We start from the raw sequence: 109719 nt of genomic DNA, 5'->3' as shown, positions 1-109719 counted from the left end.
GATCCATGTCGTAGATCCCCTTGGTCTGCTCGCTGGTGAGCAGATCGCGGATCAGGTCCTGTCCGCGCTCGATGTCGCGCTCGTCCATACAGATCGAGACGTGCGCACCGACGAGGTCGTCCGCGGGCAGGCCGATGGTCTCACAGGCGGTGTCGTTGAGCGCGACGAACCGCCCGTCCTCGTCGATGGCGTAGACGCCATCGGGGACTGCGTTGAGCATCTCCTCGTACAGCTCCAGTTCCCGCTCGCGCTCCTTGCGGGCGGCGATGTCCCGGACGATGGCCATCTCGCCCCGCTCGCCCTGGTACTGGACGAACGTCGTGCTGACTTCCACCGGCACCCGCTCGCCGTCGAGCGTCTCCAGTTCGATCTCGTAGCGGCCGGTTTCGGTCTCGTCGCCCAGCCGCTGTTCGTAGTTGCGCCGAACGACGCCGTGGTCCGCTGGGGCGATCAGGTCGAACACGTTCGTCCCCTCGATCTCCGTGCGGGTACCGCCGACCAGCGCCGCCAACTGCTCGTTGACGAACTGGAGGCGTCCCTGCTGTGTGATCGCGATGCCGTCGTTGGCCTCGGTCAACAGCGTCGAGTAGAGCTGTTCCTGTTCCTTCCGGTCGGAAACGTCCCGGACGATGCCGGCCGTCCCCCGGAACTCGCCGTCCTCGGTCAGTGTGGCGATGTGGACCTCACACGGGATCGTCTCGCCGTCCCTGTCGGGGAGTTCCGTCTCGAAGGTCGCGCTGTCTCGGTCGGGATCGGAACGGAGGTTCTCGAGGACCTCCCTGCCCTGGGCCTCTACGTCGTCGGGAACAATCTTCGAGGGATCCTCGCCGATCAACTCCTCGGCCGACGAGCCGGTCCGGGACTCGTGGGCCTCGTTCGCGAAGGTGAACCGGCCGTCCTCGTCGAGCGCGAACACCATGTCGTCGACGGCCTCGACGATGGTCTCGTACATCCGGAGCTCACGCTCGCGCTCCTCGCGGTCGGTCACGTCCCGGATGCTGATCACCGTGCCGCCGACTGCGGGGTCGTCCACGAAGCTCTGCCCCCGGCTCTCGACCCAGCGCCACCCGCCGTCCGCGTGTTCGGCGCGGTACACTGCGTCGACGGTGTCGTCGGGATTCGCCAGACTGCTCGCGAGTGTGTCGAGTACGTCGTCGCAGTCTTCCGGGTGGACGATTTCGGTGCCGCGCCGCCCGACGAGTTCGGAGGGGGCGTATCCCAGAATCCGCTCGACACTGGGGCTGATGTACCGGATCGTCGCGTCCGGATCGATGATCGCGATGGCGTCGGTCGCCTGTTCGACCAGTTTGCGGTAGCGCCGCTGTTCGGTGCTGACCGTCTCGATGGCCGCGAGGACGCGCTCCCAGAGGTCGGCCACGCCGGTGATCGTCCCCGCCGGGACGTACTCGTCGACGCCGGCAGAGACCGCGTCCCGGGCCAGGTCGTCGTTGCCCGATTCGGGCACGAGGACGAACGCCACGTCGTCGAACCGCCGCCTGACCGTCCGGCAGAGATCGACGCCCGTGCCGTCGGCCAGCTCCACCTCGCTGACGACACAGACGACATCTCTGAGTCGGTCGATAGCGTCCGTCAGCGTCTCGACGCACTCGACGCTCGTCGCGTCGCCACTCTCCCCCTGCAACGACGACGCCCGGGCACTGTCGGTCCCGACGTACAGCACGACCCGACCCTCCTTCATGCGATGTCACCACATACCGGAGTTTCGCACAAAAACCTGTGGCCGAGTTCGTCTCTCGAAGGCCGCTACCGGTCGATCACGGGGCGGCAGGGCCGCCTACCCGAAGAGGTCCTCGTGGCGCTGGGCCAGGTTCGTGTAGTCACCGGAACTGTACGCCTCGAAGACGGCGTCGGGATCGATGGTCGTCTCCGAGAGTGGTGTGACCGATGCCGGCATCCCGCGGACGAACGAGTGGGCCGGGACCTCGTACCCCTCGGGAACCACAGTGCCGGAAGCGACGATGCTCCCCTCACCGATGACCGACTCCGTTACTGTCGAGTTGAAGCCGACGAGCGCGCCGTCATCGACGATCGTTTCGTTCAGCACCGCGCCGTGGCCGACCATCACCTGCTCGCCGACCGTCGATCCGTGGAGGACGGCGTTGTCCCCGACGTGAGACTGCGCGCCGACCCGGACCGGCCCCACGTCCCCGCGCAAGACGACGCCGGGCCAGACGCTGGCGTCGGCCGCGACCGTCACGTCCCCGACGGCCGTCGCCTCGCGACTCACACTGGCCGTCTCGTCGATTGCTGGTCGCTCCCCCTCGAACGCGTACTGGCGACTGTCCGCCATGGTGTGTTACTCGGCCCCATTCGTTATATTCCCGGCGGCGGCCCGGACCCCGGCGGTGGGGGATCGGCCGAGACCGGGAGCGGTAAATGCGCGGGGGGAAAACCCCCGGCCGATGAAACTCGCACGTGCTGACACACCCGACGGAGTGGTCGAGGGCGAATACGTCGACGGCGTGATCGAGACCGACGACGCGACCTACGGAGTAGGCGACGAGGCGACGCTACTCGCACCCTGTGATCCCGACGCGTTGTTCTGCGTGGGCCGAAACTTCGGCGAGAAGGTCGACCAGATGGACTACGACATCCCCGACGTGCCGGACTGGTTCATCAAACCGCCACACAGTCTCCACCCGCCCGAACAGCCGATCCCCTACCCCGAGTGGACCGCGGAACTGACATACGCGGGGGAACTCGCCGCCGTGATCGACGAGCCCTGTCACGATATCGACGAGGACGAGGTCGACGACGTACTCCGTGGCTACACCATCCTCAACGACATGGACGCGCTCGACCAGGAACGCCGGACCGCGCGCAAGGCCTTCGACGGCTCCGGGCCGCTCGGGCCGTGGATCGAGACCGACTACGAGCCCGTCGGTAAGGAGATGGAGACCCACATCAACGGGGAGCGCCGCCAGCACGACAACACCGAGAATATGTTCAACAAACCCCGCGAGACCGTCGCCTTCCTCAGCGAGCGGTACACCTTCCGTCCGGGCGACGTGATCTCCTTCGGGTCGCCTGCCAACCCCGGCCTGGTCGAACCCGGCGACGAGGTCGAGATCCGCTACGAGGGCATCGGCACCCTCGAAAACACGATCGGCGAGAAACAGTAGCAGCGCTGTCCGGCCCCCTCACTCCTCGCCGTCGCCGATGTCGACTACGAGTGTCGGGCGGCCGACGTTCTCGACGACGCGTTCGGTGACACTGCCAAGCGATGCCAGCCGGTCCCGGCCGGTCCGGCCGTGAGTCCCCATCACGAGCAGGTCGGCCTCGATCTCCTCGGCGTAGCTCATGATCTCGGTGTGTGGGATCCCCTCCCGGCGCTCGCCGACGACTTCGACGCCTTCGTTCGCGCCGGCAGTCTCCGCTGCGTCCAGCGCCGCGTCGCCCTCCTCCTCCAGCGTGGCGATCACGTCGTCCTGCGTGTCCTCGTCGGCCGCGAGGAAGAGCCGGCGGTCGACGACGTACAGCGCGTGGACCGTCGCGTCGTTGTCGGCCGCGATGTGGAAGGCGTGATCGAGTGTCTCGTCGGTTCCGCTGCTGCCGTCGGTCGGTACGAGTATGCGATCGTACATATCGACGCCGTTCTCCGGCCTCGCACTTGAATTACCGGTCCAGTCCCAGCCCCCGAGAGGCGTGTGACACAACTTCACGCAACAAAGTAAGAGTTTACACTGTTAGCCCGTGAGGAGCCATTTCTTCACGAAAGAACCACCAATTTTAGTAAGGAGGGTTACGACAAGGAGTATATGGTCGACAAAGACGACCTGCGAGAGCAGCTGATCGACGGCTTCGAAGGCGCAGATTTCCCGGTCAACAGCCCGATGGACCTCGTTCCGGCGCTGCCGAACGGTCCGTCCACCACGTTCGAGTCCGGTGACGTGAGCTTCACCGCCATGGAGCTCAACCAGAAGGGCGGCGGCGGGGACTTCCCCTACGACGACGTCGAGACCCTCGTCGACGACATCCTCGAAGGTCTCGAAGACGAAGGCTACATCTAACGCCCGCAAACCGACCGCGATTTTTTGACGACCCGACCGACCAGCGACGCGTCGGTCCAGTGGGGCAGAACCGGTATCAACGTCCAGCCCCTACCCGTTGGTATGTCACAGGACGCCGAGCGTGACCTGCCCGAGACCGACGCGGAGTGGCGCGAGGTCCTCGACGACGACGAGTATCGCATCCTCCGGGAAGCCGGGACGGAACCGAAGTTCAGCGGCGAGTACGTCGACCAGAAAGCAGACGGCGCCTACGTCTGTGCCGGGTGTGGGACGGAACTGTTCGATTCGGACACGAAGTTCGAGTCCGGGTCCGGGTGGCCGAGCTTCTACGACGCCGCGGGCGACAACGTCGAGACGCGACTGGACACGAGTCACGGAATGTCCCGGACGGAAGTGATCTGTGCCACCTGCGAGGGCCACCTCGGCCACGTGTTCGAGGACGGACCGGACCCGACGGGGAAACGGTACTGCATCAATTCGGCCGCGCTGGACTTCGACCCGTCGGAGTAGTCACCGCGATACCTGTCCGAGTAGTATATCTTATAAGTGATGATACACTGACCTTGCCGTGTGGTCGTCGCGGATCGGTCCGGGGACAACGGGGGGATGTCCGACTCCGATTCCGGCGTCGCCAGCCGCGTGGCCGACGCCGTTCGGGCGCGTGTCGAGCGACTCGTAACGTCGACGCGAGGTGGCCCCGCTGTCGTCGGTGCCATCGGGGTCGCGCTGTTCCTGATCACCCTGCTCAACTTCTTCCGGGAACTCCGACAGTTCGGGTTCGGATGGCCACAGGTCGCGGCGGTCCTGCTGGGCGCGTGGCTGTCGGCCGTCATCGTCTACGGGGCGATCTACCTCCAGGGGACGCCGTACACGTCCCGACAGCGCTGGCAGGTCGCGGCGGCCGCGCTGGCCGGCATCGGCTTCGTCTACCTCGTCATGTACTTCACCGTCTTCGTCCGCCCCTCGGTCGGCTTGCGCCTCGGCGGGCCGACGATCCAGTTGCTCGCCAGCGCCCACGCCGGTGCCGTCGCCGGCTACCTGATCGGCCTCCTCTACGTCAAGGCTCGACGGGACGCCCAGCAGGCCCGTCAGGTCGGGCAACAACTGGAGTTCATGCACTCCATTCTCCGGCACGACGTGCTCAACAGTATGACCGTGGTCCGGGCCCGTGCCGAACACCTCGATCAGCAACTCGACGGGCAACATCAGGAATCGCTAGATGCCATCCACAACCAGACCGAGAGCGTCATCAACCTCTCACAGCGGGCGCGAGCGACGGTCAACGCGCTGGCGGCCGACGCGGACGTGACGCCCGAACCGGTCGACCTCTCGGCGGTGCTTCGTGAGGAGGTGGCGACCGTCCGCTCGACCTACGACACCCTCAGCGTGACTGCCGACGTGCCCGACGACGTGGTCGTGCAGGCTGACGAGATGCTGCCCGCGGTCTTCGGCAATCTGCTTTCCAACGCCGTCCAGCACAACGACGCCGACGACCGGCGCATTCACATCGCCGTCCGTGTCGGTGCCGAGTCGGTCGAGGTCCGCGTCCGCGACAACGGCCCCGGCGTCCCCGACCCGGAGAAAGAAGCGGTGTTCGAGCAGGGCTACAGCTCCAGTGGCGGCGGCTTCGGCCTGTTTTTCGTCCGCACGATGATCGACCACTACGGCGGGTCGATCCACATCGAGAACAACCAGCCGCGGGGCTCCGTGTTCGTCGTCTCGCTCCCGCGGGCCGAACAGGGCTCGACGAGCCCGTTCGCCGGCGTCGGTGTCTAGAACTCTGAGTGAGCGTCGGAGCCGCCGCTCGAACTAAAGCGTCGAAAGAAGTGATAAAACGATGTGTCGCCGTGTGGCGACAGTACGAAACGAGTTACGTCCGAACGACGTTCGACGCGCGCGGGCCCTTCTCGGCCTGCTCGATGTCGAACTCGATCTCGGTCCCCTCGGTGAGGTCCTCGCCGCCAACGTCCTCCATGTGGAAGAAAACGTCCTCGTCCGCGTCCTCTGTGTCAATAAAGCCGTAACCGCCTGTGTCGTTGAAGAAATCAACCTTACCGTTTGCCATTGCAACCAAACGAACGCCGAGTACACGGATAAGGGTTCCGCATCTGTTTTCTAAATTTACTGTTTTCCATACGAATGGTGGGACAAAAACTCGTCTGGTGGATGAACGGAGGCATATGGTCGGTTCTGCGGTGAGAGATGTTCGATCCGCCACAACGAACCGAAAATCCCGGGGGATCGATAGTTCTCGATGACCGGCCGGTTTAGTAGCCCTCACGCTTCGCGGGGAGCGCTTAACGGGACTAGCTGTGTTACCTTCGGTCATGACATCTCTGGACGACGTGTTCGTCGCCGACGCGGTCTCACACGCGTACAACCTGCACCCGTCGAACTACGCCATCGAGCGGTACGCCCAGCCCGTGGTCGACCTGATGACTGGCCAGGAGAAGGCGATGCCGGATGGCTACCAGCGGACCGAGGAGTCGTTCCTGACCGACTGGGACCCCCAGGTGACCGCGAATATGCTCTTTCGCGAGAGCCAGGTCGACTTCACCGTCTTTCACCCCCAGTCGATCACCATCTTCGAGGACGGCCTGACCGCCCTGGAGAAAGGCGAGCGGTTCGTCTCCGAGCATCCGGATCGGAGCGCTCCGCTCGCCAGCGTCGACATCATCGGCATGGACGACCCGGGTGCAGAACTCGAACGGCAGGTCGAGCGGTTCGGGGCCCACGGCGTGAAGGTGTACCCCTCCTACTGGAGCGACGACGGCCACCACGGGTTCCAGATGGACGACCCCGAGCAGGCGTTCCCGCTCTGGGAGCGGGCCGCCGACCTGGACCTCGACGTGATCGCGGTCCACAAGGCCGTCCCGTTCGGGAACGTCCCCCTCGACCCCTACCGCGTCGAGGACGTGAAAGAGGCCGCCGCCAGTTTCCCCGACCTCAACTTCGAGATCGTCCACGGCGGGTTCATCCTCGCCGAGGAGACCGGCTACCGGATCGCCGAACACGACAACGTCTACGTCAACCTCGAGATTACCGCGGCCGACGCCGCCACCCGGCCCGACGCCTTCGTCGAGACGATGGAGAATCTCCTCTACGCCGGCGGGAAGGAGGCCACCGACAAGATCATGTGGGGCTGTGGGACGCCCCAGTACCACCCGCGACTCCTGCTGGAATCGTTCTGGAACCTCGACTTCCCGGAGATGGACTCCCGTGACGGCAAGTTCACGATCACCGAAGACGACAAACGCAAGATGGTCGGCGCGAACCTCGCGGAGGCCCACGGGTTCGACGTGGACGAACTGCAGGACAGCATCGGCGACGACGAGTATTCGGGGGATCTCGAAGAACCCTACTCGACGACGCCGTTCGAGGTGGTGGCGTGACGACCGAAGCCCGTGTCCGCGAGGCACTCCGGGAGATCGTCGATCCCTGCACCGCCGCGACCGGCTCGAACCTCGACGTGGTCGAGATGGGTCTGGTCGAGGCCGTCGAGGTGGCCGACGGCGAGGTTCGGGTCGCGTTCCGGCTGACGACGCCGGCCTGCCACATGGTGCCGTACTTCATAGAGGAGATCGAGTCCCGCGTCGAACCCATGGCGGGCGTCGAATCGGTCACCGTCGACACGGACAATGGAATGCAGTGGACGCCGGACATGATGACCGACGCCGCCCGGGAACGGCGACAGGCGACGCTAGAGGGATACGAGGCTTACTACGGCGAGGAAGCCTCGGCGGAGTGAGTGTTGGGGGCGTCTTCCCCAACCGAGCGTCCGCGGACGAGATAGGCTTATTTTGGCTCGCGCTCTCGGGAGAGCATGGACGAATCGAGCGGGCCTCGGTTCACGCGCCGGCACGCGCTGACCGGGCTCGCCGTCGGGGCGCTGGCCGGGTGTACGAGCGCCGACACCGCCGACGAGGGCGCGGCGGGCGGCACGCACACGGGCGACGGGTCAGGCGGCGACCTGCCGGACGGGACCGACGCCGGCACGAGTCTCGCCGGGGGTTGCGGGAGCGTCTTCGGCGACACCGACGAGCGCTACACCGGCCCGGTCGCGGTGGCCACCTTCGGTATCCCGATGGGTGGGACCGTCGATTACGCGGACGAGAGCGAGTCGGGGACGGTTCTGGCCGTCGGGTATCCGGGAGCGGTCGATGACCAGTACCACTCCCTGCTGACGGTGGCACAGCGTGGCCCGTACGGTGGCGATCCAGATCGCGGCGCGATCTCCCTGGAGCAGGATCGCTACGCGGACGGCGGGACCGTCAGCTACGACGGGAGCGAGCGCACGGTGGCGGTCCTCCGGTACGAGGGCGGGGAGATCAAACTGTTCGGCGTCGCGGGACCCGATGGGGTCTACGAACTCGAAGCGAAAGCCACCGTCTCGGGCGGCGACCCCTGCCCCGAGGCGTACACGTACGTCACGGATCGAGTCGTCCGGTCGTTCCGGCCCGCTTACGGCCGCTAGAGACGGGTTCCGTCCGGCGAAACGGTCGTGGTACACGCTATCGCATCTTCCGGATCACTTTAATGTGTTCGGTTCGTATTTAAACTGTGAGTGAAGAAACAGGGCGACGGAATCTCCGAATGCCCAACGACGACGAGCTGTTCGCGGTCGTGACAGAACACAACGGTGGGAACCACGTCCGCGTGCAGTGTGAAGACGGTGAAAACCGCATGGGCCGGATCCCCGGCCGCATGAAATACCGGACCTGGATCAACGAGGGCGACGTGGTCCTCGTCGAACCCTGGGACTGGCAGGACGAGAAGGCCAACATCGAGTGGCGGTACGACAGTCAGGACGCCGATCAGCTCCGCGCTGAAGGCCACATCCAGTAGATTTCTACCATCCCGTATCTGGACGCTCGCTGCCCGTAGCGACAGCTCTCGTGACCGCTCGCGACCCGCAGGCGCTCGCGACTCCGACGAGGCTATACGTGTGCGCAGTCGTTGGTACGTGTGGATTCTAACGAGGTTCGCCGACAGTGGGCAGACCGCTCGGGCGAGTACTCCCCGGAGTACTACGCCTACTACGGCCCGGACGAGACCAGCGAGACGATTCGGGCCATCTTCGAGGACCACCTCGATCGGGACGCCCGCGTGCTGGAACTGGGCTGTAGCTCCGGCCGACACCTCGCACACCTCGCCGAGCACGGCTTCGAGAACCTCGCGGGCATCGAGATCAACGCCGAGGCCTTCGAGACGATGGACGACACCTACCCCGATCTCGCGGCCGACGGCACCTTCTACTGTGACGCCATCGAGGACGTGATCACGGAGTTCCCGGACGATCGCTTCGACGCCGTCTTCTCCGTCGAGACGCTCCAGCACATCCACCCCGACGCCGACTGGGTGTTCGCCGAACTCGCCCGGATCACGGCCGACCTGCTGGTCACCGTCGAGAACGAAGGCGACGAGGGCGACGAGGCCGACGTGAACTACGTCCACGACGACTTCCCGCTGTACTACCGGGACTGGAATCGCGTGTTCACCGACCGTGGATTCGAGCAGATCGACGCCAACCCGGGCGAGCGCGACACCGTTCGCGCCTTCCGCGCGCCCGACACACCGACCGACACCTGAGTCTCTGTCCGACTCCCCGCGGTCCGTTTTTCACCTGCTGGGAACCCCCGCCGGTGTACAAGTTCGTCCATCGCCGACGGACCGGTATGAGCATCGACGACACCCGCGCCGAGGGCGACGACGCGACCGACGGGGACGAACCGACCGAACAGGTCTGGATGGTCGAGCGGACGTTCTCGGCGGACTCGCCACACATCCTCGTCGTGATCTACGCGACGCCGGACGGCTCGCGGTACCTCCAGAAAGAGCGCGCGTTCAACCGTTTCGGCTCCACACCGGGGCCGGAGGTGACCGCGGCGATCACCGTCCCCGCCGACCGGCTGGAACCCGTCGAGGATCCCGGGGATCGGGACCGCTACGCGTCGGAAGCCGCGCGGATGGCCGACCGGCACGACCCCGACGAGGCGGTCTGATCGGGCATCGATTTCGATGGCCACAAGCAATAGACCCGCCGTCCGGTGGCAGAAACATCGTAATGTGAACGCACAGCCGACGGGTCGATTTGCGCTCGCGGTCACTTCTGGGGGCACGTCTATGAGGCCCCGTCTCGAAACGTGACGGCACGCGTGTTTCGACCCAGCAACCCACCATCGACTCGTCCGGGGAACCCATGAGCGAGCGCGTGTCGACAGGAGTTCGGTCCGGACCATCGACGGCGTCAGGGAACGAACCATGCACTGGTTCGTTCTCGGCGGGAATCGCATCGCAGTCGCGGGAATTCTCGTCGGGCTCGTCGTGGCCGTCTTTTTCCTGTCGCTGTTGTGAAACAGGTCGTTGATATCTCATTTTGCGTTTCTGGGACAGATATCGGCTGCTGTCTGAATCGGTTACGATGGTGTTCAGAGATGGGTTCTGTGACCAGGTCCAAACATCAAAACCGAACGACAGCGCGCCATCAACAATGAACTACGTAAGAGCGTCGTTCCTGTTCTCCAGTTGATCGAACTCGTTCGCGGGTCTTGGGTAGGAGTTCGTCCACCGGTTTTCTTTTGGGAGATAACTGAGTTTGACTCGGGGTCTCCTCGCGCTTGGAGGGTGCACGGACAAACTGATTGAAGAATTGGCGCGCTATCTCTGTTCATGAGCGACACTGCGGACGGGTTCGGCTTCGATGCGAAGCAGTTGCTGAACGAAGGGAAGACACATTCCTTACGGGAACGGATGCGAGAATTCGTTTCGGAACACGACTCCGACGTACCCCTCGAAGAGCTTCGCGAAGCGGTCTCCGACGGGAAGCAGGTTTCGGATATCGTGATCGACGATCGAGACGAACGGGTACCAGTAAAGGGGCCTCGGCACTCATAGGGTTCGTCACGGCCGGGTCGTCAGGCCGGCTCGGAACCGCGGCTTCGTCATCGGCCGGGCGAAGGTACAGCGGCCACCCCTTTGACTCACGCGATGTCCCAGCGGTCGGCGGTGACGCCGTCGACGCCGGCGGCCCGCAGGTTGGCGATCTCCTCGCGGGTCTTGGCGGCTTTCCAGGCGATCACGTCCAGTCCCTCGCGGTGGGCCGCCTCGACCACGTCGGGGTTGATCTCCTCGATAGCGGCGTCGAGTCCAGCCGCCGACGCGATGGGCTGGTTAGCCGACACCAGATTTCCGCCGCCGGCTACGTCGTCCGCGTCGTCGGCATCCAGCCACAGTACCGCGGAGTCGTCGGTGAGGTGTGTGTCGATGGCGGCGAACGTTTTCCGCATGAACTGCCGGTCGAAGGTGTACAGGACGGTGACCATGGTGACGGTGATACCGCGGATAGCTGTCCGTCGATGCGCCCACTGTAGCCGGACGTACCGCAATGGGACCTACATATGCTACCATAGTCATTAATTTTTTCGCGTGATTAGTTGGAAACCAAAACATGGCAAGGGGACAGAATCGAGTCGTACGGACCCAGCAGCCGGCAGCCGAGCGGCGAGATGGGGTGACCGATCCGGAGCCGATCAGTCGGCGACCCGCTCGCGGGCTGCGGCGACCAGCAGCGGGAGCGTGATCGTCGCGTCGGCGTAGACGGAGACGTTGCGGGCCGCTGTTTCCAGTTTCCCCCACGAGCGGGCCTCGTCGAGGGTCGCACCCGAGAGGCCGCCGGTCTGGGGCGGGTCCATCGTCAACTGGACCGCCAGGTCGTAGGCGTCGGGCGCGACCAGCATCGTCTGGAGGGTGTAGTTCTTCGGAACGCCGCCGCCGACGACCAGCGCCCCCGTCCGGTCGGCGTCGAAGGCCTGGTCGGTGAGCGTGTCCATGTCCGCCAGCGCGTCCAGCGAGAAGTCGGAGGTCTGGTTGTACATCCAGGCCTGGAGGCCCAGCACCGAGTCCTGGACTGCCGGGCAGTAGATCGGCACGTCGTTCTCGTATGCCGCCGCGGCGATACCTGGATCCTCGTCGACTCCCTCGCGCTCGTTGACCGCGGCGTTGGCCTCGCCGAGTTTCTCGGTCAGTCGCTGGATACCGACGGTGCCCTCCTCGGCCAGCGGCGGGAACACCTCCTCGCGGAGGTGGGACTCGAACAGTGCGAAGTGCTCCTGGGGAAGATAGACGTTGTAGATCCGGTCGACGCCCTCCTCGCGCAACTGCTCGTCGTGTTCGCGCTCGTGTTCTTCGTCGGGCACCGTTCCGTGGTGGTGTTTGCCGCCGATCCCTTCGATGGTGTCGTGGGTGAGGTTCGCCCCGGTGGTCACCAGCGCGTCGACGTGCCCGTCACGGATCAGGTCCGAGACGATCCGACGCATCCCGCTGGGGACCATCGCGCCCGCCAGCCCCATCACGACCGTCACGTCGTCGGCGAGCATCTCCGCGTAGATGTCGACGGCCTCGTGCATATCGGCCGCCCCGACGCCCGCCTCGCCGTACTCGTCGGCCAGTTCGCCCACGGTCATGCCCGCCCGCGCCTCGGCGTGGCCGATGGGGTCGTGGTCGAAGGCCTCGCGTGGTGGCTGTTCGTGCCCTGTCTCGTCGTCTGCGCTCCCGTCGTCGCTCATTGCCCCTCTCTGACCGCCCGAGGCGCTTCAACTCCGCGGTTGTCGTCGGCCCGCCGGTCCTCTCCGGATTCCTTTCGAGTCCGACGTATCGGGCGGCTTTTCGTATCATCGAACGTGACAAAAAGTAAACTTATGTCGGCCCGCACCCGAGTGAGCGTATGGCCGAGACCGTCACCGAGTACGAACACCTCGCCGCGAAGAAACGCGAGCGTCAGGGCAACGCCGAACTGGCGACGGTGACCGACGTGGCCGTCGGCCGCGAGCGCGTGGTCCTGACGGCCACGTTCGAGTGGTCCCCAGATCCCGTGGAACTAGCCTACGATCTCGACGACGACCGGGACGTGCTGAAACTCGAACGGCTGACCGAGACGGCTGGCTTCGACTTCGAGCAGGTCGCGTTCCTCGAAGGCGAGACCGTCGAGTTGACTTACGCCGGCGACGAGTGGGTGCCCAGCGCCCACCGGGCGCAGGTCGAGGGCGAGGGGTCGGCCGTCGAGACCTTCCGAACCGAGTTGCGCCTGCTGGCCCGCGAACTCGCTCGCGCGCCCAACCTTCCGCGCCGGGGCATCGAGGCGATGCGGACCGCCTCGACCCGTCAGCTCATTGTCGGCGTAATCCTGTTCAAGAAACTGCTGATCGCCGGCCTGCTGGTCTGGATACTCGTCTAGTTCGTCGTGACGACCTCCAGTACGTCCCGGTGATCCAGTTCCGTGTCGGCCCCGACCTGCCGGCCCGATCGGGCGTCGACCCCGTGGAGGAAGCCCTCGCCGATGTCGCTGTGCAGGAAGTACGCGAACTCCTCGGCCGTGGCGTCCTCCGGGAGGACGAAACAGTCCTGCAGGAACTCGCCGTTATCCCGGGGGCTCCCGTTGCCGGGGAAGATCGCCTTCGCACCGAACTCCTCGAACAGTGCCGTCTCCAGGGCCGTCTGGACGCCGGCTCCCTCGAAGTCCTCGACGAACGATCGGATCTGTTCGAGGCCGGCGGCCTGCTCGTCGCTCAGGTCGCCGACGATCTCGAAGTTCGTCGCGCCCGGTCGGTACTCGACGGCACCGCCCTCGTCGGCAGTCTTCAGCGCCTTCTCGGCGTGGGCCGACACCGGAACCACGGTCAGGTGATCGTAGTCGGGGTCGCTGGTGATCGCCTCGTAATTCTCCTGTGCCGCGGGCGTGTCCATCTTGTTCGCCGCGATCACCATCGGCTTGGTCCGCTTGCGGATCTCCCGGGCGAGGTCCTCTCTGTCTTGCTCGTCCCACGCGTCCGGGTCGAGTTCCAGATCCAGTGCGAGGATGATCTGTTTGATCTCGTCTTCGTTGGTGCGGAAGGCGCTCATCTGCTCGGCCAGTTCGACCTCGATATCGCCGTCCTCACCGTGATACCCCGAGCGGTAGCGTTCGATGCCCTTCTCCAGCACGTCGAGATACCACATATCGAGTTCGTTCTCCAGGAAGTCGATGTCATCCCGTGGGTCGTGATCCTCGGTCGGTTCGCCCTCGATGTCGGTCTCACCGGAGAAGTCGACGACGTGGACCAGCACGTCCGCCTCGTTCAGATCCGTGAGGAACTGGTTACCCAGCCCGCGCCCCTCGTGGGCTCCCGGGACCAGCCCCGCCACGTCGACCAGCTTGACGGGAACGTAGCGGGTCCCCGCACGACAGTAGCCGTGGTTGGGCGTGCACTCGTGGCCGAACTCCGGGGCCGCACACTCGACCCGCACGTAGGCCTCCCCCACGCTCGGGTCGATGGTCGTGAAGGGATAGGCCCCCTCGGGCACGTCGTTCATCGTCGCCGCGTTGAAAAACGTCGACTTCCCCACGGAGGGCTTGCCGACGAGACCGATCCGGTAACTCATTACCCCTCGTACGACCGAGCCGCGCTAAATGGTTTTGAATCCGATATGTTCTGCGTGAGAATCCCTCGCAGTCGAAACGTGTGTCGGCACCGTAGCCGTGATCGGTGACGGTCGAACGGTCTCACTGTGGCGGTCCGAACGGACCGGTTTGACACGTACAGTCGATCTTACGCGGGCGAGGGGTCCTCGACGTCCGAGAGGTAGGCCGTGAGATCCGTGGTCGAGAGCATTCCGATGACACCTTCCTCGTCGTCGACGACTGGGAGGTGGTGGATATCGTACGTGATCATCTTGTCCGCAGCGTCGCGGATGGAGTCCTGTGCGCCGACGGTGACGATCTGGTCGGTCATGTACTTCTCGACTGTCGTGTTCGCCTTCGGCTGGCTCTTGGCGACGATGCGGACGAAGTCCGTGCTCGTGAGAATCCCCTTCAACTGATTGTGACTGTCGACGACGACGAGCGAGCCGATCTGCTTTTCGAGCAGGATATCGGCAGCCTCCTCGACGAGCGTGTCCGGCGACACGGTAATCGTACCCGACGACATCAGGCGGGCGACGAAGATATCGTCCATACCCCCACGCTCGACGGTCGGCCGCTAATGTCTACTGGTACGAAACGGCAACCAACGAGCAGTTTTCGCGACGCGACGGTACTCGTAACGACGATCCCCGGACACTGATGTCGTGCGATGGTTCGGGCCGGTTCTTCGATCCGCTCGGTCAGTTCACAGCCCCGTCGGGTGATCCACGAACGTGGTCTCCAGGCCCCAGGATTCGGCCAACTCCGCCAGATTCTGCACGCCGAAGGTCTCCGTACCGTAGTGGCCGCCCAGCACGACTGTGATCCCGGCCTCGCGGGCCTCGTGGTAGACCTGCTGTTTGCCCTCGCCAGTGATCAGGGCGTCTGCGCCCACGGCTTCGGCTTCGTCCAGCCAGTCGACGCCGCTGCCCGTGACGATGGCGACCTCCTCGATTTCGTCGGGGCCGAAATCCAGCACCTGCACGCCCTGTCCACCGTGATCGAGTTCCGCGCCCAGCAGGTCCCGAAGTCCATCGGCGGTGAACGACTCGGCCGCGGTGCCGCGTTGGCCGACGTACTCGGGTCCCAGCTCACCGAACGGGTCCCGATCCGCCAGATCCAGCAGGTCGGCCACGCCTGCGGCGTTGCCCAGTTCCTGATGGCCGTCCAGCGGGAGGTGGGAGACGTACAACGGCAGGTCGTGCTCGTAGTGCGGTTCGAGACGGTCGTACAGGCGGCCGGTCACCCGCTCGACGCTGCCGAAGACGTAGCCGTGGTGGGTCACGAGGATGTCCGCGCCCGCCTCGACCGCGGCGTCGGCGGTCGCCGCGGCGGCGTCGACCGCGAACGCGACGTGGTCGATCTCCCCTTCGGCCGACCCGACCTGGAGCCCGTTCGGGCTGGCGTCGAGGTCGGCGTACGCGTCGGTCCGTAACTCCTCGTCCAGTCGCGCGCAGAACTCGGCACAGTCCATGGCCGCCCTTCGCGGCCCCGGGTGGTAGTGGTTACGTCACGCCGTCCACCTCACCCCTCGGGTCTGACGAGTTGCCCCTCGCGCTCGCCGACGTACCCCTCGCTGACCAGCGCCTCGATCACGTCGTCACAGTCCTGGTGCGGAATCTCGTACGCGTTCGAGGCGACGACCTCGATCTCCTCGCGCTCGACCGGGAAATCGCGGTTCTGGAGCAGTTTGATGATCTTCTGGGCCGCGGGTGTCGAGAGGATCGACGGCTGGTCGGACTCGCTTCTGGCCGTCTCTGCATCGTCGGCGTCGGTGTGGTCGTCCGCCGCTGACTCTTCGGATTCGGCTCCGTCGTCGGCTGCCGTTCCGGGTGCCTCGCCGTTGGCGACCGCGTCGTCCGCCTCGGCCGCCGACGCGGCGCTCGCGGACGCGCCGTCGCCCGTCGTGTCCGCCGACTCGTCCTCGGTTTCCGGCGCTTCGGCATTCGCCACGGCGTCTCCGTCTTCGGCCTCGTCGGCCTCACTGACTGCGTCGGCTTCTCCGTCGTCACCGCCCGCGCTGTCCACGTCGCCCTCGTCGTCCCCACTCCCGTCGTCTTCGGCCTCCGCTGTGTCTTCGACCGCCGTCGCCTCACCGCTGGGTTCGACGGCGTATGCGGGTTCCTCCTCGTGGTCCTCGCTCCCCAGATCTGCCGTCGGGTCCTCGTGGTCGGCCGAAAGCGGTGCGGGGTCGGGCCCGGCGGCCAGCGGCGTGGCGGTGGTCTCGGCACCCTCGGCGGCCGACAGCGCCACATCCAGCACCTTCGAGAGTTTCCGGCGACAGACCGGACAGAGGTCGACCGTCGGCCGGTCGTCGGTCCCGGCGTCGTCCGGAACCACGGGATAGGGATCGATCTGTGCGTCAAGCGCTGTGCCGCAGAAGTAACACGACGCGAATTCGGCCATGCTCGACACCCACTCGCGCCACCGTCTAAAAGCTACGTGCCGGGTCGCCGTCGGTCACTCCCCGGCAGCGTGGGCGAAGACGAACGCGCGCAGTAGCTTCGCCGCCAGCGTCGCCGCCTGCCCGTCGTCGCGGTCGTTGACCTCCACCACGTCGAATCCCGCGGCGTGAGGCGCGACCGCCCGAACCGCGTCGTGCATCTCGGCCGGGTCCAGCCCGAACGGTTCGAGCGTCCCCGTCCCCGGCGCGAATCCGGGGTCGGCCGCGTCGATGTCCACGCTCAGGTAGGTCCGCCCCGCCCGTACGGCCTCCGGGGGCTCCCAGTCGGCAACTCCTTCGGGCGGGACGACCGTCACGTCGGCCTCGTCGGCGCGGTCCCACTCGGACTCGCTCCCGGTGCGTGCGCCCAGCACGATGGCTTCGTCGGCTACCGACAGGGCGTGGTGCGTGACGGTCGCGTGGCTCAACGGGTTGTTCGCGTAGGATTCACGGAGATCGAGGTGTGCGTCGAGACAGACGAACACGTCGGGGTCGACGGCGCGAACGCCCGCGACGGTGACGGTGTGTTCGCCGCCGATCGTGAGCGGGACTGCGCCGTCTTCGCGCACGTCTTCGAGCGTCCCGCGGAGAAAGTCCAGATACTCGCTCGTGTCGTCGGTCGGACCGATGTCGCCGTGATCCGCCACGTCGAGGTCGGTGAACTGCTGGTCGGTGTGGTGATCGTAATCGTCGAAGGATTCGGCGAAGTGGCGAACGCGGCGCGGGCCGAACCGGGTGCCGGGCTGGAACGTCGTCGAGGCGTCGAGCGGTGCGCCGACGACGACGTATGCGGCTGCATCCCGATGGGCCAGCGCGCCGGGAAACATTAGCTGCGGACGATCTTGCGCTGTTCCTCGTACTCGAGGTACTCGATGTCGTCGTCGGGCGACAGGTCGACGTCCTCGGGCACTTTCATCGTGATCGTGTCGTAGGTGTCCAGGTCCATGACCTGTGCCACGTCGTCGCTCTCGACGTTGACGACCTGGCCCTGTTTGCGCTCGATGATCGGGACCCAGATCTTGGCGTCGACCGGCTGGGAGAGGTTGCGCTTCTTGCCGTCGAAGACGCCCTTGCCCTCGACACGGGCCTTCGCACTGCCGTGTTTGCCCGGCTTGGCCGTGCTGTAGGAGTCGATCTTGCACGGTGTGTCGTCCATCATCACGTAACTTCCCTCGTCGAGTTCGCGAACCTCGGTCTGCTGTCTCGCCATGTCCCGCGGTATTCAGTGTACGAGTATAAACGGTTTGGAAAAGCGCCGCCACCGCTCGCGCCGAATCTCACCGCAACACGATACCCTCGAACGCACCGGACAGCACCGTCTCCCCCTCCACCGTGCACTCGATGTCGGCCGCCACTTCATCGCGGTCGGTGTCCTCGCTTACGTCGGTGAACTCCACCCGACACCGGACCTGCTGGCCCGTGTAGACCGGCCGCCGAAAATCGAACTCCATCCGACTCGCCAGCACTTCGTGGTCGCCGCCGATCTTCGTCGGCAGGGTCGCGGTCAGGAGGCCGTGGACCATCAGCCGGCCGTCCGCGTCCGGTTCGAGGTGGCGGGGCTGGCGGTCGTTCGAGAGGTCGGCGAACGTCCGGACGTCCGATTCCGAGAAGGTGCGCTCGTAGGTGACGACCTTGCCCTCGGCGATGGCTGACATAGAACCGAGAACTGGGCCGCGACCCGTAGCCCTTTCGCCGATCAGGACCGGGACTCGTCCTCGTCGGCGGTGGTCACGTCGATGTCGGTCCCTGCCTCGTCCTCACCGCCGCCGTCCTCGACCGCGACGGTGGTGGCGCTCGAACGATCGGCGTCGTCGTCCTCGGCCGCACCGACCTCGTCTCCGCCCGCCGCGTCCGGCCCGAACCCGCCGCCGAGGTCGATCTCGCCGACGGCCGACCCGTCCTCACCCGGGCCCCCCTGCTGTTCGCGCATACTCTGGCGGGTGAACTGGGGCTGGGCGCGGATGCCCTTCTTGCTCCGGAACGACCAGTACAGCAGGCCCGCCACGAGGACCGTCGCCCCGCCGGCCACGCCGGCGGCTTCGACGGTGCTGAACGCATACAACACGGCGGTCGAGACGATGCCGGCCGACAGCGCCATCCCGTAGACCAGTCGCTTGGCCAGCGTCGCGAGCAACCCGTCCGAATCCTCGATGTCGGCGTTGACCCGGAGTTCGTCGCGCTCGATGCGGTCGAGCGTCCGCTCCAGTTTCGGCGGCGTTCGCAACGCCGACTGGGCCGCCTGCTGGACCTCGTCGGCCCGATCCTCCACGAACTGGCGGACGCCCGCCTCGACGTAGCCGCTATCCCGGAGGTAGTCGGTCGCGACCGAGATGAAGTCGAAGTCGGGATCCAGCGTGACACAGACGCCCTCGACGACCGTCGCCACGCGGAGGACCAGCGCGAGGTTCGCGGGCAGGCGCAGCGGGAACTCGTAGATGGTGTCCTCGACCTGCTGGACGATCTGCTGGACGCGGTACTGTTCGATGTCCTCGCCGCGGGCGTCCGCGATGGCCAACTCCATCACCTCGCCCATCACTTGGCGGTCGGCCTCCGGACTCAAAGTGCCCATCTCGATGAGCGTGTCGAGGATCGCGTCGGTGTCTTGCTCTGCCACCGCCATGTAGAAGTCGATGATCTTCTCCTGGATGAACGCGTCCACGTACCCGCTCATTCCGAAGTCGTAGAACACGAGGGTGCCGTCCTCCTGGACGGCCAGATTCCCCGGGTGGGGGTCGGCGTGGAACACGCCGTCCTCGACGATCATCTGGAGGTAGACCCGCTGGAGCGTCTCGGCGATCTCGGTCCGGTCGACGCCCAGATCGTCGAGTTCGCTGATGTTCGAGATCTTCGTCCCCGGGACGTACTCCATCGTGAGGACCCGTCCCGTCGAGCGGGACTCGTCCACGTCCGGGATCCGGACGCGCTGGTCCTCCGCGAAGTTCTCGCTGATCTCTTCGAGCATCTGTCGCTCGCGGCCGTAGTCCATCTCCTGGCGGATCGTCTTGGCGAACTCGTCGGCCAGCGTCTCCAGGGAAAAGGACCGCGTCTCGTCGACGAACCGCATGATGATCGGCACCGACCACCGGATCACCCGGAGGTCGGATTCCACGAGGTCCTCGATGCCGGGCCGGCGGACCTTCACGGCGACGGGGCCGTTCTCGGTCTCGGCGTAGTACACCTGGCCGAGACTCGCACCGCTGATCGAGTCGGTGTCGAAGTTCTCGTAGTTCTCCTCGACCGGCCCCAACTCGGATTCGAGGACCTGCTCGGCCTCGTCCCAGGGGGCCGGGGGCACCTCGTCCTGGAGTTTGGTGAACTCGTCGATGTACTCGGGGGGCAGGATGTCCGGCCGGGTCGACAGCAGTTGCCCGAGTTTGATGAAGGTCGGGCCGAGCGTCAACAGCGAGTCGAGTAGCGTCGCGGCCCGCTTGCGGCGCTGTTCGGCCGAGACCTCCCGGGACTTGCCGAACAGCAGGAACCGGTTGCGGTCGCGGGCGTAGGCGAGCAACAGCGGCAGGAACTGGCGTGCGACGGTGACGAACCGTCGGTACGCGCGAAGATTCACCGAGCGGCCACCCCGGGATCAGGCCTCGGCGTCCTCGATGGGGATGGACGTCTCGGGCTTTGCCCCCGCCTTCGGCAGACGGAGTTCGAGGACGCCCCGGTCGACGGTCCCCTCGGCGTCGGCACCCGTCGCGTCCGGGGGCAGGGGGAGTTCGGCGTCCAGAAACAGCGCGCGTTCCTCCTCGACGTACCGGAACTCCGTCGGGAGGTCCTTCTCGCGCCGCGCCTCGATCTCCAGCCGGCCGGCCGAGATCCGCACGTCGACGGTCTCGGCCGTCGCTCCCGGCAGGTCGATCACCAGGAGGTAGGCGTCGTCGCTCTCCAGCAGGTCTGCAAACACCGTCTCGGGGAGGTCCCGCAACGCATCGCGCAGCGCTGACATAGCGACGACTAGGGACTGATAGGCGAAAAAGCCCGCGGTCGCGCCCCGTGTCCACGTTCCACACCCGCTCGCCCGACGCTTTTTGCCCACCCCGTCCCAACGGAGCGGTATGACTGACCCACGCGAGTCGGGATTCAAGGACGTGACGCCGCTCGCCGAGGCACGCCAGCGGCTCCGGGAGGCGGTCTCGCCACACGACCGGACCGAGACCGTCCCGCTGTCGACGGCCGCGGGCCGCACCGTCGCACAGGCGGTGACGGCGCGCCGCGCCGTCCCCCACTACGACCGCGCGGCCATGGACGGGTTCGCCGTGCGCGCCGAGGACACGTTCGGGGCCGGCGACCGATCACCCGCTGTCCTGCGACTGGGCGGCCACGCCGAGGACGGCGACGAGGTCGTTCCCGGCGAGGCCGTCCGCGTCCACACCGGCAGTGAACTCCCGCCCGGCGCGGATGCGGTCGTGATGGTCGAGCAAACTGATACGGTCGCCGACGACGTGGAGATATTCGACGCCGTGGCCGAGGGAGAAAACGTCGCGCCGGCCGGCGAAGACGTGGAAGCCGACCGTGCCCTCTACGAACCGGGCCACCAGCTTCGTCCCTCCGACATCGGCCTGCTCAAATCGACCGGCGTCACCGAGATCGAGTGCTACCAGCCGCCGACGGTCGGCGTGATCCCGACCGGTGAGGAACTCGTCCAGACCGACCCTGCACCCGGCGAGATCATCGAGACCAACGGGTTGACCGTCGCCCAGTACGTCGAGCGCTGGGGCGGCGTCCCCGAGTATCGCAACATCGTCACCGACGACGAACACGCGCTCCGGGCGGCGATCCAGCGCGACCTCACGAAAGACGTGATCGTCACCACCGGTGGTTCTTCCGTCGGCGAACGGGACCTCATCCCCTCGGTCGTCGACGACCTCGGCGAGGTGCTGGTCCACGGCGTCGCGGTCAAACCCGGCCATCCTGTCGGCTTCGGCGTCGTCGAGGACACCCCCGTGATCATGCTCCCGGGCTACCCCGTGGCCTGCATCGTCAACGCCGTCCAGTTTCTGCGCCCCGCGACGAAGTGGGCCGGGCATATGCCCGTCGCCGCCCATCCCGCGACCGAGGCCGTCCTCGATCGGAAGATCGCCAGCGAGCCCGGCGTCCGGACGTTCGCCCGCGTGCAACTCGACCGGGACGGCCCCGCGATCGAAGACCCGGCCGAATCACCCAGAGCCGTCCCAACCAGAGCCAGCGGCGCGGGCGTCCTCTCGTCGGTCGCGCTGGCCGACGGCTGGGTCGTCGTTCCCGAGGAACGCGAGGGGATCCCCGAGGGTGAACACGTCGCCGTGCAGGACTGGGAGGTGTATCCATGACTGAAAGAAAAGAGTTCCGCGACCTCGCGCCGCCCGAGGACGCCCACGACGCCATCGCCTCGCTCGACCTGGGCGGCGGTACCGAGACCGTCCCGCTCCGGGAAGCACGGGGCCGTGTCCTCGCCGAACGGGTCGACGCCGAACTGGACGTACCCGGATTCGACCGCGCGTCGATGGACGGCTACGCGGTCCGTGCCCGCGACACCTTCGGCGCGGACGAGGCCGACCCCGCCCACCTCGACCTCGTGGGCGAAGTCCACGCCGGCGCGGAACCCGACGTGACCGTCACCGAGGGCACCGCCGCCGAGATCTCGACGGGCGCGGTCATGCCGCCCGGTGCGGACTCGGTGGTGATGGTGGAGAAAACAGACGAGTCGGACGATGGCGACGAAGTGCTGGTCCGCACCGCCCTCGCGCCCGGCGACAGCGTGATGCTCGCGGGCGCGGACGTGGCCGCCGGCGAGCGGACCCTCGGCCCCGGTACCGAACTCACGCCCCGCGAGATCGGCCTGCTCTCGGCCCTTGGCGTCGACGAAGTGCCCGTCCGCGCGAAGCCCAGAGTCGGCATCATCTCGACGGGCGACGAACTCGTCCGGCCCGGCGCGGACCTGAACTCCGACGCCGGCCAGATCTACGACGTGAACAGCTACACGACCGCCACGGCCGTCGAGGAGGCCGGCGGCGAGGCGGTCCTCTACCCCCACGCGGGCGACGACTACGAGGAGATGGAGGACATTCTCACGGAGGCCGCGAGCGAGTGCGATCTCGTCCTCTCGTCGGGCTCGACCAGCGCCTCCGCCGTCGACGTGATCTATCGCGTCATCGAGGAGCGGGGCGAACTCCTCCTGCACGGCGTCGCGGTCAAGCCCGGTAAACCAATGCTGATCGGCCGCCTCGATGCCGGCGACTCCCCGTCGGCGTACGTCGGGCTGCCGGGCTATCCCGTCTCCGCGCTGACGATCTTCCGGACCTTCGTCGCGCCCGCGATCCGCGAGGCCGCGGGCCTGCCCGAACCGCGGACGGCGACCGTCGACGGGCGGATGGCCGTCGAGGAGCGCTACGGGGAGGGCCGACGACGCCTGATGCCGGTTGGGTTAGTCGAAGACGCCGCTGGCGACACCCTCGTCTACCCCGTCGACAAGGGCAGCGGCGCGACGACGAGTCTCGTCGAGGCCGACGGCATCGTCGAGGTACCCGCCGAGACCGAGTACCTCGCGGCGGATGAATCCGTCACGGTCCAGTTGTTCTCGCCGGACGTGCGCGCCCCCTCGCTCTACGCCGTCGGCGAGGACGACCCCGCGCTCTCCCGACTGCTCGACCGCCTCGACCGCCCGAGATACCTCTCGCTGGGGACCAGAGAGGGCCTGCGCCGCCTGCGAAACGGCGTGCCGGACGCGGCCGTCGCCGCCGGCGACCCCGAGGTCGCCGCCGACCACGAGGACCTCGGCGGCTGGACCCGCGAGTGGGGCCTGGTGGTTTCCGAGGACAACCCCGAGGACGTGAGCGGCGTGGCCGACCTCGTGGATCGAGAACTGCGGCTGATCAACCGCGGGACGAACTCGGGGCTCCGCACGGCACTGGACGACGCTGTGGACTCGCTGGCCGACGAACGGGGGACCGCCCGCCGCGACCTGGCCGACGCCATCGACGGCTACGACCTCACGGTGAAGGCCCACGAGAGTCCCGCCCGGAAGGTGCTGGCCGGCGACGCCGACGCGGGACTGGGCCTGCGGGCGACCGCCGCGAAACTCGGTCTCGGGTTCGTGTCGCTGGGCGTGCAGGACGTGCGCGTGCTGGCCAATCCGGATCGAACCGAGAAATCGGGCGTCGAGGCGCTGGCGGACACGGTCGACGACGCCGAGTCGGTGCTTTCGGCTCTGCCGGGCTACCGGCCGGAGTGAAGTACCGGCCCCGCGAACGTCGTCCCGATGGACTGGGACCGGCTCTACGGCGTCCAGCAGTTCGTCGTCTTCGCCGCCCTCGCACACATCCCGCTGGTCGTCGAAACGCGGCTCTCGCCCGCGCTACTGATCGGATGGTACGTCACCATGCTCGCGGTCGCGATCCTGGCGCTCGTGACGAACATCGGCTGGCCGGCGCTGGCCCGTGAGTACGAGACCGAACTCGGTGCCCTGGAGGTCGGTCTCTGTGGCGTCGGCTGTGGCGTCGTGACGACCGTTCTACTACGGGTCTCCGACCCGACGCCGTACACGTACGGGCTGGCCGCGGTCGCGGGCGTCGTGGCGGTCGCGCTGGTGGGCGCTGCACTTCGACCGCTCGTCGCGGCCCGGACCGCTGGCTGACGCCCGGGTCGGTCAATCGCCCGCCGGCGACTCGCCGCCGAGTTCGGTGAAGCTCTCGATCCGCCGGTCGCCCAGCACGCACTGTCCACGGCGGTGGGGTCCGTGGCGCTCGACGTGGATTCCGTCGAGCCCGGCGTTCCACGCCGCGCCGATGTCGTGTGGGCCGTCGCCCGCCAGGACGCCCGCCCGACGCGCGTCGGCGGTGCCGTTCCCCTCGTGTGCGACTCCCAGATCCCGCATCGCCATCTCGACCGGCCCTGGATCGGGTTTCCAGCCGGTCTCCTCGGTACAGCAGACGACGGTGTCGAACCAGTCGCGGATGTCCAGTCGGTCCAGCACGGGGTCGGTGAGGTACCGCTGGCAGTGCGTGACGAGGCCCACCGGGCCGTCCAGGTCGGCGACGAAGTCGGCGTCGTCGTAGAGGTAGGTGTGTTCGGCCCGGGCCTGGGCGTCCTCGACCTCGTGGAACGTCTCCCAGAACCGCGCCACGTCGACGCCCCACTCGGCCAGCTGCTCGTTGCGCGACCCACCGAGGCCGTGCCAGATGATCTCGGCTTCCCGGTCGGTGAAACCGCGACCGAGGCGGTCCCCGACCTCGTCGAACACGCCGCTGACGTAGTCGGGCTCGACGTCCACCAGCGTACCGTCGAGATCGAGCAACCAGAAGTCGTACGATACCATCTGAATCGGGATTGTGTCGCTATGGGAGTAGTTAGTAAGTGCCTTCTGCTCGTTTCGGGGCCGCGGACAACCGGACGAAACGGGGACGAAAGGGACGCTCGCCCATATCAGACCGTCCCGACGGGCTCGCCGGCCCCGATCACGAACTCGCCGTCGAACCAGAGCCGGGCCAGCGCTCGCGACCCCAGATCCAGTTCCCGGAGGCGGTCGGCCCGCGGGTGGTCCCCGAGCGTCCACGCCGCCTGCCCCGAGTAGGGCCACGCCCCGAGTTTCCCGTCCAGCGTCAGCGGTTCCCGGAGGAGCCGCCCGTCTTTGACGGTGTAGGATGCTCCGTCCTGCACCTGATCGATTGCTGGTGTCTTCTCCACGTCCAGCGTGATCACGTCCTGGCCGTCGGCCCGGACCGTGGTCCGTCGCCCGGCCACGTGGTCGTCGTGGTCGATCTCGGCCACCGTTTTCGGGTAGCCCCAGATGTCGACGCCCAGTGCCTTCGCCGGTTCCGTCGTCACCGGCAGGTACCAGACGTATCCCGACGCGCCGTGGGTGAGAAGCGACGCGAGCGGCCAGGAGCGGTCCCCGGCCTCGACGGCCGGGAACATGACGCTGAACTCGTCGTACGGTTTCATGGCGTCGTCGCCGATACGATGGTACTCGACGGCGAGGAAGGTCACTGCCGCGCGCCGCGGCGTGGCTCGGATCGGCGACAATCCACGGGGAAGCAGGTCGGCGACGGCTCCCCGGTCGGCCGAGAAGATCGCGCCGTAGACCGTGGCCGCCGTCGACAGCGGTACCGATACCGTCTCCCCGGTCGACAGCGTGATCGGTGCCTCGACTGTACCCCCCGGCTGTGGCGTCGTCCCCATGAGCGGGGCTGTCACTGCCCGTGCGGAAAGCGTTGTCGCCGGACCCCTCGTATCACCTATTCGTCGACGCCGACGTCGACACCGACATCGACGTCCACGTCGCTCAATCCATCCGACAACCCGCCGAGAGCCCCACCACTGTCCTCGCTCTCTCCGTCGATGGCGTCGACCCAGGCCACGAGCGCCGCCTGCACTGCCTCGGAGCGACCGTCGTACCCACCGGCCGCACCCGCCTCGTCGACCGCCGCCAGCAACGCCGTCGGCAGTTCCACCTCGATCGTCGTGGTATCGTCGTACTCGCCCATGCTTGCAACTGTGTGGTTCTGAAAGAAAGGCGTACTGGTTCGACAGCTCTCACTTAGCCGTCGCCGTCGACCACGCGGATCGACGAGCCGAGGTACTTCGAGAGGACTTCCGGGACGCCGTCGGCGTTGAACCGATCGAGGTCGTCGCCGATCTCGGCTTTCAACGCCGTCAGATAGGCCTCGTCGGTCCGGAGTTCGCGGAAGTCGACCGACAGCACGGTGACGCCCAGCGATCCTCGGTCAGGTCACGGATGTACTCGGGATCGTTCAGTTCGCCGCGCCAGCAGTTGTCCCGGAAGAACAGCCACCCCTCCTCGCCGGGCGGATCCGCCTCCCGGTAGAGTTTCGTCTCGAACTCGGCGGGCTCGGCACGGAGCTCCGCCGGGGTCGGATCGAGTCGGAACCGACAGCCCAGCACGTACTCGGCGGCCCCTGCTGTCCCCATGCCGGTCGTGTCGTCACCGCCGTCTGGCATCACTCGTACACGTCGTCGAACCGCTCGGCCAGGTCGATGTCTTTCTGGGTGATGCCGCCGGCGTCGTGGGTGGTCAGCCGGACCTCGACCTCGCCCCAGGTGATCGTGATCTCGGGGTGGTGCCAGGCGTCCTCGGCGATACCGCCGATCCCCGACGCGAACCCGACGCCGGGGAGATAGGAGTCGAACTCGTAGGTCCGGACGATCTCGTCGCCGTCCTGGCCCCACTCGTCGGGAAGCTGTGCCTCGATCTCCGAATCGTCGAGCAGATCCGCCATGCGAGTACACTCGGGCGGGCGGGCCAAAAAGTCCGGGCTCCCGGCATCGAAATCCCTTCCACGCGCGGGCTCGAAGCCAGGCTGTGACGACCCGTTCGGCTCGTACCGCCCTGGCAGCCGTCGTGTTCGCCGTCCTGCTGGCACAGGTGTTGCTCTACCCCGGCGTCGACACGCTGGTGACGGCACTGGGTGCCGACACGACGCTGGACGCGAGTATGTGGTTCCTCGCCGCCGAATTCGGTGCGTTCGTTTGCTTCGCCGGCGTCTGGGGCGCAGCCAGCGACACCGCCGGCCGCCGGGTTCCGTTCATCGTCGCCGGCGCGCTCGCGGGCGCGGCCGGCTACGCCCTGCTCGCCGGCCTCCCGCAGGTGATCGACTTGCCCTTCCTCGCCGTGCTGGGCCTGCGCACCCTGCAGGGCGCGGCGACCATCGGCGCGTTCTCGCTGTCGATCACGATGTTGATGGATCTGGAGGGGGGCCACGGCCGGAACATGGGCGCGGCGGGTATCGCCATCGGCGGCGGGACGGCGCTGGGCGCGCCGCTGGGTGGCCAGCTGTACGAACTCAGCCCCTTCGCGCCGCTCGTGGCCGCCAGCGCCCTGCTCGTCGTCGTCGGCCTCCTGGCCTCGCGGGTCACCGACCGCGCCCCCGCCGAGCGCCGCGGCCGGCTCGGGGCCATCCGCGAGACGATCCGGGCGACGCCCGCCATCCTCGTCCCTTGCGCGTTCGGCTTCGTCGATCGGCTCACGGCGGGCTTTTTCGCCCTCGTCGGCACGCTGTACTTCCGGGAGGTGTTCGAACTCTCGCCCGGTGCGACGGGGCTGATGCTCGCCCTCTTTTTCGCGCCGTTCGCGATCTTCCAGTACCCCTTCGGCGTCCTCTCGGATCGGATCGGGCGCACCATCCCCGTCCTCGTAGGGTCGACGCTATACGGCGTCGTCGTGATCGGCGTCGGCCTCGCGCCGACGGTCGCGCTCGCGGGCGCGGCGATGGTCGCCGTCGGCGTGATCGGCGCGCTGATGGCCCCCGCGACGATGGCGCTGGTGACGGACCTGGCGGCCGACGACCAGCGCGGCGTCGCGATGGCCGCGTTCAACGCCGTCGGGAGTCTGGGCTTTCTGGCCGGCGTCCTCGTCGGCGGCACCGTCGCCGACCAGTTCGGCTTCTTCGCCGCCTTTCTCACCGTCGGTGGGATGGAGGTCGTCGTCGCGACGCTGGCCGTGCCGGCCTTCCTCAAACTGGGAATTCCGGGCATCGCGACGCGAGCCCGCGAGTCCTGAAAATCAGTCGTCGAGCTGGTTGAGGACAGCCTGTGGCATCTCGGCTTTCATATCCTCGGGGATCTCCTCGGGATCCATGCTGGAGACGAACTCCGGCACGTCCGACCCGAATTCCGGATCGAACAGCTGGAGTGCGGTGTTGATCGTCGTCCAGTCGTCCTCCTCGGCCGCGTCGCGCAGGCTCTGGGTCGGCGGCGCGAGCAACTGCCCGACCAGGGCGTCGGCCATCGACTCGACGACCTCGCGTTCGTCCTCGTCCAGATCGAGCTTCTCCAGCGCCGTCGAGAGCTCGCGGGCCTTCATCCGCTCGGCGCTCTCGTACATCCCCGCGATCACCTGATCGGCCCGCTTGCGCTTGTACTGGGTCAGCAGGTGTTCGAACTCCTCGTCGACGAGTTGCTCGACTTTCTCGGCGGCCGACTCCCGGCGCTTCCGGGAGGCCGCCGTCACCGACTCCAGCGCGTCCATGTCCCTGACCGTCACGGCGTCGAGGTCGTCGGCTGCCGGCGGCACGTCACGCGGCTGGGCGAGGTCGATCACCAAGGTGTCACCGGCGCGGTCGAGCGTGTCGACCGTGACGACGTGTTCGGGACTGCCCGTCGCCGTGATGACCAGGTCCGCCCGCTCGATGGCTGTCGAGACGCCGTTGAGTCCGAGGGCGGAGCCCTCGACGTCGAGTCGGCCCACCAGATGTTCGGCGTGGGGGACCGTCCTGTTGGCGACGAGGACGCGCTCGACGGTGCCGTCGAGGGCTTTGGCGACGAGCGATCCCATCTCGCCCGCGCCGACGACGAGCGCCGTCGCGGTTTCGAGGTCGCGTTTCCGGTCCGCGAGGTTGACGGCCGCGCTCCCCAGCGAGACCGTCCCCTCGTTGATGGCGGTCTCGGTGCGGGCGCGCTCGCCGACGTGCATCGCCTTGGTCACGCCGTTTTCGAGTACCGGCCCCATCGCACCGACGCCACGGGAGTCCTCGTAGGCGTCTCTGACCTGGCCGAGGATCTGGTCCTCGCCCAGCACGATGGATTCGAGGCCGGCCGCCACGCGCAGGAGGTGGCGCAGGCTCTCCTCGTGCCCCATCTCGACGACGGCATCGTCGGGCACGGCCGCCCGGTAGCGCTCCAGGGCGGCCCGGCCGACCGACGCCTCGGGGGCGACGACGTAGGCCTCCGCGCGGTTACAGGTCTGGAGGACGTACGCCTCTTCGACGCCCGGCTGATCGAGTAGTGACTCGACGGCCCGACGCTGGTCTTCGGTACAGGCCGCCTCGATGTCGTCGACACTGGCCTGCCCGTGGGCGATACTGACACCCGCAATCACGCCGGCTCCGTTTATCACTGTAAATCACCCGTCACGTCCGCGATCACGTCCTCGGCCACTTGCCGTGGCTTTGTCCTGCCACTATCTAAATGCTTCCAAACTCGCCCGGATCGCACGACCGCCCGGATCGCATCCCGACGCCGCTCCGGATCGACCTCGTCAGCCTGTAACTCGGCCCGCAACGCCCCGGTCAGCTCGGCCATCTCGCCGGCACCGTCGATCTCGACCTCGATTTGCTGACGCAGGTATCGACTCAGCGCCGGACTCGTCCCGCCCGTCGAGATGGCGACCGTCACCGGCCCGTCTCGCACTGTGGCCGGCACGACGACGCTCGCCGGATCGCGCTCGCCGTGTTCGTCCGTCCGGTTGACCAGTGCGCCCGCGGCCCGCGCGGCGTCCTCGATGGCCGCGTTCAGGCCGCCGTCGTCGGTCGCGGCCACCACCAGGGCGGGATCGGTGTCCTCGATCCACTCGCCGACCGCCTCGGCGTCCGGCGCGGCACGGACCCGCTCGGCCCCGCCGAAGTCCGCGTCCGCGAACGTCGGACTGACGACTACCACGTCGGCCTCGCGGGCGAACCGTCGGGCCTTCCGCGCGCCGACCGACCCGCCGCCGAAGACGAGGACGGTCGCGCCCGTGAAGTCGTGGAACAAGGGAATCATCGGTCCCTGTCCATCAGTCGTCGGCCTCGTTCGGTTCGACGGTGTTGGCCTTCGCGCGCTCGTCCATCCGGATGCCCGTCTTCTTGAGGATCCGGGTGGAAAAGAGCGTGTCCCAGTCCTCGTCGGCCACGTCCCAGAACTCGGCCATCTTGTCACGGACCTGCTCGACCCGCTCGGCACTCTCTTCCTCGCTACGTCCGTGGGTCATCGCGAAGAAGTTGTACGGCCAGACGCCCTCGTGACGCGGCCGCTCGTAGCAGTGGGTGACGAATCCCAGCGACGCGACGGCCGGCCCGACCTCGTCGACCACCTCGTCGGGCACGTCCCAGACCGTCATGCCGTTCTCGGTGTAGCCCAGCGCGTAGTGGTTCGGGATCACGCCCACCCGCCGGACCTTCCCCTCCTGATCGAACCGCTTGATCGTCTCCAGTACCCACGCCACGTCCTCGCCGAGCGCGTCGGCCACGTCCCGGTACGGCGTCGGCGAGATCGGGAGGCCGTCCTGGATCTCCAGCACTAGCTCCAGTTCGGCGGGTGTCAGCGATGTCCGGTCGGTCGGGGTCACCTCGGGACCGAGATCGGACAGGTCCACGTCGCCCTCCGGAATCGGGCCGTCGAGCAGGAACTTCGCTTCCACCCGGAACTCCTGCTGTTTGGGCAGGTTGTAGGTCTCCTGACCAGTGTCGGCCTCGATGGATCCGAGTACGTCCGCGACCGCGTCGGCGTCGGGCACGCTGACGACGAACCACATATTGAGCTGCGGGTGTTCGCGCTCGTAGTTGTGCGCCACCGCGTCGTAGGAATTGACCTGCTCGGCCACCTCGTCGTATCGGTCTTCGGGGGCGTGCATGGCGACGAGCGTGGCCGCGCCGCCGATCTCCTCGGCGTTGATCAGTGCGCCGAAGCGCGTCAGGACGCCGTCCTCGTCGAGGTCCCTGACGTGCTCGAAGAGGGCGTCGGCGTCGATGTCGACGCCCCGATCCCGGAGCGCCGCGGCCGCCGGCTCGAAGGGGCGCTCGACGACCGGGAACCCGCCCTGAAAGGCGTTGACGACCGCCCGATCGACCCGCGAGAGGTCTTCGCTCATACCCGAATCTCGGGACTGCGGCGGCATAAATCCGCGCTTGTCCGGTCGGAGTCTGGGGTCCAGCGTCCCCTCCCGTCGCGGGCGATCACTCCTCGTCGTTGCTCAGCCAGCGATAGGCACCGACGCCCCCGAGCAGTGCCGCCAGCAGCCCTGCCGGCAGGCCGGCGTTCCCCAGGAGTCCGCTCGACCCGTCGCCGCCGGCAGTCGGCGTCGGCGATCCACCCGTTCTCGTCCCGGACGCGCGTTCCCGTTCGGTAATCTCGTACCCGAACACCCGTCCCTGCGAGCGGTCGAATCCGTAGATCCCGTCCCCCACGACGGCTTTGGGATCGAGTTCCCGTCCATCGGTCCCGAGCCGGCGGCCGGTCCCGTCGGCCGCGTCGACCGCCAGCAGGCCGTCTCCCGCCGTCGCGTACAGTGCGCCCGTCGTTCCGAGCAGTTGCGAGGCCACGTTCTCGCTGTCGTGGGTCCACTGCACGGTCCCGTCGCCAGCGTCGAGGGCGACGAGCGACCCCTGGCTGTTGGCGTACACCGTTCCGTCGTGTACTACGGGTGTCTCGTTCCCTTCGGAGCCGACGGTGTGGGTCCACTCGACAGTACCGTCGACGACGGAGAGCGCCCGGAGGACGCCGTCGTCCGCGGCGACGAACACCGTCCCGTCGGCGAGGGCCGGCGACGCCGTGATCCGAACTTCGCCGGCGTCGTACTCCCACTGGATCGTGCCGTCGTCGGTGTCGAGCGCGTAGACCGTCGCTGGCGACGTAATCGGCTCGTCCGGCCCCTGTCTGGGATCGGTCCCGACGTAGAGATAGCCGTTGGCGACTGCTGGCGACCCCCAGACCCTCCCGTCGACGCCCGTCTGCCAGTCCGGATACCCGGTTTCCGGGTCCAGAGAAACCACTTCGTCACCGATCAGTCCCAGATAGAGCTGCCCGTCCGCGACGGTCGGCGCACAGACGATCTCGCTCTCGGCGTCGTACCGCCACAGTCGGTCGCCGGTCTCGGCGTCGAAGGCGTACACGTACCCGTCGCCGTTCCCGTTCGTGGTGACGAAGACCCGCCCGTCGGCGACCGCGGGCATCGTCTGTGCCCAGCGGTCGAACTCGTATCGCCACTGCTCGGTCCCGTCGGCCGCCGAGAGCGCGTACACGGTCCCTCGGTATGGCTTGGACTCGTCGTTGTCGTCGGTCACGTACACCGTCCCGTCCGCGACCGAGAGCCCGTTCGGTCCGTGGAACGCCTCGAACACCCAGTCCGTTTCGACCGCCGTCGCGACGCCCTCCGGACCGGGGAGCCACCCGGTGTTGCGTGCGTTCACGCGGTGCATCGGCCACGACTCACCCGTGGCCTGTGCCGCGACGCGACCGACTACACCCGTGCCGCCGACGCCCGCCGCACCGAGGACGCCCAGCATCGACCGACGTGTGACCGCGTGCCCGTCGTCTGCCATGACTGAGGCGACGACTACCACGGGCTTGTAAGCGTTGATGACCGACTAACGGGGTGCGACACTCTCGACCGTGTACCCATCCTCTCGGACTGTCTCGACCAGCGCCTCCTGATCGGTGTCGGCCTCGTAGTAGAAGACGATCTTGAACACCTCCTCGCGGAGCAACTGCTGACACTCCCAGACGAACTCGTCGTCGTCGAGCGTGCGCCCCTGATGCTGGTTCAGTCCGAACTCGGTGTCGTCGTTCCCGGAGTAGACGTAGGTGTCCTTGGGGTCGACGCCCGCGTGCTCGGCGATCGACTCGCCGATCTCGATGGTCGTCTCGTGAAGCGTGGCCTCGTCGTCGCTGCCCAGTTCCGTGTGGACGATGATACCCACGAGTTCGATCTCGCCGGGTTCGAGGAGCGCTTCGGCTCGCTGGTAGAGGTCCGGATCGATGGGGTCTTCGGTCTCCATTGGTCGATGCTGGCCGTCCCGTCCACATACCTCTCACGGTCTCGGGCTGGCTACGGGGTCGTGCCGCCGACGGAGCAGCCGCTCGAAAACTCGCGTCTCGGGGCCAGCGGCCCCGCACAGTACCGCGACTGACGTGCCCGGTTACAGGCGCGTGAGGTTCTCGGCGCGCGGGCCCTTGTCGGCCTGCACGATGTCGAACTCGACTTCCTGCCCTTCTTCGAGGTCGGGACCGCCGACGTCTTCCATGTGGAAGAACACGTCTTCGTCCGCGTCCTCGGTGTCGATGAAGCCGTAGCCGCCCGTGTCGTTGAAGAAGTCGACTGTGCCTTCCGCCATGGTTACAGTCGCTCCAGGTTCGTTGCTCGGGGGCCCTTGTCGGCCTGTTCGATGTCGAACTCGACCTCCTGACCTTCTTCCAGGTCGGGGCCGCCGACGTCTTCCATGTGGAAGAAGACGTCCTCGTCCGCGTCTTCGGTATCGATGAATCCGTAACCGCCAGTGTCGTTGAAGAAATCAACCGTACCGGTCGCCATTGCACCCTATCAGAGTACGTCACCATATTAAAAGCCTGCGGGTCACCCCACCCAATACCGCCGGGGAGGACAAGATACTTATCACGGGGTGAGAATTTCCATACAATGCTCGCGTGGGTGCGCCAGCAGGCGCTGTCGGGGTACGAACGGCTGTTACGGTGGGAGCTGTCGGGGATGCCCGATCACGTCGCCGTCATTCAGGACGGGAATCGTCGATACGCCCGGAACAAGGGCGAGGGAGCCACGGAAGGCCATCGCGCCGGTGCCGAGACGACCGAGGCCATGCTCAACTGGTGTGACGAACTCGGCGTCCAGGAGCTAACGCTTTACACCTTCTCGACGGAGAACTTCGACCGCCCGGTCAACCAGCGGGAGGCCCTCTTCGACCTGATCGAGGAGAAGCTCTACGAGTTCGCCGACGCCGACCGCGTCCACGAGGGCGAAGTGCGGATCCGGGCCATCGGCGAGACCCAGGACCTCCCCGGGCGGGTCCGCACCGCCATCCAGTACGCCGAGGGGCGCACCCGCGACTACGACGAACTCCAGTTGAACATCGCGCTGGCCTACGGCGGCCGCGCGGAACTGCTCGGGGCCGCCCGCGACGTGGCCCGCGACGTGGTCTACGGCGACCTCGATCCCGACGAGATCGACGCCGAGACCGTCGAAGAGCGTCTCTACGAAGGACCATCCCGCGACGTGGATCTGATCCTCCGGACCGGCGGGGCCGAACGCACCAGCAACTTCCTGCCCTGGCACGCCAACGGTAACGAGGCCGCTGTCTTCTTCTGTACACCCTACTGGCCGGAGTTCCGGAAAGTCGACTTCCTGCGTGCGATCCGGACCTACGAGTCCCGCGAGGAGTCCTGGCGGACCGCCCGCGCCAGGCGCGCGCTGGCGTTGGTTCGGGCGATGGGCAGCGCCGAACTCGACGAGGCCCGGTCGATCCTCGGCCGGTTCCGGGACGCACTGCCCAGTAGCGAGCGCGAACGACTCGACGAAGAGGAGTTCGAGGCAGAACTGGAACCCGCCGCGGACTGAGGGCCATCCCGTGCGAACCGCTCACCCGGCGCGAGTCGGTCCTACCCGTTCGACCTGACGTGACGCTGTGCCGCGTACAGGCCCGCGGCGTAGATCCCGAACGAGAAGATCCCGATCGAGAACACGCCGATCGAGAACACCCCGACCGAGAAGATCCCCGCGGCGAAGATCCCGACCGAGAAGATGCCGGTCGAGAGGACGCCGACGCTGAAGTTTCCGGCCGCGAGGTATCCGACCGCGGATTCGCCCGCCGCGAGGACATCGAATCCCGCCACGGTTTCCACTCCGGCCACGACGAGACCCAGCGCCACGGCGAGCAAGACAAGCACGACCGCACCCGTGAGGTCTTCCTGATCTATTTCCATAGTTGACAGTTCAGCATCGGGAAACTTAGTAGTATGCGTCGGTGTCGCTTTCCGACGTGATCCGGCCTACTCGCCGAACTTCCGGCAGACTCGCTTCGCTCGACTGCCGGCGTTTGGACAGTTCCCTGCGGTCACTGTCCAAACCGCCGTCGGTCCGCTCCCACCGGTCGCTCCCCGACGTAATTTGGCCTACTGGCCAAATCTCCGCTGGCGGTCCTGGAAGTCCCGGATCGCCCGGAGATACTCCCGCTTCCGGAAGTCACGCCAGTTCACGTCGGTGAAGTAGAGTTCGGAGTAAACCGACTGCCAGATCATGAAATCCGAGAGCCGCTCGGCCCCGGTCTTGATGACGAGGTCGGGATCGGTCGGGAAGACCAGCCGCTCCTCGATGTCGTCCTCGTCGATCTCGCCGGGGGTCAACTCGCCGTCGTCGACTTCCTCGGCGACGCTCCGAACGGCGGCGGCGAACTCGTGTTTGCCGCCGAGACCGATGCTCACCTGAATGGGTGCGTCGGCTCGCTGGTCGTCGTCGGGGCCGCGAACGGCCATCTCGCGGGGGGCGTCAACGTCTTCGAGCGCGCGCCGGAGCGTCGGCACGGCCTCCTCGTCGAGGACGGAGACGTAGACCATGACTCGCTCGGCACCGTACTCGACGGCCCAGTCGAAAAACGACTCCAGGGTGTCGTAGGCGCCCTGCTCCAGCAGGTCCCGCTCGGTGATGACGACGGCGACGTTGTCGGGCGTCTCCTCGTCGGCCCACTGGGTTCGGACCGCGAGGTACCGGTCGTAAATGCCCACAGGTCTGGTTTCCCGTCACCAAGTATGAAGGTCACGGGTTGGCGTGCGGCCGCGGGACGGTGGCGGTGCGGTGGCGGGGCGGGTGCGGTCGCGGTGGAGCATCAGCACAGCAACGGAACTCGCGCAGGGCGTGAGTTCCGCTGTTTCGCCCACGTTCGCGAGAGCGACGCTCTCGCGAGCCCGTCAGAAATCTCCGATTTCTGGAGACGTTTTTGGCGAGGGGGTCGCCCCGCGACCCCCTCGCGAAAAAGGTGGTTGTTAAGTGCGTCTCCGAAAAACGGGCGGCACGTGACGACGACAGTCCGGCGAGCGGGGGCGTTCGCGCTGGTCGGGACGGGCGGGTTGCTCGTCCCGGCCGTCAGCCGGGCGACTCCACAGCTGGTCGCCGCCGTCGCCGGAAGGGTGCCGTTCACCGACCGGCTCACGTCGCAGGCGGTGGCCACCGTCGCCGGGACACTCCCGTTCATCGCGATTGCCGTGTTGGCCCTCTACGTGATCGACGAGGGATTCGTGTTCGAGTTGTTCGCCCGCCCGGGCGACCGCGAGGACGGGCGTCTCTACGGGCTGGCGGGCTTTTCACTCGCCATCGCCGGGCTGGCACTGCTGGCCATGCAGTTCGCGCTCCCGATGACGGTCTTTTCGACGGCGGTGTTCATCCTCTCGTACGGCAACCTCGCCGAACACCTCGTCAGGGCGTGGCGGCCGGACCCGGCGGTAGCGACGGCGGGGTTCGTCGCTGGCGGGTCGGTACTGGGGTTCGGCGCAGGGCTGGCGACCGTGGCGCTGACGCCCGGGTCCGTCCCGCCGGCGACGCTGGCATTCTTCGCGGTCAGTGGGGCCTTGCTCGCGTCGCTGTTGCGGGCGGTGCTGTTCGCCCGTGACGATCCGCTGGTGATGGTCTCGGCCGCACTCTTGCTGTGGCTGTTCGCGGACCTCGGCGTCACCGTCTCGCCCGTCCGTGTCGGGGTCGCGCTGGCTGTGACCGGCATCTTCGGCTACGTCTCCTACTGGCTCGACGCGGCCTCGATCCCAGGGATGATCACCGGGGTCCTGTTGGGGCTGTTGACGATCGTCCTCGGCGATTACGGCTGGTTCGCGATGCTCATCACCTTCTTCGGCGTCGGCGCGCTCTCCTCGAAGTTCAGATACGACGAGAAACTCGACCGCGGTGTCGCACAGGAAAACGAGGGGGCGCGCGGGAGCGGGAACGTCCTCGCGAACTCACTGATGGCGCTGGTCGCCGTCGTCGGGTTCGCGGCGAGTCCGACTCACGTCCCCGTCTCGCCCGACGTGTTCCTCTACGCCTTCGCCGGGGCCGTCGCCGCGGCCATGAGTGACACGCTCTCCAGCGAGATCGGGGGGCTCTTCGACGAGCCACGGCTCATCACGACGTTCGAGCGGGTCGCGCCCGGCACCGACGGAGCCGTGACCTGGCAGGGCGAACTCGCCGGGATCGCGGGCGCTGGATTGATCGCCGCCATCGCGGTCGCCTTCGAGTCGGTCCAGCCGCTGGGCGCGCTGGTGATCGTCGGCGCGGGCATCCTCGGGATGACCGCCGACAGCCTCCTCGGGGCGACCGTCGAGGGACGGTACTTCGGCAATCAGGTCGTCAACTTCCTCGCGACGGTCGTCGCGGCCGTCGCCGGTGGCGGCGTCGCGCTCGCGCTCGGTGCGGTATGATCCGACAGGCTCGACCGGCCGATCTGGCCCGATTGCGGGCCATCCAGATGGCATCGCTGACCGAACCCTGGGACGGGCTGCTCGAACCTGCCATCGACGGCCCACCCGTCGTCCTCGTCGTCGCGGACGAGACCGACGAGCCGGTGGGGTACGCCGTCGCGATCCCGCAGGACACGGTCGCGTACCTCGCCGAGCTGGCGGTCGCGGCCGGTCACCGTGGCGAGGGTCGTGGCTCTCGACTACTGGCGGCGCTGTGTGAGCAGCTCGAAGTGGACGGCTTCGAGCGACTGGAACTCACGGTCAGGGCCGGGGACGACCGGGCCCGGGACTTCTACGACGACCACGACTTCCTCGAACGGGAGCGACTGCCGGACCACTACGAGGACGGGGACGGGCTCTTGCTGGCCCGGCCGCTTCAGAACTGATCGGCCGTCCGGATGCGGACGCCGGTGGGTTGCTTGACGAACTCGCCGGTCGATCGCGGGACGATCTGTTCGACGCCGCGCTGGGCGGCCACGTCGAGCACCCGCTGGTCGAGTTCCCCGTCGAGGACGACCGTCGTCGGCGTCACGTCGGCGTCGGCGACGGTGTCGAACGCCTCGCTCGCGGGGGCCGACGCGAGCTCCTGAAACTCACTGTCCAGCAGGACGACCTCGCCGCTGTCCGCGTCGACGACTGCCTCGACGTGGCCAGCCAGTGTCTCCGGGGCGGCCGGCGCGTCCGCGGTGTCGTCATTGTCGGCCGGCGTCGTGGCGTCGTCGGTTGCTGCCGCGTCGCCATCGTCGGCCGAGTCGTCGTCGGTCCTCGTGGCGTCCACCGTCGCGCCCTCACACTGCTCGGCCGATGCCGTCCCACTCGCGTCCGCTGTCGCGGTCGATTCGGGTTCGTCGGCCGTCTCCGGCGGCGCGGGGCGGGCGCTCCCGTCGGTCGCCGCGACGGTCTCGTGGGGCGAGCTTGCCCCCGCGACGGCTTCCATCGGGACCTTCTCACGGAGCGCGGTCATCACTTCGTCGCGCGCCAGGTCCTCCACCGAGCGGTGTTCGGGGGCGAAGGCGACGTAATCCACCTCGCCGACCTGCCCGAGTTCCTTGAGGATGAGGTCGCCACCGCGGTCGCCGTCGAAGAAGGCGGTCACCGTCCGCCTGCACGTGAGATCCGCGACGGCCTCGGGCACGTCGGTGCCCTCGACGGCGACGGCGTTTTTGATGCCGTACTTCAGCAACTGGAGTACGTCGGCCCGCCCCTCCACGACGATGATGGCGTCGCTGTCGCTGACGCGGGGCCCGGCCGGCAGGCCCTCGTACTCGGTGATGTCCTCGACCCGGACTGCCTGGCGGACCTCCTCGACGAGGTCCGCGCTCCGGGCGACTTCGCCCTCGAATTCGGCGAGCAGGTCCGTCGCCCGCTCGACGACCTCGCGGCGTTTGGCCGCGCGCACGTCCTCCAGTTTCGACACCTGGAAGTCCGCCCGGCACGGGCCGACCCGGTCGATGGTCTCCAGGGCGGCCGCGAGAATCGCGGTCTCGACCTTGTCGAGGCCGCTGGCGATGGTCACCTCGCCGTAGGAGCGGCCGCCCTCCGACTCGATCTCGACGTCGATCCGGCCGACCTTCGAGGACTCCTGTAACGCTCGGAGGTCGAGTTCGCTGCCGAGCAATCCCTCTGTCTGTCCGAACACCGCACCGACGACGTCACTCCGCTCTACCACCCCGTCGGCGACGATGTCCGCGTGAATCAAGTATTTCGCTGAATCGTGCATAGCTGGTGAACTGCCCCGGGTAGGGGCGATGATGTGAACCGCGTGATGATGATGTCTCCATGAACGCACCCATGGATACGGCTGGACGTAGCGGCCTTCGCGTCATATACCTACCGTCGTGACACGTAACGAGCAGGTCCCGGCGGCGACGAAACGCACTTCACCTTTCCCTGCGGTGGGTGGGCCATGGGTATCGAGGAAGCCGACATCGACCCCGAACGGTTTCTGGAGGACGTGGAGATGCGGATCGGCACCGTCCGCGCCGCCGAACCGTTCCCCGACGCCCGCAAGGACGTGTACGAACTCGAAGTCGACTTCGGAACCGAGACTCGGCAGTCCGCGGCCGGCCTGACCGACAACTACGGTCCCGACGAGCTGGTGGGCCGGCAGGTCCTGGCCGTCGTCAACCTCGGAACGGTGAACATCGCGGGGTTCGAGAGCCAGTGTCTCGTGACCGGCGTCGACGACGCCGATGGCGACGTGGTCCACCTCCAGCCCGAGCGCGAGGTTCCCGACGGGACGCGGCTGTACTGACTCCCAACCACACTCGAAGCCGACGACGCGACGGCCCGCCGGAAATTGAAGGAAATATCTCTTCGAACGCTTCTTCTGAACGCTATCGACACGTCTATTTGCGTCCAGTGGATGACTTCGACAACCATGGATCGAGAGACGTACGCCTGGGCCGCGGTCGCGGTCTTGCTGGTCGCGCTGGCGATTCCCTGGTTCTGGTGGGGATCGAGCCGGGTCGTCGCCGGACTGCCGGTCTGGGTCTGGTGGCACGTCGGCTGGCTGGGGCTGACCGCCGTCGTCTTCGCCGCCTTCGCCCGCTGGGGCTGGGGCCTCGGGATCGAACCGGCCGGAGGTGATTCCGATGGCTGAGACCAGTCTCCAGATCGGTATCGTCGTCGGCTACCTCCTGCTCGCGCTCGGGATCGGGCTGGTGGCCTACCGGCTGACCGACCGCACAGCCGAGGACTACTTCCTGGCGAGTCGGACGCTGGGCACCGTCGTCCTGCTGTTTACGACCTTCGCGACGCTTTTGTCGGCCTTTACGTTCTTCGGCGGCCCGAACGTCTCCTACGCGGCCGGGCCGGAGTGGATCCTCGTGATGGGGCTGATGGACGGGGTCCTCTTTGGTATCCTCTGGTACGTGATCGGCTACAAGCAGTGGCTCGTCGGGAAGATCAACGGCTACGTGACCCTCGGGGAGATGCTCGGCGATCGGTTCGGTTCGCCCGTTCTCCGCGTGCTCGTCGCCGGCGTGTCGCTGTTCTGGCTGCTCCCGTACGTGATGCTCCAGCAGCAGGGTGCCGGCACTGCGCTGGCGGCCCTGACAGACGGCGCGGTCCCCTACTGGTTGGGGGCCGGCGGTATCACACTCTTCATGATCGTCTACGTCGTCCTGTCGGGGATGCGCGGGGTCGCCTGGACCGACACGTTGCAGGGGATCTTCATGCTCGGGATGATCTGGGTCGCGGTCGCCTGGATCCTGGCGGTGGTCGGCGGGCCCGGCGCAGCCACGGCCGAATTGGCGGCCGCCTCGCCCGGTCACCTCGCGCTGGGTGGCGGCCTCTACACCCCGGCGTATATGCTCTCGACGGCCGTCTCCATCGCGTTCGGCGTGACGATGTTCCCGCAGGTGAACCAGCGCTTTTTCGTCGCCGGCTCGAAGCGGGTCCTCAAGCGGACGTTCGCGCTCTGGCCGGTGCTGGTCATCCTGCTTTTCGTCCCCGCGTTCATGCTTGGCGCGTGGGCTCAGGGGCTAGGAATCGTGGCCGGCGAAGGTGAGAACGTCCTCCCGCTCCTGTTGAACGAGTACACGCCCGCGTGGTTCGCGGCGCTGGTGATCGCCGGCGCGATGGCCGCGATGATGTCTTCCAGCGACTCCATGCTGCTCTCGGGGTCGTCGTATCTCACTCGTGACGTGTACCGGCAGGTCGTCACCGGGGTCACCGAGAGCAAAGAGGCGCTGGTCGGTCGGATCGGTGTCGTCGTCATCGCCCTGGTGGCGTTCGTCGCGAGCCTCTTCCGGCCGGGGACCCTCATCGAGATCGGCGACACCGCTTTCGGCGGCTTCGCACAGCTCGCCCTCCCCGTACTGGTCGCGCTCTACTGGCCGGGGACGACCCGTGACGGGATGTACGCCGGCGTCGGCGGGAGCCAGCTGTTCTACCTCGCCAGCGTCTTCCTCCCGTTCGTGCCGGCGAGCTACGTCTTCCCGCTGGCGCCCGGACTCGGCGGCTGGTCGGCCTCGGTCGTCGGAATGGGGCTCGGGCTCGCCCTGACCGTCGGCGTCTCGGCGGCCACCGGCCACGCCGCCGGGGAGGACGCCGCGGTCTACCGGCGCCAGTCGGCCGACTGACTGCCGTGAAACTCGAACGCTTTTGACTGCGTCCGAACAAGTGCGAGTATGCAGACCCACATCGTCCCGGTCGGGTTCGATTACGACCGGCTCATCGCGCCGCTGGTCCGGGAGCGACTCGACGTGGACCGGGTGGTCTTGCTGGAGGGGGCCGTCGGGAGCGAGGCCAACGTCGAGTACTCGCGCAACCTCGCCGAGAAACTCGAAAAAGACTTCACGAACCTCCTTGGGGCCGAGACCGAGCGGATCGTCATCGAGGACGTCTACGACTACGACGTGGCCTTCGAGCGCGCGTACAGCCTCATCATGACCGAACTCGACCGTGGCCGCGACGACGGCGAGGCCAGCGAGGTCTGGGTCAACATCTCCGCGATGCCCCGCACCGTCTCGTTCGCCTTCGCCACTGCGGCCCACTCCATCATGGTGGAGCGCCAGGAGGACCGCGACCGCATCCACACCTACTACACGGTCCCCGAGAAGTACTTGGAGACCGAACTCGCCGAGGAACTCCGCCGCCAGATCGACCTGCTCTCGGATCTGCGCGAGGACGTGGCCGACGACCGGGTCACCGAACGGCTGGAGAGCGCCCGCAATCTCTTGGACGAGTTCGACGAGCGCGGGACCACCATCGGTGCCAAAGAGATCGACGGCAGCCACGTCGTCGAACTCCCCGTGGCTTCCTTCTCGAACGTCAAGCCGTTCGAGGAGATCATCCTCTTCACCCTCGGGGAACACGGGGAGTTCGAGTCCGTCTCAGAACTGGCCCAGGAACTCTCGCGGGAACTCGGCGAGGAGTACACCGACAGTTTCCGGTCGAAAGTGATCTACAACGTCGACCGGCTGGGACCGGGTGGGAAAGGCTACATCGAGCAGGAGGAACACGGGAAATCCTACCGGACCAGACTGTCGCGGATCGGGGAGTTGTGGGTGCGGGCCCACGCCGACAGCGTGCCGGAGCGGAGCGACGGCGCGTAGCCGGAATAAACGAGTTGTCGATTTATCGCCAGCCGAGCCGTGGCGGACCGCTATTTTCCCGGCCCACTTGATACGGGTATGGCGGAGACCGACGTCGAGGTCGACACCGGAGCGAACAGACTGTACATTCGACTCGCGGGACACATGGAAGACGACGAGGCGGAAGCGGCCGCCGGCGAAGTCGAAGCCGGGGTCGACGAACTGGACCCTGGCTTCGACATCGTCAACGACCTCAGGGAATTCAAACCGACCTCCGGGGAGGCAGTCACGTACGTCGAAGAGGCGAAGACGTACGCCGCCGAGGCCGGGTGTGCCGCGGTCGTCCGGATCGAACCGGAGTCACCGACCGGGAAGATGCAGTTCGAGCGCGCCGAGGGCGAGGACTACGACATCGCCGTCGCCGAATCGGTCGAGGCAGCCGAACGACTGCTAGACCAGCGCGCCGAGAGCTGAGGGGCTGGCACTCGGGCAGGTGTCCGCGTGAGCCCGACGATCACTGTCAGGCCCCGAGTTCGGCTTTCTTCGCACGCGTCGCGGTCGCGAGGAAGACGGCTAGGATGGTCAACACGACCGCGCCGGCGGCGGCCTGATCGTGGGCGGGAAGCGTGTGATCGAAGCCGAGGACGGTCTGTTCCGCGCGCAGGAGTGTGTGGTGAGGGTCGCCGATCAGGGGAACGAAGTAGTCGACCACGTCGTTGAGTGTGTACCAGACCGTCGCGAGGGCGATGGCCCAGATGGGAAACTCGCTGTATCGGTGGATCAGGAACGCCTCGACGGCCATCAGCGCGTGACTCCAGATCAGGAAGTGGTACATCAGGGGGTTCAGTCCTCCAGGGCCGTTGACCAGGAGCTGGACGTAGGGCGTCCAGAGGCCGAGTTTGATACAGCCGAAGAAGGCCAGGACGTGGATCCACTCGGCGTGCCAGTCGAGCCGCCAGGCGACCAGCGAGAGGCCGATGAAGCCGGTCGCGACGGGGCTGTCGGGGACGAAAAGCCACATCTCGGGGGCTGTCAGACCGAACTGGCTGACGAATAGCGGATCGGTCAACGGCACGGGGTGAAAGCCGTAGTACCAGAAGCCAAAGGCCGTCCCGAGGAGGTTGACGATGGCGATGGGCCAGGCCAGTCGCAGGGCGGCGTCTTCCATCCAGGCGGGCAAGGGCGCGACGTACCGCGGCAGGGTCTCGCGGTCGGGGAGGGCGGTGTCGAAGTAGCGGGCGATGACCCCCTCCAGCCGGCGACCGAGCCTGGTGACGACGGACATGGGCGGAGGATGGGCCGACGGTGGCAAAACGGTATCGGAGGCCGCCGTCGACCCGGTCGCGTTCTTCCGGAAAGGACACGGGTTAAGTGCGTGAACGCCCTAGCACGGCGTATGTCAGAGGCGACTGATCTGGAGGAGCTCCGTCGCGGGACCGATCTGGTCAAGCGCGGGTTCGCGAAGATGCAGAAAGGCGGCGTCATCATGGACGTCGTCGACCCCGAGCAGGCCCGCATCGCGGAGGACGTGGGTGCCGTGGCGGTCATGTCACTGGAGGCCGTGCCGGCCGACATCCGCAAACGCGGCGGCGTGGCCCGGATGGCCGACCCCGCCGACGTGCAGGAGATCATCGACGAGGTGTCGATCCCGGTGATGGGCAAATCCCGGATCGGCCACACCAAGGAGGCCCAGATCCTCGAAGCGACGGGCGTCGACATGATCGACGAATCCGAAGTGCTCACGCCGGCCGACGACCGCTACCACATCGACAAACGCGAGTTCACCTCGCCGTTCGTCTGTGGCGCGCGGAACCTGCAGGAGGCGCTCCGCCGCATCAACGAGGGCGCGGCCATGATCCGCACCAAGGGCGAGGCCGGCACCGGCGACGTGAACCAGGCCGTCCACCACCAGCGCAACATCAAGGGCGCGATCCGCAAGCTGGAGGGCATGAGCCACGAGGAACGCGAGAAGTGGGCCCGCGAGAACGAGGCGCCCGCGGAACTGGTCCACGAGACCGCCGAGATGGGCCGGCTCCCCGTGGTCAACTTCGCGGCCGGCGGCATCGCGACGCCCGCCGACGCCGCACTCATGATGCACCACGGCTGTGACGGCATCTTCGTCGGCTCGGGTATCTTCGGCGCGGAGGACCCCGAGGCGATGGGTACCGCCGTCGTCGAGGCCGTCAACAACTGGGACGACCCCGAGAAACTGGCCGAGATCTCCTCGAACATCGGCTCGGGCATGAAAGGCGACGCCAACGCCGACCTGCCCGAAGAGGAGAAACTGCAGGGCCGGGGCGTCTAATCTGCTATGACCGGGGACGCGGGCGACCAGCGGGATACTGGCGGCGACAGCGGCGGAGCCGACCCGGACCGCGATCCCGCCGAGATCGTCGACGAGATCCAGCGGCCGGTCCTCCTGTTCGACGGCGTCTGTAATCTCTGTAACCGCTCGCTCAGGCTACTCGTGAAGTTCGATCACGCCGGGCGGTTCCGCTTCGCCCCGCTCCAGTCGCCGGTCGGACAGGAACTGTTGACCCGGCACGGACTGGAACCCGACTACTTCGACTCCATCGTCCTGATCGACGGTGACGACTACTACACGAAATCCGAGGCGGCGCTCCGTGTCTGTCGGGAGCTGGATGGCCCGCTTCCACTTCTGTACGCGCTGATCGCCGTCCCCGAGGGCGTCAGGGACCGCGTCTACGATTTCGTCGGCGATCACCGATACCAGGTGTTCGGGAAGCAAGACGAGTGTCCCGTCCCCGACGCGGAACTGCGCCGGCGATTCCTCGAACGCTCGCTGGACTGAGCGGTCGTGCGATCGCCTTTCGGCCCGCGAAACACACGAGCGGCTTTTCCGTTGCCGTCGCTGTACGCAGTGACTAGTGATCGTACGTTTACCGCTCGTCGCCCAGTTCGGATCCGTACTCGACCCCCTGTCGTCGACCGAGGAGCGACTTCTCGCCACCGTCGCCCTCGCGCTCGCGGCCATCGCGCTCGCTGCGCTCGTCGTCCCGCTCTTGCTCCGGCAGTGCAGGCGACTCGTCGCCAGGCGGTACCTCGGCGGGACCATCGACGACTTCGTCGGACAGGTAAACGACCGGTTTCCAGTGACGACGCCGGTCGTCCTCCTGCTCCGGTCGCTCCAGGTCGGCATCTGTCTCGTCACGGGGGTGACGCTGCTGGTGATCTGGAACCAGCAGTGGCTCATCGCACAGTCCTACGCGCTCGTGCAGTTCTCGCTGGCCGACGTGTTCGCCTGGGTGTTCTCCGGCCTGCTGGTAGTCGGTGCCTACGTGGGGATGGGCCTGCTCGAAGACACCGTGGCCGCGTTCAGTCGGGAGGCCGACCGGATGACGGCCCACCAGGAACAGATCGTCACCCGGGTCGGTCAGATCGGGCTGCTCGTGGTCGTCGCGTTCGTCCTGCTGGGCTTCTGGGGCGTGGATCTTGGCGGTCTGCTGGTCGGGGCGGGCTTTCTCGGGATCGTCGTCGGACTGGCCGCCAGACAGACGCTGGGCTCGCTGATCGCCGGATTCGTGTTGATGTTCTCCCGGCCGTTCGAGATCGGCGACTGGGTCGAGGTCGGCGACGAGGAAGGCGTCGTCACCGACATCACCATCGTCAACACACGGCTGGAGAACTTCGACGGGGAGTTCGTCGTCATCCCCAACGACAGGGTCGCCGACCGGGCCATCACCAACCGGAGCCAGAAGGGGCGACTCCGCCTGCGTGTCGACGTGGGCATCGACTACGACGCGGATCCGGGCAAAGCCGTCGAGGTCGCGACCGCGGCCATCGAGACCGTCGATCACGTGGCGGAGACGCCGAAACCGAACGTCTTCCCCCGGGAGTTCGGTGACTCGGCCGTCGTCCTGGAGATGCGGTTCTGGATCGAACAGCCGACGCCCCCGAAACGCTGGCGCACACAGGCCGAAGTCGTCGAGCGAGTCAAGGCGGCGTTCGACCGCGAGGGCGTCACGATTCCCTATCCTCAGCGGGAACTCTCGGGACGGGCCGGAACCGATGGGGTCCGGATCGAGGACGGGCGGGGCGAGCCGGTCCGGCCGGACGGTGCCGAGTCTGACCACTCCCCGAACTGACCTGTCCACCAGCGTGGTCACCGCGCTTTCGGTGTCGCCCGCGTGCCTCCCATACCTTAAACTGCCGGTCAATAGGTGCAGAATACTTTTTATGCCGACTACGGAATGACTGGGGCAGAGAGCCGCAAAACCTGGGGGTTTGCGGGGCATATAATGAGTACGAAAATCACCTCGACGTTCGGGCGGGACGAGCAAGTTGCAGCGGTGATCGGTGCACTGGTCGCTGCGGTTCCGGCGGGGCTGTTGATCCAGTTCCTGCCGGGGCCGAACGGGAGCAAGACGCAGGGGTTCGAGTATTTCGCCTGGCTGGTCGGTGGGAGTGGGCTCACCACCGGGTGGCTGGTCTGGATCGGAACCTGCGTGATCTTCGCACTGCTTTTCGGCGTCTTTCTCTCACGGACCGTGCACAACTTCACGAACACGATCATCATGCTATCCCGGAACATCGGGGTTCTCCAGCGGATTCTCGTGCCACTGCTGGAACGGTCGGCACTGGGCGTCACCGCCGGCGGGTTCGGCCTTCTCTACGGCCACATCCTCGCCTACGGCTTCTTCGGCTACGTCATGCCCATCGCCTTGCTGATTCTGGGATACAACGCGGGACTCCCGCCGCTTGCCGACTTCTCGGTGATCTTCGGGTACCTGCTGTACGGACAGCTCATGGGCGCAGTCTACGGCAGCCTGCTCGAAGCGCACTGGTTCACGCCCGGCCGGACCGCGGACGAACAGAACGCGGCCATCGTGGGCGCCGTCGGGGGCGGCATCGCCGGCGTCGCCGTCCTCTCACTGCTCGGCGGTGACGCGGCCCTCACGGAGATCGCGGCGCTGGCCGGGAGCCAGTCCCCGCGGTTCGGAGCGGCGCTGTTCGTGGCCGCCGGCCTCGTGTTCGGCCTGCTGTTCGCCGCCGTCCTCTCGCGGACGATCAACGACTTCACGAACACGGTGATCATGTTCTCGCGGCGCTCACGGCTCACCCAGAAGTTGCTGGTCCCGCTGTTGACCCGCGGGGCGCTCACCGTCACCGCCGGGAGCATGGGGCTGGTCTACGGGACCGCCCTCGGCGTGGCCGTCCTCGTGCTGGGTTCGGTCGGCGTCGGCCCGAACCTCGGGCTCGCGGGGCTGGTCGCGCTGGTCGTCTACGGCCAGGTGCTGGGCAACGGCTACGGGCTGATGATGGAGAAAATCGACGCGACCACGTTCGTGCCCGGCGAGGAAGTCCGGGCGGGCGTCGTCGCGTCGCTCGGTGCCGGCCTGCTCAGCGGTGTCTTCGTCGCCCTCGCGATCGGACTCGACCTGTTCGCGGAACTGGCGGCGACGCTGGGTGCGACCGGTATCTCCACTGGTTTCGGCATCTGGATCGCCATGTCGGTCGTGCTGGGACTTGCCTTCGTGGCCTACGTCTCGCGGACGATCAACGACTTCACGAACACGGTGATCATGTTCTCGCGGCGCTCGACGGCGACACAGAAACTGCTGGTCCCGCTGTTGACGCGGGCCGCCCTCGCGGTCACCGCCGGGAGCATGGGTCTCGGGTTCGGCCTGCTCGTCGGCATCGCGTTCTACGGCGGGTCGCTGCTTGGCTTCCTTCCGGCGACCGGGCCGTTGATCGTCGTCGCGTTCGTCCTCTACGGCCAGTTCCTCGGGACCGGCTACGGGCTGATCCTCGGCGACGTAGACTTCGGTCTCCCCTCCTTGGGCGGCGACGAGCGGGTCGTCGAGGAGGAAGAGCGGCTGGGGGCCCAGCCGGGCGCGTTCGCCCGGTGGCGGTCCCGGCGCCCCTTCGCCGGCGGCACGCTGCTGGTGCTCGGCGGTATGATCATCGCCGCCATCCCGATCCGGCTCCAGATGATCCCCGCGACGCAGGGGCCGTCGTTCTCGGCGCTGGGCATCGTCTTCGCGGCCATGGTCGTCGCCTGTGGCGTGTTCGCCATCGTGAAACCCCAGCTCTCGACGCTGATCGGCGTCACCGGCATCGCCATGTCCATCCTCTCGCTGATCGGCGCGTTCGGCGGCCTCGTCATCGGGATGCTGGTCGGCATCGTCGGCGGCAGTCTCTGTGTCGCCTGGCAGGAACCCGGCACCGAGGAGGCGCCCGAGGCCACCACCGGGGAAGAGCGGTTCCGCTGGATCAACGAGAGCGAACGCCAGCGCTGGTAGCTAACTGCCGCGTTCTACTCGTCACCGCTACCTTCGACAGCCGGGAGTAGACTCAGCAAAACGACGAACAGTCCGACGAGCATGAGGAGTGCGCCAGTCTCGTTGGGCACGAACACTGGATCGGGACTCACGGTCGAGAACCCACCGAACAGAATGACACTGATGCCGAGAGCCTGGATGTCGGTCGAGTCCATACGACCGTGTTCCTGTCTCCCGGCAAGTATTTTCTCACTCCCGTCTCAGAACAGCGTCGCGCCCCTGCCGATCTCGGTCTGGTAGACGCGGGCCTCGACGCCGACGGCGTTGAACTGGTCGATCATCGCGGTGCCGACGGCCCGGCGGTCGCCGTCCTCGCAGGCGGCGATCACGGTCGGCCCCGCGCCGCTGATCGTGACGCCGGTCGCGCCGGCGTCGAGGGCGGCGTCACGGACCCGACTGTAGCCGTCGATCAACTCGGCGCGGGCCGGCGTGACGACGGTGTCGTTCATCCCCTCGCCGACCAGGTGGGGATCGTCACGGTGCATCCCGGTCGTCAGCGTCGCGGCCCAGCCGACGGTCTCCACTAACTGCTCCACCCGTGCCGTCTCGGGGACGACGCGGCGGGCATCCCGGGTCGAGACGACGATGTCGGGGAGGCAGGCCACCAGCGGGATGTCGGCGTCGACCTTCGTGACGCCGTCGTCGGTGGCGATGGTGAACCCGCCCATGATCGAGGGGGCGACGTTGTCGTCGTGGGCGTCGCCCGAGACGACGGCCTCCCCCTTGGCGGCGATGGGGACCAGTTCCTCGCGGCTGTGGCCACGGTCGTACAGTTCGTTCAATCCGACGGCGGCCGCGGCGGCGCTGGCGGCCGACGACCCGAGCCCCGAGGCCGGGCGCACCCCCTTGTCGATCTCGATGCGAGCGGGGGCGTCCAGTGCCTCGGCGACGGCCCCGACGGTGTTCTTGTCGGGGTCTTCCGGGATGTACTGACTCCCGACGCCGGTGACCTCGATGCTGATCTCGTCGGCCTTCTCGACACGAACCACGTCCGCCGGGCGGTCCAGCGCGACCCCGAACACGTCGAAGCCACTCCCGAGGTTCGCGCTCGTGGCCGGTGCCCGGACGGTGAGCATACACGTGGCTTCCGTCAGGGCCGGCAAAAAGGTAGCGGACTCCGGGTTTTTCGCCGTGTCACACCGTCACGCACTGCAGAACTCGATCACTTCCTCGGCCACCACGTCCGGCCGTTCCTGGTGCACGAAGTGTCCGGCGTCCCGAATCCGGACGACGCGGGCGTCGGCGTCGAACGCGTCAGCCGCGTTCTCGAACAGTTCCGGCCCGATACAGCCGTCGTCGGCCCCGGCGATCACCAGCCCTGGCACCTCGATGGGCGGGGCGTCGCCGGGATCGGGTCGGCCGTTCCGGAACAGGTCGGACACCAGGGGATTGACGAACTGGCGGTAGTACTGCAGCGCCGCGTCGGCGGTGCCGCCGGTCCGGAAGGTCGATTTGACCGACTCGATGCGCTCGTCGGGGTAGTCCCAGTCCGGACTCCAGAGGTTCCAGAGGACCTCGATCATGGCGAAGTCCTCGCGCCGGAGCGTCCGCTCGGCCAGGCCGGGCAACTGGAAGAACCAGACGTACCAGCTCCGGAGGAACTGCCGGGGGTGGTCCCAGATCGCCGCGCCGAAGCGAGGCGGGACGGCCATCGTCACGAGCTTCGAGAATCGGTCGGGGTCGATTCGGGCCGCGCTGTAGCCCGCGACCGCGCCCCAGTCGTGACCCACGAGGACGGCGTCGTCGTAGCCCCCGTCCTCGACCAGTCGGTCGGCCAGTGCGACCGCGTCGGCCCCGAGCGCGCGGGCACTGTAATCGCTATCCGGTGCTTCGCCGGTCGGGCCGTAGCCGCGCATATACGGCGCGACGGCGGTGAAGCCGGCGTCGGCGAGCCGTTCCGCCAGCGGGTCCATCGATCCGGCGTCGTCGGGGAAGCCATGCAAACAGAGCGCCAGGCGGTCGCCGTCACCGCGCTCGCGCACGGCGAAGTCGAGTCCGTTCGCCTCGACCGTCCGCTCGTCGTCGGTCATACCCGGACGGTCGCAGGCGGACCACTTACCGGCACCGGGACGGACCAGTCACTGCCCCTGGTCCGGGCCGGTGCCGCCGAACGTCTGTCCGGTCGCGCTGACGGTCGCGACGCGTCCGTCCTGTGACGCCGAGAGGTCGGTCGCGTCCACGAACAGGCTGCTGTCTCGGGCCCACTGCTCGACCTCGTCGACGTTCACGTCGCTCTCGCTCTCGAAGACGTGTGCGCTTTTGATGTGTTGGGTACCGCCGTCGATCCGACCGCTGATGGCCCATCCAGCGACGTTCTCGAAGTCGCCGGCGAAGAAGGCGATCAGTCCACCGGTGCCGCCGATGGCGATCACCGCGTCGTCGTAGACGTGTTCGTCCAGCGTCGAGTAGTCGTCGTTCTCGGCGTAGCGGTTCCCGTCGCCGGCTTTCGTGTCGACGATGGTTTCGATAGCGCTCCGCCGGTCGTACCCCTCGGCGTCTCGGGTTGTCGCGTACACCGCCGCCCCGTCTTTGACGCCGACGGTCCGCTCCTCGCCCGCGTACAGAGTGTAGCCGCTGTAACTACCGTCCTCGCTGAACTCGTTGCTCTCCAGAGACGGGCCCACGTCGCTCTTTTTGAAACTTCCCGTGACGTGTCCGCCGACGGCGAGGATCGCCAGATTCGCGTCCGTGCTGTCGAAGTCGACACCCATCTGCCTGAACGGGAACGACTCGGTGTCCTCCTCGTAGGTCGCGGTGCCGTTCTCGAGGTTGTCCTCGTTGTTCCGCAGGACCTTGTAGTCGCTGTAGGTGAACACGTACCCGTCCTCGGTCCCGGAGACCTCGCCCGGCGCGAACAGGGCGTCGTTGTACGCGAGCGTCTTCCCGCCCCCACCGAGAAACGGAATCGAGCTACAGCCGGCGACACTGCCGACCACCCCGACACTCGCGGTCGCCGCACCGAGTCGCAACGCACGCCGTCGCGTGAATTCCGTTGGCATGACACCACACACACACTCGACCGCTATAGTACTTTACTATCTGGTTGACACGTCCGGCTGGTCGACGCGCGGATTTTTGACCACTCCGCTCCCACACTCGCCCATGACAGTCGTCGGATTCCTGAGCGTAGCACCGGTGATCGAAGACAGCATGGCAGAAGAGGTTGCCGCGGCCGTCGACGCGCTGGAGGACTTCGACGTGGCCTACGAGACGACGCCGATGGGCACGACGATCGAGGCCGAGGCGATCGGTGAGTTGTTCGCGGCCGCCCAAGCCGCCCACGAGGCCGTCGACGCCGACCGGGTGAGTACCGTCCTGAAGATCGACGATAAGCGCACCCGAGACGGGTCGGCCGGAGAGAAAGTTGCGGGCGTCGAAGACGCACTCGGCAGACCCGCCCGGAGCGACCGGGACCCGGACGCCTAAAGGGGGGCGCGCACAAGCGGAGGTATGGAGAGTCTGAACCGGATGGCGACGGATCTCGTCGACGAGGCCATCGACTTCGCCGACGAGCTGAACGTCGCCGTCGCCCGCCTCGACAACGAGGCAGTGGTACTGGATTTCGGGGTGGAGATTCCGGGCGGTCTGGAGGCCGGCCTCCTGCTCACCGAGATCGCGACCGCCGGCCTCTCGACCGTCTCGACGACCGTCGACGAGGTGGCGGGCGCGCCCCTGACCCACGTGGAGTTGTCGACCGATCACCCGGCGCTGGCCTTGCTCTGCGGGCAGAAGGCCGGCTGGGAACTCTCGCTCGATGACTTCGAGGGACTGGGTAGCGGCCCGGCCCGCGCGCTGGTCGCCGAGGAGGACGTGTTCCAGCGGGTCGGCTACCGCGACGAGTTCGACTTCGCCGTGCTGGCCGTCGAGAGCGACCAGGTGCCCGGCGAATCGGTCGCCGAGCACGTCGCCGAGGTCGCGGGCGTCCCCGAGAGCGGCGTGTTCCTGCCCGCCTTCTCCAGCGCCAGCATCACGGGCAGTGTCACGATGGCCGCCCGCGCCGCAGAGCTCGCCGTCTTCCGCCTCTCGGAACTGGGCTATGACCCGCTGGACGTGCTGTCGGTGTCGGCCACCGCACCGGTCGCGCCCGTCGGCGACGACGAGGAGACCGCCATCGCCCGCACCAACGACGCGCTGGCCTACGGGGGCCGCGCCCACCTCGTCGTCGATCAGGCGTTCGACCGCTTCGACGAGGTTCCCTCCAGCGCGACCGACGAGTACGACCGCCCGTTCGCCGAGATCTTCGAGGATGCCGACTGGGAGTTCTACGACGTGCCCGAATCCGTCTTCGCGCCCGCACAGGTGACTGTCGACGTGGTCGGCGGCCCGACGCACGTGCTGGGCGAGCCCAACCACGACCTGCTGGCCGAGAGCTTCGACCTCTGATGCGGTTCAAGGTCGCTCCCGAACCAGTCGACCCCGACCTGCTCGCGGCCGTCCACGGCGCGATCCCGCTCGTCCCCGGGTCCGTCGACGACTGCTGTGCGCGCATCCTGGACCGCACCGAGGTGGGGGCCCGCGAGGACGCCGAGGCCTGGCTCACGTTCTGTCGCGCCCTGGGCCTGGCGACCGAGACCGACCGGGGCTACGAGCGACAGCGCCGCGAGTACACCGACGAGGCGGTCGCCGACGCGTTCGCCGACCGGGTGTTCGGCGTCGCGGAACTGCTGGACGCACTCGACACCGCCGACGAACCGCTCTCGGCCGAGGTGGCCTTCGACGCGATTCGGGACGCCGTGCCGACCTGGGAGCGCAACCGCCACGGTGACTGGGTGGCCGTCTGGACCGAGCGGACGCGGTGCCTGCTCGACTGGGGCGTCGTGTTCGGACGCACCGAGCGGGTCGACGACGGGTATCGGTCGGTCTGATCCGCCGACGGGAGCGATCCGTATCGACCGGCAGGTCTCGTCGCGGGGGGAACTCTTTACCTGCCAGACTCCGAACCCACGAGTGATGGACGACCGGCCGCCCGACGCCGTGTTTCTGGACCTCGACGGGACGCTCTGTGAGTACCGGCGGTCCCGCGAGGAACTGCTCGCGGCCGCGTTCGACGAACTCGGCGTCGACCCCTTCTTCACCACCGCCGAGTACCGCGACAAACTGTTCCTGCAGGTCGTCACCGACGAGACGCGGGCCGAACGCCGCGAACTGGCTTTCGCCGAACTGGCCGACGAGACCGGTCGCGACCCGGCGGTAGGTCGTCGGCTGGCCGCCCTCTACGCCTCGATGCGGGATCACGGCGACGTGGAGCCGATTCCGGGTGCGTTGGCGGCGCTGGAATCGCTCGGTGAGGCTTACGACCTCGCGCTGGTCGCCAACGGCGGCCCCGAAGTACAGGATCCGAAACTCGACGCGCTGGGCATCCGGGACGCCTTCGACGTAATCGTCTACGGCGGGTACGACACCGCACCCAAACCCGAACCCGGCCCGTTCCACGAGGCGCTGTACGCGCTGGACGCCGCTCCGCGGCGGGCCGTCCACGTCGGTGACACCGTCCACAAGGACGTGCGCGGGGCCGACGGTGCGGGGATCAAGGCCGCCCTGCTGACCGAGGGCTCCGAACCCACCACCACGCCGGACTACCGGCTCGAATCGCTGGCCGATCTCGAAGACCCGCCGTGGGAAGGGGAGTGAGTCACTCCGCCGGCGTCACGTCGGTCACGGTCCCGACGCCTTTCGAACTCCCTTCCCGGAAGACGAACCGCTGGCCCTCCTCGACGTAGTAGGGGCGAAACTTGAACCGGATGCGGGTCTCGCCGGAGTCGCCCGGCAGGAGCTGGCCGCCCTCGGGGTAGAACGCGGCGGCCTCGCTGACCGTCTCGATGTGGACGACCGGCTCGTAGCCGTCGCCGATCCGGGTCGGGTGATTGAGGACCATCACCTCGGCCTCGAACCCACGGACGGGTGTGGGGTCGGACTCGCGGGGGAGCAACACCATCCCGCGCTCGATGTCGACCTCGGCAACACCTTTCAGCGCGATGCCGACGATCCGGCCGGCCTGGGCCTCGTCGACGCGGTGGTAGTGCATCTCGATGGACCGGACCTCGACCTCGCGGAAGGAGCCGTCCTGCATCGGGCCGAGCAGGAGTTCGTCGCCAGCCTCTACGGTCCCGGACCTGATGGTCCCCGAGGCGACCGCGCCGACGCCGGTCACGTTGTACGTGCGGTCGACGTACATCGTGAAGTCCTCGTCGGTGCGGTCACTGCCGGCGGTCTTGGGCAGGCGCTCGAACAGTTCGTCCAGCTGGTCGAGACCGTCCATCGTGACCGCGCTCGTCGTGAGGACGGGCACGACGGTCTCGCTGATCTCCTCGAGCGCCGCGTCGACGCCGTGGCGCTCGACGCGCAGGGGCGTCTTGTCGACCTCCCGGAGCAGGCGCTCGACCTCGCGTTCGACCTCCCGGAGCCGTTCCTCGTCCACGAGGTCGGCCTTCGTGATGGCGACCATCGTGGGGAGATCCGTCGCCAGCAGGATGCCGAGGTGTTCCCGCGTGGTCTTGGTCGGGCCGTCGTCGGCCGCGACGGTGAGGAGTCCGTAGTCGAGTTTCTGCCCGACCAGGCCGCGGATCGTCGTCCGGAGCCAGGGCTCGTGGCCCACGGTGTCGACGAAGCTCACGAGACGATCGGCCTCCTCGACGACGCGGGCGCGGTCGGACTTCCGGTGCGGGTTGTCCATCCGGACCGGACCGTCGTCGTCGAAGCCGTAGACGCCGTAAGACAGGTCCGCAGAGAGACCGCGCTCGACCTCGTGGGGCTGGACGTCGAGGAACGAGCGGGTGCCCCCCTCGCCGTCGTCGGCGTCGCCGGTGACGAGCGAGCCCACGAGGGTCGATTTCCCGTGGTCGACGTGGCCGGCGGTCCCGACGACGATGTGCTCGTCGTCGGACATGACTGCACCCTCGCGGATGGTGGCGACGCCGACGATGCCGCCGGTTCCGGCGTCGCCTTTCGTCGCCGTGCCGGTCGCCTCGTCGACGCCCCACGTCTCCACCTCGTCGATGTGTGCACCAGCCTCCTCTGCCAACAGGGAGAGTACGTCCATCGACTCGGAGAACGCCTCGGGCTCGATGCCGGCAAGCCCGCCGTCGTCGGTGACGCCGACGACGTAGGTGGCCTCGCCGTCGCCCGAGAGGACGCGGTGGCGCAACTGTGCCGCGAGGCTCTCGAACCGCCCCTCCGTCGCGTGGAGGTCTTTCGTGAGCCGCTCTTTGAACTCGACGCTGCCGCCCTCCTGTTCGCCGCGATCGATGGCGCGTTCGAGGACGGCCCGGTCGGGGCTCATACGTGCCGGGTTAGGGGACCACTATCAAAAGCTTTCTCGGAATGTGTGTGCCGTTAGCACAGGTCGTATAAATAGGGGTCCGGAGTCCGCCCCGATCACTCCGTCTCGATCCGCTCGACTGCCTCCAGAAAGCCGTCGGCGTAGCTGGCGTCGGTCACCTCGTCGGCCGCCGCGAGGGCGCTGTCGTCGGCGTTGGCGACGGCGAAGGAGCGCCCGGCGGTCTCGAACGTCGCCACGTCGTTCTCGGAGTCCCCGACCGCGACGAACTCGGTGGGATCACGGTCGAGGGTGTCCGCGACCGCCGCCAGCCCCTTGCCCTTGTCCACGTCGGGCGTCTTGACGTGGTAGGCGAAGCCGGTGTCGACGACTTCGAGGCCGTGGTCGGCCGCGATCCGCTCGAGGGGATCGAGGGGCTGATCGAGCGCGACGGCGATCTCGGTCTCCCGCCAGCGGTTGACGAAGTCCGGCTCGTCCCAGCCCAGGCCGAAGCCAGCGGCTTCGTACGCCTCGGCGACGGCCCAGGCGCTGTCGGGGTCGCCGGTGAAGACGATCTCCTCGCCCGCGACGGCGACGACGCCCCCGTTCTCGGCGATCACGGTGATCGGAATCGCCAGAAACTCACACAGCGCGACGGGGTAGGGGAAGGCCTTCCCCGTGGCGACGACCACGTGATCGTCCCAGCCCCGCAGGACCTCCATCACGCGCGGGTCGATGGCCCGGCTCGGCCCCGTCAGCGTCCCGTCGATGTCGACGGCCAGCGGCGGGGTCACGGCTCCACCTCCGGAATCGTCTCGCTCGTCGGTTGCATGATACGTCGTAGTGGCTCGCATATGATAAGTGACCGCGGTCCAACTCGGGGATATGGACGCCCCACCCGTCGACGGCTGTCCCGACACCTACCTCGTCGACAACGAACTGTTCGGTACCCCGAAGATGCTCGCGACCTACCTGCTCGACGCCGCCGACCCGGCGATCCTCGACGCCGGGACGGTCGCCGGTGCCGAGCGCATCCTCGACGCCATGGACACCGTGGGCATCGACCCCGCCGCGGTCGAGACCATCCTCGTCAGTCACGTCCACCTCGACCACGCCGCCGGCACCGCCCGCCTGCTGGCGGCCTGTGAGAACGCCACCGTCGTCGTCCACGAGCGCGGCGTCCCCTACCTCACCGACGCCGACAAACTCGACCGCCTCGTCGAGAGCGTCGAGGCCGCCATCGGCATGAAAGCCCCCTACGGCGATCCCGAACTGGTCCCCGCGGATCGCTGCCGGGCCGTCTCCGGCGGCGAAGTCCTCGATCTCGGGGATCGCGAACTGGAGCTCTACGACGCGCCGGGCCACGCCCCCCACCACTATGTGGCGCTGGAACCGTCCAGCGGGACGCTGTTCGGTGCCGACGCGGTCGGCGCGTTCGACCCACGCTCGGAGACGGTGGCGCCGACGACCCCGCCGCCGAGTTTCGATCTGGAAGCGAACCTCGATACCGTCGACCGCCTGCTCGACCTGGCCCCCTCTCGGACGCTGTACAGCCACTTCGGGCCCGGTCAGCCCGGCGAAGCCACGGCGGAACTGCACGACTACGCCGAGATATTGCCGGCGTTCGTCGACACGGTCGAACGGGTCAGAGCCGAGACCGACGACGACCTGGACGCGATGCTCGACGAGTTGCGCCCCGAGTGGGAGAGCCCGACGCTCCGCCGTGACGTGGTCGGTGTCTGCCGGTATCTCGACGAGAGCTAGGTCAGCCGTTCGTAGGCCGCGTTGACCTTCTTGAACGTCTCCTCGTCGCCGCCGTCGGTGTCCGGGTGGACCTCCTTCACTTTCTGCCGGTAGGCCCGCTTGACCGCGGCGTCGTCGGCGTCAGTGTCCAGCCCGAGAATCCGGTAGGCTTCGGACCTGCTGGGGCCGTCGTTGGCCGATGGTGGCCGACGACGCTGGCGCTGGCGTTGTCGTTGTCCTTGCTGGCCCGCACGCTGACGACCCTGTCCACCGCGACCGCCCGGCGCGGTCCACTCCTCGCGCGGACCTGCGCCGAACCCACCGGTTTCGCGGGTTCGCGCCCGTTCGCGCCCGTTGTTCTGTCTCGCGCGTTTCTCGACCGACTGGTAGATCCGGGTCGCGAGACGACCGCTGGCCTGGTACCACATGAAGTAGGCGGCGGCACCGAGACCGGCTGCGACCGCGAGAATCGCGAGGTTGTAGACGAACGCGAGGACGGTCAGCACCACTGCACACCCCGCCAGCGCGACCGCGATGCCCGTGATGAGCCGGTCGTGATCCACGTCCGTCGATTGGGTCCCCACCCCCGTAAGCCTCTCGACTGCGGCCCTGACTGCCGTCAGCGCGCCCCGCCCGTCCCCGCGCAGGATTCAAACCCGTGGCCGTGCTACCGACTCTCATGAGCGTCTCCGGGAACTGCGAGATCTGTGTCACGGGCGAGGTCCGGCACACCTGCTCGCGCTGTGCCCAGCTGGTCTGTGACGAGCATTTCGACGAGGAGACCGGGCTCTGTGTCGAGTGTCTGTCCGATGTCGGCGGGGGTCGCGGGCGTGAGCGCCAGCCACCGGATGCCCCCGACGGTGTCGACACCTACCGGTTCTGACTGTTTCCGGCCCGTTCCGAACCGGAGTCGGCTCGCGGGAGTTCGACGGTGATCACGCTGCCCGTCGGCGTACCGTCGGCGTAGGTGACGACGCCATCGGACAACCGGACGATGTGATACACCAGCCAGAGCCCGAGGCCACTCCCGTGTGAGAGGGGTTCGATGTCGGCGTCCCCCGTCAGGATCGGCCGCTCGTTCTCCGGAATCCCGGGCCCGTCGTCTTCGACCGTGACCGCAACGCTTCCCTCGCGCCGCTCGACGGTGACCGCGACCGTCGCCGACTCGTCGGCGTGGACGACGCTGTTCTCGACCAGTTCGTACAGTCCACGCTGGAGTTCGTCGATCCCGACGACTGTCACGTCCCCGGGGCAGGTAACCGTGATCCGACTGTCGGGGTATTCCTGCCGGACGCGCGTCGCGACCGACTCGACCGCCGCCGCGAGATCGATCCGCTTGCGACGCGGTTGGGCGGTCAGGAGCGTGACGATCCGCCGTTCCTTCTCGGCGAGGTCCGTGAGTTGCTGGCCCGCGTCGACGATCCGGTCGCCGATCGCCGCCTCGTCGACGCCGGAACGGTCGTCCCCGGCGAGCAGTTCCGCCGAGCCGACGATCACGCCGATCTTGTTTCGGAGGTTGTGACGCAACACCCGGCTGAGCGTCTGCAGGTGGCGCTCCCGATCTTTGAGCGCCGTGATGTCCGTCTGGATGGCGACGAACTTCTCGACGGCTCCGTCCTCGGCAGTCAGCGGGGTGATCGTCTGTCGGGCGACGTACTGTGTCCCGTTGCGTCGCTCGTTGACGATCTCCTCGTCCCACTCCTCGCCGGCCAACAGCGTCTCCCACTGCCGGGCGAAGTAGTCGTCGGACATCTCGCCCGAGTTCAGGATGTCCGGCGTCACGCCGACCGCGTCCGCCGCCGAGTACCCCGTGATCTCCTCGAACGCTGGGTTCACGTACTCGATCGTCCCCTCGGCGTCGGTGATGAACACCGCGTATCCGGCGTGTTCGACGGCGCGTTTGAACTCCCGGAGCGACTGCTCGCGCTCCCTGCGCTCGTGCTCGAACCGGGCCAGCGACCGGCTCATCTCGTTGAACCCGGCTTCGATCTGCTGCCACTCCTCGCCGCCCCGCACGTCGATCTCCGTCCCGTACTCTCGGTTTTCGAGGCGCGTGAGGCCGTCCAGGAGGTGCTCGACCTGGTGGAGGTTCCGCCGGTAGACCCACCAGCCGAACCCGACGATCACGAACACCACTGCCAGGATGCTCCCGGCCTGGAGGTACGTCACCGATCGGATCGTCGACTGGACGGGCCGCTGACTCGACTGGATGCTCACCGTCCAGCCAGTGTCACCGATGGTGGCGTTTCTGACGACGGTGTTAGCACCCGACTGCGGCGGTTCCGAGTACACTACCCTGCCGGACTGTGCGTAGATCGACACCCCGTCATCGGGTCCCAGCGAGGCCGTCACGCTGTCCGCGAACCACGCCTCGGGGACGTGGTACGCGCCGTTGAGCGTCCCCACGACCGTCCCGTTGTGTCGGATGGGAGTGCTGACGGTCACGATGTCGTTGCCCGACTCGGCCGTGACTGGATCACTCAGGTACGTCTCGCCCGCCATCGCTCGCTGGAAGTAGGTCCGGTCGCCGAAGTCCGACCCGATCAGGTCGGCCCGCTCTTCCGGCGTCAGGTCCGACACGATGTTCGTCATCGTCCCGTTGCTGGCGATGACCGACGCCCCGGAGAACCCCGTCTCCTCGACCAGCCGCTGGAGAACCGCCCGCTGTGCGTCGCTCCCGTGACGCGCGACCGCCGGCGTCGTCGCGGTCAACCGGACGGTCTGTCGCCGTCCCGAGAACTCCGAGGCGAGCTCCGAACCGACGTGGACCGCCGTCTGTGTCGTGTCCTCGCGACTCTCCTCGTAGAGTGTCGACTTGTACTCCTGAAACCCGACGAAGATCGCACCCGAGAGAACTGCCATCACGAACAGCAAGACGAGAAAAAATGCATAGCGAGTTTTCATGTGTTTCCCGGGAGGTGACTCTCCTTGTCGATACGCGGGCATATACTCATGGATGTTTGGACGAAATCGGGCGGGGATAGTGCCACACGACAGGTTCACAGACGGCGCGGTCACCGTCGCACTCGGCCGTGCGGTCACAACGGGAGGTGAACAGGTGACTTCGGAGACCGGACCTCAGCGATACTGATTGAGTCGCTGTTTCAACTGCTTGGCGGCCTGGCCGCTGGCCTTGTGGAAGTCCTCGCCCTGGTCCTCACCAGCAAAGATGATCCCACGCGAGGAGTTGACCAGCCCCACGCCGATCCCGGACTGTGTCCGGTCTGCCGACGAGCTCCGCTCGTCCAGCTCGGCCAGCCCGTGTTCGACGGCGGCCTCGGCGTCACTGCCCTGCGCCCCCACGCCGGGCACGAGGAAGGGGAGGTCTGGGACGATTTCACGGATTTCCTCGAGTTCCTCTGGCTGGGTCGCGCCGACGACGAGGCCGACGTTGCCGTTGCGGTTCCAGGTGTCGGCCAGCGCGGCCACGCGCTCGTAGACCGGCTCGCCCGAGGCGAGTTCGAGGTTCTGGATGTCAGCGCCGCCAGGGTTGGAAGTGCGACAGAGCAGGAACACGCCCGAATCGGTGCGTTCGAGAAACGGCTCGAGCGAGTCTCGGCCCATGTAGGGATTGGCGGTGATGGCGTCCGCGCGGTCGAGCAGGTCGGCGTACTGCCGGGCGGTGTTGCCGATGTCGCCCCGTTTGGCGTCCAGCAGGACGGGCACGTCCTTCCCGTGGGCGTAGGCGATGGTCTCTTCTAACGCCGCCCAGCCGTCGGGGTCCTCGTAGAAGGCCGCGTTGGGCTTGTAGCAGGCGGCGTGTTCGTGGGTGGCGTCGATGATCCGGCGGTTGAACGCCCACCGCGGGAGGTCACGATCCAGCAGGTGCTCGGGGAGCCGGTCCATATCGGGGTCGAGGCCGACGGAGACGACGCTGTCGACTGCGTCGATGCGGTCGGCCAGCCGATCGAAGAAGGTCATTACCGGGCGCTGGCCCGGCACTCACTACAAGGTTCCTATTGGAGCCTCCTCAGCTCGACGCGTTGTAGACCACTCGCACGCTCGTCTCGACCGACACGTCGCCGGTCTCGATGGTCGTGACACCGCTTGCCGCCTGCCTGGCAGTGTCTTCGTAGGCGACGGGGCGGTAGTTCGTGTTCGTCGCGTCGATGCGGGCGACGCCGGTCACCGACAGTCCGCCCGCGCTGGCGAGCGTGTCGGCCTGCCCGCGAGCGTTGGCCATCGCGTTCTCGAGCGCCTGATTCCGGAGGTCCTCGCGGGTGTCCTCGGCCAGCGTGAACCGGACCGACTGGACTTCCGCGCCCGCGTCGGCCGCCGCGTCGACCACCGTACCGGCGCGGTCGGTATCGTCGAGCGTCACCTCGAAGGTGTGGACGCCGCGCAGTTCGGGCTCGCTCTCGGCGCGTTCACCCGGTGGGACGCGTCGCGGTGGCTCCTCGATGCTGTAGCCCACGGTCTCGATATCTTCCGTGGCGACGTTGGCGTCCGAAAGTGCGCTCCGCAGGTCACTGGTACCGCTGGCGAGTTGCGAGCGGATCGCGGACGGATCGTCCCCTTCGACCGTCACGGCCAAGCGGAGGACGGCCTGATCGGGCTGGGCGCTAGCCGACCCATCGCCCGCGACGGTGACCGTCTGGCTACTGGTGTCAGCGGTCTGTGCTGGTTGTGTGCCGGTGCCCCCCATCGCGAGGACTGTGCCCGCCGCACCGACCGTCAGGACGACGGTGGCGGCGAGCGCCAGGGCAATCGTCTTTCGCATACACCTGTCCGTTGCACGGACTGGTATGAATACTCGCCGTAGAGTCAAACGCCGGTTTGACTCTTGGGGAACACTCAAACCCGACGGCCCGCTACGAAGGAGCGAATGCCGTCGTTCGACGCCGTCGTGTTCGATCTGGACTACACGCTGGCGGTCACCGACCGCGATCGCCAGGCTTTGCTCGACGACGCGACCGACCGGACCGACACCCACGACATCGAGCGGGCAGACTACCTCGACGCGCACGGCGCGGTCGCGGCGACCGAGACCCGCGCACCCATCTTCGACCGCCTGCTGACCGACGACACTGACCCCGAGGACGTGGCGACGGCCTACCGGCTGGCCGTCGAGGACGCCCTCGTCCCCGTCGTGGGCGTCCCGGACCTGCTCTCGGACCTGCGTGAATCCTACCGCGTCGGCCTGCTGACCGACGGACCACTGGTCGCCCAGCGGGGGAAACTCGGGACGCTCGGCTGGGCCGACCTGTTCGACGCCGTCGTCATCACCGGGTCGCTCCCGACCGGCAAACCCGACGAGCGTGCCTTCGCGGCGATCTGTGACGAACTCGGTGTCGAGCCCGCCGCGACGGTCTACGTCGGCGACCGCCCCGAAGTGGACGTTCAGGGCGCGGCCGCGGCCGGCCTCGCCACTGTACAGGTGCTGTATCCGGATGGGCCCGGGCGACACGCGGCGGCCGACGCCACGGTCGACCGCGCGGATCTGGTCGCGCGACTCCCGGAGATTCTTCGGACTCTCTGATTCAGGACTCGGCTTCGGCGGCCGCCACGAGCACGTCCACGGCCGCTTTCACTGCCGCACCGGACTCGACGAACACGAGCGTCCGCGGTGGCTCGACGGCCTTCGGTCGCACCCGGAGGTCGGCGTCGGCGGCCGCATCGGCCCCGGCGTCCACGCCGGTCCGGAGTTCCAGGTACGCGCGTTCGGGCTGGACGGCCACGTCGGCCACGCGCTCGCCGTCGCGGTCGACACCGTAGGCGACGGCTCCGTCGGCGGTCGGCTCCACGTCCGGGTCGGCGTCGACGACCGCCATGGCGGCCAGCGGTCCGGTCTCTCGGCCCGTGATCTCGGAGGCCAGAAGCTGTGCGATCCGCTTGCCGTCGGTGATCGTTTCCTCGACCATCAGAGTTCACCCAGTGCGCGCTCGGCGGTGTCCCCCACGTCCAGTCCCTCCCGTTTGGCGTAGACGACGGCCGCGGCCTCGACGGTCACGCCCAGATCGGCCTGCAGGGAGTTGATCTCGGCGACGGCCGTCTGCTTCTCGGTGCCGGTCTCCACCAGCGAATCGAGGATGCGCTCGAACGTCGAGCGTTGCTGGAGGATCGACTCGTCGGGGACGAACCCCTCCGGCACCGCGACGCCGTCGGGGTCGAACTCGACTTCGACCTCGCCCGCGTCCCGTGCGACCAGCCCCTCGCCGGCGGCCACGTCGAGCAGGCGCTTGGCCTGGTCGGGCGTGAACCAGTCCCGGTCCAGCGAGAGGGCGACGACGAACTCGCTTTCACCCATCGCGGTCGTGCCCTGCTGGCGGAACGGGGCGGCGACGGCTGTCCGGAGACTCATCGTCACTTCGAGCGGCCGGGACGGTCCTAAACCCATCGGAACCCGTCGGGAGCCGAGGGGGGAAACGCTAATCGGGGTTCCGACACAGCACACCTACATGGATCAGACAGACGACGCGTCGGGCGACGTGACGGGGCTGTCGCTCTCCGAGGCCGCCGACCGAATCGCGGCCCGCGAGGATCGGCCGGACAGGGAGACAGTGCGAACCGTCCTCGCGGAGGTCGCCGTCGACCGTATTGTCTCCGAGGACGGCATCACCGAACTCGAATCCGACACGTCGATGGCCGTCTCGAACGCCGAGGGTCGCGCCGAGTACGCGACCATGCGGGTCGACGAGGTCGAGGCGGCCGCCGCGGACGCGCCCGACCTCGAAACCGTCGCGGCGCGACTGGACGAGTTCGCGGCCCGCGCCGAGTCCGTCGAGTCGCGGGCGCTGGACCTCGCCGACCGCCTCCACGAACTCGTTCACCGACGCGAGTACAGCGAGTCCGTCTACGAGTACGTCCGCGACCTCCGGGACCTCGGTCAGGACGCCGACACCGTCCACGGGGACGCACAGCGACTCGCGACCGACGCCGACGAGTTCGAGCGCTGGCTGGACGGGCACGCGACACGGGTCGCCGAACTGTCCGGCGACGTCAACGCGATCGCGGCCGCGTTCGACGACCTCGAAGCGGCCGCCGACCGCCTCGAAGATCCCGACGTGATCGGCGCGGACGAACCCGACCCCGCCACCCAGTGGTTCGCGGTGACCCAGCGCCAGCGGGTGAACGAACTCGTCGTCGCGGACGCCCGCACCGAACTGGCCGACGTTCGGACCTGGGCCGAACAGGCGGGCGAGGAGACGGCCGACCTCGACGAGATCGCCGACCGGCTCGACGACCTCGAAGTTCGTCGGGAACGGCTCGGCGAGCGACTGGACGATCTGGCACAGCCAGCCTGGCGCGAGCGGTACGGCGAGGCCGTCTCGGCCGTCGAGGACACCCTCGACGAGTTCGAACCGCCCGTCGACTTCGGCGCCGTCCAGGCCGCACTCGAAGAGTACGGCCCCGAACAGCACTGAGGTCCGCCACCGCTCCACGCTGGCGAGTCGAGAGGTTCAAGTGGCCGCCTGCGAATCCTCGGGTATGAAAGACCAGGGACGTTCCCCGCGCAAGCGCACTGGCGGTCGACTGCGACCGAACCACAAGAAGAAAAAACACGAACTCGGCGGCGAACCGACCGAGACGCAGGTCGGCGACGCGAAGCTGAAGTTCGTGGACAAGCGCGGCAACACGAAGAAGATCCGCGCCATCGAGGCCGACACCGCCAGCGTCGCCACCGACGGTGACGTCGTCGCCGCCGAGATCGAGAACGTCGCGGAGAACGACTCCAACCCCAACTACGCGCGACGGAACATCATCACCAAAGGTGCGATCCTCGAGACGAGCGAGGGTCGCGTCCGCGTCACCTCCCGTCCCGGGCAGGACGGCCAGGTCAACGGCGTTCTCGTCGAGTGACCTGAACCGACCGGCACGGATCGTCCACACGTTCTCCGCGACCGACGACGGCCACCGAGTACTTACCGGGTGGTCCCCTCTTCGTCGTATGGATCGACGTCGGTTCCTCGAAACGACGGGCCTCGCTGCGGTCGGAATCGCAGTCGCCGGCTGTAGCGGTGGCGGCGGGACCGAAACCGGGACGCTGGCGACCAGCGTGACCGACCAGCCAAGCGACATCGACGACTTCGAGACGCTGGTGCTCCGGCTCACTGCACTCCGGACGACACGGGCCGACGGCGAAACTGACGCGGACGGCACGGCGACTGCGACCGGCACAGCGTCCGACGAGGACGGCGCGGAACGCACGATCGACATCGAGGACACCGAGGTCGATCTCACCGAGTTGGCCGACGGCGACACGTCGCTGATCGACGAGACGGAACTGGAGACCGGGGAGTACGCCTATCTCAAACTCGTCGTCGGCGAGGTCGTGGACGCGACCCTCACCGACGGCGGCGAGGCCACGGTCCGGACGCCCGGGAACGCACCGCTGAAGTTCAACGCACAGTTCGAGATCCGTGCGAACCAGCGGACGACCTTCCTCGCGGACTTCACCCCCGTGAAACAGGGACGATCCGGTCGATACCTCATCAAACCCGTCGCGGACGGGGTCGAGGTCTCCTACGAAGACGAATCGACGGCGGCGACCACGACGGCCTGATCAGGGTCGCGGCGCGGCTTTCTGCAGTGCGCTCTCGGCGATGTTACCGCCGTAGTCGGCGGTCCGCGAGAGCGAGTCCACCACGAGCCCCAGCACCTGGGCGGTCTGTGAGTCCATCTGGTGGATGAGGTCGTCGATCTCTCGGGCGCTGTCGTCGATGGGGCGGATGCGCGAGCGGGCTTCCGTGGCTAGCCGGGTGGCCTCGTCGGCCTCGTCCTCCAGCAGGGCGTCCATCGCCGTCTCGGGTACCGCCAGCGCCTCCTCGCGGAGTTCGTACAGTCCGTCGCCGATGTCCTCGGGCACGTCGCCGACCTCCAGGGTCAGCCGGGCGATCTTCGAGGCGTGGTCCGCGATCCGCTCCAGTTGGCGGGCGCTGGACTGATAGTCGTAACAGGTCTCCCGCGGGAGCCCGATCTGGGAGGCCGCCGTCGGGTCCCGTAGGACCGAGCGGAACACCCGGGAGATCATGTACCAGAGCCGGTCCACGTCGTCGTCGCGCTCGCGCACGTCGTGTGCGAGGTCGTCGTCGTTCTCCACGAGGGCGTCCACCGCGTCCGACAGCATCGTCAGCGCCACGAGTCGCATACGCGTGATGGCGTTGTGGACGGAGAGTTCCGATGAGTCGAGCAGATCCTGCAGGACGACCCGCTCGCTGGTTTCCTCGATCACTTCCAGCCCGACCAGTCCCTGTGTGGCCTGCCGGATGGTCCGGCGCTGCTGGGCGCTGACCCGGGGGGTCTCGAGTCTGATGATGTCGAACCCGCTGACGTACATCGTCATCACGGCGCGCGTGAGCTGGTCGCCTTCCAGCCCGCTCACGTCGAGGGTCCCCTCCGTGCGTTCCTCGCCCTGCTTCGGTGAGAGCAAGAGGGAATCGCCCTCCGCGTGGAATTCGACGACGCTCCCCGCGCTCACGTCGTTTGCGGTCGCCCAGTCTTTCGGGAGCGACACGGTGTACGTCGATCCGCCGGTGACCTGCACCTTGCGCGTCTCCATACCTGCCTTTCCGACTTCTCCCCAATAAATCAATCCATATCTATATATGATTGGTCGAATAACCCATGTAGCCGCAATGAGTACTTTGTCGGCCCAGGTGGAACGTGTGTCGGCACCGGAACCCCTGGTCTCGCGTGTCACGTTCGGCCGGTCGCGCTACCCCCTCGGTTGTCGGCCGCCTTCGAACGCACGCGTAGAGCGGTTACAGCCGGCGAGTAGCGGCCGGCGGATGAGTAGTAATACGTACTTCTATATAGATAATAGACTCTGGGGTAAAGGTAATAGTAGGGTATTTATTCATCTGTCTATCCGTATTTGGTGATGACGCACGAATCAGACTCTGGCCTTTCGCGCCGGAAGTTCGTGGCCGCAGCGGGAACTGGGATCGCAGGGACGGCCCTCGCCGGTTGTATCGGTGGTGGCGATGAAAGTGGGAGCAGTGGACCGGGCACACTGACGTCGGGTGGGTCCTCGACAGTCTACCCGATCATGAACAACGCGGCGTCTTACTGGCAGGGGAACCGACCCGCCGACGACACCGAGTACTGGCCCCACGGTGAGTACAACATCGACACGGACAAGAACCTGGCTGATTACTGGGCCGGTCTCTACGGGTTCGAGCCGACGGACAACGGCCAGCCGCCGTTCAAGTACACCGTGGGCCTGTCTCACTCCGGGACTGGCGTCGAGAAAGTCAAGAGCGGCCAGTACGACATCGGGAACTCCTCGGGGAACGTCGAGGACGAACTCCCCGACCGTGACTCTTACGAGAAGTTCGTCGACCACGTCGTCGGTGTCGACGGCCAGCCGCTGGTCGTCTCCCAGGAGATCGCCGACGCCGGTCTCGACGGCATCACGGGCGATCAGCTCAAGGACATCTACAAGGGCCGCGTCGACAACTGGCAGGACATCGACAGTAGCCTCCCGGACAAGGATATTCAGGTTCTCGCCCGTGTCAAAGGGTCGGGCACCCGGACGGCCTTCGTCAGCAACACCTTCGGCAATCCCAAGGAAAACACCACGGTCGACAACCGCTTCGGCCAGAACCAGCAACTCGCCTCGGCCGTCGCACAGGCCGACAACGCGATCAGCTACCTCGCCCTCGCGTTCGTGGACACCGCCGGTGTCTCACCCATCTCGCTCGAGTGGGAGGGAACGACGTACAAGTACCAGGACGACCAGAACGGTCTGGACTCGAAAGCGTACCCGCTCTCGCGTGACCTGCACTGCTACACGTGGGACGGCACCTCCAAACAGGAGGCCGCGATCATCAACATGGTCCTGCACGACTTCGGGCAGGACACCTTCGTCGGCCCGAACAACTACTTCAAGCTCGGCGCCCGACGCCAGAAGGAACAGAAGAACAAGCTCCCGTCGCAGTCCTGAAGCCGGTCTGAGTCTTTTCGAGCGGGCCTGTACCGAATCGATAGAATTAGAAATCAGCTACAGAATACAACAGAACACGTGGTGGTACACTGAATGCTCAGCGCAGTCACGACGGACGTACAGAAAGCGATACTCGGTGAGGACCCCTCCGAGGGAGCCCTCCGGACGGTGGGTTCGTCGGTCCTCCTGCTTGTGGCGACGCTCGCTACTATCTTCGCCGCTCCTGGGTTCGCACTTCCGGTACTCGCCGTGTTTCTCGTCGTGACCGCATTCGGGTGGACGACACACCAGGCGGAGATGGCGCGACTACTGACGCTCGTCGCGACGGTTCTAACCGTATTGACGGTGACGTTGATCACGGTCTATCTCTTCGTGAGTGCGGCACCGGCCTTCGCGGCACACGGGCTCGATCTCCTGACGATACCGATCGTGAACGGCGAGCCGCAGTGGTTCCTCTGGCTGGATTTCCTCTTACCGTCCGCGGAGTCGATCTGGAACCCGCGAGCAGGTGTCTACTCACTGATCCCGCTGATCTGGGCGACTGTTATCGTGACCACCATCGCGGGCCTGATCGCCGCTCCACTGGGCGTCATGGGCGCCCTGTTCATCGCCGAGGTCGCGAGTGACCGACTGCGGGAAATCATCAAACCGGGCGTGGAGATCCTCGCTGGCATCCCGTCGATCGTCTACGGGTTCATCGGATTTATCGTACTCAACGGATTCATCCAGAAGTCGTTCCTCGACGACGGGGCGAGCTATCTCATCGCCGGTCTCGTCGTGGGTGTCATGGCGTTACCCACTGTTGTGTCCGTCTCGGAGGACGCGCTGTCGAGCGTCCCGAGTGCGATGGGTGACGGGTCCGCCGCCATGGGCGCGACCAAGTGGCAGACGATGAAGAGCATCTCCGTGCCGGCGGCCTCGTCGGGCATCTCGGCGGGGATCATCCTCGGACTGGGTCGTGCCATCGGGGAGACGATGGCCGTGGCCGCGATCCTCGGGGCCGTCGTCCAGCCGACGGTTCCGCTGTTCGACGTGTTCGACGCGAGTTCGACGTTGACCAGCGCGATCGCGCACAACTACGGCAGCGCCTCCGCCAGCACGGTCGACGTGCTGTTCGTCGCCGGTGTCATGCTGTTCGTCATCGTCGCTGGGATGAGCGTCATCTCACAGTACGTCGAGCGACGCATCAACGAGAAACTGCGGGGCCAGCAATGAGTGAACGTTACGCACGCGAGAACGAACTCGTCAGCGCGGAATCGAACCTCTACGACAAGGCGATGGACGTGGCGATCGCCCTCAGCATCGTCACGTTCGTCGTCGGGATGATCACCTTCGCCGACGCCGTTCCGCTCGGGGCGACCGGGACGGAACTGGTGAACTTCTTCGCCGCCCTTCTTGGCGTCGTCGTCGGCGGGACCGGGATCGTTGCCGTGTTCTCGTACGCGAACGTGATCCCGATCACGTCACAGCGGGTTCGGGGCGTCGCCATGGGCCTGCTCGTCAGTGCTGTCGGCCTGACCCTCGCGGCTTTCGTCCTGCCGGTTTCACTGGCGACGATGCTGGGGCTCGTCATGCTCCTCGAGGCGGGCCTCCTCGTGGCCGCTGGAGTCGTCTCACGCCTCGGACTCGTCGACACGGCCCCGAGCATGACCGCGGGTCTGCTCGCAGGAGTCGTGTTCGGTATCATCGGTGCGCTCGTCGGCGCAGTCATCGTCGGATCTCTCCCCGGTCTGGACGCCGCGGTGCCGGGCGTCCCCGTCTGGCTACTCGGTGCGATCGTGCTCGGAGTCGGTTTCGGCGCGCTGGCCATCGTCCCGCGTGAGGATCTCGGATCGACCCTCCCGGCGGCACTGATCATCGGCCTCCTCGGTGTGACCATCGCGACGGCCGTCATCGGCGTCGGCTGGCAGTGGACACCGGAGAACCTCAGCGGTGGCTTCACCGGCGGCTCGGTCATTCCGGTGTTCGTGTTGTTCGGTTCGTTGCTGGCCAGCTGGTCGGCGGCGAAGTGTCGCGCCGACTTCGGTGCGAGGGGACGACAGTACGGCGCCTTCTTCGTGATCAACCTCAACGCGTTCCTGATGGTCGCGATCATGGCGGCCATCGTGGTCTTCGTCACCGTCAAAGGCGTCGGCTGGGCGTTCCACGACTTCTCTATCGGCGCCCTGTCACTGCTCGTCGTCCTGACGCCGATTCTGGTCCTCACAGCTCAGCACGCCAGAGCTCCGGCGGGGACCGACGAGTGGCACTCGGCCGCCCGCCAGTTCTTCCGCGTCGTTCCGCTCGCGGCTGTCGGGTCTCTCGCCGCCCTGCTGCTGGGTATTATCGTCACCGGCACGACGTTCGAGATTCCCTACCAGTACGCGATCCTGGTCGACCGAAGCACCGTCATGCTCGACACCGCGTTCCGCGTCACCCCATCGCTGACCGTCGGTAATCTGCTGATTATCGTCTCCGGGGCAATCCTGTTCACGTACTTTCTGCGGCGGTACGGCAGTCTCCGAAACGTGGGGACCGAGTACGAGCGTCTCTCGCTCGTCCGGCAGGGCGTCCCGGCGGCCGTCGGCCTCTTGGGACTGTTGAGCCTGGTGTACGTCGTGATCGGGCCCGTCCTCGACAATATCGGGATCGGGCCGGTGCTCGGACTCGGGGTGGCGACCCTGGGTGCCGTCGTGGTCGCCGCGTTCGCGCTCGTCCCGCTGGGTGCGCTCGTGACCGGCGAGGGGACTCTCGCCGAGCGCGCACACGAGAGCGCACAACTACTCAACGTCGGTCTGTTCAGCGGCATCGCGCTGTTGATGGCGGTGATCGTCCTGGAGTGGACAGCCGTCTCGAACCCCCAACTCGGCCCCGTCGCGCCCGTGCCGGTCGTCGCGCTGGTCGCGGCCGTCTCGTCGCTGTGTATCGCCGCGCTCGTCGCACGGGCCAGGCGGTCGACGGACGACACGCTCAGACGCCGGGTCCTCGGTGACGAGGTGACACTCGCGCTCGCAGCCGCGACCGGGTACGTGACCCTCGTCGGACTCCACGTGGCCGCCACGAGCGAATCGACGTTCGCCCTCGGGCCCGTCGAGGTTGGGATCAACGGCTCGCTCTCCTGGCCGACCGTGTTGCAGGGAGCGATTCCGCTGGGACAGGCACCAGGTGGAATCTACCCGGCTATCATCGGGACGATCTGGATCGTGATCGGAGCATCGCTGTTCGCGGTCCCGCTCGGTCTCGGGGCGGCGGTGTTCCTCACCGAGTACGCCGAACAGGGGCGGTTCACCGAACTGGTCGAAATTGCGACCAACGCCCTCTGGAGTACACCCAGCATCGTCTTCGGGCTGTTCGGCGCGGCGTTTCTCATCCCGCGGCTCGGCAACAGCCTGTCGTTGCTGGCCGCGCAGTTGACGCTCTCGTTCATGTTGCTCCCGCTCGTGCTCATCACCAGCCGTGAGGCGATCAAGTCGGTCCCCGACGAATACCGCGACGCCAGCGCCGCACTAGGCGTCGACCGGTGGACGACCATCCGGAGTGTCGTCATCCCGGCGGCGATGCCGGGTGTCGTGACCGGTGTCATCCTCGGTGTCGGCCGCATCGCGGGGGAGACGGCTCCCCTCATCCTCGTCCTCGGGTCGGAGATCGACGCAACGACTGCCGTCGACGTTCTCGGCGGATTCGCGTTTACCACGACGCCACCGTTCATCACGAACGAGGCGCTGCTCGGTAGCTCCGCCGCGCTCCCGACGCAGGTGTGGGGTATCATCACGGCCGGTGTCAGCGGTTCGCCGTCGAAGGGATGGGCCACCGCTTTCATGCTACTGGTGGTCGTTCTGTCGTTCTACGCGGTCGGGATCACCGCTCGAACCTACTTCAGGAGGAAGATCAACTATGAATAATCAGATCGGCGATACGGACACGGACACAGACGTCAGCACCGACACGAGTACCGACAGCGAACTGGGGACGACCGCCGGGGTCGAAACCTCGACGACCACGACGGCCGGCGAGAGCGAGGAGCAGGTCCGCGACGAGTGGACCGACTATCGGTTCGACGCTCCGGCGAAACTCTCTGTCGAGGACCTCGATGTCTGGTACGGTGACGACCACGCGCTCAAGGATGTCTCGATGGAGATTCCCGAGGAGAGCGTCACCGCCCTCATCGGTCCGTCCGGCTGTGGGAAGTCAACCTATCTCCGGTGTCTCAACCGGATGAACGACCGGATCAAGGCCGCCCGGATCGAGGGCTCGGTCGAACTCGACGGGATGGAGATCTACGATCCCAACACGAACCTCGTGGAACTCCGCAAGCGCATCGGGATGGTGTTCCAGTCGCCAAATCCCTTCCCGAAGTCCATCCGGGACAACATCTCTTACGGCCCGCGAAAACACGGCGACATCAACAAGGGACTGCTGGCCCGGCTGTTCGGCCGCGACGACTCCGAGAAGGAGGCCGAACTCGTCGAGCGGTCGCTCAGGCAAGCCGCGCTCTGGGACGAAGTCAACGATCGGCTCGACGACAACGCACTCGGCCTCTCCGGCGGGCAACAACAGCGTCTCTGTATCGCTCGCTGTCTCGCCGTCGACCCCGAAGTCATCCTGATGGACGAGCCCGCCTCGGCACTGGACCCGATCGCGACCTCGAAGATCGAGGATCTGGTCACCGAACTGGCCGAGGACTACACCGTCGTCATCGTCACGCACAATATGCAACAGGCGGCCCGCATCTCCGACCAGACCGCCGTCTTCCTCACCGGCGGGGAACTTGTCGAGTACGACGACACCGACAAGATCTTCGAGAACCCCGAGAGCCAGCGCGTCGAGGACTACATCACCGGCAAGTTTGGGTGAGTAGATGGCCCGCGACGAGTTCCAGCGCGAACTCGACGCGCTCAGGGACGAGATTCTCCGACTCGGCGAAGTCGTCTCGACCCGCCTCCGGAAATCCATCACCGCTCTCGACAGCCACGACGTGTCCGTCGCCGCCCGCATCGCTGACGGCGACTCCGAGATCAACGAACTCTATCTCGATCTGGAACAGGACTGTATCGACCTCTTCGCGCTCCAGCAGCCCGTCGCCGGCGATCTCCGTTTCGTCGCGGCCTCGTTCAAGATCCTCACCGACCTCGAACGGATCGCCGACCTCGCCGCGAACCTCGCGGCGTACGTCGTCTCCGCCGAAGACGAGACGTTCCCCGATCTGGGCATCACCGACCTCGCGACGACCGCCGTCTCTATGCTCGACGACGCGCTGGCCGCCTACGAGGACGGCGACCCGACACGCTGTCGGGCGATCGCCGACAGCGACGACGACCTCGACGGCCGCTGTGAGCGGGTCGCCCAGCAGGTGATTCGCCACCTCGTCGACCGTGACCCCGACGCCGACGAACTCGAACCCCTCCTTACCGAGGTCACGCGCGTCCTCCTGACGATCCGCGACATCGAGCGCATCGGCGACCACGCCGTCAACATCGCCGCCCGAACCCTCTACATGACCGAAAACGACGACGCGCTGATCTACTAAATTTTCACTTCGTCGGGTCGCCTCCGGCGACCGCTCTCTGCTCACGGGTGGCGAAGCCCCCCGTTCGCACGGTATGAGGGACCTTCGGTCCCTCACTACTCGCAAAAATTTAGTATAAAAATACCACGGACGTTCGGCTCCGCCTCGCGTCCGGCGAACCGGCGGCCGTCGGCCGCCGGATGCTGGCTGTCGACCGCCCACTACGTTTCCAGTACCCCGCGACCGTCCTGTCCTATTGTCGACTATTGAGAGTATATAGGTGAACGAAAGGCACTTTTGTGCAGACAGTCACGGGCCCAATATGCCGCGTGATGACTATCAGCAGCAGTTGGCGGACCTCGAAGACGACGTCCTCTACATGAGCGAGGTCGTCCTCGAACGGTTCCGAATGGGACTGGACGCCCTCGAACGGAAAGACGCGGACCTCGCTCGCGAGGTCATCGAGGGCGACCACGAGATCAACGAACTCTATCTGGATCTGGAGCAGGACTGTATCGACCTCTTTGCACTGCAACAACCCGTCGCCGGCGACCTGCGCTTTATCGCCGCCTCGTTCAAGATCATCACCGACCTCGAACGGATCGGCGACCTCGCCACGAACCTCGGCGAGTACGCGCTGGAGGCCGAACGCGACGTGTTCCCCGACGTCGACATCCAGTCCATCGGCGACGAGACGCTGGACATGGTCGAGGACGCCATGCTGGCCTACGCAGAACAGGACCCCGAAGACTGCTTCGAGATCGCCGAGCGCGACGACGACATCGACGCCCACTGTGAGGCCGCCTCCGAGACCGTCGTCCGCGACCTCATCGAGACCCAACTCGACGAACGCGACGGCATCCAGGAAGACGACATCGAGACGTTCATGACCGAGGTCTCGCGGCTCCTGTTGACCATCCGGGACCTCGAACGCGTCGGCGACCACGCCGTCAACATCGCCGCCCGCACCCTGTACATGGTCGAGAACGACGACGACCTCATCTACTGAACCCACTTTTTACGTCGGGGGGTGCGCGGAGCGCACCCCCCATCGCAAAAACTTGGGGAAAAACACGGGATACCCGCGAGCGACCATCGGGAGCGAGAGGGTGCTCGTGCTCTTCCGTACGACCGCTAGGGCACGTCTTCGACGCTCTGCAGTCCCTCGCCGGTGATCTTGAACTGGATCGTCTCGCCCGCGGGTTTGGCCTGATGCTTTTCGAGGGTCGCCCGTCGGTTCCCGCCCCGGAACCGCTCCAGTCGGAGGACGACGCCCGACCAGTGGGTCAGTGTGTGCCCGCCCAGCGGCCGCGCGCGGTCGCTGTCCGGATCGGTGAACACCTGGTTGGTGATCACGACCGCCAGATCGTGTTTGCGGGCCAGCGAGAGCAGGTGGGTCACCTGCTGGGCCACCGTCCGGAGGGCGTCGCCGGCTTCCTCGTCCTCGGTCCGGCGGATGCGATAAAAGCCCGTCGCCGAGTCCAGCACGATCAACTCCACCTGCTCGGCGAACTCCTCGGCGTCCTGGACCGCCTCGCCCTGCTCGTCGAAGTCCAGCACGTCCGAGACGATGATCCGCGAAGCCAGGTCCTCGACGTCTTCGGTGCGGGCGCTGGCGAGCTGTTCGAGCCGGTCGACGGAGATGCCCTCGGTGTCGATGAAGAGCGCGGAATCGCCGCGGGCGGCCGTCTCGACGGCCGCCGAGAGTGCGAGGTTGGTCTTGCCGGCGGCTGGCGGGCCGTACAACTGTGTGACGACGCCGCGCTCGAACCCGCCGCCAAGCAACTCGTCGACGCCCTCGCAACCGGTGGGAATCGGCTCGCTCACGACCGGGGATTGTGCGGCACCGCTCAAAAACGCTCCCACTCGCCGCTCGCGTGCTCGTTCAGCGTGTCCGCGGGAGGTGATCGTCGAGCGCGTCGATCAGCTCGTCTTCGTCGTCGATCTCCTCGCGCCAGCAGCGGAAGGCGGGCCGCGGTCCGGATCGTCGGAGGACGATCGCGTCGTCGGTCACCGAGAACGACTCGAAACTGTCCCACTCGTAGAGCCGCCGGTGAACGTAGTTGGTCCGCTCGATCCCGACGGGGGCGAGCCGGTAGCCGCGAGGCTGGCCCCAGCCCATGAGCGCACCACCCGGGACGAACGCCACCGCGCCGAGCCACTCGTACGCGCCGAGGCCGACGAACTCGCCGCCGAACAGCAGCACCATCCCACCGAGATAGAGAGTCATGGCCCCGACCTGCAGCCGGGTCCGGAGCGGCTGGGGCCAGCCGGCTTCCCACTCCGCGCGGACCGCGTCCCCGTCGACGACGGCCTTCGCGTATCTGGTCCGACTCATCGCGACGATGGCCAGTCCGACGACGATGGCCAGTCCCGAGAAGACGACGCCGGCCCACAGCGTGCCGCTCCCGCTCGACGGGTCGATACCGACCGCCGCGGCTCCGTAGCCGACTGCACCGAGCACCGCACCGACGCCGAGCCCCCGCGCCAGCGGCGACGCACCGAGTCGCTCGGCGACGCCGTACATCCGGCCGACGCCGACCGTGGCCGCGACCGTGATTGCCGTCAGCGTCACCAGCAGACCGAGGTACAGCCCGGCCGCGTCGAGCGGGTACACCGCTGTCGCGGCGAACACGACCGCCGGCGCGACCAGCAGGGCGACGTACAGGCCAGCGACGAACGCAAAGACCGTGTCCGGCCGGTCCGGGGACTGGAGGGCGGGCTGACGGACCGTCTCGTGCATATCCGTTCGTTCGGCTGACACGGGCAAATCCTTTGGGGGTGCGGGCAGGCTACGCGGCCGACAGGTGGTCGGCGACGACCTCGCGCACGTGGTCGGGCTCGTCCACGTCGGTCAGCGAGAACCGGACTGCGGGCCGCCAGCCGGCGCGATGCAGGATCATCGTCTCGTCGCTGGCCTCGTACCCCTCGAAGTCGTCCCAGTCGTACGTGCGAGTCCAGACTCGGCCGCTGCGCCGGACGCCCGCTTCGGAGAGGCGGTAGCTGTCGCGGTGGCCGACGAGCCAGCTCCCGAGCAACCAGACGCCGCCGACGAAGATGAGGTTCGTGAGTCCCGGCACGTCGACGACGAACGGGCCGAGCGTCCCGACGAGCGTCGCCAGCAGTGCCGGAATCCCGGTCAGGATCGTCACGCGGCGGCGCAGGGCGTCGGGCGGCCCGGCCTCGAACTCCACGTCCATGCCCGGGGATTCGGACCTCGCCCCAAATCGGTTCCGGTTGGATGGGACTAAGACGCCAGCGTCCCAACTCGGGGTGTGATCGTCGTCGCGACCGCGGACTTCGAGGTGTACCACGGCGTGGTCAACGAGCTCCGCGACCGCGGCGTCCCCTTCACGACAGTGGAGCCCCACGAGACTCTCCCAGACCGCGCGTCGGTCGTCGTTACCGGGCCGGAGGGAGACCCCGACGTGACCGTGCCGGTGGTCACCGCCGACCCGAACGACCCACGGCGGGCCGTCGAGGACGTGCTGGCGGTCCTGCGCGGCGGCGACGGGCGCACCGTGATCGGGATCGACCCCGGTGACCGGCCCGGCATCGCGGTCACGGTCGGGGACAGCGTGGTCGCCGCCTTTCACGTCCCGGCCGCACAGACCGCCGACGTGGTGGCCGACGAGTGCGAAGATGCCGCCGATCCGCTGGTCCGGATCGGCGACGGAGCGCGCACGACCGGCGCACGGATCATCGACGACCTGCCCGACGTGCAGATCGAACTCGTCGACGAGACGGGGACGACGCCGTATCTGGGCACCGGTGCGCGCGGGATGGGCGACGTGCTCGCAGCGGTCAACATCGCCCGGATCGAGGGCGAGGAAGTCGAAAGCCGGGACATCGAGCCCACGGCCGGCGAGATCCAGCGGATCAAGGACCGCTCCCGCGAACAGTCCGAGACCAACCGCGCCATCGACGAGGAACTGGCTCGCCGGGTCGCGGTAGGAGAATTGACCATCAGGGAGGCGCTGGCCGAACATCGCGACGGCGACGGAGACACCTAACTTTCTCCGTCCCCGTCCCGGACGACCGCTTCAGCCCGCTGCATCACTTCACGGACGGGCAGGCCGGTCGCGCGCGCGACCGCCAGCGCGTCGTCGTACTCGGCACTTAGATCGTAGACCGCGCCATCGGTATCGCTGGCCCGCTTCACGTCCACATCGTACTCGCTCCCGTCGACGGTGAGCGTCGCGGTCTCGACCTCCCGCGAGGCGACCCAGCGGTGGCCCGCACCGTGTTCCCGAACACCGAGCGTCCCCGTCTCCTCGGCCAGTCTGCGGGCGACCCTGTCGGCGTCCTCGGGCTTCGCGATCACCTTCACGAGGTGACCCGGCCGGGACTTCTTCATCGTGAGCGGGACGATGGACACGTCCCGCGCGCCCGCGTCGGCGAGGCGCTCCTGCAGGCCGCCGAGAACTTCGGGCGGTGCGTCGTCGAGGTTCGTCTCCAGCACGGTGATCTCGTCGCGCTGGAGGCCGCCCGTGCCGTCTCCGAGGACCGCCCGGAGGACGTTGGGGTAGTCGTCGAAGTCGTAGCCGCCCGCGCCGTAGCCCGAGGTGTCGACCCGGAGCGAGGGGAGTCGCTCGACCCCATCAGCGACGTGGGCGAGGATCGCCGCGCCGGTCGGGGTCAGGAGTTCCGCGTCGACCGGGCCGCCACGGAGCGCCCAGTCGGCGCGTTCGGCAATCTCGACGACGGCAGGCGTCGGGACCGGGTAGGTCCCGTGGCTCATCGACACCTCGCCGCCCCCGGTCGACAGTGGCGTCGTCACGATCCGGTCGACGCCGAGGTCGTCGAGCAACAGGCAAGCCCCGACCACGTCGGCGATGGCGTCGTCGGCCCCGACCTCGTGGAAGTGGGTGTCCTCGATGTCCGTGCCGTGGACGGCGGCCTCGGCTTCCCCCAGAATCTCGAAGATCGCCAGTGCGTCGGCCGCGACGCGGGCAGGCAGGTCCATCCCGTCGACGATCTCGACGACGTCCGCGTACGTGCGGTGTGGCCCGTGGCCCTCCGCGTGGGTGTGATCGTGGCTGTGGTCGTGATCGTCAGTCTCGTCGTCGGCCATCAGCACGTCGACCGCGGTCGCGCTGATGCCGGTCTTCTCGACGGTCCGGACCGCGTAGGTCACGTCGAGAGCCGTGGCGTCCTCGACGGGCGCGAGGGCGTCGCGGTCGGCACCGGCCGCGAGCAGTGCCCCCAGCAGCATATCGCCGCTGGCCCCCATCCGGCCGTCGAACGCGAGTGTTCGCATACCCGTGCAACGGTCGCGGCCCCGGAAAACCGTTCGGTCCCGCAGTCGGCGACGGACTCGGGCAGGCCCCGGTATCCCACCCCCTCGTAGGCACCCGGCAATATCGGGGGTCAGTCTTACCCCTCCCAGAACCGGATGAGTGATTGTCGTGTCGCCACTGATCCCGACCGACCCGACGCTCGTGGTCCCCTCGCTCGACCGGTCCAACGCCACGACGCCAGTCGTGTTGCTCGGGTACGTCCTCGTGACGCTCCTGTTGCTCGCCCGCGGGGTGAAACGGAGCTGGCTGCGTGGTCGAGACCCGGACGTACACGCAGACCACGACGACGAGGCCGACGCCGACGGGAATCCGGAGCCGGACGACTCGCTCACCGAGAGCCGGGAGGGCGCATCGCCGTAGCATGGTCGCGCTACTGGCGACCCTGCTTTTTATCCCCGAGGCTCCCAACGGCCCGAGTCCGGTCGTGCCACTCCTGCTGCTCGCGTTTGTGATCTGCTACGCGTTCTTCTGTGGCGGTGCCGTGTCGTGGGTCCGGTCGAATCTCCTCCACATCCCCGACGCGGGTGAGGACCAGTCCGCCGAAAAAGATTGACAACGGGACCGCCGGGACTGGACGGTATGGTACCCGTCGGCCCCGTGCTGTTCAGGCCCCCCGAACCGGCCGGCCCGGAGTTCCATCCGCTGCTCCTGTTCGCACTTGGCCTCGTGATCGGCTACCTGTTCGGTCGCACCGACTGGCCCCGGTGGCGCGGCTGGCTCCCCGGAGAGGAACCGTAACCCCGTAGACCCGGGCTCCCCAACTCCCGCCGATGACGGAGTCGTCGGGCACGCGGGCGACGCTGTGGATCGTCGTCGCCGCGGCCACGCTGACCGTGATGGCCGGCGCAATTTTGGGCCCCGTCGTCCCGGCCATTCAGGACGGACTGGGCGTCTCCGAGTCGGCGGCCGGCCTCATCATCACGACCCACGGCGCGTTGATCGTCCTCGTGAGTCCCATCGCGGGATCGATCATCGACCGGGTGGGCCCGCGCCGCCCGTTCGTCGCCGGCCTCCTGCTGTACGCCGTCGGCGGGAGCGCGGGGCTGGTGATCGACGCGTTCGGCCCGCTCCTGCTCTCCCGGGCGGTGCTTGGCGTCGGCACCGCCTTCGTCTACACGGGGATCACCGTGCTGATCTACGAGCGCTTCGAGGGCCAGCGGATGGATCGGGCGCTGGGCCTGCGCAGTGGGGCCAACAGTGCCGGCGCGGCCGTCTGGCCGCTGGTCGGTGGCGCGCTGGGCACCGTCTCCTGGCAACTCCCCTTCGGCGTCTACCTGATCGCGCTCCCGCTCGGCCTGCTGGCGGTGGCGCTGATCCCCGAGTACGGCCCAGCCGGGGCGGCCGCCGATGGGAGCGGTGACGGGGGTTCCGACCCGGAGAGTGGGGGCACACCTGCGGCCGGAGTGGCCGGTGTCCTCGCCGTCGTTCGACGACGCCCCGCACTGCTGGCGGTGTACCTGCTGTACTTCGGGGCGAACGCACTCCTGTACAGCATCGTCGTGTTCTACCCGCAGTTGCTCGCGGGGATCGGGACCACGTCCTCGCTGTCGATCAGTCTGTACCTGGCCGCCAACGGCGCGGCCGGCGGCGTCTCGGCCGCGCTGTACGGCCGGCTCGTCCAGCGGGTGCGCCGGCACGTCCTCGTGGTCGCGGCCTTCGCCCTGTGGCTCGGTGCGTTCGCGACGGCGACGGTCGCCGACTCGCCGCTCGCGGCCGTCCCGCCCGTCGTCGGGTTCGGCCTCGGGCTGGGGCTGGTCTTTCCCTCGGCGTTTTCCTGGGTCGAGGCGCTCGCGCCCGCCGACCGGCAGGGGCAGTTCAGTTCCTACCTCGCCTCTGCGGGCTACGTCGGGCAGTTCCTCGCTCCCGTCCTGTTCGGGCCGCTCGTCCCTGTCTTCGGCGTCCGTGGCGTGTTCGGGGCCGCGGCCGTCGCCGCCGGCGGTGGCGTGCTGGCGCTGGGCGCGGGGCTCGCCACTCGCCGGACTGCCTGAACCGGTAGCTTTCTCCTTCCGGCTCGACGACACGACGGTATGGACGCGCCGGTGCTTGAGCCGACGAGCGGGAACCTGCGGCGGGCCGCCGACTGCATCGCCGACGGCGGGGTCGTCGTGGCTCCCTCGGACACGAACCTCGCGCTCACCGTCGATCCCTGGCAGGACGAGCCAATCGAGCGCGTCTACGAGATGACCGACCGACCGCCCGAGAAACCGCTGACCATGTTCGTGCGCGACCCGGAGACGTGGCGGACGTACGGCACCCACGAGAACCCGGAGCTGGCCGAGCGGTTCGTCGAGGCGTTCTGGCCGGGGCCGCTCAACCTCGTCCTGCGGGCGACCGACGCGGTGCCCCACGAGCGGGTCCGAAAAGACGGGACCGTGGCCATCGGTTGTCTCTCCAACCCAACCTGGCGGGAACTGGCGAGTCACCTCGACCGCCCGGTCGCGATGACCTCGGCGAACAGAGCGGGCGAGGCCGACGACCGACTGGTCGATCTGGCGTTCGCGCGCGAGCAGGTCGGCGCGAACGTCGACTACCTGATCGAGGGCGGCCCCCGGGGGACCACCGAGTCGAGTACGATCCTGGATCTCTCGGGCGAGCCGTCGGTTCTCAGGCACGGGGACGTGACTGTGGCTGACCTGAACCGGGTCGCGGACGTGATTTCGGATGGGGGCGGCGAGCGGTAACCGACCGGCAAGGACACGGCGAGTGGACCACCGGTAGCAAAAAGCATATCTCCCGGCGTACCCGAGTGTGCTACATCCCCACAGAGTATGAATGAAGTTCAACTAGAGGTGGCGAAGGCGTACCCGAACGACTCGGGACGCGGTATCGCCCGCCTCGACCCCGACACGCTGTTGCATCTCAAGCTCTCGCCGGGTGACATCATCGAGATCGAAGGGAGCGACACCACCGCCGCGAAGGTCTGGCGCGCGGACCGACAGGACTGGAACACCGACACCGTCCGAATCGACGGGTTCACGCGCCAGAACGCCGACGTGGGCATCGGCGAGCGCGTCACCATCCGCAAAGCCGAGGCCGAAAAAGCCGACGAACTCGTACTGGCACCGCCGGAAGAGGCGTCCGTGCAGTTCGGCTCCGACGCCGCCGGTATGGTCAAACGCCAGATCCTCAAGCGGCCGGTCGTCGAGCGCGACATCGTGCCCGTGATGAGCAGCACGAACCATCCGTTCATGCGCTCGCCGGGCCAGGCGATCCCGCTGATCGCCGTCGAGACCGAGCCCGAAGGGGTCGTCCTCATCACCGAGGACACCGACGTGGAACTCCGCGAAGAGCCCATCAGCGGCTTCGAGAAGACCGGTGGTGGCATCACCTACGAGGACATCGGCGGCCTGCAAAACGAGATCCAGCGGGTCCGGGAGATGGTCGAACTCCCGATGAAACACCCCCAGATCTTCAAGAAACTGGGGATCGAGCCCCCACAGGGCGTCCTGCTCCACGGGCCACCCGGGACCGGGAAGACTCTGCTCGCGAAGGCGGTGGCCAACGAGACCTCCGCGAGTTTCTTCTCCATCGCCGGCCCGGAGATCATCTCGAAGTACTACGGTGAGTCCGAACAGCAGTTACGCGAGATCTTCGAGGACGCCAGCGAGGAAGCGCCCTCGATCATCTTCATCGACGAACTCGACTCCATCGCGCCCAAACGCGAGGACGTGACCGGCGAGGTCGAGCGCCGGGTCGTCGCCCAGTTGCTGACGATGATGGACGGCCTCGAAAGTCGGGGTCAGGTCATCGTCATCGCGGCGACGAACCGCGTCGACTCCGTCGACCCCGCCCTGCGCCGGCCGGGCCGGTTCGACCGCGAGATCGAGATCGGCGTCCCCGACGAGGTGGGTCGCGAGGAGATCCTCCAGATCCACACCCGCGGGATGCCCCTGAGCGACGACGTGAACCTCTCGAAGCTCGCCGAGGAGACCCACGGCTTCGTCGGCGCGGACATCGAGAGCCTGACCAAGGAGTCCGCGATGAAGGCCCTGCGCCGCTACCTCCCGGAGATCGACCTGGACGAGGAGGACATCCCGCCGAGCCTGATCGACCGGATGATCATCAAGCGCGACGACTTCAAGGGCGCGCTCAACGAGGTCTCGCCGTCGGCGATGCGGGAGGTCCTCGTGGAACTCCCCAAGATCAACTGGGACCACGTCGGCGGCCTCGAAGACGCCAAAGAGCAGGTGCAAGAATCCGTCGAGTGGCCGATGAACCAGCCCGAGAAGTTCGAGCGCATGGGCGTGACCCCGCCCTCGGGCGTGTTGCTGTACGGCCCGCCCGGCACCGGGAAGACGCTGATGGCGAAGGCGGTGGCCAACGAGACCGACGCCAACTTCATCAGCGTGCGCGGGCCCCAGTTGCTCAGCAAGTGGGTCGGGGAATCGGAGAAGGCGATCCGGCAGACCTTCCGGAAGGCCCGGCAGGTCGCGCCGACGATCATCTTCTTCGACGAACTCGACTCGCTGGCTCCCGCCCGAGGCGGCGAGGTCGGCTCGAACGTCTCCGAGCGCGTCGTCAACCAGCTCCTGACGGAACTCGACGGGCTCGAGGAGATGGAGGACGTGATGGTCATCGGCGCGACCAACCGCCCGGACATGATCGACCCGGCCCTGATCCGGTCGGGGCGGTTCGACCGGCTCACCTACATCGGCGAGCCCGACCTGGAGGGCCGCGAGCAGATCCTCCGCATCCACACGCAGGACACGCCGCTCTCGGCGGACGTGAGCCTGCGGGAAATCGCCGAGATCTCCGAGGGCTACGTCGGGTCCGACCTGGAGAGCATCTGCCGCGAGGCGGCCATCGAGGCCCTGCGCGAGGACGACGACGCCGAGGTCGTCGAGATGCGTCACTTCCGGCAGGCGATGGAGGGCGTCCGGCCGACCGTCGACGAGGACATCCGCGACTACTTCCAGCAGATGGAAGACGAGTTCAAAGGCGGCGGTGGCCAGGCACAGCGTAGCGGTGGCGGCCGCATCGGCTTCCAGTAACGACTCGACGACCGACCCGTTTTTTCACCACGTCGATCACCGTCCGTCTCCGAACCCCTCGCTATCGCGCTTGATACTGTCTCCCATAGATATATTACAGGATTCGTGATACGGTCTCGTATGTCACAACAGGTGTACAGAGAGACGGAGGCGTTCACGACGCGCTGGGATCCGGAGATCGAATCGGTCGTCCACGAGTGGAAGAAGTACGTCGACGGCGAGTTGTTCCGTGAGGGGGCACGATCGATGCTCGAACTGGCCGAGGAGCGAAACAGCAAGACGATCCTCATCGATCACCGGGACATGACGCTCGTCGACCGCGAAGACCAGGAATACATCATGGAGGAGTGGCTCCCCAGAGCCGTCGAGATCGGCGCGGACTACCACGTCGTGGTCCACGAAGAGAGCACTATCGCGGAGATGAACCTGGACGACATCGTCGACATCGAGGAGCACGACCACACGTCCCGGATGACCGACGACATGGACGAAGCCCGCGAGTGGATCGCCGAACAATAACCTCGACGCCGCTTCAGAGCCCCGCTTCGTTACTTTCGACCGTCGATCCCGGACGCGCACTCTCGATCCGAACTGACCGTTCACGGACTCCCATCCAATTCACTTGACGAACACACAACAAAGCTACTACTAGATGCCATATCTAGGGACATAATTCAGATATTATTGTCCTTATAGCCAATCTTTATCCCGCTCTGTTGGGCATATGTTGATTGTAATGTCGAAGTCACAGACTCCGTCCACCGGAACCGATCTCTCGTACGCACCGTCGGCGAGTTACGCCCCCTGTCGCAACTGTGAGGAGGGGACGCTGGTATGGGACGAAGCGGCTGGCGAGTCACGCTGTCGCTGCTGTGGCGTCGTAGCCTGACGGACTGATTCCCTTAGTCCGCGAACCGCTGTCGACCGACCTCGGGCATCGTGGGCCGTTCCGGCGGCCCCGCTTTCTCGTCTGTGGGGGTGGTATACAAGACACTACGGCCACTACCATCTCGTATGGTCGAGGAACTGTTCAGCCAGCCCGGTGTTTGCTCGGTCCACTGGGACGAACGGACCGAGGCGATCACCGTCGAGTGGGATGGCGATGTGGGGGGCGAGGACTACCGGGACGTGATGGAACGCGTGCTGGACCGGATCGTCGACCTGGACGCGACCAAGTTACTCGTGGACGCCCGGAAGCAGGGGTTGATGAGCGAGGGGGATCAGGACTGGACGGTGGCGGACTGGCAACCGCGGGCCGTCGACGCCGGCCTGACGCACAAGGCCGTGGTCTATCCCGAGGCCCGACCGGCCAGGACGACCGTCGATATGTCCGCGCGCAAACGGCCACACCCCGGCCTCGAACGCCTGTTCACCGACGGCCTCGAGGAAGCACGCAAATGGCTCCAAACCAAGTGAGCGACGCGGCGCTCGTGCTACCCGAGGTCACTGTCGATCTGAGTATCGGAGGCGGAAAATGGACGTGTGGTTACAAATGCCACGAGTGTCTATTTGCAACCATGTCGCCCGAACCGTACGTGGAATCGGACGCGTACGCCGTCTCGTGGGATCCGGAACTGGCGGCCGTGGTCCACGAGTGGCACGAAACACCGACCGAACAGGCCTTCCGGGACGGGGTGGAAGACGTGCTGTCGCTGATCGAAGCCCGGGACGCGAGGAAGATACTCAGTGACTGTCGGGCCCTGGACTCGTTTACCGCTGACGACGAGTGGCTCCGCGAGGAGTGGGTGCCACAACTGGTGTCGGCCGGCGTCGAGTCCCTCGCGGTCGTCTATCCCGAGGACAGTCTGGCGAAGTTCGAACTCGACAAGACTGCACGGACCTACACCGATCTCACTATCGAGACCATGTTCGCGACCGACGTTCCGGAAGCCAGGGCGTGGCTTCAGGCCAGAGCGTAGCCCGTCGACGGCGACCGAACGCGGCTCCGGATCGGGGTGTGCTGGACGCTATAGCTCGCCGAGTTTCCGGAGCAACTGCCCCCGGTACTCCTCGTCGGAGCGCACGTCTTTCAGTTCGAGGACGTTGCGTTCGAGTTTGTCCAGCGCCACGTTGAACGACTGTTCCGCGCCGTAGCCTTCGCCGGAGCCAGCGATCTGGCCCTCCGTGGTCCGCAGGCGGATCTGGCACTGGATCAGCGGCGTGCCCCGCAGTTTCTCCTTGTGCTCGTGGAAGCGGACGTGGGCGTGCCGGACCTGCATATCGCTGTACTTGTCGACGACGCTCTCGATGTCGACGCGCACGTCCTCCCGCGAGATGGTGTCCAGCAACGTGATGTTCGTGATCTGGACGTCCATGTGCTCTTCCTCGGTGTAGGTCAACGCCCGGAGCACGTCGGTCTTCGTGAGGATACCCACGACCTGGCTGTCGTCGCCCTCGGGGGTGACGACCAGGCCGTTGTAGTCGTTGTCGAGCATCCGGCTGACGGCCGACCGGACCGACTCGGCGGTGTCGGTCGTGGCGACCGGGCTGGACATCACGTCGTACACCGGGATGTCGAGGATGCGGTCGTTCCCGCCGGCGCGCTCGCCACGCGTGGTCTTGTCCATGTCACGGACCACCACGTCGACGATGTCGTGGGTGGTGACCATGCCCGAGAGCAGGCCGTCCTCGTCGAGGACGGGTACCCGCGAGATCCCGTGTTCGCGCAGGAGGTTGATCGCCTGTCCGACGCGGGTGTCCTCGGCCACCGTGACGACGTTCTCGGTGTAGATGTCCCCGACGGTCAGCGCGTCGAGGTGTTCCAGCACCGCCTCGAGGATCGAGTTGGTCGTGACGATCCCCCACAGCCGGTCGGCCTCGAACACGGGGGCGATCTTCGTGCCGCCTTCGACGAGGACGCGCGCGACTTCGCGCACGTCGTCGGTTCGTTCGACCTTCGGGGCCGAGACCACCAGGGACTCGGCCTTGGCGTCGTCCTGAACGTGGGACTGGAGGAGTTGCCGCCGGCCGATCACTCCCTCGTAGGCCCCGTCGTTCGTGACGATGATTCCCCGGGGGTTCTTGCGCTCGAAGATAGAGCGGACCTTCGCCAGCCGCTCGGTAGCGTCGACTTCTATATAATCGCTGGTCGCGATATCAGCAATATCCATCGTAATCTCCTGTTTTTGCTTGACTGCCCGGGGTAATCAAACTTAGCGGTATTCCCGTTCAGCGGCGATCGCCGTCAGTGATACACCTGCCGACCTCGTCCCGCCAGCAGGCCGACTCGGTACCGATACGTGCTCATATGTACCCGATAGAAGGACAATTGTCACGGTCGTACGGTGGCTGCGGGACATTATATCGGTATTAGGCGTCCTGTGTGGTATTATATCAATCAGAGGAACGCTTTAGGAGCACGATTCACGATTGTCCGATGGGAGGGGACCACCAATGTCATCGAACACCGATCCAATACGACTCGAACTCTACGTGCGGACACTCTCCCCACCGGGTGCGCGCACACGACAGGAGCAGGTACTCGAGCGCCTCCAGCGCCTCGAAGACGAAGGCCACGTCGACGACTTCTACGTGAAAGTCTGGGGTCGCCAGATCGATCCGACGACGAAAGCCGCCGAGACCGATCAGGGTGAGTTCATCCTCAATCGGATCGCCGAGTTCAAACAGTGGGCGCTGGCCAACAACACCACGCTCGAATCGTTCTACCAGACCCACGAGCAGTCCTCGTCGATCACCGGCCAGGACCACACCACCATCGTCCTGCCGAAGATGGGACTGGCCGAGTACCGCGGCGGCGAACTCGCACAGGTCGCCCCCTGCACCGACGGAGACGACGTCCACAGCGTCGTGAACCACCTCGACGACCTCGAACGCCGACTGGCCGATCAGCCGACGACCAGCGCGGCTGCGACGGTCGCCGAGGAGTAACCGGGGACATCTCTTTCGCCGGCGTTTCGATTCTGCGCCAGCCGGCCGTCCGCGCTCACCGATCCGTCACCGTCCGGAACTCGAAGCGAGCGCCGCCGTCCCAGTCGTCGGTGAGTGTGACCTCCCAGCCGTGAGCCGTCGCGATCTGGTCGACGATGGCCAGCCCGACGCCGCTCCCGCCGGACTCGGAGTGGCCGAACTCGAACACCGAGTCGCGTTCGGATTCGGGGATGCCCGGCCCGTCGTCGGCGACGACGAATCCGTCGGGCTGGGCCGCGATCTGGATCGTGACGCCGTCGTCGTCCCCGTCGGTCCCGTGCTCGACCGAATTTCGGATCAGGTTCTCCAGCAACTGCTGGAGCCGGCTCCGATCACAGGCCACGACGAGGTCGTCGTCGACGTCCAGCGAGGCGTCGTCGGTACGGACGTTGTTCCACGCGTCCCTCGCGACGGCCGCCAGCTCGACGTCGCTCGTCTCCTCGACGGTCTCGCCGACGCGTGTCATCGTCAACACGTCCTCGACGAGCGTCTCCATGCGCTCGTGGGCTCGCTGGAGCGCGGTCACGTGTTCGCTCTCGCCGCCGAGTTCCCGTTCGAGGAGTTCGGCCCGCTGGATCGCCACGCCCAGCGGGTTCCGGAGATCGTGTGAGAGAATCGTGGCGAACTGTTCGAGCCGCTCGTTTTGCCTGACGAGTCGCTCACGGGCGAGCTTGCGCTCCAGTGCCGACCCGATCCACCGGCCCATCGTCTCGACCAGCGTCACCGCCCACTCCGAGAACCCGTCCTCGCGGTCGGTATCGTAGAAACAGAAGGTGCCGTACACATCGCCGTTGACGATCACCGGTGCCCCGAGGTAACAGCCCACTCCCCATCCATCGATCCCCTGTCCCCGCGGCAGGGCAGGATACTCCTCGGCGACGTCGCCCGAGACGAGGCGCTCCTCGTCCAGCACGACGCGCTCGCAGTAGGTGTCGGCCAGATCGATCACGTCCCCCGCCTCGACGATGTCGTCCGGGCCGTGGACCACCTCGAAGACGTACTCGTCGTCTCGGATCCGGGAGAGCGTCCCGTAGTCGGTCCCGAGTTCCCGACAGCCGATGGCCAGCAACGCCTCGACGCGGCCCTCGAACGCGAGGTCCTGATCCGAGATGACCTCGTACATCTCCCGGAGGACCGTCTCCCGGTTCTCCAGTTTCTTGTGCTGTCGTCGCCGCTCGGTCACGTCCCGGAAGTACACCGAGAGTCCCGATTCCGACGGGTAGACGTTGATCTCGAACCACGCGTCGAGCGGTTCGTACTCTGCCTCGAAGGAGACGGCCGTCTGCCTCGCCATCGCCTCCCGGTAGCGCTCCTCGAAGACCGTCCCCGAAAGCTCCGGGAGTGCTCCCCACATCGTCCGGCCCTGCAACTCCTCGACGCTCAGCTCCTCCCCCATGGCTTCACAGACGACGCGTCGACCGTGCTCGTTCAGATACGTGAATCGCCACTCGTCGTCTAGCCCCATGAACGCGTCCGTCATCCGGTCCAGCAGATGGTCGACACTCTCGGCGTCGACCGGCGGCGCGTCCTCACCTGCCATTCTAGTTCAGACTCGGAAGCCACCCGCAAAAGGGTTCGCGCTGGTTCGAATACTGACAGTCTCGTCCTCCGAACGTACAAGTATCGAAACAGGACGAAGCCGACACGTGACCCCGACGACGTGGCCGACTGCGGCGCTCGACGATACCATCACGCGCCGTACGGACACAGCAGTGACGACCGATGGGTAGCCGCTACCGCGACGCCGAGTTCCTCCGGACGCAGTACGTCGAGAACGGAATGTCTTCGACCGAGATCGCCGAGCTGTGTGGGACCTCGCCCAGTACGATCCGCCGGTGGCTCGATCGCCACGACATCGACGACGACCGGCGGTATCAGGACCCTGAATGGCTGTCTGAGCAGTACGTCGAGAAACGCCGTGACCAACAGGACATCGCCGACGAGTGCAACGTCGCCAAGACCACGATCTGCCATTGGCTCGCCCGACTCGACATTACCGATGGGGAATCGCTGGCAACGAGTGCGTGTGAAACCTGCGGCGAGGAATTTCGGTACTACCCGTCAGTCCGTGACGGACAGTTCTGCTCGAACGACTGTGCGGGGAAACCACGACGGCGACAGGTCGAACTCACCTGTCCCGGCTGTGAAGAGACCTTCGAGCGACGGCAATCGCTGGATACCGAGTACTGTTCGATGGCGTGTTGGGGTCTCGACAACAGGGTCGAGACCAGCGGATACTATTCGACACACTGGATCAAACAGCGCGAAAAAGCTCTCGAACGCGACGATTACCGATGTACTGTCTGCGGAATTCACGACGAAGAACATCGACGCCGTTTCGGTCGCGGTGTAGAGGTCCACCACATTGTTCCGGTCCGGCTATTCAAAATCTGGGAGAAGCCACCTGAACACGCACACCTTCTCCGGAATCTCGTTACTGTCTGCCGAACTCATCACCCTGATGCACCGGGTACAACCGTTGAGCCTGATCCAGACGATCAACCTCTGGAGTCCTACTGGTAACACGTTCCGACAGAATATGTCAGAAAACCGGCAGATGGGTTCGGACGGATTTGAACCGTCGGCCTCCTCCATGTCAAGGAGGTGTCGTAACCGATCTAGACCACGAACCCGTGCTGCCTCCACCACATCGTAATCCGCAGTGGTAATTGAAGGTTTCGGATTGGAGAAAGCCCTCCCGTCCGGCACTTGTGCCCGTTCCCCACGCGCCTGCTGGCCGTCTCGGCCGCCCTGGACCCGATACGCTTAAGTCGATGAACGGATTTGTACATCACAACGCGGATACGTCCATTGGTGTCCACAATGCAGGATTACATCGAACGAGTCACGGAGGGCGAGGATCTGACGGTCGGACAGGCCCGCGAGGCCGCGACGGCGATCTTCGAGGAGGCGACGGAGGCACAGATCGGCGCGTTGCTGTCGGCGCTGCGCGCGAAAGGCGAGACCGAAGACGAGATCGCCGGTTTCGCACAGGGGATGCGCGAGGCCGCGCGGACGATCGAACCGGATCGGTCGCCGCTGGTCGACACCTGCGGGACCGGCGGGGACGACTACAACACGATCAACGTCTCGACGACCAGCGCCATCGTCGCCAGCGGGGCAGGCGTGCCCATCGCCAAGCACGGCAACTACTCGGTGTCGTCCTCGTCGGGCAGTGCCGACGTGCTGGAGGTCGCCGGCGTGAACGTCGAAGCCGAACCCCCAGCGGTCGAGCGGGCGATCGAGTCCGACGGGATCGGCTTCATGCTCGCGCCAGTCTTCCACCCGGCGATGAAGGCCGTGATCGGTCCGCGCAAGGAACTCGGGATGCGGACGATCTTCAACGTCCTCGGCCCGCTCACGAACCCGGCCGGCGCGGACGCGCAGGTGCTGGGCGTCTACGACCCCGACCTGGTGCCGCTGATCGCCAACGCCCTGACGCATATGCCGGTCGATCACGCGATGGTCGTTCACGGGGCCGGGCTGGACGAGATCGGGATCCACGACGAGACGGTCGTCGCCGAGGTGCAGGGTGGCTCGGTCGAGGAGTACCGGATCGCGCCGTCGGACCTCGGGCTCGACCGGGCGGACATCGAGGCGGTCGCCGGCGGCTCCCCCGAGGAGAACGCCGCGGACCTGCGCGGGATCGTCGAGGGGGAGGTCACGGGGCCCAAACGGGACATCATTCTCGCGAACGCGGGCGCGGCAGTCTACGTCGCGGGCGAGGCCGACTCCCACCGCGATGGGGTCGAGCGCGCCAGACAGGCCATCGAGGGGGGCCGCGCCGCCGAGAAACTCGCCGATCTCTGTGCGGTCGAGCAATGACGCGAACGAAGATCTGTGGCATCACGCGCGAGTCGGACCTCGAGGCCGTCGTCGCCGCCGGCGCGGACGCGGTGGGGCTGACTGCCGCCGTCACGGTGGACACGCCACGCGAGGTCCCGGTCGAGCAGGCCGCCGAACTCGCGGCTGCTGTCCCGCCCTTCGTCACGAGCGTGCTGGTGACGATGCCCGACAGCGTCGGCCGGGCCGTCGAACTGGTCGAACGCGTCGAACCTGACGCCGTCCAGTTGCACGGGAATCTGGGGCCGGACGACATCGCGGCGGTGCGTGAGCGCGCGCCGGCGCAGGTGATCGCCGCCGTCGACGCGACCGATTCCGCCGTGGATACCTACGCCGACGCGGCCGACGCCCTCCTGATCGATTCCGTGGACGAGCAGGGCGGTGGCGGGACCGGCGAGACCCACGACTGGGAGCGCACGGCGGACCTGGTCACGAGTCTCGACGTGCCGGTGATCCTCGCCGGTGGGCTCACGCCGGACAACGTCGCCGAGGCGGCCGAAACCGTCGAACCCTTCGCCGTGGACGTTGCGAGCGGTGTGGAGTCCGAGGGTGGCCTCAAGGACCACGATGCGGTCCGGCGGTTCGTCGAGCGGGCCGAGAGTGCGGTGGTCAGCGCATGATGGACAAAAGCCGCGAGGAGTTCGTGGAACTGGCAGACACCGACGGCCCGGCGGTCGTCCGTGTCGCCGCGGAGCTCCCCGCCGACGTGGAACCGCTGGCGGCCTACGCCGCGCTGACGGGCCGGACGACCGACGCCGAGCCCGCACCCTACGCGTTCCTGCTGGAGAGCGCCGAGAAAGTTGCCTCCAGCGACCCGGACGGCGCGTTCGCGCCGACAAAGGAGCAACGCCACGCCCGCTATTCGTTCGTCGGCTACGACCCCGAGGCGGTCGTGACCGTCGAGAGCGAGGGAGCGAGCGTCGAAACCTTCGACGACCGCTACGCCGGCCGGATCGAGACGGCGGGTCGTGACGACGCCGACGCCGTCGATCACCTCCGACACGCGCTCCCGGACGTGACCCTGCGGGGGTTCAACGGCGCGGATCGCCAGCACCTCGACGGCGGCCTCGTGGGCTTTCTCTCCTACGATGCCGTCTACGAGATGTGGCTCGACGAGGTGGGGCTGGATCACCCCGAGGGACGGTTGCCCGACGCGCAGTTCGTCCTGAACACGAAGACGCTTGTCTTCGACGACAGGGACGACACCGTCTCGCTGGTGTTCACGCCGCTGGTGACCCCCGACGAGGACGCGGGCGAGCGTTACGACGAACTCGAAGCCGAAGCCGAGCGGGTCGCGGCCCTGCTCGAAGCCGACGTGGCCGTCGAGACAGGCGGCTTCACCCTCGAATCCGAACGGGCCGACCCACGGGTCGACTACGAACAGGCGGTCGAGCGCGCCAAGGAGCACGTCCTCGACGGCGACATCTATCAGGGCGTCATCTCTCGGAAGCGCGAACTCGACGGCGAGGTGGACCCGCTGGCCTTCTACGAGTCGCTCCGGGCCGTGAACCCCTCGCCGTATATGTACCTGCTGGGCTACGACGGGCTGACCGTCGTCGGCGCGAGCCCGGAGACGCTGATCTCGGTTCGGGACGACCGGATCGTCTCCAACCCCATCGCGGGGACCTGTGACCGCGGGACCTCGCCGGTCGAGGACCGCCGGCTGGCCGGCGAGATGCTCGCGGACGGGAAAGAACGGGCCGAACACACGATGCTGGTCGACCTGGCGCGCAACGACGTGCGCCGGGTGGCACAGGCCGGCAGCGTCCGCGTCGAGGAGTTCATGAACGTCCTGAAGTACAGCCACGTCCAGCACATCGAATCGACCGTGACGGGCGAACTCGCCGACGACGCAGACCAGTTCGACGCGACGCGGGCGGCCTTCCCCGCGGGGACGCTCTCGGGCGCACCGAAGATCCGCGCCATGGAGATCATCGACGACCTCGAACCCGAGCCACGCGGCCTCTACGGCGGCGGCGTCGGCTACTACTCCTGGACCGGCGACACCGACTTCGCCATCGTGATTCGGACGGCGACGGTCGAAAGCGGCACCGGACCGTACACTGCCGACCGCGCGGACGACCTCGACCGCATCACCGTCCAGGCCGGCGCGGGCATCGTCGCCGATTCCGACCCTGCGAGCGAGTACTACGAGACCGAAAAGAAGATGGACGGCGTGTTGACCGCGCTGGACGCGATCGCCGATCAGCCCGTGGAGGCCGACGCGAATCCCGACGAGGCGGATGCCCCGGACAGTCCGGCGACCGACGCCGAGGGGGTGTCCCGATGAGCGCCGCCCAGGATGGCACCGCAGTCGACGAGGGTCGCCAGAAAGTGCTGTTCGTCGACAACTTCGACTCGTTCACGTACAACCTCGTCGAGTACGTCAGCGAACACGCCGACACCGAAGTCCTGCGTAACACGGCCTCGCTCGCGGACGTGCGTGCGGTCGACCCCGACGCCATCGTGATCAGTCCCGGCCCCGGCCACCCCGCGAACGAACGGGACGTGGGCGTGACCAACGACGTGTTGTGCGAGGTGAGCCCCGACGTGCCGACGCTGGGCGTCTGCCTCGGCCTCGAAGCGGCGGCCCACGTCTACGGCGGGACCGTCGGGCGCGCGCCGGAACCGATCCACGGGAAGGCGTTCGCCATCGATCACGACGGGAACGGAGTATTCGCCGGCCTGGACCAGGGCTTCCAGGGCGGGCGCTATCACTCGCTGGTCGCGACCGAAGTGCCGGACTGTTTCGACGTGACCGCGACCTGCGAGAACGACGGCGAGGACCTGGTGATGGGGATTCGCCACCGCGAGTATCCCATCGAGTGCGTCCAGTTCCACCCGGAGTCGGTCCTGACCGCGGTGGGCCACGACGTGGTCCGGAACTTCCTCGATTGGGCGGCCGATCAGTAGGGCGCGGCGACCAGCACGTCGCCCAAACTGATCGCACCAAGCACCCACAGCGCCGCCACGACGACGAGCGCGATCACGACCAGTTTCCAGGCGAGGCTCAACAGGATGCGGCCGACCACGATCACCGCAGCGAGCGCGAGCAGACCGAGCAACAGCGCGGGCGGGGACCCCAGCGGACCCAGTTGGACGGGTAACATAGCCGACAGTACCGCCGCCCCACAATAAAACGTACCGGCCAGCCCCCGCTTTTCGTGTCGAGGTTGCGACGCGCGCGGCTCGCAGGCCCCGCGATCAGCACTGACCCGCGCATCCTGCCGACATCTGTGGATTCCGAGATGTTTTCTTCGCCCGTCAGCGTTTTCGAAGAAACGCCGCTCTTGGGGTGGGATTCGACACCCGAACCCCCTCCAATTTCCACTGGAAACTCCGCCCTCGTCTTCGGGTTCTGGAGGTAGCGATTTCACTTTCACTCCGGTCTGCCCAGGCTTAAGAAGTGTCCGTCCCTCGCTATCGAGCGTAGCAATCACGCCCGCGAAGCGGTGCTTGCGGGTACGGAATGACAAGCAAGTTACATCTGTATCGACGCGGAAAACGCCCCAACGACAAGGGTTATTTGCCACCCGCAACAACACGAGTTCCGTCACAAATGACAGGTCAGAGACCCAGGACCCAGTCGCGAATCGTACGTCAGACAGCGCCGGAAGGGGGGAAGCGGCCGTGAGTCGGCACGACCTCTCGACCGACGAGGTGACGCTGCCGATCAAGCGTACCGAGGGCGACACCCTCGAAGCGCGCCTCACCGGCAATGCCTACCACAACATTCTCCCCGCGCGGTATCTGCGGAAAGACGCCGACGGCGAACTGATCGAACAGCAGGAAGATCTCTTCGAGCGTGTCGGGAAGAACATCGCTCTCGCCGAGGCCGTCTTCGAGGCCGGGAAGCGGGATCTGGAGATCACCGTCACGCCCGACCAGCTCAAACCCGACCACCCGCGACGGGACGAACTCGCCGCGGATGTCTTCGGAGCCGGCGTCACCGCCGATTCGGACGCCGAGACCGAACTCTCTATCTACAACGTCAACAAGTTCGCCTACGACACGCTGGTCCCCGAACTCCCCGAGCCGGTCCGAGAACACGTCGAGGACACCGCCGCGGAGTTCCAGAACCTGATGGAGCGACTCGCCTTCATGCCCAATTCGCCGACACTCATGAACGCGGGCGACGAACTCCAGCAGCTCTCGGCCTGTTTCGTCGACTCGCCCGAGGACGACATCGACGACATCCACGAGACCGCCAAGGAAGCCGCACAGGTCTTCCAGAGCGGTGGCGGGATGGGGTACGCCTTCTGGCGACTCCGTCCCTACGGCGACGCCGTCGGCTCGACCGGTGGGATCGCCTCCGGCCCCATCACGTTCATGCGCACGTACGACCAGATGTGCGAGACCATCGCCCAGGGCGGTGCCCGGCGGGGCGCACAGATGGGCGTCATGCGCGTCTCCCATCCGGACGTGATCCAGTTCATCCACGCCAAGAACAAGGACGTGAGCCTGGCCGAGACCCTGCGCCTGAACGACCCCGACGACTTCACGCACACCTCCTTTGCCGACGCACTCGACGAGGCGCGCGAACTCATCGACGACGACGGCAAGGTTCCCGAACACCTCCGGAACGCCGTCGAGGGTCACCTGTCGAACTTCAACATCTCCGTCGGTATCACCGACGACTTCATGGACGCGGTGAAAGCGGGCGAGGAGTTCACCTTCACCAACCCGCGCACCGACGAACCCCACGTCGCCACGCCCGAGACCAAGGAACTGTACGACATGTTCGGGCTCGGCGAGCACGTCGAGGTCGGTGAGGTCCTCTCGGTGCCCGCCGAGAAGGTCTGGGAACACATCGTCGAGGGTGCCCACGAGAACGGCGAACCCGGCGTGATCTACCTCGAACGCGTCAACAAGGAACACTCCTTCGACGTGGAGGAACATCCCGACCACCGCATCCTCGCGACCAACCCCTGTGGCGAACAGCCGCTCGAAGAGTACGAGGCCTGTAACCTCGGCCACATCAACCTCTCGACGCTGGCCGACGAGGACGCGCCGGACTGGCGGCTCTGGTCCGAGGAGCATCTCGACGAGTACGACAGTCTGGAAGACGCCGTCGACGCCTTCCTCGACGAGGCACTCGACGGAGAGGAGTTCGACCACCGCATCGAGATGGGGACCCGCTTTTTGGAGAACGTGGTCACCATGTCCGACTTCCCGGTCGAGAAGATCGAACAGAAGGTCCGGGAGATGCGCAAGATCGGCCTGGGCGTGATGGGGCTGGCCCAGCTGTACGTCCAGCTGGGCATGAAGTACGGCGACGAGGCCTCCAACGAGGTCGCGCGCCAGATCATGCGCCACATCAACCACGGCTCGAAGTGGGCCTCCCACGAACTCGCCGAGGACCGCGGTGCGTTCGACGAGTGGGACAACTCGAAGTACGCCGATCCCACCGAGTACCGCGAGTGGTTCGAGAAACAGACCGGTCTCGACGCCGACGAGTGGGACGACGGCTTCGCCATCCGCAACCACAACACGACGACCATCGCGCCGACCGGCACCACGAGCATGGTCGGCAACACGACCGGCGGCTGTGAGCCGATCTACAACGTCGCCTACTACAAGAACGTCTCCGACGACGTGCAGGGCGACGAGATGCTCGTCGAGTTCGACGACTACTTCCTCCGCGTGCTAGAGGAGAACGGCATCGACGTGGACGCCGTCAAGGAGGAAGCTCAGGAACAGATGGCGACGAACGAGTTCGACGGTATCGATGGGCTAGAGACCGTCCCGGACGCCATCGGCGAACTGTTCGTCACCACGCAGGACCTGACGGCCAAACAGCACGCCGCGATCCAGACGGCCTGTCAGGAGGGCGTCGACTCGGCCATCTCGAAGACGGTCAACGCCCCCAACGACTCCTCCGTCGAGGACGCCAAGGACGTGTTCGAGTACATCTACGAACACGGCGGGAAAGGTGTCACCTACTACCGCGACGGCACCCGCAGCAAGCAGGTGTTGACGACCCGCGCCGACAACGCGGAGTTCTCCGAGATGGACGAGGAGGAAGCCGCCGAGGTCCTCTCAGAGCAGATCGAGGACATCTTCGGTAGCCTCGACGCGTTCCTCAACCACGAGGACGTGCAGGCCGCACTCGACGCGTCCGCCGAGGACCTGTTCGACCTGGACGCCAGCAAGTACGCCGACAAGCGCTCCCGGCCCGACGCGCTCCGGGGCGTCTCCCAGCGCATCGACACCGGCTACGGGAAGGTGTACGTGACCATCAACGAGGACCCCAAAACGGGCGAGCCGTTCGAGCTGTTCGCCAACATCGGCCACTCCGGTGGGTTCACGAACTCCTTCACGGAGGCGCTGGCGAAGGTCATCTCGACCGCGCTGCGCAGCGGCGTCGATCCGAACGAGATCGTCGACGAACTCCAGGGCACCCGGAGCCCGAAGGTCGCCTGGGACAAAGGCGAGCAGATCCAGTCCATCCCGGACGCTATCGGGACGGCCCTGCGTCGCTACCTCGACGACGAGATCGACAAGGGCTATCCCGAGCAGAAGACCCTCGACGAGACGGCTGCCGACACCGAGACTGCCGAGGACCCCAACGCCGAGGCTGTCGCCGACACCGGCGCGGGTGCGCCCGAACCGGACGGGGGCGCGAAAGCGCAGGGCAAGTCCGGCGACGATGCGACACAGGAACTCATCTCCAGCGGCGAGAGCCCGGAGTGCCCTGACTGTGGTGCGATGACGCTGTACTACTCCGAAGGCTGCAAGACCTGCGAGTCCTGTGGCTGGTCGGAGTGCTGATCTGACGGTCTGGGACCCCCTTCGCACTTGGAGCGTGTGACACTACGGGGAGCGACCGAACGCGGACGCACCGATTTTCGTTTTCTCACTGCTGGGGAGGTACCGTTATGTACGTCCGATCTGAAGCTGAAACGAAATGTATCGGAGCCTCGCGGCAGGTGGACGCACAGTCGACATCGAACTTCGACCGGAGGGCACGGCATAGCCATGCCGGACAAACACGGCCCGTACCGGAACATTCGATTCCTGCTGGAGATCGACGGGATCGCCAAGGCCGGCTTCGCGGCGTGTCGCCAGCCGACCAGTAGCACGGACGTGATCGAGTACCGCGAGGGGACTGACCCGCCGACGGTCCGACAGCTGGCGGGGCTGAACCGCTACGGGCGGGTCGTCCTTCGGAGCGGCGTCACGGACGACTCCATCGAACTGTTCGAGTGGCGCAAGCAGGTCGAACAGGGAAAAGTCGACGAGGCCCGGCGCACGGTCGCCATCGTCGTCCTCGACCGCGAGGGCGAAGCGGGCGCTCGCTGGGAGCTCCGGAACGTGTGGCCCGCGACCTACCAGGCCCCGCGACTCGACGCCACCGGCGAGGACGTGGCCGTCGAATCGCTCGAACTCGTCTGTGAGGGGTTCGAGCGCGTGGCATGACGGACACCGAACTGGTGAGCGAGTCGCGGGGGCGAACCGATGGCCGCTGACGACCCGCCGGACCCGTACCCCAGTCACCGGTTCGCGGTCGATATCGGCACGGGCGAGCGACTGGGCTTTTCGGCCGTCCGGGGCCTCTCCGTTCGCGTGGAGGTGGCACCCGACTCGGAGTCGGGGACTGGCGACGGCGACGCCGACGACAGCCCCTGGTGGGACTTCGGCGACTGGTTCGACCAGTATCGCGAGTCCCTGCCATCGACCGAGCGCCGCCGCACCCAGTCACCGAACCTGCAACTCCGCCGTGGCGTCGGCGGCGACACGACGCTGTGGGACTGGCTCCAGAACTGGGTCGCCGGCACGATCGAACCGCGGACGGTTCACGTCCTCTTGCTCGACGGGGCCGGTCGGCCGGTCCGGGGCTGGCGGTGTCTCTCGGCGACGCCCGTCGAGTGGACCGGGCCGGAACTCGTCGCGGATCGGTCCGGCGTCGCCATGGAGGAACTCGAACTCGCCCACGACGGACTGGAAGCCGTGTCGGATCTCTCGGCGTGGCTCGAGAAAGAGTGAGGGGCCGCCCTCGGTGACCCTCACTGCCAGGTGACGTACGTCAGGACGGCCAGCGCGACCGTCTCCAGGCCGCGCAGGGCGACGACGAACTGCTGGGCAAGCACGCTGTCGGAGTACAGCATCCCCATCGAGAAGAAAAAGTAGATGGCACCGAGGTTCTCGACGAGCATCACGGCCGAGAACGCGAGCAGGCCCAGCACAAGCGGCGACCGGAACTGCCGGTAGTTGCGTAGCCAGACGAAGCCAAGCGCCGCTAGCAACAGCACGTTCAGTCCGGCCAGTCCGCTCGCGATCGTGATCCAGGTACTCATTCCCATTGGTTACTCCACGTGTTCGATGATTTCCTCGAAGGCGTCGCGGTGGTGTTCGAAGCGGTCCGTGAGGAAGTACAGTTGGCCGTAGTCGTCGCCGCCCGGCTCGACCACGTCGTGATCTTCGAGCATATCGAGGTGGTGGCGGACGGTGTTGTAATCCACGTCCATGTGTTCGGCGAGCTGGTTGGCGTTTCGCGGGCGCTCGTCGAGTGTCCGGATGATCCGGGCCCGGTTCTCACCACCCCGCGTGCCGGCCAGCAGGTACCACAGGGCCTTCTCCATCGACAGTTGGTCGCAGTTCTCACGGTGCCCGTTTATTCGTGCTGGTCTCGGTCACTGGACCGTCTTCGACACCCACCCGGTCGCGCCGCTGGGATAGGAGTCGCTCTCTTCGCTGGGCTGGAGGCGTCCCTCGCCGTCGGTCGCACGGACGACCACCTCGTGGGACCCGCTCGGCGGATCGTAGCGGTACCGCCACTGCCGCCAGACGCTGACGCCCTCCAGAGGCTCGGTGAGTTCGGCCTCGTTCCAGGTCGATCCGCCGTCGGTGGACACCTCCACTTGCTGGATACCACGGATGCCCGCGTAGGCGTGACCGCCGACCTCGTTGCGTCCATCCGGGAGGTCGTTGACGGCGTGGAGTTTCGCGACGGTTTCGACGGGGCCGGTCCCGTGCCAGCCTTTCTGTTCCCAGTAGCCCTCGGCGTCCTGGTCGAGCACTTCGATCTCACTGAGCCACTTGACCTGAATCTCGCCCCAGTGACCCGGGATGAGCGCCCTGACGGGGTAACCGTGACCGCGCGGGAGCGCGTTGCCGTTCATCCCGTAGGCGAGCAGGCTGTCTTCGAGCGCGTCCATCGGGAACACCTGGTAGTAGTCGTCGGCCGCCCGGAGGCGCACACAGTCACAGCCGCCGTTTGGGCCGGCCCGTGCGACCAGGTCCTGTAACGGGACGCCCGTCCAGAGCGCGGTGTCCATCTTCTTCCCGTTGAGGCTCTCGCCGACACACCGCAGGGTCTCGAAGCGGTCGACCGACGCCATCTCTCGCAGTTCCGAGTACCCGAGGGTCACTTCCTCGTCGACTTCACCGGTGATCGTCAGTTCCCACTGGGCCTCGTCGACGGTCGGGTCCACGTTGGCGATGTCGACGGTGTAGAAGTTCTCGCTGACCAGCGGCTCCGCACCGTCCATCGAGAAGGACTTCTCGGCCGCGTCTTCGAGCAGTTGCTGGCGGTTCGCGTTCCCCGCGAGCGGTTCGCCGCCGAGATTCGGCGTGCGCCGCCGTCCGACGGCGTACCCGGCGAGGCTGAAGCCGGCCAGTGTGAGACCTCCCGAGAGAACCCGTCTGCGTCCCGAATCGATCGGTTCGGGCATCGGGAGCGACGGGGTGGCCACGCTCAGGAGGACGACCGCGCCCGGCGGAAGCGCCGCGCCGAGCGCGAGCAACGCCTGGCCGGTCGTGACCGCGACGAACGCCCAGGTGCCGACCGTCGTCGCGACGACCGGGAGCGCCCGGTTGTTGAGTCGCTGGCCGAGGGAGTGCGAGCCGACGACGAGTGCGGCGACGCCGACGACGACCAGCGTGACCGCACTGGAAAAGAGCAGCGTTTGGCCGAGACTCCCCAGGTTCTCGATGATCGAGTTGGTGACCACTGCGGGGCTCGTCTCGCGGATCCAGTTCGTGACCGGCGTAACGACGAACGACGGGGTGAACCCGGCGGCCGCGTACGAGCCGACGACGGCGGTGAAACCGGCGATTAGACCGATCAGCAACGCCGGCAGTGCGTTCGACGCCTGCACACGGAGCCGTGACATACCTGTCCGGAGGCGATGCCCACTGAAACCGATTGTCCGAACTCCGTTCGGGATGGTTCTAGAATTGGACCGGGATCGACCCGAAGAGTCAAGCCCGCGCTGGCCTCATCCGGCAAGCATGGGCGAGGAGAGCGGCGGCGTCGGCACCGAGGGTCGGGACTCCGATTCGGGAGGCCGTCCCTGTCCGATGTGTGAGCGGCCGATGTACAGCCGCCACTGCAAGTACGTCTGTCCGGAACACGGCGTCGTCTACGACTGTGCGGACACCTTCTACTGAACGTCGGCGGCACCCGTGGCTCGCTCCTCGGTGAGATACCGGTAGGCCGGTCCGGCGAGCAACAGGGCCGCGAGCGCCACCAGACCGACGATCACGTCGAGGCCGACGCTCGCGCCGGAGGCGGTGAGGTCGTGCATCGACCGCCCCGCGAGGATGGCGGCGACGATCCACGGAATCTCACCCACGGTCGAGCCGAGAACGTAGTACCGCACGGGCACCCGCGTCAGACCGGCCGCGTAGGAGACGGCGTCGGAGGGGAGCGGCAGGAGCCGGGCCACGAGAACGCTCCGGAACGCGCCGGCCGTCGCGACGAACCGCCCGGCGTGGCTCTCGAAGCGGGCCGCCAGCGTCCCGCCCATGTCCGTGTACCGGGCCAGCAGGAAGACTGGCATGTTGGTCACGGCCGCACCGGCCATCGCGATGGGGATGCCAGCGAGGCCGTACACGTAGCCGACGAGGACTGAACAGACGGCGACCGGCAGGAGCGCGAGCGGGCGAAACAGGTACAGGACCGCCAGCGCGACCGCGAACAGCACCGGCTGACCGGCGAGACTCTCGGCCCACCGGAGGACCGCGGTCGGCGACCGGCCGACGACGGCGACGGCCGCCACCGCGGCGAGTATCGACCCGACGAGGAGTCGCTGGCGCGTCACGCCTCGCATCTACACAAGAGGCGATGCCCGTGCACTATACCTCTTGTGGTGGGCTCACAACGCTTAATTCGGTCGCCACCACAGTGTCCGGCGTGCAGGACGTCGATCCGGTCGAACTCGGCCTGGAGTTGCTCGCCAGTCTCGAACACGACTCCCTGTCGGTCGCCGCGGCACTCGACCGGATCGAGACGATCACGACCGATCCCAACGTCCAGCGCGAGATTCTGGACACCGCTGTCGCTCGCGGCATCGTCGAGCGCGAGGACGGGACCGTCCGACCGACGAGTCACGACTACGTGAGCTTCGAGAATGACGTGATCACGAAAGAGGGAGAATTCACCTGTCGGCGCTGTAGTGCCGAAATCTCGACGGGCTATTTCATCACGTTCGACGCCGGGGAACACGGCCCGTTTGGCTCCTCGTGCATCCGGAAAGTCACCGGCCGGGAGAGCTAGCGTCCCTCGCGCAACTCCTCGATCAGCTTTTCGATCGTCCGCTGTTGTTTTTCGAGCAACTCGTTGTGGCGCTGGACCGCCGTCGTCAACTCCCCGAGTTGCGACTCGACGGCGTCGAGGTCGCGCTGGCTCGCCGCCCCGGACTGGCGGCTCCGGGTCGTCGACTCCGTGGTGCTCGACGGACTGTCGCCGGTGTCGGTGGTTCGCTCCCGTCGCTCGGCCGTCCCGGACGCGGCGTCGCTCTCGCCGTCGTTCCGGGACCGGGACGCTGTCTTGGCGGTCGTCTCCGACGAACCGGACGACCCACTCGCCGTGGGGCCGTCGATGCTCGGACTCGTGTCCTCGTCGTCGGAGACCAGCGGGTCGATGCCGCCGCCGATGTCGATGTCGCTGCCGCCACCGCTGTCGTCGCTCTCCGCTTTCTCACCCGCGTCGACGCCGATGCTGGCGTTCAACTCCTCCAGACTGCCCACGTCGAAGAAGTCGAAGACGGCGTTCTCGACGACCTGCTGGACCTTCCGGGCCTGTTCGTTCGGGGTCTTGATCCGTTTGGGTCGCCCGCCGATCTCGAGAACGACCTCCGTCGCGACGTTGCCCTCCTCGAACGAGAGGCCGGTGAGGTCGCTGAAGGGGTATTCCTCGAAATCCTCGGTCCAGACCGCCGAGCCGATGTGACGGACGACTCGCTTGTCCGTGACGATCAACACGAGTTCGCTGAACCGGAAGGCACCGACGACCGATTCGTCGGGGTCGGTCACGCCGCCGGCCCGGAGGATGCCGGTCAACAGCAGTTCCAGCACCGCGCCGTCCCGGTTGCTCGGGACGCCGAACTTGCGCGTGCCCTCGACGTACTCGAGGATGAACTTCGTCTTGCGGCGGCCTTCTTTCACGTCCAGCCACTCCACGTCGTGGGGGAACTCCTGGACTTTCTCGTCGCTCAACAGCCCTTCGGCCCGGTACAGGAGCGTCCGGGTCGGCGTGAGACAGACGACGTCTTCGTCACCGAGGTTGACGCCCAGCTCGACGTCCTCGCCCCCGAGCGCGTCCCGGACGAGGTCAGGAATCTCCATGGTCGTTGTGTACTTGCCGGGTGGCTTAAATCCGCGGGTGGTGTGACCCCGTGGAGTTCCCGCAGCGGTACCACCGGCTTACCCGCCACCGGACCGGATAAGCCGGGCTTGTCACCCGATACTCCCCGTGTAACAATTCGCGTCCTCGTCGACCGTTCGGTCGTGTCACGTCCCGTCTCCCCACCGATCGCCCTCCTGACGGTCCTCGCACTGCTCTCCCTCGGCGTCTCCACGGCCGTTGCCGTCCCGTCCGGCGTCGATTCGCCGGCTCATCTCGTCGCTCAGGAGAACGGCTCCGACCCGACACCCGAACCGGACACCGACGGGTCCGGTGACGAGGATACCGCCGACCCCGACGCGGGGGACGAACCCGACGGTGAACCGGAGTCACCAGACGAAGGCGGCGGGACCGACGACGGCGACACGCCAGCGTCCGAGGCCGACCCGGATCCGAACGACGACTCACCGCCCGACGGGGACGACGAAGCAACCGACCCGAACGGGCCGACCACCGCCGATCCACACCCCGACGACCGATCGGGGGCCGACGGCGGGACAGCGACGCCGCCGGACGACACTGCCGACGGAGCGGGTGACGGCGGAACTGCTGTGGACGACGACAGCGGACCCGACACCGACGGCGAAGACGGCGAGAACGACCGACCGACTGCGGAGCCGGACGCACCTACCGACCCCGCGTCGGATCCCACGCCAGCCGACGAGGGCGAACCCGAGCGATCGCCGGACGAGTCGGACGACGAGAGCGGGGAAGACGGCGGCACTGCAACCCCGGACGAGTCGGACGACGAGAGCGGGGAAGACGACGGCACTGCAACCCCGGACGAGTCGGACGGCGAGAGCGGGGAAGACGACCGCTCGGCAGGCGACGACGGAACCGACGAACCGAACAGCGACGAGTCGGAGGACAACGCCGGTGACGACGGATCGGAAGACGTGACTGACGAGGAACCGACGGACAACGAGGGAGATGGCGGACCGGAAGCCGACGAGAACGATGACGGCTTTTTCGACCAGGTCGAAGACATATTCGAGGACGAGGCGGACGATACTGACGACGAACCGGCCACCGAGCAGTCCACCGAAGATCTGCCGCCGTCCACACCCACTCCGGACACGGACGACGATTCGACCGACGGGGAAACGCCCGCATCCGAGCAGTCCACGCCCGATTCGACGCCCGAGCCCGCACCGGACACGCCAGCCGACACGCCCGACGGTGATGCGTCCGACACGCCGGCCTCGTCGACGCCGGACGGCGGGACATCTACGCCGGCCGAGCAGGGACCAACCGACGACTCGTCGACGCCAGCCGATCCGGCCACGCCCGAAGCCGATACGCCGACGGGAACGGGCACGCCCGCGAAACCGGACACGAACTCCTCTGCGGGACGGGATACCGACACGCCAGCCCGACCCGGCACGCCGACCGAACCGGAGACGCCGTCGCAGACATCCACACCCGCCGAACCGGGAACTCAGACCGCACCGCCGACGGACGCTGACTCGGGGACGCCAGACGCTCCGGCTACCGACTCCCCCGAACCGGCGACGGCACAGCGACCGGCCGACGAAAACGAGGCGAGCGGCGGCGCGGACTCGACCGACGACGGCGACGACGCCGGGGGTGACAGTGGTGGCGGTGGTGGCGGGAGTGATGGACCGGCGGGTGCGTCCGGGGACGACGGTGCTGGCGGTGCCGACGTCGACGGCGTGGACGGCGTCTCCGGGATGGATCTGGTGACGATCCAGCCAGAGACGGCGGAGGGGTCGACGGAGACTGCCACATCGTCGGAGACGCCGACGACGGAACGGACGCAGGTCGAGACGGTGTCTCCGGTGACGGCGGCGGACGCGGCTGCGGAGGCGCGGACGGCGACCGAGACGGCAGCGACACCGACCGGGACCGTCGTTGGCCCCCGAGTCACCGAAGCCGAGGGTGCGGGTTTCGGGCTGGTGGTCGGACTCGTCGCGCTGGCGCTCGTCGTGTGTGGGATTCGCTTGCAGTGGCGGGGATAGCCGCCGAAGATGGGAAGGTTAAAGACGACCACTCGTTTAGCACCGGGTGCACACTGAGCCCGGGTGGCTTAGCTGGACATAGCGCCGCACTCATAGGGTTTTCGAGACTCTGCGCGGCGTCGCTCCCGGTCCCGTGAGGCCCGTCAGCCTCGAACCTGGGACATGCGGAGATCGAGGGTTCGGAGCCCTCCCCGGGCATTCTCTCGAACGCCACGAGCTATCGGCGAGTGGCAATGCCGTGAGAATGCCCGGAAAACTCCGAACCCGCAGGGTCCCGCCGAGCGGAGCGAGGGGGAGCAGGAAAATGTCTGATTTTCCGTGGTTCGGAGCCCTCCCCGGGCATTTCCTTCCGTCGCAAACCTCGTGTGAGCGACCGCTTCGAAGTCCACCGAGCGGGTGGCCGGTGGAAAAACGAGCACTGCGGCTGGTCGGCGTTCGGACGGGGCTGTCGAAACTGGCGGCTATCGCTGGACGTCGCTGACGTAGTCGGTCGCGATCCAGGCGTCGGTGTTGCCGGTCTCGGTGAAGATCGTCCGGTCCGACGCCCCGTCGATCGTCGTCACGGTCGGCCGTCCCCGTTCGGTCGTGGCACTGCGTTCCCCCTCGCCCCCACTGGTCTTGTCAACGCTGCTCATACGGTCGAGTGGTGGGACTGGCGGGTAGCCGTTGTGCGAACATATTGCGGTCGTTTAATATCCCGGTGTCGTCCTGAAGGCTGATGGCGGTAGCACCGCTGGGGGAACTATGGACAAGGAGCGACTCCGCGAACGCGTCTGGGACGACCTCGAGGAGAGCGGCGAGGCGCGGTTCCCCTTCCCGCCACACGGGCGCATTCCCAACTTCGCGGGGGCCGACGACGCCGCAGAGCGACTGGCCGACACCGGGGCGTGGCGCGACGCCGACGTGATCAAGGCCAATCCCGACGCGCCACAGCTTCCAGTCCGGCGGGCGGCTCTGCGACAGGGGAAGACGGTCTACATGGCCGTCCCGCGACTCCGTGACGAGAAATGCTTTCTGCGGCTCGATCCCGCCGAGATCGAGGACATCGATCACGCGACGACGGTCGGTGGCTCCGCCGAGGTCGGGGTGCAGGTCGGCCCCGACGAGATGGAGCGCGTCGACCTGATCGTCTCGGGAAGTGTCGCCGTCACCGCCGATGGCGAACGGGTCGGTAAGGGTGAGGGCTACAGCGATCTGGAGTTTGCAGTCCTGTGGGAACTGGGGCTGGTCGAGGAGACGACGCCGGTCGCGACGACCGTCCACGAGCGACAACTGGTCGAGGCCGACGTGCCGACGGGCGACCACGACGTGCCGCTGGATCTGATCGTGACGCCCGGGCGGACGCTCCGGACCGGTGGCGGCGAGACGCCGGCTGGCATCGACTGGGCGTTGCTGTCCGACGAGCGCCGGGCGGAGATTCCGGTGCTCTCGCGGTTCGACCCCAGGTGACCCCAGTTCGGTGGCGGCCCAGGACGGCACCCGGAGTCGGCGGGGGGATTTTTATGCGTCTGCGGTCCCGAAATGCAGTGAATGGAAGTCACCGAATCGATAGCCAGAGCAGCCCTCGATACGCTGTCGAGCCAGATCGCTGTGCTGGACGAGGAGGGACACATTCTGTTCACCAACAGCTCTTGGGGGACTGCGGGTGACGGGACTACTGGAGCCGAAGCGGATGCAAAGGGGCTCAACTACTTCGATTCGGTCGATCCGACCGAGGACGACCACGCCGTCGAGGCGGTCCGTGGAATCAGGCGCGTCCTCGACGGCGAGTGTGAGGAGTTCACCCTCGAATATCCCTGCCATACGCCGGAGCAACAGCGCTGGTTCCTGATGCGCGCGACGCCGTTCACAATCGGTGACGGCAACTTCGCGACCGTCGCACACATCGACATCACGGACCGGCGACTCGCCGAACTGGAGGCCCAGGCGAACGCTCGGCAGGCACAGCGGGAGCGCCAGAACCTCGAACACCTCGTCGACCGTATCAACGGCCTCGTCCAGGACATCACCCGGTTGCTCGTCGAGTCGGTCTCCAGGGACGAGATCGAACACGGCGTCTGTGAGCGACTGGCCGACACCGACCCCTACCTGTTCGCCTGGATCGGGAGCGCCGGCATCTCCGAAGAACGGCTCCGAGTGCGGGCATCCGCTGGGCCGGCCGACGTGGACCTCGACCTCGACGATGCGGCGTTCGCGCTGGACGCCGACGCACCGACGCCGAGCGCGCGAGCGTTCGCGACCGGACGTGGCCAGATCGTCTCGACGGTCGACGGTGGTTCGGCCGTCGGGCGACGCTACGGCGACGCGGGGATCGAGGCGGTCATCTCGGTCCCGATCGGCAATCAGGAGAGCGAGTACGGTGTCCTCACGGTCTGTGCCGGCCACCCAGACGCCTTCGACGAGCGCGAACAGGTCGTGCTGGAGGCGCTCGGCCGCGCCATCGCCAACGCCATCGACGCCCTGGAGAGCAAGCGAACGCTGACGGCCGACCGGATCGTCGAGATGGAGTTCACCGTC

Annotated in this window: 124 protein-coding genes, 2 tRNA genes and 1 pseudogene (2 of these 127 only partly in view); 69 read left to right on the top strand and 58 right to left on the bottom strand. The window is 67.0% G+C overall.

Translation table 11 applies throughout. The annotated features are described in order from the left end of the window. Together BMX17_RS00900 and BMX17_RS00895 are read right to left on the bottom strand one after the other, a co-directional pair. Window positions 1-1699 carry the 5' portion of a PAS domain S-box protein gene (locus tag BMX17_RS00900; protein WP_092656681.1) on the bottom strand. The gene continues 806 nt to the left of window position 1, outside the view, so 1699 of the gene's 2505 nt are visible here — the first part of the coding sequence; the start codon lies at window positions 1697-1699; its stop codon lies off the left edge, out of view. 96 nt (window positions 1700-1795) lie between these two features. Continuing rightward, window positions 1796-2311 carry a gamma carbonic anhydrase family protein gene (locus BMX17_RS00895; RefSeq protein ID WP_092656679.1) on the bottom strand — a complete coding sequence of 172 codons (516 nt, stop codon included), beginning with the start codon at window positions 2309-2311 and terminating at the stop codon, window positions 1796-1798. A 112-nt stretch (window positions 2312-2423) separates the two neighbouring features. Between BMX17_RS00895 and BMX17_RS00890 the strand changes: the two genes are divergently transcribed. After that, a complete protein-coding gene (locus BMX17_RS00890; RefSeq protein ID WP_092656677.1) occupies window positions 2424-3143 on the top strand; it encodes a fumarylacetoacetate hydrolase family protein in 720 nt (239 codons plus the stop codon). An 18-nt stretch (window positions 3144-3161) separates the two neighbouring features. Here the strand turns inward: BMX17_RS00890 and BMX17_RS00885 are convergent, their stop codons facing one another. Then, entirely contained in the window at window positions 3162-3605 is a 444-nt protein-coding gene (locus BMX17_RS00885; protein WP_092656675.1) for a universal stress protein, read from the bottom strand. 174 nt (window positions 3606-3779) lie between these two features. Here BMX17_RS00885 and BMX17_RS00880 point away from each other — a divergent pair, with 174 nt between their 5' ends. From BMX17_RS00880 to BMX17_RS00870, 3 genes are all read left to right on the top strand, one after another. Next, the gene (locus BMX17_RS00880) at window positions 3780-4031 is read left to right on the top strand and encodes an MTH865 family protein (RefSeq protein ID WP_092656673.1); all 252 of its coding nucleotides are present in this window, start codon (window positions 3780-3782) and stop codon (window positions 4029-4031) included. 102 nt (window positions 4032-4133) lie between these two features. Beyond that, window positions 4134-4541, top strand: a complete 408-nt coding sequence (gene msrB / locus BMX17_RS00875; RefSeq protein ID WP_092656671.1) for a peptide-methionine (R)-S-oxide reductase MsrB — start codon at window positions 4134-4136, stop codon at window positions 4539-4541. A 60-nt stretch (window positions 4542-4601) separates the two neighbouring features. Further along, window positions 4602-5807: a sensor histidine kinase gene (locus BMX17_RS00870; RefSeq protein ID WP_092656669.1), complete on the top strand. Its 1206-nt coding sequence runs from the start codon at window positions 4602-4604 to the stop codon at window positions 5805-5807. A gap of 94 nt (window positions 5808-5901) precedes the next feature. Here the strand turns inward: BMX17_RS00870 and BMX17_RS00865 are convergent, their stop codons facing one another. Further along, the gene (locus BMX17_RS00865) at window positions 5902-6096 is read right to left on the bottom strand and encodes a cold-shock protein (protein WP_077207119.1); all 195 of its coding nucleotides are present in this window, start codon (window positions 6094-6096) and stop codon (window positions 5902-5904) included. 262 nt (window positions 6097-6358) lie between these two features. Here BMX17_RS00865 and BMX17_RS00860 point away from each other — a divergent pair, with 262 nt between their 5' ends. The 7 genes from BMX17_RS00860 (at window position 6359) to BMX17_RS00830 (ending at window position 10925) form a co-directional block, all read left to right on the top strand. Continuing rightward, on the top strand, window positions 6359-7423 hold the full coding sequence (locus tag BMX17_RS00860; RefSeq protein WP_092656667.1) for an amidohydrolase family protein: 1065 nt from the start codon (window positions 6359-6361) through the stop codon (window positions 7421-7423). Continuing rightward, window positions 7420-7779: a metal-sulfur cluster assembly factor gene (locus tag BMX17_RS00855; RefSeq protein ID WP_092656664.1), complete on the top strand. Its 360-nt coding sequence runs from the start codon at window positions 7420-7422 to the stop codon at window positions 7777-7779. The genes BMX17_RS00860 and BMX17_RS00855 overlap by 4 nt, the downstream gene beginning before the upstream one ends. A 75-nt stretch (window positions 7780-7854) precedes the next feature. Further along, window positions 7855-8505 (top strand): hypothetical protein, encoded by a 651-nt coding sequence (locus BMX17_RS00850; protein ID WP_092656662.1) that lies wholly within the window; start codon window positions 7855-7857, stop codon window positions 8503-8505. Between the two features lie 86 nt (window positions 8506-8591). Then, on the top strand, window positions 8592-8876 hold the full coding sequence (locus BMX17_RS00845; RefSeq protein ID WP_092656660.1) for a translation initiation factor eIF-1A: 285 nt from the start codon (window positions 8592-8594) through the stop codon (window positions 8874-8876). A gap of 120 nt (window positions 8877-8996) precedes the next feature. After that, window positions 8997-9620, top strand: coding sequence for a class I SAM-dependent methyltransferase (locus BMX17_RS00840; RefSeq protein ID WP_092656658.1), 624 nt, complete (start codon window positions 8997-8999; stop codon window positions 9618-9620). 86 nt (window positions 9621-9706) lie between these two features. Next, window positions 9707-10033, top strand: a complete 327-nt coding sequence (locus BMX17_RS00835; protein WP_092657120.1) for a DUF7967 family protein — start codon at window positions 9707-9709, stop codon at window positions 10031-10033. A gap of 667 nt (window positions 10034-10700) precedes the next feature. Next, complete coding sequence (locus tag BMX17_RS00830) at window positions 10701-10925, top strand: hypothetical protein (RefSeq protein ID WP_092656656.1); 225 nt, start codon at window positions 10701-10703, stop codon at window positions 10923-10925. 86 nt (window positions 10926-11011) lie between these two features. Here BMX17_RS00830 and BMX17_RS00825 read toward each other — a convergent pair whose 3' ends face one another. Beyond that, on the bottom strand, window positions 11012-11353 hold the full coding sequence (locus BMX17_RS00825) for a glycerophosphodiester phosphodiesterase family protein (RefSeq protein WP_092656654.1): 342 nt from the start codon (window positions 11351-11353) through the stop codon (window positions 11012-11014). 207 nt (window positions 11354-11560) lie between these two features. Further along, window positions 11561-12595, bottom strand: coding sequence for a deoxyhypusine synthase (locus BMX17_RS00820; RefSeq protein ID WP_092656652.1), 1035 nt, complete (start codon window positions 12593-12595; stop codon window positions 11561-11563). Window positions 12596-12753: 158 nt separating this feature from the next. Between BMX17_RS00820 and BMX17_RS00815 the strand changes: the two genes are divergently transcribed. Next, window positions 12754-13263, top strand: a complete 510-nt coding sequence (locus BMX17_RS00815; RefSeq protein WP_092656650.1) for a hypothetical protein — start codon at window positions 12754-12756, stop codon at window positions 13261-13263. Here the strand turns inward: BMX17_RS00815 and BMX17_RS00810 are convergent. The 9 genes from BMX17_RS00810 to BMX17_RS00770 form a co-directional block, all read right to left on the bottom strand. Further along, complete coding sequence (locus BMX17_RS00810; RefSeq protein WP_092656648.1) at window positions 13260-14447, bottom strand: redox-regulated ATPase YchF; 1188 nt, start codon at window positions 14445-14447, stop codon at window positions 13260-13262. The genes BMX17_RS00815 and BMX17_RS00810 overlap by 4 nt on opposite strands. Window positions 14448-14614: 167 nt before the next feature. Continuing rightward, window positions 14615-15019, bottom strand: a complete 405-nt coding sequence (locus BMX17_RS00805) for a CBS domain-containing protein (RefSeq protein WP_092656646.1) — start codon at window positions 15017-15019, stop codon at window positions 14615-14617. Between the two features lie 153 nt (window positions 15020-15172). Further along, window positions 15173-15940 (bottom strand): Nif3-like dinuclear metal center hexameric protein, encoded by a 768-nt coding sequence (locus tag BMX17_RS00800; RefSeq protein ID WP_092656644.1) that lies wholly within the window; start codon window positions 15938-15940, stop codon window positions 15173-15175. Between the two features lie 50 nt (window positions 15941-15990). Continuing rightward, window positions 15991-16872, bottom strand: coding sequence for a prolipoprotein diacylglyceryl transferase (locus BMX17_RS00795; RefSeq protein WP_092656642.1), 882 nt, complete (start codon window positions 16870-16872; stop codon window positions 15991-15993). Window positions 16873-16926: 54 nt separating this feature from the next. Beyond that, a complete protein-coding gene (locus BMX17_RS00790; protein ID WP_092656640.1) occupies window positions 16927-17736 on the bottom strand; it encodes an arginase family protein in 810 nt (269 codons plus the stop codon). Further along, window positions 17736-18119 carry a translation initiation factor IF-5A gene (locus BMX17_RS00785; RefSeq protein WP_092656638.1) on the bottom strand — a complete coding sequence of 128 codons (384 nt, stop codon included), beginning with the start codon at window positions 18117-18119 and terminating at the stop codon, window positions 17736-17738. Before BMX17_RS00785 ends, BMX17_RS00790 begins: the two co-directional genes overlap by 1 nt. A 67-nt stretch (window positions 18120-18186) precedes the next feature. Beyond that, the gene (locus BMX17_RS00780; RefSeq protein WP_092656635.1) at window positions 18187-18564 is read right to left on the bottom strand and encodes a MaoC/PaaZ C-terminal domain-containing protein; all 378 of its coding nucleotides are present in this window, start codon (window positions 18562-18564) and stop codon (window positions 18187-18189) included. Between the two features lie 41 nt (window positions 18565-18605). Beyond that, a complete protein-coding gene (locus tag BMX17_RS00775; RefSeq protein ID WP_092656633.1) occupies window positions 18606-20474 on the bottom strand; it encodes an ABC1 kinase family protein in 1869 nt (622 codons plus the stop codon). 18 nt (window positions 20475-20492) lie between these two features. Further along, on the bottom strand, window positions 20493-20855 hold the full coding sequence (locus BMX17_RS00770; protein WP_092656631.1) for an Hsp20/alpha crystallin family protein: 363 nt from the start codon (window positions 20853-20855) through the stop codon (window positions 20493-20495). 109 nt (window positions 20856-20964) lie between these two features. On the opposite strand from BMX17_RS00770, the gene BMX17_RS00765 reads away from it, so the two are divergent. The 3 genes from BMX17_RS00765 to BMX17_RS00755 are packed head-to-tail and all read left to right on the top strand — an operon-like array spanning window position 20965 to window position 24518. Then, window positions 20965-22215: a molybdopterin molybdotransferase MoeA gene (locus BMX17_RS00765; RefSeq protein ID WP_092656629.1), complete on the top strand. Its 1251-nt coding sequence runs from the start codon at window positions 20965-20967 to the stop codon at window positions 22213-22215. Further along, window positions 22212-24116 carry a molybdopterin biosynthesis protein gene (locus BMX17_RS00760; RefSeq protein WP_170845290.1) on the top strand — a complete coding sequence of 635 codons (1905 nt, stop codon included), beginning with the start codon at window positions 22212-22214 and terminating at the stop codon, window positions 24114-24116. The genes BMX17_RS00765 and BMX17_RS00760 overlap by 4 nt, the downstream gene beginning before the upstream one ends. Before the next feature lie 27 nt (window positions 24117-24143). Next, complete coding sequence (locus BMX17_RS00755) at window positions 24144-24518, top strand: hypothetical protein (RefSeq protein WP_092656625.1); 375 nt, start codon at window positions 24144-24146, stop codon at window positions 24516-24518. 12 nt (window positions 24519-24530) lie between these two features. Here BMX17_RS00755 and BMX17_RS00750 read toward each other — a convergent pair whose 3' ends face one another. The 5 genes and pseudogenes from BMX17_RS00750 to BMX17_RS00730 form a co-directional block, all read right to left on the bottom strand. Further along, the gene (locus BMX17_RS00750; protein WP_092656623.1) at window positions 24531-25199 is read right to left on the bottom strand and encodes an HAD family hydrolase; all 669 of its coding nucleotides are present in this window, start codon (window positions 25197-25199) and stop codon (window positions 24531-24533) included. A 107-nt stretch (window positions 25200-25306) separates the two neighbouring features. After that, window positions 25307-26062 carry an acetoacetate decarboxylase family protein gene (locus BMX17_RS00745; protein ID WP_092656621.1) on the bottom strand — a complete coding sequence of 252 codons (756 nt, stop codon included), beginning with the start codon at window positions 26060-26062 and terminating at the stop codon, window positions 25307-25309. A 56-nt stretch (window positions 26063-26118) separates the two neighbouring features. Then, window positions 26119-26367: a ribbon-helix-helix domain-containing protein gene (locus tag BMX17_RS00740; protein WP_092656619.1), complete on the bottom strand. Its 249-nt coding sequence runs from the start codon at window positions 26365-26367 to the stop codon at window positions 26119-26121. A 53-nt stretch (window positions 26368-26420) separates the two neighbouring features. After that, a pseudogene (lwrS, locus tag BMX17_RS00735) lies at window positions 26421-26812 on the bottom strand (LWR-salt protein). 29 nt (window positions 26813-26841) lie between these two features. Continuing rightward, complete coding sequence (locus BMX17_RS00730) at window positions 26842-27120, bottom strand: 4a-hydroxytetrahydrobiopterin dehydratase (protein ID WP_092656617.1); 279 nt, start codon at window positions 27118-27120, stop codon at window positions 26842-26844. A gap of 83 nt (window positions 27121-27203) precedes the next feature. On the opposite strand from BMX17_RS00730, the gene BMX17_RS00725 reads away from it, so the two are divergent. Further along, window positions 27204-28400: an MFS transporter gene (locus BMX17_RS00725; protein ID WP_092656615.1), complete on the top strand. Its 1197-nt coding sequence runs from the start codon at window positions 27204-27206 to the stop codon at window positions 28398-28400. Window positions 28401-28403: 3 nt separating this feature from the next. Here BMX17_RS00725 and hemA read toward each other — a convergent pair whose 3' ends face one another. The 7 genes from hemA to BMX17_RS00690 form a co-directional block, all read right to left on the bottom strand. Beyond that, window positions 28404-29735, bottom strand: a complete 1332-nt coding sequence (gene hemA, locus BMX17_RS00720) for a glutamyl-tRNA reductase (RefSeq protein WP_092656613.1) — start codon at window positions 29733-29735, stop codon at window positions 28404-28406. Continuing rightward, complete coding sequence (locus tag BMX17_RS00715; protein ID WP_092656611.1) at window positions 29732-30379, bottom strand: precorrin-2 dehydrogenase/sirohydrochlorin ferrochelatase family protein; 648 nt, start codon at window positions 30377-30379, stop codon at window positions 29732-29734. The genes hemA and BMX17_RS00715 overlap by 4 nt, the downstream gene beginning before the upstream one ends. A 13-nt stretch (window positions 30380-30392) precedes the next feature. Then, window positions 30393-31466, bottom strand: a complete 1074-nt coding sequence (gene ahbB / locus BMX17_RS00710; RefSeq protein ID WP_092656609.1) for a siroheme decarboxylase subunit beta — start codon at window positions 31464-31466, stop codon at window positions 30393-30395. 85 nt (window positions 31467-31551) lie between these two features. Further along, on the bottom strand, window positions 31552-32916 hold the full coding sequence (locus BMX17_RS00705) for an outer membrane protein assembly factor BamB family protein (RefSeq protein ID WP_092656607.1): 1365 nt from the start codon (window positions 32914-32916) through the stop codon (window positions 31552-31554). A 45-nt stretch (window positions 32917-32961) separates the two neighbouring features. Next, complete coding sequence (locus BMX17_RS00700) at window positions 32962-33372, bottom strand: DUF5778 family protein (protein WP_092656605.1); 411 nt, start codon at window positions 33370-33372, stop codon at window positions 32962-32964. Between the two features lie 141 nt (window positions 33373-33513). Next, window positions 33514-33708: a cold-shock protein gene (locus BMX17_RS00695; RefSeq protein WP_092656603.1), complete on the bottom strand. Its 195-nt coding sequence runs from the start codon at window positions 33706-33708 to the stop codon at window positions 33514-33516. A 2-nt stretch (window positions 33709-33710) separates the two neighbouring features. Then, window positions 33711-33905: a cold-shock protein gene (locus BMX17_RS00690; protein WP_077207154.1), complete on the bottom strand. Its 195-nt coding sequence runs from the start codon at window positions 33903-33905 to the stop codon at window positions 33711-33713. 105 nt (window positions 33906-34010) lie between these two features. Between BMX17_RS00690 and uppS the strand changes: the two genes are divergently transcribed. Then, window positions 34011-34943, top strand: a complete 933-nt coding sequence (uppS, locus tag BMX17_RS00685) for a polyprenyl diphosphate synthase (protein ID WP_092656600.1) — start codon at window positions 34011-34013, stop codon at window positions 34941-34943. Window positions 34944-34984: 41 nt separating this feature from the next. On the opposite strand, the gene BMX17_RS00680 is transcribed toward uppS, so the two are convergent. Further along, a complete protein-coding gene (locus BMX17_RS00680; protein ID WP_092656598.1) occupies window positions 34985-35308 on the bottom strand; it encodes a hypothetical protein in 324 nt (107 codons plus the stop codon). A gap of 189 nt (window positions 35309-35497) precedes the next feature. Beyond that, complete coding sequence (locus BMX17_RS00675; RefSeq protein WP_092656596.1) at window positions 35498-36106, bottom strand: undecaprenyl diphosphate synthase family protein; 609 nt, start codon at window positions 36104-36106, stop codon at window positions 35498-35500. Between the two features lie 288 nt (window positions 36107-36394). Between BMX17_RS00675 and BMX17_RS00670 the strand changes: the two genes are divergently transcribed. Together BMX17_RS00670 and BMX17_RS00665 are read left to right on the top strand one after the other, a co-directional pair. After that, complete coding sequence (locus tag BMX17_RS00670; protein ID WP_092656593.1) at window positions 36395-37786, top strand: DUF92 domain-containing protein; 1392 nt, start codon at window positions 36395-36397, stop codon at window positions 37784-37786. Continuing rightward, window positions 37783-38211, top strand: a complete 429-nt coding sequence (locus tag BMX17_RS00665) for a GNAT family N-acetyltransferase (RefSeq protein WP_092656591.1) — start codon at window positions 37783-37785, stop codon at window positions 38209-38211. Before BMX17_RS00670 ends, BMX17_RS00665 begins: the two co-directional genes overlap by 4 nt. On the opposite strand, the gene dnaG is transcribed toward BMX17_RS00665, so the two are convergent. Continuing rightward, complete coding sequence (gene dnaG / locus BMX17_RS00660; RefSeq protein WP_092656589.1) at window positions 38202-39545, bottom strand: DNA primase DnaG; 1344 nt, start codon at window positions 39543-39545, stop codon at window positions 38202-38204. The genes BMX17_RS00665 and dnaG overlap by 10 nt on opposite strands. Before the next feature lie 186 nt (window positions 39546-39731). Between dnaG and BMX17_RS00655 the strand changes: the two genes are divergently transcribed. The 5 genes from BMX17_RS00655 (at window position 39732) to BMX17_RS00635 (ending at window position 43338) form a co-directional block, all read left to right on the top strand. After that, window positions 39732-40079, top strand: coding sequence for a tRNA-binding protein (locus tag BMX17_RS00655; protein ID WP_092656587.1), 348 nt, complete (start codon window positions 39732-39734; stop codon window positions 40077-40079). A 126-nt stretch (window positions 40080-40205) separates the two neighbouring features. Continuing rightward, window positions 40206-40427 (top strand): DUF3311 domain-containing protein, encoded by a 222-nt coding sequence (locus BMX17_RS00650; RefSeq protein ID WP_092656585.1) that lies wholly within the window; start codon window positions 40206-40208, stop codon window positions 40425-40427. Further along, the gene (locus tag BMX17_RS00645; RefSeq protein ID WP_092656583.1) at window positions 40420-41910 is read left to right on the top strand and encodes a sodium:solute symporter family protein; all 1491 of its coding nucleotides are present in this window, start codon (window positions 40420-40422) and stop codon (window positions 41908-41910) included. Before BMX17_RS00650 ends, BMX17_RS00645 begins: the two co-directional genes overlap by 8 nt. Before the next feature lie 48 nt (window positions 41911-41958). Next, entirely contained in the window at window positions 41959-42885 is a 927-nt protein-coding gene (locus tag BMX17_RS00640) for an HFX_2341 family transcriptional regulator (RefSeq protein WP_092656581.1), read from the top strand. Window positions 42886-42963: 78 nt separating this feature from the next. Then, complete coding sequence (locus tag BMX17_RS00635) at window positions 42964-43338, top strand: hypothetical protein (protein ID WP_092656579.1); 375 nt, start codon at window positions 42964-42966, stop codon at window positions 43336-43338. 46 nt (window positions 43339-43384) lie between these two features. Here BMX17_RS00635 and BMX17_RS00630 read toward each other — a convergent pair whose 3' ends face one another. Continuing rightward, the gene (locus BMX17_RS00630) at window positions 43385-44149 is read right to left on the bottom strand and encodes a DUF1405 domain-containing protein (protein WP_092656577.1); all 765 of its coding nucleotides are present in this window, start codon (window positions 44147-44149) and stop codon (window positions 43385-43387) included. Between the two features lie 111 nt (window positions 44150-44260). Between BMX17_RS00630 and pdxS the strand changes: the two genes are divergently transcribed. The 4 genes from pdxS to BMX17_RS00610 all read left to right on the top strand — a co-directional run bounded on the left by pdxS (window position 44261) and on the right by BMX17_RS00610 (window position 49127). After that, on the top strand, window positions 44261-45169 hold the full coding sequence (gene pdxS / locus BMX17_RS00625; protein ID WP_092656575.1) for a pyridoxal 5'-phosphate synthase lyase subunit PdxS: 909 nt from the start codon (window positions 44261-44263) through the stop codon (window positions 45167-45169). 6 nt (window positions 45170-45175) lie between these two features. Then, entirely contained in the window at window positions 45176-45676 is a 501-nt protein-coding gene (locus BMX17_RS00620) for a thiol-disulfide oxidoreductase DCC family protein (protein WP_092656573.1), read from the top strand. Window positions 45677-45752: 76 nt separating this feature from the next. Next, on the top strand, window positions 45753-46970 hold the full coding sequence (locus BMX17_RS00615) for a mechanosensitive ion channel family protein (RefSeq protein WP_092656571.1): 1218 nt from the start codon (window positions 45753-45755) through the stop codon (window positions 46968-46970). A 153-nt stretch (window positions 46971-47123) separates the two neighbouring features. Next, window positions 47124-49127, top strand: coding sequence for a DUF6114 domain-containing protein (locus BMX17_RS00610; RefSeq protein ID WP_092656569.1), 2004 nt, complete (start codon window positions 47124-47126; stop codon window positions 49125-49127). 14 nt (window positions 49128-49141) lie between these two features. Here BMX17_RS00610 and BMX17_RS00605 read toward each other — a convergent pair whose 3' ends face one another. The 4 genes from BMX17_RS00605 to BMX17_RS00590 form a co-directional block, all read right to left on the bottom strand. Beyond that, entirely contained in the window at window positions 49142-49321 is a 180-nt protein-coding gene (locus tag BMX17_RS00605) for a hypothetical protein (RefSeq protein ID WP_092656567.1), read from the bottom strand. A 45-nt stretch (window positions 49322-49366) separates the two neighbouring features. Beyond that, window positions 49367-50242, bottom strand: coding sequence for a homoserine kinase (locus tag BMX17_RS00600; protein ID WP_092656565.1), 876 nt, complete (start codon window positions 50240-50242; stop codon window positions 49367-49369). Window positions 50243-50308: 66 nt separating this feature from the next. Beyond that, the gene (locus BMX17_RS00595) at window positions 50309-51196 is read right to left on the bottom strand and encodes an alpha/beta fold hydrolase (protein ID WP_092656563.1); all 888 of its coding nucleotides are present in this window, start codon (window positions 51194-51196) and stop codon (window positions 50309-50311) included. A 48-nt stretch (window positions 51197-51244) separates the two neighbouring features. Next, window positions 51245-52165 (bottom strand): hypothetical protein, encoded by a 921-nt coding sequence (locus BMX17_RS00590; RefSeq protein ID WP_092656561.1) that lies wholly within the window; start codon window positions 52163-52165, stop codon window positions 51245-51247. Between the two features lie 103 nt (window positions 52166-52268). On the opposite strand from BMX17_RS00590, the gene BMX17_RS00585 reads away from it, so the two are divergent. From BMX17_RS00585 to BMX17_RS00570, 4 genes are all read left to right on the top strand, one after another. After that, window positions 52269-52592 carry a thiamine-binding protein gene (locus BMX17_RS00585; RefSeq protein WP_092656559.1) on the top strand — a complete coding sequence of 108 codons (324 nt, stop codon included), beginning with the start codon at window positions 52269-52271 and terminating at the stop codon, window positions 52590-52592. A gap of 24 nt (window positions 52593-52616) precedes the next feature. Beyond that, a complete protein-coding gene (mch, locus tag BMX17_RS00580; protein WP_092656557.1) occupies window positions 52617-53549 on the top strand; it encodes a methenyltetrahydromethanopterin cyclohydrolase in 933 nt (310 codons plus the stop codon). Further along, window positions 53549-54031 (top strand): double winged helix-containing putative transcriptional regulator, encoded by a 483-nt coding sequence (locus tag BMX17_RS00575; protein ID WP_092656555.1) that lies wholly within the window; start codon window positions 53549-53551, stop codon window positions 54029-54031. Before mch ends, BMX17_RS00575 begins: the two co-directional genes overlap by 1 nt. A gap of 85 nt (window positions 54032-54116) precedes the next feature. Then, a complete protein-coding gene (locus BMX17_RS00570; protein WP_092656553.1) occupies window positions 54117-54797 on the top strand; it encodes an HAD family hydrolase in 681 nt (226 codons plus the stop codon). A 1-nt stretch (window position 54798) separates the two neighbouring features. On the opposite strand, the gene BMX17_RS00565 is transcribed toward BMX17_RS00570, so the two are convergent. After that, window positions 54799-56445, bottom strand: coding sequence for a GTPBP1 family GTP-binding protein (locus BMX17_RS00565; RefSeq protein ID WP_092656551.1), 1647 nt, complete (start codon window positions 56443-56445; stop codon window positions 54799-54801). Window positions 56446-56540: 95 nt separating this feature from the next. Further along, window positions 56541-57275, bottom strand: coding sequence for a phosphoglycolate phosphatase (locus tag BMX17_RS00560; RefSeq protein ID WP_092656549.1), 735 nt, complete (start codon window positions 57273-57275; stop codon window positions 56541-56543). Window positions 57276-57306: 31 nt separating this feature from the next. Between BMX17_RS00560 and BMX17_RS00555 the strand changes: the two genes are divergently transcribed. Continuing rightward, a complete protein-coding gene (locus tag BMX17_RS00555) occupies window positions 57307-58185 on the top strand; it encodes an MBL fold metallo-hydrolase (protein WP_092656547.1) in 879 nt (292 codons plus the stop codon). On the opposite strand, the gene BMX17_RS00550 is transcribed toward BMX17_RS00555, so the two are convergent. After that, window positions 58182-58727, bottom strand: coding sequence for a J domain-containing protein (locus tag BMX17_RS00550; protein WP_092657118.1), 546 nt, complete (start codon window positions 58725-58727; stop codon window positions 58182-58184). The genes BMX17_RS00555 and BMX17_RS00550 overlap by 4 nt on opposite strands. Before the next feature lie 116 nt (window positions 58728-58843). Between BMX17_RS00550 and BMX17_RS00545 the strand changes: the two genes are divergently transcribed. Then, the gene (locus tag BMX17_RS00545; protein ID WP_092656545.1) at window positions 58844-59047 is read left to right on the top strand and encodes a hypothetical protein; all 204 of its coding nucleotides are present in this window, start codon (window positions 58844-58846) and stop codon (window positions 59045-59047) included. Here the strand turns inward: BMX17_RS00545 and BMX17_RS00540 are convergent. The 3 genes from BMX17_RS00540 to BMX17_RS00530 all read right to left on the bottom strand — a co-directional run bounded on the left by BMX17_RS00540 (window position 59035) and on the right by BMX17_RS00530 (window position 62884). Continuing rightward, window positions 59035-61068, bottom strand: coding sequence for a PAS domain S-box protein (locus tag BMX17_RS00540; protein ID WP_170845289.1), 2034 nt, complete (start codon window positions 61066-61068; stop codon window positions 59035-59037). The genes BMX17_RS00545 and BMX17_RS00540 overlap by 13 nt on opposite strands. 174 nt (window positions 61069-61242) lie before the next feature. After that, window positions 61243-62085, bottom strand: a complete 843-nt coding sequence (gene pyrF / locus BMX17_RS00535) for an orotidine-5'-phosphate decarboxylase (protein WP_092656541.1) — start codon at window positions 62083-62085, stop codon at window positions 61243-61245. A gap of 49 nt (window positions 62086-62134) precedes the next feature. After that, entirely contained in the window at window positions 62135-62884 is a 750-nt protein-coding gene (locus tag BMX17_RS00530) for an SIMPL domain-containing protein (RefSeq protein ID WP_092656539.1), read from the bottom strand. 105 nt (window positions 62885-62989) lie between these two features. Here BMX17_RS00530 and BMX17_RS00525 point away from each other — a divergent pair, with 105 nt between their 5' ends. Then, window positions 62990-63643, top strand: a complete 654-nt coding sequence (locus tag BMX17_RS00525) for an HAD family hydrolase (protein ID WP_092656537.1) — start codon at window positions 62990-62992, stop codon at window positions 63641-63643. A gap of 1 nt (window position 63644) precedes the next feature. On the opposite strand, the gene BMX17_RS00520 is transcribed toward BMX17_RS00525, so the two are convergent. Continuing rightward, window positions 63645-64025 carry a DUF7993 family protein gene (locus BMX17_RS00520; RefSeq protein WP_092656535.1) on the bottom strand — a complete coding sequence of 127 codons (381 nt, stop codon included), beginning with the start codon at window positions 64023-64025 and terminating at the stop codon, window positions 63645-63647. After that, on the bottom strand, window positions 64025-64465 hold the full coding sequence (locus BMX17_RS00515; protein ID WP_092656533.1) for a DUF2240 family protein: 441 nt from the start codon (window positions 64463-64465) through the stop codon (window positions 64025-64027). Before BMX17_RS00515 ends, BMX17_RS00520 begins: the two co-directional genes overlap by 1 nt. Before the next feature lie 97 nt (window positions 64466-64562). On the opposite strand from BMX17_RS00515, the gene BMX17_RS00510 reads away from it, so the two are divergent. From BMX17_RS00510 to BMX17_RS00500, 3 genes are all read left to right on the top strand, one after another. After that, window positions 64563-65528, top strand: coding sequence for a hypothetical protein (locus BMX17_RS00510; protein WP_092656531.1), 966 nt, complete (start codon window positions 64563-64565; stop codon window positions 65526-65528). Between the two features lie 64 nt (window positions 65529-65592). Beyond that, a complete protein-coding gene (locus tag BMX17_RS00505) occupies window positions 65593-65964 on the top strand; it encodes a 30S ribosomal protein S8e (protein WP_092656528.1) in 372 nt (123 codons plus the stop codon). An 88-nt stretch (window positions 65965-66052) separates the two neighbouring features. Further along, window positions 66053-66667, top strand: coding sequence for a DUF4382 domain-containing protein (locus tag BMX17_RS00500; protein WP_092656526.1), 615 nt, complete (start codon window positions 66053-66055; stop codon window positions 66665-66667). Here BMX17_RS00500 and BMX17_RS00495 read toward each other — a convergent pair whose 3' ends face one another. Beyond that, window positions 66668-67663 (bottom strand): phosphate uptake regulator PhoU, encoded by a 996-nt coding sequence (locus BMX17_RS00495; RefSeq protein ID WP_092656524.1) that lies wholly within the window; start codon window positions 67661-67663, stop codon window positions 66668-66670. It lies immediately after the preceding gene. A 321-nt stretch (window positions 67664-67984) separates the two neighbouring features. Here BMX17_RS00495 and BMX17_RS00490 point away from each other — a divergent pair, with 321 nt between their 5' ends. From BMX17_RS00490 to phoU (BMX17_RS00465), 6 genes are all read left to right on the top strand, one after another. Beyond that, window positions 67985-69049, top strand: coding sequence for a PstS family phosphate ABC transporter substrate-binding protein (locus BMX17_RS00490; RefSeq protein ID WP_092656522.1), 1065 nt, complete (start codon window positions 67985-67987; stop codon window positions 69047-69049). 93 nt (window positions 69050-69142) lie between these two features. Further along, window positions 69143-70264, top strand: coding sequence for a phosphate ABC transporter permease subunit PstC (pstC, locus tag BMX17_RS00485; RefSeq protein ID WP_092656520.1), 1122 nt, complete (start codon window positions 69143-69145; stop codon window positions 70262-70264). Further along, on the top strand, window positions 70261-72930 hold the full coding sequence (pstA, locus tag BMX17_RS00480; protein WP_092656518.1) for a phosphate ABC transporter permease PstA: 2670 nt from the start codon (window positions 70261-70263) through the stop codon (window positions 72928-72930). Before pstC ends, pstA begins: the two co-directional genes overlap by 4 nt. Continuing rightward, window positions 72923-73882, top strand: coding sequence for a phosphate ABC transporter ATP-binding protein PstB (gene pstB / locus BMX17_RS00475; RefSeq protein ID WP_394327882.1), 960 nt, complete (start codon window positions 72923-72925; stop codon window positions 73880-73882). Before pstA ends, pstB begins: the two co-directional genes overlap by 8 nt. A gap of 4 nt (window positions 73883-73886) precedes the next feature. Then, window positions 73887-74555: a phosphate signaling complex protein PhoU gene (gene phoU / locus BMX17_RS00470; protein ID WP_092656516.1), complete on the top strand. Its 669-nt coding sequence runs from the start codon at window positions 73887-73889 to the stop codon at window positions 74553-74555. Between the two features lie 301 nt (window positions 74556-74856). Beyond that, a complete protein-coding gene (gene phoU / locus BMX17_RS00465) occupies window positions 74857-75543 on the top strand; it encodes a phosphate signaling complex protein PhoU (RefSeq protein WP_092656513.1) in 687 nt (228 codons plus the stop codon). 125 nt (window positions 75544-75668) lie between these two features. Here the strand turns inward: phoU (BMX17_RS00465) and radB are convergent, their stop codons facing one another. The 3 genes from radB to BMX17_RS00450 are packed head-to-tail and all read right to left on the bottom strand — an operon-like array spanning window position 75669 to window position 77734. After that, window positions 75669-76361 (bottom strand): DNA repair and recombination protein RadB, encoded by a 693-nt coding sequence (gene radB, locus BMX17_RS00460; protein ID WP_092656511.1) that lies wholly within the window; start codon window positions 76359-76361, stop codon window positions 75669-75671. Window positions 76362-76419: 58 nt separating this feature from the next. Continuing rightward, window positions 76420-77277, bottom strand: a complete 858-nt coding sequence (locus tag BMX17_RS00455) for a hypothetical protein (protein WP_092656509.1) — start codon at window positions 77275-77277, stop codon at window positions 76420-76422. Between the two features lie 49 nt (window positions 77278-77326). Continuing rightward, window positions 77327-77734, bottom strand: a complete 408-nt coding sequence (locus BMX17_RS00450) for a hypothetical protein (protein WP_092656507.1) — start codon at window positions 77732-77734, stop codon at window positions 77327-77329. Between the two features lie 75 nt (window positions 77735-77809). Here BMX17_RS00450 and BMX17_RS00445 point away from each other — a divergent pair, with 75 nt between their 5' ends. Then, a complete protein-coding gene (locus BMX17_RS00445; RefSeq protein WP_092656505.1) occupies window positions 77810-78547 on the top strand; it encodes a hypothetical protein in 738 nt (245 codons plus the stop codon). Here the strand turns inward: BMX17_RS00445 and larC are convergent. Further along, the gene (larC, locus tag BMX17_RS00440) at window positions 78544-79794 is read right to left on the bottom strand and encodes a nickel pincer cofactor biosynthesis protein LarC (RefSeq protein WP_092656503.1); all 1251 of its coding nucleotides are present in this window, start codon (window positions 79792-79794) and stop codon (window positions 78544-78546) included. The two genes, BMX17_RS00445 and larC, sit on opposite strands and share 4 nt — an antisense overlap. A gap of 148 nt (window positions 79795-79942) precedes the next feature. Between larC and BMX17_RS00435 the strand changes: the two genes are divergently transcribed. From BMX17_RS00435 to BMX17_RS00400, 9 genes are all read left to right on the top strand, one after another. After that, window positions 79943-80194 (top strand): hypothetical protein, encoded by a 252-nt coding sequence (locus BMX17_RS00435; RefSeq protein WP_092656501.1) that lies wholly within the window; start codon window positions 79943-79945, stop codon window positions 80192-80194. A 1-nt stretch (window position 80195) separates the two neighbouring features. Next, window positions 80196-80387, top strand: a complete 192-nt coding sequence (locus BMX17_RS00430) for a hypothetical protein (RefSeq protein WP_092656499.1) — start codon at window positions 80196-80198, stop codon at window positions 80385-80387. Window positions 80388-80413: 26 nt separating this feature from the next. Beyond that, window positions 80414-80572: a hypothetical protein gene (locus BMX17_RS25775; RefSeq protein ID WP_170845288.1), complete on the top strand. Its 159-nt coding sequence runs from the start codon at window positions 80414-80416 to the stop codon at window positions 80570-80572. A gap of 32 nt (window positions 80573-80604) precedes the next feature. Continuing rightward, a complete protein-coding gene (locus BMX17_RS00425) occupies window positions 80605-81822 on the top strand; it encodes an MFS transporter (protein ID WP_092656497.1) in 1218 nt (405 codons plus the stop codon). A 39-nt stretch (window positions 81823-81861) separates the two neighbouring features. Further along, the gene (locus tag BMX17_RS00420; RefSeq protein WP_092656495.1) at window positions 81862-82515 is read left to right on the top strand and encodes an L-threonylcarbamoyladenylate synthase; all 654 of its coding nucleotides are present in this window, start codon (window positions 81862-81864) and stop codon (window positions 82513-82515) included. A gap of 87 nt (window positions 82516-82602) precedes the next feature. Continuing rightward, the gene (locus BMX17_RS00415; RefSeq protein ID WP_092656493.1) at window positions 82603-84825 is read left to right on the top strand and encodes a CDC48 family AAA ATPase; all 2223 of its coding nucleotides are present in this window, start codon (window positions 82603-82605) and stop codon (window positions 84823-84825) included. 120 nt (window positions 84826-84945) lie between these two features. Then, on the top strand, window positions 84946-85344 hold the full coding sequence (locus BMX17_RS00410; RefSeq protein WP_092656490.1) for a hypothetical protein: 399 nt from the start codon (window positions 84946-84948) through the stop codon (window positions 85342-85344). Window positions 85345-85839: 495 nt separating this feature from the next. Continuing rightward, on the top strand, window positions 85840-86241 hold the full coding sequence (locus BMX17_RS00405; protein ID WP_092656488.1) for an STAS/SEC14 domain-containing protein: 402 nt from the start codon (window positions 85840-85842) through the stop codon (window positions 86239-86241). 101 nt (window positions 86242-86342) lie between these two features. Next, the gene (locus tag BMX17_RS00400) at window positions 86343-86744 is read left to right on the top strand and encodes a SpoIIAA family protein (protein ID WP_092656485.1); all 402 of its coding nucleotides are present in this window, start codon (window positions 86343-86345) and stop codon (window positions 86742-86744) included. A gap of 48 nt (window positions 86745-86792) precedes the next feature. Here the strand turns inward: BMX17_RS00400 and BMX17_RS00395 are convergent, their stop codons facing one another. After that, window positions 86793-87935: a CBS domain-containing protein gene (locus tag BMX17_RS00395; protein WP_092656483.1), complete on the bottom strand. Its 1143-nt coding sequence runs from the start codon at window positions 87933-87935 to the stop codon at window positions 86793-86795. Window positions 87936-88218: 283 nt separating this feature from the next. On the opposite strand from BMX17_RS00395, the gene BMX17_RS00390 reads away from it, so the two are divergent. Then, window positions 88219-88713, top strand: a complete 495-nt coding sequence (locus tag BMX17_RS00390) for an HTH domain-containing protein (RefSeq protein ID WP_092656481.1) — start codon at window positions 88219-88221, stop codon at window positions 88711-88713. 55 nt (window positions 88714-88768) lie between these two features. Here the strand turns inward: BMX17_RS00390 and BMX17_RS00385 are convergent, their stop codons facing one another. After that, a complete protein-coding gene (locus BMX17_RS00385) occupies window positions 88769-90292 on the bottom strand; it encodes a sensor histidine kinase (RefSeq protein WP_092656479.1) in 1524 nt (507 codons plus the stop codon). Window positions 90293-90474: 182 nt separating this feature from the next. Between BMX17_RS00385 and BMX17_RS00380 the strand changes: the two genes are divergently transcribed. Beyond that, window positions 90475-91275, top strand: a complete 801-nt coding sequence (locus BMX17_RS00380; protein WP_092656477.1) for a helix-turn-helix domain-containing protein — start codon at window positions 90475-90477, stop codon at window positions 91273-91275. Window positions 91276-91310: 35 nt separating this feature from the next. Here BMX17_RS00380 and BMX17_RS00375 read toward each other — a convergent pair. Further along, window positions 91311-91385, bottom strand: a tRNA-Val gene (locus tag BMX17_RS00375). A gap of 190 nt (window positions 91386-91575) precedes the next feature. Between BMX17_RS00375 and trpD the strand changes: the two genes are divergently transcribed. The 4 genes from trpD to trpG are packed head-to-tail and all read left to right on the top strand — an operon-like array spanning window position 91576 to window position 95508. After that, window positions 91576-92577 (top strand): anthranilate phosphoribosyltransferase, encoded by a 1002-nt coding sequence (trpD, locus tag BMX17_RS00370; RefSeq protein ID WP_092656475.1) that lies wholly within the window; start codon window positions 91576-91578, stop codon window positions 92575-92577. After that, entirely contained in the window at window positions 92574-93215 is a 642-nt protein-coding gene (locus BMX17_RS00365) for a phosphoribosylanthranilate isomerase (RefSeq protein ID WP_092656473.1), read from the top strand. The genes trpD and BMX17_RS00365 overlap by 4 nt, the downstream gene beginning before the upstream one ends. Continuing rightward, window positions 93212-94885, top strand: a complete 1674-nt coding sequence (trpE, locus tag BMX17_RS00360) for an anthranilate synthase component I (protein ID WP_092656471.1) — start codon at window positions 93212-93214, stop codon at window positions 94883-94885. Before BMX17_RS00365 ends, trpE begins: the two co-directional genes overlap by 4 nt. Beyond that, window positions 94882-95508, top strand: coding sequence for an anthranilate synthase component II (trpG, locus tag BMX17_RS00355; RefSeq protein ID WP_092656469.1), 627 nt, complete (start codon window positions 94882-94884; stop codon window positions 95506-95508). Before trpE ends, trpG begins: the two co-directional genes overlap by 4 nt. Here the strand turns inward: trpG and BMX17_RS00350 are convergent. Then, a complete protein-coding gene (locus tag BMX17_RS00350) occupies window positions 95502-95705 on the bottom strand; it encodes a DUF8029 family protein (RefSeq protein ID WP_092656467.1) in 204 nt (67 codons plus the stop codon). The two genes, trpG and BMX17_RS00350, sit on opposite strands and share 7 nt — an antisense overlap. 520 nt (window positions 95706-96225) lie before the next feature. Here BMX17_RS00350 and BMX17_RS00345 point away from each other — a divergent pair. The 3 genes from BMX17_RS00345 (at window position 96226) to BMX17_RS00335 (ending at window position 100581) form a co-directional block, all read left to right on the top strand. Further along, the gene (locus tag BMX17_RS00345; RefSeq protein ID WP_092656465.1) at window positions 96226-99366 is read left to right on the top strand and encodes an adenosylcobalamin-dependent ribonucleoside-diphosphate reductase; all 3141 of its coding nucleotides are present in this window, start codon (window positions 96226-96228) and stop codon (window positions 99364-99366) included. A gap of 207 nt (window positions 99367-99573) precedes the next feature. Further along, a complete protein-coding gene (locus BMX17_RS00340) occupies window positions 99574-100014 on the top strand; it encodes a phage tail protein (RefSeq protein WP_092656463.1) in 441 nt (146 codons plus the stop codon). A gap of 39 nt (window positions 100015-100053) precedes the next feature. Beyond that, window positions 100054-100581, top strand: coding sequence for a phage tail protein (locus BMX17_RS00335; RefSeq protein ID WP_092656460.1), 528 nt, complete (start codon window positions 100054-100056; stop codon window positions 100579-100581). Between the two features lie 20 nt (window positions 100582-100601). On the opposite strand, the gene BMX17_RS00330 is transcribed toward BMX17_RS00335, so the two are convergent. From BMX17_RS00330 to BMX17_RS00320, 3 genes are read right to left on the bottom strand one after another with little or no spacing between them, the layout of a single operon-like run. Continuing rightward, complete coding sequence (locus tag BMX17_RS00330; protein WP_170845300.1) at window positions 100602-100892, bottom strand: DUF8036 family membrane protein; 291 nt, start codon at window positions 100890-100892, stop codon at window positions 100602-100604. Between the two features lie 9 nt (window positions 100893-100901). Next, window positions 100902-101177 (bottom strand): winged helix-turn-helix domain-containing protein, encoded by a 276-nt coding sequence (locus BMX17_RS00325; protein WP_092656455.1) that lies wholly within the window; start codon window positions 101175-101177, stop codon window positions 100902-100904. A 51-nt stretch (window positions 101178-101228) separates the two neighbouring features. Further along, entirely contained in the window at window positions 101229-102710 is a 1482-nt protein-coding gene (locus BMX17_RS00320) for a molybdopterin-dependent oxidoreductase (protein WP_092656453.1), read from the bottom strand. Between the two features lie 118 nt (window positions 102711-102828). Between BMX17_RS00320 and BMX17_RS27480 the strand changes: the two genes are divergently transcribed. Next, window positions 102829-102987: an HVO_2523 family zinc finger protein gene (locus tag BMX17_RS27480; RefSeq protein ID WP_170845286.1), complete on the top strand. Its 159-nt coding sequence runs from the start codon at window positions 102829-102831 to the stop codon at window positions 102985-102987. Here the strand turns inward: BMX17_RS27480 and BMX17_RS00315 are convergent. Then, the gene (locus BMX17_RS00315) at window positions 102981-103649 is read right to left on the bottom strand and encodes a TVP38/TMEM64 family protein (protein ID WP_092656451.1); all 669 of its coding nucleotides are present in this window, start codon (window positions 103647-103649) and stop codon (window positions 102981-102983) included. The genes BMX17_RS27480 and BMX17_RS00315 overlap by 7 nt on opposite strands. 83 nt (window positions 103650-103732) lie before the next feature. On the opposite strand from BMX17_RS00315, the gene BMX17_RS00310 reads away from it, so the two are divergent. Further along, a complete protein-coding gene (locus tag BMX17_RS00310; protein ID WP_211611254.1) occupies window positions 103733-104095 on the top strand; it encodes a DUF5830 family protein in 363 nt (120 codons plus the stop codon). Here BMX17_RS00310 and BMX17_RS00305 read toward each other — a convergent pair. After that, window positions 104092-105165, bottom strand: coding sequence for a DUF7115 domain-containing protein (locus BMX17_RS00305; protein ID WP_092656446.1), 1074 nt, complete (start codon window positions 105163-105165; stop codon window positions 104092-104094). The genes BMX17_RS00310 and BMX17_RS00305 overlap by 4 nt on opposite strands. Before the next feature lie 162 nt (window positions 105166-105327). Here BMX17_RS00305 and BMX17_RS00300 point away from each other — a divergent pair, with 162 nt between their 5' ends. Next, entirely contained in the window at window positions 105328-107202 is a 1875-nt protein-coding gene (locus tag BMX17_RS00300; protein ID WP_092656444.1) for a hypothetical protein, read from the top strand. Between the two features lie 57 nt (window positions 107203-107259). After that, a tRNA-Met gene (locus BMX17_RS25760) sits at window positions 107260-107400 on the top strand. Between the two features lie 263 nt (window positions 107401-107663). Here BMX17_RS25760 and BMX17_RS25755 read toward each other — a convergent pair. Continuing rightward, complete coding sequence (locus BMX17_RS25755) at window positions 107664-107837, bottom strand: hypothetical protein (RefSeq protein ID WP_170845281.1); 174 nt, start codon at window positions 107835-107837, stop codon at window positions 107664-107666. Between the two features lie 109 nt (window positions 107838-107946). On the opposite strand from BMX17_RS25755, the gene BMX17_RS00295 reads away from it, so the two are divergent. Together BMX17_RS00295 and BMX17_RS00290 are read left to right on the top strand one after the other, a co-directional pair. Continuing rightward, the gene (locus BMX17_RS00295) at window positions 107947-108651 is read left to right on the top strand and encodes a 5-formyltetrahydrofolate cyclo-ligase (protein ID WP_092656442.1); all 705 of its coding nucleotides are present in this window, start codon (window positions 107947-107949) and stop codon (window positions 108649-108651) included. An 81-nt stretch (window positions 108652-108732) separates the two neighbouring features. Then, window positions 108733-109719, top strand: partial view of a bacterio-opsin activator domain-containing protein gene (locus tag BMX17_RS00290; protein ID WP_092656439.1) — the 5' portion only. The gene runs 636 nt beyond the window's last position; 987 of the gene's 1623 nt are visible here — the first part of the coding sequence; its start codon is at window positions 108733-108735; the stop codon falls past the right edge of the window.

It is taken from the genome of Halorientalis persicus (assembly GCF_900110215.1).
GTDB lineage: Archaea > Halobacteriota > Halobacteria > Halobacteriales > Haloarculaceae > Halorientalis > Halorientalis persica.
The sequence above is the reverse complement of the archived record's forward strand: the minus strand, read 5'-3'. Positions and strand labels throughout refer to the sequence as shown.

Coding starts and splice junctions, on each gene's coding strand:
- BMX17_RS00895 (WP_092656679.1), bottom strand. CDS start 2,311: ATGGCGGACAGTCGCCAGTACGCGTTCGAGGGGGAGCGACCAGCAATC.
- BMX17_RS00890 (WP_092656677.1), top strand. CDS start 2,424: ATGAAACTCGCACGTGCTGACACACCCGACGGAGTGGTCGAGGGCGAA.
- BMX17_RS00885 (WP_092656675.1), bottom strand. CDS start 3,605: ATGTACGATCGCATACTCGTACCGACCGACGGCAGCAGCGGAACCGAC.
- BMX17_RS00880 (WP_092656673.1), top strand. CDS start 3,780: ATGGTCGACAAAGACGACCTGCGAGAGCAGCTGATCGACGGCTTCGAA.
- msrB (WP_092656671.1), top strand. CDS start 4,134: ATGTCACAGGACGCCGAGCGTGACCTGCCCGAGACCGACGCGGAGTGG.
- BMX17_RS00865 (WP_077207119.1), bottom strand. CDS start 6,096: ATGGCAAACGGTAAGGTTGATTTCTTCAACGACACAGGCGGTTACGGC.
- BMX17_RS00860 (WP_092656667.1), top strand. CDS start 6,359: ATGACATCTCTGGACGACGTGTTCGTCGCCGACGCGGTCTCACACGCG.
- BMX17_RS00850 (WP_092656662.1), top strand. CDS start 7,855: ATGGACGAATCGAGCGGGCCTCGGTTCACGCGCCGGCACGCGCTGACC.
- BMX17_RS00835 (WP_092657120.1), top strand. CDS start 9,707: ATGAGCATCGACGACACCCGCGCCGAGGGCGACGACGCGACCGACGGG.
- BMX17_RS00830 (WP_092656656.1), top strand. CDS start 10,701: ATGAGCGACACTGCGGACGGGTTCGGCTTCGATGCGAAGCAGTTGCTG.
- BMX17_RS00825 (WP_092656654.1), bottom strand. CDS start 11,353: ATGGTCACCGTCCTGTACACCTTCGACCGGCAGTTCATGCGGAAAACG.
- BMX17_RS00820 (WP_092656652.1), bottom strand. CDS start 12,595: ATGAGCGACGACGGGAGCGCAGACGACGAGACAGGGCACGAACAGCCA.
- BMX17_RS00815 (WP_092656650.1), top strand. CDS start 12,754: ATGGCCGAGACCGTCACCGAGTACGAACACCTCGCCGCGAAGAAACGC.
- BMX17_RS00810 (WP_092656648.1), bottom strand. CDS start 14,447: ATGAGTTACCGGATCGGTCTCGTCGGCAAGCCCTCCGTGGGGAAGTCG.
- BMX17_RS00805 (WP_092656646.1), bottom strand. CDS start 15,019: ATGGACGATATCTTCGTCGCCCGCCTGATGTCGTCGGGTACGATTACC.
- BMX17_RS00800 (WP_092656644.1), bottom strand. CDS start 15,940: ATGGACTGTGCCGAGTTCTGCGCGCGACTGGACGAGGAGTTACGGACC.
- BMX17_RS00795 (WP_092656642.1), bottom strand. CDS start 16,872: ATGGCCGAATTCGCGTCGTGTTACTTCTGCGGCACAGCGCTTGACGCA.
- BMX17_RS00790 (WP_092656640.1), bottom strand. CDS start 17,736: ATGTTTCCCGGCGCGCTGGCCCATCGGGATGCAGCCGCATACGTCGTC.
- BMX17_RS00785 (WP_092656638.1), bottom strand. CDS start 18,119: ATGGCGAGACAGCAGACCGAGGTTCGCGAACTCGACGAGGGAAGTTAC.
- BMX17_RS00780 (WP_092656635.1), bottom strand. CDS start 18,564: ATGTCAGCCATCGCCGAGGGCAAGGTCGTCACCTACGAGCGCACCTTC.
- BMX17_RS00770 (WP_092656631.1), bottom strand. CDS start 20,855: ATGTCAGCGCTGCGCGATGCGTTGCGGGACCTCCCCGAGACGGTGTTT.
- BMX17_RS00765 (WP_092656629.1), top strand. CDS start 20,965: ATGACTGACCCACGCGAGTCGGGATTCAAGGACGTGACGCCGCTCGCC.
- BMX17_RS00760 (WP_170845290.1), top strand. CDS start 22,212: ATGACTGAAAGAAAAGAGTTCCGCGACCTCGCGCCGCCCGAGGACGCC.
- BMX17_RS00755 (WP_092656625.1), top strand. CDS start 24,144: ATGGACTGGGACCGGCTCTACGGCGTCCAGCAGTTCGTCGTCTTCGCC.
- BMX17_RS00750 (WP_092656623.1), bottom strand. CDS start 25,199: ATGGTATCGTACGACTTCTGGTTGCTCGATCTCGACGGTACGCTGGTG.
- BMX17_RS00745 (WP_092656621.1), bottom strand. CDS start 26,062: ATGGGGACGACGCCACAGCCGGGGGGTACAGTCGAGGCACCGATCACG.
- BMX17_RS00740 (WP_092656619.1), bottom strand. CDS start 26,367: ATGGGCGAGTACGACGATACCACGACGATCGAGGTGGAACTGCCGACG.
- BMX17_RS00730 (WP_092656617.1), bottom strand. CDS start 27,120: ATGGCGGATCTGCTCGACGATTCGGAGATCGAGGCACAGCTTCCCGAC.
- BMX17_RS00715 (WP_092656611.1), bottom strand. CDS start 30,379: ATGATTCCCTTGTTCCACGACTTCACGGGCGCGACCGTCCTCGTCTTC.
- ahbB (WP_092656609.1), bottom strand. CDS start 31,466: ATGAGCGAAGACCTCTCGCGGGTCGATCGGGCGGTCGTCAACGCCTTT.
- BMX17_RS00705 (WP_092656607.1), bottom strand. CDS start 32,916: ATGGCAGACGACGGGCACGCGGTCACACGTCGGTCGATGCTGGGCGTC.
- BMX17_RS00700 (WP_092656605.1), bottom strand. CDS start 33,372: ATGGAGACCGAAGACCCCATCGATCCGGACCTCTACCAGCGAGCCGAA.
- BMX17_RS00695 (WP_092656603.1), bottom strand. CDS start 33,708: ATGGCGGAAGGCACAGTCGACTTCTTCAACGACACGGGCGGCTACGGC.
- BMX17_RS00690 (WP_077207154.1), bottom strand. CDS start 33,905: ATGGCGACCGGTACGGTTGATTTCTTCAACGACACTGGCGGTTACGGA.
- uppS (WP_092656600.1), top strand. CDS start 34,011: ATGCTCGCGTGGGTGCGCCAGCAGGCGCTGTCGGGGTACGAACGGCTG.
- BMX17_RS00680 (WP_092656598.1), bottom strand. CDS start 35,308: ATGGAAATAGATCAGGAAGACCTCACGGGTGCGGTCGTGCTTGTCTTG.
- BMX17_RS00665 (WP_092656591.1), top strand. CDS start 37,783: ATGATCCGACAGGCTCGACCGGCCGATCTGGCCCGATTGCGGGCCATC.
- dnaG (WP_092656589.1), bottom strand. CDS start 39,545: ATGCACGATTCAGCGAAATACTTGATTCACGCGGACATCGTCGCCGAC.
- BMX17_RS00655 (WP_092656587.1), top strand. CDS start 39,732: ATGGGTATCGAGGAAGCCGACATCGACCCCGAACGGTTTCTGGAGGAC.
- BMX17_RS00650 (WP_092656585.1), top strand. CDS start 40,206: ATGGATCGAGAGACGTACGCCTGGGCCGCGGTCGCGGTCTTGCTGGTC.
- BMX17_RS00645 (WP_092656583.1), top strand. CDS start 40,420: ATGGCTGAGACCAGTCTCCAGATCGGTATCGTCGTCGGCTACCTCCTG.
- BMX17_RS00640 (WP_092656581.1), top strand. CDS start 41,959: ATGCAGACCCACATCGTCCCGGTCGGGTTCGATTACGACCGGCTCATC.
- BMX17_RS00635 (WP_092656579.1), top strand. CDS start 42,964: ATGGCGGAGACCGACGTCGAGGTCGACACCGGAGCGAACAGACTGTAC.
- BMX17_RS00630 (WP_092656577.1), bottom strand. CDS start 44,149: ATGTCCGTCGTCACCAGGCTCGGTCGCCGGCTGGAGGGGGTCATCGCC.
- pdxS (WP_092656575.1), top strand. CDS start 44,261: ATGTCAGAGGCGACTGATCTGGAGGAGCTCCGTCGCGGGACCGATCTG.
- BMX17_RS00620 (WP_092656573.1), top strand. CDS start 45,176: ATGACCGGGGACGCGGGCGACCAGCGGGATACTGGCGGCGACAGCGGC.
- BMX17_RS00610 (WP_092656569.1), top strand. CDS start 47,124: ATGAGTACGAAAATCACCTCGACGTTCGGGCGGGACGAGCAAGTTGCA.
- BMX17_RS00605 (WP_092656567.1), bottom strand. CDS start 49,321: ATGGACTCGACCGACATCCAGGCTCTCGGCATCAGTGTCATTCTGTTC.
- BMX17_RS00600 (WP_092656565.1), bottom strand. CDS start 50,242: ATGCTCACCGTCCGGGCACCGGCCACGAGCGCGAACCTCGGGAGTGGC.
- BMX17_RS00595 (WP_092656563.1), bottom strand. CDS start 51,196: ATGACCGACGACGAGCGGACGGTCGAGGCGAACGGACTCGACTTCGCC.
- BMX17_RS00590 (WP_092656561.1), bottom strand. CDS start 52,165: ATGCCAACGGAATTCACGCGACGGCGTGCGTTGCGACTCGGTGCGGCG.
- BMX17_RS00585 (WP_092656559.1), top strand. CDS start 52,269: ATGACAGTCGTCGGATTCCTGAGCGTAGCACCGGTGATCGAAGACAGC.
- mch (WP_092656557.1), top strand. CDS start 52,617: ATGGAGAGTCTGAACCGGATGGCGACGGATCTCGTCGACGAGGCCATC.
- BMX17_RS00575 (WP_092656555.1), top strand. CDS start 53,549: ATGCGGTTCAAGGTCGCTCCCGAACCAGTCGACCCCGACCTGCTCGCG.
- BMX17_RS00570 (WP_092656553.1), top strand. CDS start 54,117: ATGGACGACCGGCCGCCCGACGCCGTGTTTCTGGACCTCGACGGGACG.
- BMX17_RS00565 (WP_092656551.1), bottom strand. CDS start 56,445: ATGAGCCCCGACCGGGCCGTCCTCGAACGCGCCATCGATCGCGGCGAA.
- BMX17_RS00560 (WP_092656549.1), bottom strand. CDS start 57,275: ATGCGAGCCACTACGACGTATCATGCAACCGACGAGCGAGACGATTCC.
- BMX17_RS00555 (WP_092656547.1), top strand. CDS start 57,307: ATGGACGCCCCACCCGTCGACGGCTGTCCCGACACCTACCTCGTCGAC.
- BMX17_RS00545 (WP_092656545.1), top strand. CDS start 58,844: ATGAGCGTCTCCGGGAACTGCGAGATCTGTGTCACGGGCGAGGTCCGG.
- BMX17_RS00540 (WP_170845289.1), bottom strand. CDS start 61,068: ATGAAAACTCGCTATGCATTTTTTCTCGTCTTGCTGTTCGTGATGGCA.
- pyrF (WP_092656541.1), bottom strand. CDS start 62,085: ATGACCTTCTTCGATCGGCTGGCCGACCGCATCGACGCAGTCGACAGC.
- BMX17_RS00530 (WP_092656539.1), bottom strand. CDS start 62,884: ATGCGAAAGACGATTGCCCTGGCGCTCGCCGCCACCGTCGTCCTGACG.
- BMX17_RS00525 (WP_092656537.1), top strand. CDS start 62,990: ATGCCGTCGTTCGACGCCGTCGTGTTCGATCTGGACTACACGCTGGCG.
- BMX17_RS00520 (WP_092656535.1), bottom strand. CDS start 64,025: ATGGTCGAGGAAACGATCACCGACGGCAAGCGGATCGCACAGCTTCTG.
- BMX17_RS00515 (WP_092656533.1), bottom strand. CDS start 64,465: ATGAGTCTCCGGACAGCCGTCGCCGCCCCGTTCCGCCAGCAGGGCACG.
- BMX17_RS00510 (WP_092656531.1), top strand. CDS start 64,563: ATGGATCAGACAGACGACGCGTCGGGCGACGTGACGGGGCTGTCGCTC.
- BMX17_RS00505 (WP_092656528.1), top strand. CDS start 65,593: ATGAAAGACCAGGGACGTTCCCCGCGCAAGCGCACTGGCGGTCGACTG.
- BMX17_RS00500 (WP_092656526.1), top strand. CDS start 66,053: ATGGATCGACGTCGGTTCCTCGAAACGACGGGCCTCGCTGCGGTCGGA.
- BMX17_RS00495 (WP_092656524.1), bottom strand. CDS start 67,663: ATGGAGACGCGCAAGGTGCAGGTCACCGGCGGATCGACGTACACCGTG.
- BMX17_RS00490 (WP_092656522.1), top strand. CDS start 67,985: ATGACGCACGAATCAGACTCTGGCCTTTCGCGCCGGAAGTTCGTGGCC.
- pstC (WP_092656520.1), top strand. CDS start 69,143: ATGCTCAGCGCAGTCACGACGGACGTACAGAAAGCGATACTCGGTGAG.
- pstA (WP_092656518.1), top strand. CDS start 70,261: ATGAGTGAACGTTACGCACGCGAGAACGAACTCGTCAGCGCGGAATCG.
- pstB (WP_394327882.1), top strand. CDS start 72,923: ATGAATAATCAGATCGGCGATACGGACACGGACACAGACGTCAGCACC.
- phoU (WP_092656516.1), top strand. CDS start 73,887: ATGGCCCGCGACGAGTTCCAGCGCGAACTCGACGCGCTCAGGGACGAG.
- phoU (WP_092656513.1), top strand. CDS start 74,857: ATGCCGCGTGATGACTATCAGCAGCAGTTGGCGGACCTCGAAGACGAC.
- BMX17_RS00455 (WP_092656509.1), bottom strand. CDS start 77,277: ATGCACGAGACGGTCCGTCAGCCCGCCCTCCAGTCCCCGGACCGGCCG.
- BMX17_RS00450 (WP_092656507.1), bottom strand. CDS start 77,734: ATGGACGTGGAGTTCGAGGCCGGGCCGCCCGACGCCCTGCGCCGCCGC.
- larC (WP_092656503.1), bottom strand. CDS start 79,794: ATGCGAACACTCGCGTTCGACGGCCGGATGGGGGCCAGCGGCGATATG.
- BMX17_RS00430 (WP_092656499.1), top strand. CDS start 80,196: ATGGTCGCGCTACTGGCGACCCTGCTTTTTATCCCCGAGGCTCCCAAC.
- BMX17_RS25775 (WP_170845288.1), top strand. CDS start 80,414: ATGGTACCCGTCGGCCCCGTGCTGTTCAGGCCCCCCGAACCGGCCGGC.
- BMX17_RS00425 (WP_092656497.1), top strand. CDS start 80,605: ATGACGGAGTCGTCGGGCACGCGGGCGACGCTGTGGATCGTCGTCGCC.
- BMX17_RS00420 (WP_092656495.1), top strand. CDS start 81,862: ATGGACGCGCCGGTGCTTGAGCCGACGAGCGGGAACCTGCGGCGGGCC.
- BMX17_RS00415 (WP_092656493.1), top strand. CDS start 82,603: ATGAATGAAGTTCAACTAGAGGTGGCGAAGGCGTACCCGAACGACTCG.
- BMX17_RS00410 (WP_092656490.1), top strand. CDS start 84,946: ATGTCACAACAGGTGTACAGAGAGACGGAGGCGTTCACGACGCGCTGG.
- BMX17_RS00405 (WP_092656488.1), top strand. CDS start 85,840: ATGGTCGAGGAACTGTTCAGCCAGCCCGGTGTTTGCTCGGTCCACTGG.
- BMX17_RS00400 (WP_092656485.1), top strand. CDS start 86,343: ATGTCGCCCGAACCGTACGTGGAATCGGACGCGTACGCCGTCTCGTGG.
- BMX17_RS00395 (WP_092656483.1), bottom strand. CDS start 87,935: ATGGATATTGCTGATATCGCGACCAGCGATTATATAGAAGTCGACGCT.
- BMX17_RS00390 (WP_092656481.1), top strand. CDS start 88,219: ATGTCATCGAACACCGATCCAATACGACTCGAACTCTACGTGCGGACA.
- BMX17_RS00385 (WP_092656479.1), bottom strand. CDS start 90,292: ATGGCAGGTGAGGACGCGCCGCCGGTCGACGCCGAGAGTGTCGACCAT.
- BMX17_RS00380 (WP_092656477.1), top strand. CDS start 90,475: ATGGGTAGCCGCTACCGCGACGCCGAGTTCCTCCGGACGCAGTACGTC.
- trpD (WP_092656475.1), top strand. CDS start 91,576: ATGCAGGATTACATCGAACGAGTCACGGAGGGCGAGGATCTGACGGTC.
- BMX17_RS00365 (WP_092656473.1), top strand. CDS start 92,574: ATGACGCGAACGAAGATCTGTGGCATCACGCGCGAGTCGGACCTCGAG.
- trpE (WP_092656471.1), top strand. CDS start 93,212: ATGATGGACAAAAGCCGCGAGGAGTTCGTGGAACTGGCAGACACCGAC.
- trpG (WP_092656469.1), top strand. CDS start 94,882: ATGAGCGCCGCCCAGGATGGCACCGCAGTCGACGAGGGTCGCCAGAAA.
- BMX17_RS00350 (WP_092656467.1), bottom strand. CDS start 95,705: ATGTTACCCGTCCAACTGGGTCCGCTGGGGTCCCCGCCCGCGCTGTTG.
- BMX17_RS00340 (WP_092656463.1), top strand. CDS start 99,574: ATGCCGGACAAACACGGCCCGTACCGGAACATTCGATTCCTGCTGGAG.
- BMX17_RS00335 (WP_092656460.1), top strand. CDS start 100,054: ATGGCCGCTGACGACCCGCCGGACCCGTACCCCAGTCACCGGTTCGCG.
- BMX17_RS00330 (WP_170845300.1), bottom strand. CDS start 100,892: ATGAGTACCTGGATCACGATCGCGAGCGGACTGGCCGGACTGAACGTG.
- BMX17_RS00325 (WP_092656455.1), bottom strand. CDS start 101,177: ATGGAGAAGGCCCTGTGGTACCTGCTGGCCGGCACGCGGGGTGGTGAG.
- BMX17_RS00320 (WP_092656453.1), bottom strand. CDS start 102,710: ATGTCACGGCTCCGTGTGCAGGCGTCGAACGCACTGCCGGCGTTGCTG.
- BMX17_RS27480 (WP_170845286.1), top strand. CDS start 102,829: ATGGGCGAGGAGAGCGGCGGCGTCGGCACCGAGGGTCGGGACTCCGAT.
- BMX17_RS00315 (WP_092656451.1), bottom strand. CDS start 103,649: ATGCGAGGCGTGACGCGCCAGCGACTCCTCGTCGGGTCGATACTCGCC.
- BMX17_RS00305 (WP_092656446.1), bottom strand. CDS start 105,165: ATGGAGATTCCTGACCTCGTCCGGGACGCGCTCGGGGGCGAGGACGTC.
- BMX17_RS25755 (WP_170845281.1), bottom strand. CDS start 107,837: ATGAGCAGCGTTGACAAGACCAGTGGGGGCGAGGGGGAACGCAGTGCC.
- BMX17_RS00295 (WP_092656442.1), top strand. CDS start 107,947: ATGGACAAGGAGCGACTCCGCGAACGCGTCTGGGACGACCTCGAGGAG.